Below are 113064 nucleotides of genomic sequence, written 5' to 3' on the forward strand. Positions count from 1 at the left end.
AGGAAGGACGTCGAAGCCCATCGCGGCGACGGCGGGCAGCCGCAGCGCGGCGGTGCGGAACGTACCGGACACCGGCGGCTGGTTACCGTCCGGGTCGACCACCGCACCCTCGGACCGCGGGAAGAACTCGTACCACGACCCGAACAACGCCCGTTGGCGGTCCACCTGGAGCGGCAGGGGGCGGGAGGTACTCACCAGTTCGCGCAGCGGATAGCGGGCCAGCAGCCCGGTGACCTCCGGGGCCAGGGCCGCGGCGAGCCGGCTGAGCGGGGGCAGCCCCGGGTCGCGCAGCGCGTCCACGGCGGCCAGCACGTGCGCTCGGCCCTCCTTCTTCGGCACCCCGTTGGCGGCCCGCTCCAGCAGTGCGGCGCCCTCCTCCAGGACCAGCGCGGTGTCGATCCCGGCGGGCAGCTTGACGGCGGCGACCTTGCGCCAGCTCGCCACCGGGTCGCCCCAGGCCTCCACCAGGTAGGACCAGCGGCCGGGCGCGGTCGGCGTGACGTACGCACCCCAGCGGTCGGTGCCGGGCGCGAGCTCGCGCATCGGGGTCCACGGGCCGCTGCGGCCGCGCGGGTCGCGGAGCACCAGGTTGGCGTTGACCGCCTCGTGGCCCTCACGGAAGACGGTGGCGGTGACCTGGAAGCGTTCGCCGACCGCGGCCTTGGCCGGGCGGCGGCCCGCGTCGATCAGGGGGGAGACGTCCAGGACGGGGATGCGGCCGATCACGGTGTCGCTCTCTGTCGTCTTGCGGGTGGCGGTCTTCGCGGGGGGTTTACGGGCGGCGGCCGTCTTCCGGGGAGCGGCGGCCTTCCGTGGGGCGGCCGTCTTCCGGGCCGCCCGGGGCGCCGGCAGTGGTGCCTCAGGTTCTGACGATGACTCAAGTCCACCGGTGGCCGTGGTCGCTTGGTCCCGCGTGTCGCCGTGCATGCCTGACTCCTGCCCGAGATCGGCGGCGGCTCCCGCCGACCGCTGCCGGGTCGGGGGAGTGCCGGGGGACTGCATGGGTGAGGAAGGACCGGCGCCCGTCAACCTGCTCGCGTGCGTCCCGGCGCGCGAGCACCCGGGCGCGCTCCCTTAGCGACCCAACCCGAACCGGCAAACGACCGGGGGCGGGGTCAGGGCACGCCTCGGCGGCACACGGAGACCGAATGGACTAAAGGAAGTTGAGGGATCGTCGGCGGAGAGGGATCCGGACGTGGGGCGTGGGGGGAAGGCGCCACCCGGCATCGCACTTCCCGTCGCACCACCGACCTTTGTCCATCCTGGCACCGGCGGCAAGACCTACGGCACGGTAAGAGGGCGATTTCGGGCGGTTGGTGGTGGTGAATCAGACATTGGAAACACACTCGTTCCTGAGTGTTCATGCCCGGTCGGCGTGTGCCCTGGCCCGAATGCGCCCCCGCGCGCCCCTATGCCGCCAAGTGCGCCGATCGTGATCTCATCAATGGTCCAAAAGGGTGGGTAATACATGAGTTGACGGGCCGTCAGCCATATCCCGGGGTCTAGGCTGCACGCCGTGAAGGCAATCCGCAGATTCACCGTGCGCACCGTCCTGCCCGAACAACTCCAGCCGTTGCACGAGCTCGCGCTCAACCTCCGCTGGTCCTGGCATCCCGAGACGAGGGAGCTGTTCCGCTCCGTCGATCCGGAGGTCTGGTCGGCGGTCGGCGAGGACCCGGTCCGACTGCTCGGCGAGGTGCCGGCCGCCCGGCTGGCCGCGCTCGCGGCCGACCGCCGCTTCCTGCGCCGACTGGGTGACCTGGCCGACGACCTGCGCGACTACCTGGCCGGCCCGCGCTGGTACCAGAGCGCGCCGTCGCCCGGCGACGGCGCGGGCCCGCTGCCCGCCGCGATCGCGTACTTCTCCCCGGAGTACGGCATCGCCGCCGCGCTGCCGCAGTACTCCGGCGGCCTCGGCATCCTGGCCGGCGACCACCTGAAGGCCGCCAGCGACCTGGGTGTGCCGCTGGTCGGCGTCGGCCTGTTCTACCGGCACGGCTACTTCCGGCAGTCGCTCTCCCGGGACGGCTGGCAGCAGGAGCGCTACCCGCTGCTGGACCCGGACGAGCTGGCCGTCTCCCTGCTCCGCGAGCCGGACGGCACCCCCTGCCGGATCGACCTCGCGCTGCCGGGCGGCCGCACGCTGGCCGCGCAGATCTGGAAGGCCCAGGTCGGCCGCGTCCCGTTGCTGATGCTGGACTCCGACATCGAGCCGAACACGGCCGCCGAGCGCGAGGTGACCGACCGGCTGTACGGCGGCGGCAGCGAGCACCGGCTGCTCCAGGAGATGCTGCTCGGCATCGGCGGCGTCCGGGCGGTCCGGACGTACTGCCGGCTGACCGGCCACCCCGCCCCCGAGGTCTTCCACACCAACGAGGGCCACGCCGGGTTCCTCGGCGTGGAGCGGATCAGCGAGCTGGTCGGCGCGGGTCTCGACTTCGCCGCCGCGCTGGAGTCGGTCCGGGCCGGGACGCTGTTCACCACCCACACCCCAGTGCCGGCCGGGATCGACCGGTTCGACCGGGAGCTGGTGACCCGTCACTTCAGCGGGGACGCCGCACTGCCGGGCGTCCCGGTGGACCAGGTGCTCACGCTCGGCGTGGAGAGCTGGCCAGGCGGTGACCCCAAGCTGTTCAACATGGCCGCGATGGGCCTGCGGCTGGCCCAGCGGGCCAACGGGGTCTCGACCCTGCACGGCGAGGTCAGCCGGGGCATGTTCAGCGGCCTCTGGCCGGGCTTCGACGCTGCCGAGGTGCCGATCACCTCGATCACCAACGGCGTGCACGCGCCGACCTGGATCGACCCCGCGGTGGTCCGGCTGGCCGCCGGGGTGCTCGGCCTGGAGCAGGCCGAGGCCGCCATGGCGACCGGCGAGGCCCGCCGTTGGACCGGCCTGGAGCGGATCGGCGACGGCGAGATCTGGGAGCTGCGGCGCGCGCTGCGCAGCCAGCTGGTGGACGAGGCCAGGCACCGGCTGCGCGCCTCCTGGCGCCAGCGCGGTGCGGGCGACGCCGAGCTGGGCTGGGCCGACACGGCGCTCGACCCGGACGTGCTGACCATCGGTTTCGCCCGCCGGGTGCCCTCGTACAAGCGGCTCACCCTGATGCTCCGCGACCCGGTCCGGCTGCGTTCGCTGTTGCTGCACCCGACCCGTCCGGTGCAGATCGTGGTGGCGGGCAAGGCGCACCCGGCGGACGACGGCGGCAAGCGCCTGATCCAGCAGCTGGTCAGGTTCGCCGACGACCCTGAGATCCGGCACCGGATCGTCTTCCTGCCCGACTACGACATGGCGATGGCCACCCACCTCTACCCGGGGTGCGACGTCTGGCTGAACAACCCGCTCCGCCCGCTGGAGGCCTGTGGCACCTCGGGCATGAAGGCCGCGCTGAACGGCTGTCTGAACCTGTCCGTCCTGGACGGCTGGTGGGACGAGTGGTACGACGGCCGGAACGGCTGGGCGATCCCGACCGCGGACGGGATCTCCTCCACCCTGGACCCGGAGAGCCCGGAGGCCGAGCGGCGGGACGACATCGAGTCGGCCGCGCTCTACGACCTGATCGAGCATCAGGTCGCGGCCAAGTTCTACGACCGGGCCGCCGACGGGCTGCCGCACGGCTGGATCGCGATGGTCCGGCACACCCTGGTCACCCTCGGGCCCAAGGTGCTGGCCGGGCGGATGGTCCGGGAGTACGTCGAGCGGCTGTACGCCCCCGCGGCGCTGGCCCAGCGTGAGCTGGCCGGGGCCGAGTACCTCGGGGCCCGCTCGCTGGCCACCTGGAAGGCCCGGATCAGGGAGGGCTGGCCCGCCGTCAGGGTCGAGCACGTGGAGACCGAAGGTCTGGCCGAGGCACAGGAGTTGGGTTCGACCCTGACTCTGCGGGTGCAGGTCTCGCTCGGCGGTCTCGAGCCCGGCGACGTCGACGTCCAGGTGGTGTCAGGACGGGTGGACGAGAGCGACGGCATCACCGACGCGGTGGCCCTCACCCTCAAGCCGGCCGGCGGCCCGGATCTGGACGGCCGGCACCGCTACGAGGGTTCGCTGGAACTCTGCCGCACCGGTCCGTTCGGCTACACCGTCCGGGTGCTGCCCGCGCACCACCTGCTGGCCTCCCCGGCCGAGCTCGGGCTGGCCGCACTGCCTGCGGAGACGTCCGGGATGGACGCGGGTCTGCTCCGGTAGAGGTGTGGGGGGGGGGGGGGGGGGGGGGGGGGGGGGGGGGCCACCCAGATCGTGGATCCGGAGACCTTCCCGGTGCGGAACGGTCAGGTCACCGCCGCCATCACGGTGGGCCCGCCCGGACCTGGTGACTTCACCTGCCCCGGTGGACAGACCCTGTACCTGATGTCGGCCACGTACTCCGGGATCTCCCTGAGTGGTCAAGCGGGCACTATCGCGGCCACTCCTGACCCGGTCTCGACCGGTCCGATCATGGTCAAGGTGAGTGGACGGTAGAGCCTCCACGAGCCGAATGCCCTGCGCAGGTGTGGCCGGATCCGGCCGCACCTGCGCAGCCGTCCGTCAGACCAGGCTGTCCCGCCAGGCCTGGTGCAGGTCGGCGAAGCGGCCCTGACCGGAGATCAGGTCGGCGGGGGTGCCGTCCTCGACGATCCGGCCCTGGTCCATCACCAGGACCCGGTCGGCGATCTCGACGGTGGACAGGCGGTGCGCGATGATCACGGCCGTCCGGCCGGACAGCACGGTGCGCATGGCGCGCTGGACGGCCTGCTCGCCGGGGACGTCCAGCGAGGAGGTGGCCTCGTCCAGGATCAGCACCGCCGGGTCGGCGAGCAGCGCCCGGGCGAACGCGACCAGTTGGCGCTGCCCGGCCGAGATCCGGCCGCCGCGCTTGCGGACGTCGGTGTCGAAGCCCTCCGGCAGCGCCGCGATGAACTCGTCCGCGCCGATCTCCCGGGCCGCCTGCTCGATCTCGGCGCGGGTGGCGCCGGGGCGGCCGATGCCGATGTTCTCGGCGACCGTGCCGGAGAACAGGAAGGACTCCTGGGTGACCATCACCACCCCGCGCCTGAGCTCCTCGGTGGGCAGCGAGCGGAGGTCCACGCCGTCCAGCCGGACGGCGCCCTCGGTCGGGTCGTAGAACCGGGCGAGCAGCTTGGCCAGGGTGGACTTGCCCGCGCCGGTGGCGCCGACCACGGCGGTGGTCTGCCCGGCGGCCAGCGTCAGGTCGAAGCTGGGCAGCACCACCTTTCCCGTCCGGTAGGCGAACCGGACGTCGTCGAAGACCACCTCGCGGCCCTTGCCCCGCTTCGGGGCAGCGGGCAGCGCGACCGGGGCGGTGGGCTCGGCCACCGACGGCTCGTGGGCCAGCAGACCGGCGATCTTCTCCAGGGCGGCGGCGGCCGACTGATAGCTGTTCAGGAACATCGCCAGCTGGTCGATCGGGTCGTACAGGCGACGCAGGTAGAGCACGAAGGCGGTGAGCGCGCCGAGCTCCAGGCTGCCGTCGGTGACCAGCACCGCGCCGAGCACCACCACACCGGTGATCCAGGTGTTGGCGATGGCCCGGGAGGTGCCGACGTAGCGGGCCATCTCCAGCAGGCTGTCGGCGGTGGCGGCGGCGGACTGCCGGTTCACGGTGCCGAAGGCGGCCTCGTTGGCGGCCTCCCGGCGGAACGCCTGGACCGGGCGGATGCCGTTCATGGTCTCGGTGAACCGGACGATCACCGAGGCGACCGCCGTCCGGGAGCGCCGGTAGACCTTGAGCGAGCGGCGCCGGAAGGACCGGACGCTCAGGTACATCGGCAGGAAGGAGAGCAGAGCGGCCAGGCCGAGCCGCCAGTCCATGAACATCAGCACGATCGAGATGTAGAAGACCGACAGACAGACCGTCAGCAGCTCCTGCAGGCCCTCGGCGAGCAGCTCGCGCAGCGCGTCCACGTCGCTGGTGGCCCGGGAGATGATCCGGCCCGAGGTGTAGCGCTCGTGGAAGTCCAGGCTGAGCCGCTGGGCGTGCCGGAAGATCCGGCCGCGCAGGGTGAGCAGGATGTCCTGGTTGATCCGGCCGCTCAGCCGGATGAAGGCGCGCTGCAGCACGGTGGAGAGCGCGGCGAAGCCGAGGTAGGCGGCGACCACCGCGACCAGCGGGCCCGCGTCGTGCTCGCGCAGCGCCGGGATGCCCCGGTCCATCGCGATCGCGATCAGCAGCGGTCCCGACTGGAGGGCGGCCTGCTGGACCAGGATGACCAGCATCGCGCCCACGATCCGGCGGCGGTGCGGGCCGAGCAGCTCGCCGAGCAGGCGCCGGGCGGCACCGGCCGGGACGGGGATGTCCTCGTCCTCGGCGGGATGCGGCAGCTCCTCCTCGACCGGGGCGCTCTGCACGGTGGTGGCGGTCATCGGACCAGGCTCCGTTCGGTGGCGGTCTGACCGGTCATCAGCTCGCGGTAGGCGGCGGAGCTGTGCAGCAGCTCCTGGTGGGTGCCGACGGCGACGATCCGGCCCTCGGCCAGGACAGCCACTCGGTCGGCCAGCAGTACGGTGCTCGGCCGGTGCGCGACCACCAGTGCGGTGGTGTCGGCGAGCACCTGGCGCAGCGCCCGTTCGACCAGCGCCTCGGTGTGCACGTCGAGCGCGGAGAGCGGGTCGTCCAGCACCAGGAACTCCGGGCGGCCGACCACCGCGCGGGCCAGTGCCAGGCGCTGGCGCTGGCCGCCGGACAGGCTCAGGCCCTGCTCGCCGACCTGGGTGCCGGTGCCTTCGGGCAGCTTCTCGACGAAGCCGGCCTGGGCGGTGTTCAGCGCGGTGGCGAGCTCCTGTTCGGTCGCCTCCGGACGGCCCATCAGGACGTTGTCCCGGACCGAGGCGGAGAACAGCGTCGGCTCCTCGAAGGCGATGCTGACCAGCTCGCGCAGCCGGGGCAGCGGGATCGTACGGAGGTCCCGGCCGTCCAGCGTGATGCTGCCGCCGGTGGTCTCGTACAGCCGGGGGAGCAGCGCGGTCAGCGTGGTCTTGCCGCTGCCGGTCGCGCCGACCAGGGCCATCGTCTCGCCGTGCCGGATGTGCAGGTCGATGCCGGTCAGCAGGTCGGGGGTGTCGGCGGGCGCGTCGGGGTAGCGGAACCGGACGCCGGTGAACCGGATGCCCAGGTCTTCGGTGCGCGGGGTCTCGACGTGCGGGCGGTCGCTCGCGGCCGGCGCGTCCTCGGGCTCGTCCATCACTTCGAAGTACCGGTCGGTCGCGGTGGCCGCCTCGTTGGAGTAGGCGAGCAGCCAGCCGAGCGACTCGACCGGCCAGCGCAGCGCCAGTGCGGTGGAGAGGAAGGCGACCAGGGTGCCGGTGGAGAGGTCGCCGTCGGCGACCCGGACCACGCCGACCGCCAGGGCGACGCCGAGCGCGACCTCGGGGAGGCCGACGATCACCGCCCAGAGGTTGGCCAGCATGTCGGCCTTGTGCAGCTCGGTGCCGCGCAGCTCGGCGGTCTGCTGCTTGAACCGCTCGGCCATCGTGCGGTGCCGGCCGAAGGCCTTGAGGATCCGGATGCCGAGCACCGACTCCTCGATCACGGTGGCCAGGTCGCCGGTCTGGTCCTGGGCCCGCCGGGCGGCCCCCGAGTACCGGTCCTCGAAGTGCCGGGTGAGCAGCACCAGCGGGAGCGCGGGCAGCAGGGTGATCAGGCCGAGCCGCCAGTCCAGCGCGAACATCATCGCCGAGCCGGTCAGGAAGACCAGCGAGTTGACGATCAGGAAGACCAGCGGGAAGGCCAGGAAGAGCCGCATGGTGAACATGTCGGAGGTGGCCCGGGAGAGCAGCTGCCCGGACGGCCAGCGGTCGTGGAAGGAGACCGGCAGCCGCTGGAGCTTGGCGTAGAGGTCGCCGCGCATGGTGCTCTCGACCTTGGCCAGCGGACGGGCCACGATCACCCGGCGGATGCCGAACAGACCGGCCTCGGCCAGGCCGAGCAGCAGGAGCAGCCCGGCGAGCGGCCAGAGTGCGCCGAGGTCGTGGTCGGCGATCGGGCCGTCCACGATCGCCCGCAGCACCAGCGGGACCAGCAGCACGCTGCCGGAGGCGAGCAGCGCGGCGGTCACCGATCCGGCGATCCGCCAGCGGGCGGTGCGGGCGTACGGCCACAGGCGCAGCAGTGAGCGCACCGTGGACCGGCGGGGCGGTTCAGGTGTGGAATCTGACGTTGTGTCGGGTCTGCTCGACTGCATGTTCTCGGCCATCGCGGAGAGGGTAGGCAGAGCACCTGACATTTCTCATCTGGTTTTACGCCCCTGTCGGCCCCGGTCGGCGAGAACCGGCCACCCGCTCAGCCGTCGGCGGCCCGCAGCAGTTGCAGGGACCGGCCGGCCAGCGCGACCTGGCCGCCGGTGTCGGGCCCGGGGGCCGCGCGGGCGGTGTCGACCAGGGTCTCGTACCGCTTGGCCCAGGGCTCGCCGGGCAGGGTGAAGGTGACCGGCTGGTGGCCCGCGTTCAGCAGCACCAGGAAGCTGTCGTCGGTCAGCGGGCAGCCGTGCTGGTCGCGCTCCGACATCGCCCGGCCGGAGAGCAGCATGCCGAGCACCGCGGTCGGGGCGAACCAGTCGGCCTCGGTCATCTCCCGCCCCCGGGCGGTGAACCAGGCCAGGTCGCTCTGCCCGCCCGGCACCGCCGCCCGGCCGGAGAAGAACGCCCGCTGGCGGAGCACCGGGTGCGCGCGGCGCAGCTTGACCAGCCGGCCGGTCAGCTCGCACAGGCGGCGCCACTCCGGGTCCTCCAGCAGCGACCAGTCCAGCCAGCTGGTCTCGTTGTCCTGGCAGTAGGCGTTGTTGTTGCCGAGCTGGGTGCGTCCGAGCTCGTCCCCGGCGGTGAGCATCGGCACCCCGGTGGAGAGCAGCAGGGTGGCCATCAGGTTGCGGAGCTGACGCTGCCTCAGCTCGGTCACCGCCTGGTCGTCGGTCTCGCCCTCCACCCCGCAGTTCCAGGACCGGTTGTCGTCGGTGCCGTCCCGGTTCTGCTCGCCGTTGGCCTCGTTGTGCTTGGCGTTGTAGGAGACCAGGTCGCGCAGCGTGAAGCCGTCGTGCGCGGTGACGAAGTTGACCGAGGCGTACGGGCGGCGGCCACCGCGCTGGTACAGGTCGGAGGAGCCGGAGAGCCGGTAGCCGAGCTCCCGGACGTCCGGGCGGGCGCCGCGCCAGAAGTCCCGCACGGTGTCCCGGTACTTGTCGTTCCACTCGGCCCAGAGCGGCGGGAAGCCGCCCACCTGGTAGCCGCCGGGGCCGACGTCCCAGGGTTCGGCGATCAGCTTCACCCGGCTGAGCAGCGGGTCCTGGGAGACGGCGGCCAGGAAGGGGTGGTGCATCTCGATTCCGTCCGAGCCCCGGGCCAGCGCGGCGGCCAGGTCGAAGCGGAAGCCGTCCACGCCCATCTCGGCCACCCAGTACCTGAGCGAGTCGGTGACCAGCTTGATGGCGTGCGGCTGCCGGGTGTCCAGGGTGTTGCCGCAGCCGGTGTAGTCGGCGTAGCCCCGGCGGCTGCGGTCAAGCCGGTAGTAGCCCGCGTTGTCGATGCCGCGCAGGCTGAGCGAGGGACCCATGATGCCGCTCTCGGCGGTGTGGTTGTAGACCACGTCGAGGATCACCTCGATTCCGGCCGCGTGCAGCGCCCGGACCATCCGCTTGAACTCGCCGACCTGCTGGCCCCGGCTGCCGGAGGCGGAGTACCCGGCGTGCGGGGCGAAGAAGGCCAGCGTGTTGTAGCCCCAGTGGTTGGTCAGCCCGCGTTCCTGCAGGTGGTCCTCGTCGGCGTACTGGTGCACCGGCAGCAGCTCGACCGCCGTCACCCCGAGGTTCACCAGGTGCTCGATCGCGGCCGGGTGGGCCAACCCGGCGTAGGTGCCGCGCAGTTCGGCCGGAATGCCGGGGTGGCGCATGGTGAAGCCGCGGACGTGCAGCTCGTACAGCACGGTCTCGGCCCAGGGGGTCTTCGGGCGGTGGTCGTCGTACCAGTCGTCGTCGTCGTGCACCACCACCGCCTTGGGCACGTACGCGGCGGAGTCCCGGTTGTCCCGGACGGTGTCGGCGACCTCGCGCTCCGGCCAGTTCCTGACGGCGGCACAGGTGGCGTCGTGCGCGGTGTAACTCCCGTCCACCGCACGGGCGTAGGGGTCCAGCAGCAGTTTGGCCGGATTCCACCGGGCGCCGGTCCACGGGTCCCAGCGGCCGTGCACGCGGTAGCCGTACCTGGCGCCGGGGCGGACCCCGGGCAGGTAGCCGTGCCAGGTCTGGAAGGTCCGCTCGGTGAGCGGGTGTCTGCTCTCGGTGCCGTCCTCGGCGAACAGACAGAGCTCAACCGCCTCGGCGTCCGGGGCCCAGAGCGCGAAGTTGGTGCCGTGGCCGCCGCTGTGGTCGGTCCGGTACCTGGCGCCGTGCGGCTGCCAGCTGCCGGGCCAGGGCACGGCCGGGTCGATCGCGCCGTGTTCTGCCTGTCCCTGCTGCTGCCAAGCCGTCATCTGCCGCACCCTCCAGCGCAGGACGTCCCGGGCCCTGCGTAGCTTCTGTTCCCTGATCGGATACCGCTGTCACGTGACGGACCGTGCTGTGACGGACTGTGAATGATTCTGTCCTGTGCTGAGACCTTCTGGCGTCTCCTGCGTGAATTCGCTCCCACGTGTCCGTGCGGGCCCAGGGTCGTTATGCCGGGCGGTTGTTGACGACAGCGGTAGGGACGTACGGAGGAACGGGATGCGCTCCCGGGTGGCGGTCGTGGTGCTGGTCGGGCTCTGCCTGGTCAGCGGCTGCGCCAGTGAACGGCAGGGCACACCCAGCTCCGAGGCGGTCGCCGCCCCGAGCCCGGCCGTCTCGAAGGCGGTGATCAGCACGACCCCGGGGGACGGCGCCCAGGAGGTCCCGGCCGAGGGCCCGGTGAAGGTGACGGTGGCCCAGGGCAGGCTGCTCTCGGTCCGGCTGGCCGACGACAAGGGCGGCCAGGTGACCGGGCGGATCGCCCCGGACGGCAGCTGGGCCCCGGAGGGCCGGCTCACCCTGGCCACCCCGTACACGCTGGACGCGGTGGCCGAGGACGCCGCCGGCCTGAAGGCGGCCCAGCACGTGGCCTTCGCCACGCTGGCCCCCGAGCACACCTTCGCCGCCTTCTTCACCCCGGAGGACGGCTCCACGGTCGGCGTCGGGATGCCGGTCTCGCTCCGGTTCAGCCGGGCGATCACCGACCGGGCCGCGGTCGAGCGGGCCGTCACGGTCACCGCCGACCCGCCGGTGCCGGTGGCCGCGCACTGGTTCGGCAACCGGCGTCTCGACCTGCGGCCGGACAAGTACTGGGCGGCCGGTACCAAGGTCACCCTGTCGCTGCGGCTCAAGGACGTCCAGGGCGCCCCCGGCGACTACGGCACCCAGTCCAAGGAGATGCACTTCACCGTAGGCCGTTCGACGGTCAGCTCCGTCGACCTGGACGCGCACACCATGACCGTCCGGCAGGACGGCCGGGTGCTGCGCACCCTGAGGATCTCCGGCGGCAGCCCGGAGTTCTCCACCTACCTGGGCGCGATGGTGATCTCGGAGAAGTTCTCGGTCACCCGGATGAACTCGCAGACCGTCGGCCTGGGTGACGAGTACGACATCAAGGACGTGCCGCACGCGATGCGGCTGACCAACTCGGGCACCTTCGTGCACGGCAACTACTGGGCCGCCCGCTCGGTCTTCGGCACCGCGAATACCAGCCACGGCTGCCTCGGCCTGGCCGACGAGAAGGGCGGCTCGGACTCCTCCCCGGCGGGCTGGTTCTTCGAGCACTCCGTGGTCGGGGACGTGATCGAGGTGCGCGGGCAGCACGGCGACCAGGTGCCGCCGGAGAACGGCCTGAACGGCTGGAACCTGTCCTGGGCGCAGTGGCAGCGCGGCAGCGCGCTCGGCCTGCACTGACTCCGCACGGACCTCCCCCGGGAGGAACACCAATCTTCGCCGGTTATCCTGCACCTGCCGCGCCGTCCAGCGACTCACCGAGTGGGCGGGCGCACGTAACAACTCGGCACGACCCTCGCCCTTCGTGAAACTGAAACCGGCGCCGGAACGTGTACTGAGCGTGGATACCCGGAGGGGAGCAGACCGAGTGAAGCCGGTACAGGCGGCCGATGCCGCGATAGTCATGACCCAGGGCGCGGCCGAGCGCCGTGCCAGGCGGACCCGGTTGGCCGGGGTCGCGCTCGCGATGGGCGGCGTGCTGCTGGTCACCGCCGGCTGCTCGAGCTCCGGCTCGAAGCCCGGCACGGACGCCAAGGGCGCGGGCGGTGACGGTGCGGCCTCCGCGGCCGCCAGCCCGTCCGCGCCGAAGAACTCGGCCGCGGTGCTGACCGTCCTGCCCAAGGACGGCGCCGAGGACGTCAGCCCGAACGACGCCCTGAGCGTCGCGGTGACCGGTGGCACGCTGACGGCGGTCGAGGTGACCGACAAGAACGGCAAGCCGGTGGCCGGTGCGCTCGCCGCCGACAACCTGAGCTGGAAGCCCAGTGCGCCGCTCACGGTCGGCATGGTCTACAAGGTGAGCGCCCAGGCCAAGGACGCCGACGGCCTGGTGGCCGCCTCGACCAGCAGCTTCACCACGCTCACCCCGGCGAAGACCGCGTCCGCCAACGACAACATCACCGACAACGGCACCTACGGCGTCGGCATGATCGTCTCGGTCAACTTCGGCAAGCCGATCAAGAACAAGGAAGCGGTGCTCAAGGGCATCACCTTCGAGGACAGCAACAACACCGTGGTGAAGGGGCACTGGTTCGGCTCCCAGCGGCTGGACTTCCGGCCGGAGAACTACTGGAAGTCCGGCACCAAGGTCACCATCAAGTACCGCCTGAAGAACGTCGAGGTGTCGCCCGGCGTCTACGGCGACGTGGACCGGGACGAGCCGTTCACCATCGGCCGCTCGCAGGTCAGCGTCGCGGACGCGGCCACCCACCAGATGACGGTCACCCGGGACGGTGCGGTGAAGACCATCCCGATCACCGCGGGCGACGACCAGAACCCGTCCTGGAACGGCACCATGGTCATCTCCAGCAAGGAGAAGGTGACCCGGATGAACTCGGCCACCGTCTCCAACATCCAGGGCTCCGAGTACGACATCTCGGACGTCCCGCACGCGATGCGGCTGACCAGCACCGGCACCTACGTGCACGGCAACTACTGGGGCAGCTCCTTCGGCAAGGCCAACGCCAGCCACGGCTGTGTCTCGATGGCGGACACCAAGGGCGGCGACGACGCCTCGACCGCGGGCAAGTTCTTCGCCGACTCGCTGGTGGGCGACGTGGTGAAGATTCAGAACTCCAAGGGCAAGACCGTCTCGGCGGACAACGGCCTGAGCGGCTGGACACTGCCGTGGAGCGCCTGGTAGGCCCCTGCGGGAGCTTCCAGGAGCTGACTCCTGATCAACTGTTCGGCCCGGGTGCCCTTCTGGCGCCCGGGCCGAGCTGTTGTGCGAGCCTCTGTTCGGTCCGCGTTCGGGACGCTCCTGGCATATGCCAACCGAATAGTGATCGTTTGTTCATTGTCCGTACGCGGCCGCTTGCGTTCCGCAATGATTGGCCCATGGCGGGATGGGGCGAAGCAGAGTGGGCATCACTTCCAGGGGCCGGTCCGGCCACTGACGACCCGTCGGAAGGTGGGGTGCTCGCCCTGGAGACTCTGGAACGACTCAGCCCGCAGGAGGTCGAGCGCGAGTGCTTCGGCCGGCTCTGCGAGCACGTGGCGTCCGAGCAGGAGGTCTTCCTGCCGTCCCGTCCCGAACTCGTCGGCGTGGCCCGGCGGGTGGTGCTCTCGGTGCTCCAGGGCTGGCGGATGCACCAGTTACTCGAAGCGGGCGAACTCCTCACCGGCGAGCTGATGGCCAACGCCGTCCGGCACACCGGCGGCCGCACCGTCGGCCTCCGCCTCACCCGCCGCCCCGGCTGGCTCCGGGTCGAGGTCCGGGACTCCTCGCGGGCGCTGCCCTGTCTGATCGTGGCCGAGCCGGGTAACGAGACCGGGTACGGCATGTTGCTGATCAGCACCATCTCGGAACGTTGGGGTGCGGATCTGCTGCCGCGCGGCAAGGGTGTCTGGTTCGAACTCAAGGTCCGTGAGCGCACACCGGTTTGAGGTCGGCGGTCCTTCCGGAAACAGTGCGGGGCCCCCGGTCACCGTGATGCGGTGTGGGGGCCCCTGCAGGTCACCGCGCAAGCCATGGGGGTGCGTGCCACGCGGTGCAGACGGCCGAACCGGGTCGGGGTGGCCGTAGCTCTTGATGCCTCGACTATCGCACGGTCTCAGGATGTGGGCAAAATCGAATGAAAGGTATGTAACTCACTTCACCTTCGCTAGTCGCGCGGCCGTGCATCTCTGCCTTTGATTATCCGAGCGAGGGTGCCGTGTGGCTGATTCGTGATCGTTCTGGGTCTATCGTGTGCGATTGTCACCTGATGTGATGTGCCGATGGCATATCCGTATCCCAACTCCCCTGCGCCCGCCCGTCCTTGGTGGCGCCACCCGGCCGTGCTGGTCCTCGCACTGCTGCTCTTCCCTCCGGTCGCGTTAGCGCTGATCTGGCGCTCGCCGTGGGCCCGGCCGAACAGGATCGCCGCCCTGGTGATGGCCGGGCTGTGGACGCTGATCTGGCTGATCATGGTCCTGGTCGACCCGGCGAAGCCGCAGCCCGGCGGCGCTCCGAAGCCGGTGCCGGTGGCCTCCAGCGCCTCGCCCTCGCCCTCGCCCTCGCCCTCGCCTTCGCCTTCGCCTTCGCCTTCGCTTTCGCCGACGCCCACGCCTTCCCCCACGCCGACCCCGACTCCGACGGTCGCGCCGACCACGGAGCAGCCCGCCGCCGTGCCGCCGACCACGGAGCCGGCCGCGGTCTACTACGCGAACTGTGACGCCGTCCGTGCAGCGGGCAAGGCTCCGCTGTCGAAGGGTTCCCCCGGCTACCGGGCCGGCCTGGACGCTGACGGCGACGGCATCGCCTGCGAGACCGAACGCGCTCCGGCCACCACTGCGCCTGCCCCTGCCCCGACGCAGCCCGCTCCTGCGAAGAGCACCAGCAGCGGTGGCGGCGCGACCTATTACCAGAACTGTGACGCCGTCCGGGCTGCCGGCATGGCCCCGTTGTACCGCGGTCAGCCCGGCTACCGGTCTGCGCTGGACCGCGACAACGACGGGGTCGCCTGCGAGTGACGTTTCGGCGGGCGGCGGGGGGCGTGCCCGCACCTCTGGTTGCACCGGGGAGCGGTTCTTGACACTCGCCGCCGGCCGATTTTCGGTCGACAGTTCAGCCCGCACCGACGATCATGCAGGATCATGACACGTAGCGACATGCCCCCCACCCTCGACGAGCGCACCTCGCTCGCCACCTTCCTCGACTACACCCGCGCCACCGCGCTCGCCAAGTGCGAGGACGTCTCCCCGGAGGACGCCCGGAAGGCGCCGCTCCCCGGCTCGCCGCTGATGACGCTGTGCGGGCTGATCAGCCATCTGCGCTGGGTCGAGTACTGGTGGTTCGACGTGATCTTCCTCGGCGGGGAGGACGAGGGACCGTGGACCGATGAGGACCCGGATCGCGAGATGCGGATCGCCGTGGACCTGCCGCTGGCCGAACTGCTCGACGACTACCGGCAGTTGACCGACCGCTACCGCGAACTGGTCGCCGTCACCGACCTGGACGCCGTCGCGCAGCGCACCGTCCGGGACGGGACACAGATCAACCTGCGCTGGATCATCCTGCACCTGATCGAGGAGACCGCCCGGCACAACGGCCACCTCGACCTGCTCCGGGAGCTCGCGGACGGCACCACCGGGTCGTGACGGGGCGTCAGTCGTCGTAGCAGATCGCCTGGTCGAGCGCGTCCCGGCAAACCGCCCCGGCCCGGCATCGGCTTCTGCTTTAGCGGGCGCCAACTGCCGTGCAGGGCTCGGCGGGTAGCTTGTCCGCATGATGACGCGTCATGTGCTGCTGCTGAGTGGAAGTCTGCGGGCCGGGTCCTCGAACGAGGCGGTGCTGCGGACCGCCGCCGCGCTGGCCCCCGAGGGCGTGACCACCACGTTCTACGAGGGGCTGGCCGAGCTGCCGCACTTCAACCCCGACCACGACAGCGACCCGCTGCCCGCCCCGGTGGCCGAGCTGCGGGCCGCCATCGCGGTGGCCGACGCGCTGCTGATCTCCGCCCCCGAGTACGCGGGCACTCTCCCCGGCTCCTTCAAGAACCTGCTGGACTGGACCGTCGGCGGCGTCGAGATCAGCGACAAGCCCGCCGCCTGGATCACCGCCGCAGCCCCCGGCCGCGGCACCGGAGCCGCCGCCACCCTCGCCTCGGTCCTCGGCTACACCGGCGCGGCCGTCACCGAGACGGCCTGCGCCACCATCCCCGTCCCGCCCGACGCCCGCGGCGCCGACGGCGTGATCACCGACCCGGCCACCCGCGACCGGATCGCCGAGGTCCTGCGGGCCCTGGTCGCTCAGCGGGCATAGGGGTCGTCCAGCTCCTGGTCGGCAGTGGCGTCCTGGTCGGCACGGAAGGCATCGAGCGGGCGGGCAGCAGCACGGAGCTGCTCGACGCGAGAGTGGATGTCGGCGACGCTCGGACGGCTCGGTTCGGGGAGCGGGACTTCGGCTCGGCAGGTACGGCACAGGCCGCCGGGCAGCGCCTCGGGGCGGCCCGGTACACGGCAGTCCGTGCACTCCATGATCCGGGTGGGTGCGGGCTGCCGTTCCACGGTGTCCGCCGAGGCGCGGAGGGGTGCGGGCGGCATCTTGGCAATGAGCCGCTTACGGGCCAACGCACCTGCGGAGTGGACGGTTTCGGGCAGACCGGCGGTGAGGGCGGCCATGAACTGTGGTGCCGTCACCCCGCATGCCAGCCACTCGGCGGCCAGGCCCTCCAGCGCGGCGCAGTCGGCGGCCGAGAGCATCATCCGGGCATCGGCGAGACCGAGCGAGGCCAGCGCCTCGTACGCGGCGGAGCGGGCCGAGCGGGTCGGCCGGGCGAGTACGGCGGTCGCCGCCCGCTCCTGACGGTTCTGCTGCGGAAGTTGGGGCCGCCGGGACCGCTGGGTGCGCTCTTCCGGGTGAATGTCCTGCGGCGGTCGGAAGTCCCGTGGCGGGCCTGCGGGTTCGTCCGGTGTGCCACCGTCGGGGTGGCCGGCCGCCAGGAAGCGCACCCACCAGGCGTCGCTGCGCGCGGTGCGGGAGAAGTACGTCCGGTACACCCAGCAGCTGCGGCCGTTGCCGACGTTCTCCCTGACCCTGCGCAGGTGACCGGCGGTGGAGAGGGCGTTGAGCGCAGACCGTACGGCCTGCTGGCCGTAGAACGGCTGCTCGTTGGCGAGGGTCTTGGTGTCGATGGCGGCGCCGTTCGGCAGCCGGTCGATGAAGGCCGCGAGGTAGGCCTCGCGTACGGGCAGGTGTACGAAGTCGCGCTCGCGGCGCGGGTTTTGACCCGGCGCGGAACGCTTTCCGTAGCCCGGTCCGGCCATCGGGTGGGCGTGCGGGCGCGGGGCAGCGCTAAAGTTCTCGGTAGCCACGGGATCGTCCAATGCTCGATCGTGCGGTCAAACCCCCGTCTGGTGTCGCAAGCACCGGCGGGGGTTGTTCGTTGCTGCGCACGCTACACGCTGACAGCACACCGTGGCGACCCGGTCACGAAAAGTCATATCCCCAGGCGCGCACGGGTATTGGGAGGGTGGGTGGGTTGTTAACCCACCCATTCAATACAGAGGGAGCTCGGCCCCCGCTGCCCGAAATCTGCACCCCGAGCTCCGGCACCTCGCGAGTGCATCGCTTGCCCAGTTACCCCAGTCGGTAAGGGCCGAGATAGTACGAGAGCGCGGCCAGTGAGGGACCGTCAGGCACCTGGCCCGAGGCCAGCAACTTCACCACTTCGGCCTCCGTCACCCACTCCACCCGAGTCGCCTCACTCGTATCGACCGGTGCCCCGACCTGCTCGCACGCCGTCGCGTGGAAGGACCGGAAGCGCATGGTGCTGATGCCGGCCAGAGCGTCGTACTCCATGAGGAGCTCGACCCTGCCCGGCCGCCAGCCTGTCTCCTCTTCGATCTCCCGGGTGATCGCTTCCGCAGGGTCCTCGCCCGGCTCAGCCCATCCGGCCGGGACCTCCCAACCCCACCGGCCGGTGATGAACCGGTGCCGGTAGAGCAACAGGAAGCGGCCCTGTTCATCAGTGACTACGGAGGTGACCGACGCCTTCGGCATGGTGATGACGTGGTGGTCGATACGGCCGACGCCGGGGATGTCCACGTCGTCCAGCCACACCTCTACATAGGGGCTGTCGTAGACCCGTCGGCGACCGTAGCTCTTCCACTCCACCGGGCAGTCTCCTCATGCACGTACGAGCTGGTGCTCCGACTCTCTCACGCGAGCGCTGAGCTCCCGCGCCGGACCAGCTCCTCGCCACGGGCCCAGGGAAGCCTGGAAAGCTCTCGCCCGGAGAACGAGCGGCTGCACGACGCTGTCTCCCGCGATGTCCAGCGCGGTGTGCGCGAGGGCGCATGCGCCGTCGATGTCGCCCTGGCCGATCCGGCACTCCGCCAGGTCGAACGTCAGGATGGATCGACCCTTGGTGTCCGCCTGGTCCCGGCGGGCCAGCGCGGTGGTGAGCAGGGTCGCGGCGACATCGTGATGACCGAGCAGGGCACGGCTCTCACCCGCGATGCCGTCCAGGCGTGGCCTGGTGAAGAAGTCGAGGCCGCCGACGGGATCGCACGCCCTCTCGAGGAGTTCGGCAGAGCGGTCGAGGGCGGTCAGTGCGGCCCGTGTCTCACCTCGGGCTGCGAGCGCCCGGCCGAAGTTCGCGGCGATCCACGCGCGGCGACGCAGGTCGGCACCGGACGCCAGGGCGTCGGCTTGGCTGAGCAGCGTTGCGGCCTGCTCTGTCCGGCCTGCCGTGTAGTCCACGATGCTCTGCATGGTCAGCAGCCACGCGGTCAGTTCGGACGTCTCACCCTCTTCGGCTGCCACCTGGCCCATGTGGAAGGTCGCATCGGATCGGGTCCGGTCACCGATGTCGTGATAGGCCAAGCCGAGCAGTCCGGACAGGACGGTCAATATCCGTACGCACCTGCGGCGGGCACCCAGTGCTTGCGGTCGGCCGAGGAGCTCGTGCACTGCCGTGAGCTGACGCTGCATCTGCGGGATGCTGTGCGCAGGGGGCGTGACGGGGTACCGGAAAGCGGCCTCGGCGACAGCCGCTTCCAGGTGCAGCAGGGTGGCGTCGCTCGCGGTAGAGCGGGTCAGCATGTCCAGGATCTCCCAGGTCTCGGGGATCGCGGCGGGTTGGTAGCCGGCCGGCGGCGCAGCGGTCTCCCAGGGACGGTCGGCGAGGCCGAGCATCCGGCCGGGGATCCGCAAGCCGTCGGCGATCCGCTCGATGACCTCCATGCTGGTGACCACCCGACCGCCGTCGATGTACTCGGTCACCCTGCTGGTGGTGAGGCCCGTGAGTCGGGCGACCTGTGCGGGGTAGATCCCGCCGCGCACCTTGGCCAGGTGGAACACGGCGCCGATGCTTCGGCTTGCACATGCTTCGGCGAAGTCCCTGTCCGCCAGCAGGTGTTGGGGCAGGAGGGCGGACATACGGGGCTCCCGTCGCGGTGGTGCTCCGAGGGTACCGAGCTCGGGCGGTTCACCGTGGGTACTCACCGCGGCCCTGGGGAACGTTCATGTCCCGGTCGATGCTGACGGCATGGCAGATTCCGAGAGCGGTGAAAGTCAGGGCAACCTGACGATCGAGCAGCAGCTGGCCCCGGAGGAGCGGTTTGTGCCGGAGGAGCTTCCGGAGGACGAGAAGGGTCGATGCCTCTGGGGCCTGCGCGACATCGTCACCGGCGAGCTCGTCCAGGTCGGCGGCGAGACCGACCGCTGGGCCGGCCCGGAGATCGCGCGAAGCCACCGTCTCCAGTACTGGTACATCGCTCAGCGGGCGGAGCAGAGCTGTGGCTGACCGCTACGCGGCCCGACAGCTCCCGCCGGTCGGCAAGGCGCCAGCCCTTTGGGGAGCTTGGGACCGCGAGCGAAGCGACTGGCTGCGGGTGCCGGGACCAGACCGTCAGATCGAGAGGTTCACGTCACTGGAGCGCGTCATCCTCTGGGGTAAGAAGCTAGAGGCCGAGGCGAAGAAGATTTCCGAAGGCCGCTCACGTGAGTCACAGCGTCCAGGGCAGTGAGTCCGGCCCCTACGAGACGTCCCAGTAGCCAGCCCGTCTCGCTAGAGTGGACGTGGCCGGCAAGAGCCCGTGGCGTAGCTGCCGACCACGGCGCCGTAGGAGGAGCGATGACCGCACAGCCCACTGAACCCTACGGTGCACGTCCTCGAACGCAGGACGAGATCGGGGCGGCCTTGCCGCCCTCGCAGCGGATGGCCTTCTACCGTGACATGGGGTCCGCGAGCGAGGAAGAGATCGCCGGGGTTCTCCGTCGCTGGCGGCTGCGGGTTGAGCTGTACAACGATCCTGCCACCGCCCGTGTCCACGCCGCAGTTCAGGAAGGAACGGCTCCAGGCAGGGTTCTGTCGGTTGTCCTGAGGGAGCACGGGCCGCGTTGAGCGACTGGGACGACCCGTACGACGGGGACGAGGAGCACGACCCGATCACCTTGTCGCCGCAGGTTCAAGAAGTGTTCGACTACGCGGTGACGCCACCGGACGTGGTCTCGGCGATCGCCGCGTTCCTGGTTGGCCTGCGCGAGACGCTGGAGACCGGAAGGCATCCGGAGCACGCTGAGGCGATTCCCGGACTGGCGGGCGCCTTCTTGGCTCCGTTGGCGCGCGATCTCGGGTTGGTCCAGTACCACGCGACCGAGACTTCGTACGGTCCTGGGTTCTACGTTGCCAGGATCGTGCGGACGGATGACCATCCCGAGAGCTTCTGATCGGCAAGGGACCTGAGATCCCTGGTCAGCGCTTTGCGGACCAGGGATTCGGCAGGGATTCCTAGCACTCGATGACGTTGACCGCGAGGCCGCCGCGCGAGGTCTCCTTGTACTTGACCTTCATGTCGGCATCCTTGGCCCCCATGCCCATGAGCTGGGCCGGAACCAACCCGGACGTACGCCAGTTCGACGCCAGGGAGAGTACAGGGAGAATTCTCTGTAGGGAGGTGCTGGGAGCGTCAGCGAGCTCGAACCAGCTGTCCATCGCGGCCAGGCCGTCGGTGCCGGATCCCGGCATGAAATGAGCGTACCGCTCCAGCGTGATCGTTGGCGAGGAGTGCCCCATCCACACGGACAGCGTCACCGGGTTCACGTTCTTCTCCAGCTGGACGCTGGCGTAGGTGTGCCGGAGGCAGTGGAAGCCGTGCTCCCGCGGGTTGCTCCAGCGGAACCGGCGAAGGCGCGCCTGCCGCGCCTTCCCCTCCGGAGTGGTGGGTTCGATCTTGGTGATCATCCCGGCGGCCTCGAGTGCCGGCTTCCATGTCCGGTCGTTGAAGGTCCGGTAGTAGATCCGGTTGCCGTGACTGGTCGTGAGCAGCAGCGGCACCGTGATCGGCTTGCGCTGGCGCTCCTCGACCTCGGTCGTAGGCTCCCGGGGGTCGGACCAGGGAAGCTCGGTCGGGACCGGCGGGTACTGCGCGACGTGGGCCCGCACCCGGGCTGCGAGGTTGGGTGTGAGCGGGACGTCCCGGACCTTGTCGCCCTTCGGCAGGCAGAAGTAGAACGCTCCGGCGGACGAGGAGCGGAGCTGGCGCCGCACGTGGATGACGCCCTTGTCGAAGTCGAAGTCGTCCAGGCCGAGGCCGAGCACCTCGCCCTGGCGCAGGCCGGCACCAACGCCCAGGTCCACCGCGACGCGGTACCGGTCCTGGACGCCTTCGCGTACGACGTCCACCGTCTCTCTTGGCCATGCCGTCGCCGGGGTCTCCGTCTTCTTCGGGGGCTTGACGCTTCGGTTGGTCCGGCACGGGTTCTTGAGGATCCGGCCGTCCTCGACTGCGGCGGCGAGAATGGTGCTGAGGTGGATCCAGATCACCTCCGCCGTCGAGGTGTCGACCCGGGTCAGCAGTTCCTTCTTCCACTCCCTCAGCGCCGCGGCGTCGATGTGCCGGAGGGAGAGCTGCCCGATCGGCAGGCCCTCTATGTGGCGGCGGACTTTGCTCTCCATGGACGTGTAGGTCGTCAGCTTGTCGGTCCGGCCGGGCCAGAACTTGGTCTGGATGTAGGCGGTCAGCAGGATGTCGCCGTTCCGGGGGTCCACGAACTCAGCGCGTAGAGAGTCGGTCTGGGCCTGCGACAGCCACTTCTTGGCGTCTGCCGCTGCGTGGAAGGCGCGGTTGCGCACGCCGGGAATGCCGGCGACCTTGTAGCGCTTGCCGATGCCCCACAGCGCGGTGTGCTCGCGCTTCCCGGTCTTCGGGTCGGGGCGCTTCTTCAGCCAGCGATCTTCGATGTACCCAGCCACTGGGCACCCCCCTCGAGGTCGGCGTGGCGGGCCCTCAGGACCCACATGGTGACGCCCAGTTCGGCGGCGAGCTCCTGCTCGCTGGTGGCCCACTGCCGGGCCGAACAGAAGTCGCTCAACGCGATCAGCTTGCGCGCGGCGTGGAGGTCGGCCACCCGCTCCGCCCGCATGCCGGCCCGGCCGCCGCAGCCGATGTCTCCGGTGAGGATGTGCTCGACCTCGTGGGCGAGGACGCACCGCTCCTCGATCGGGCTGAGTCCCTCGGCGAGTACGACTGCGTGGTGCTCGGGGGACCAGATGCCCCATGTGTCCCGCAGCCAGCGACGGAGGACGGGGATGCCCATCCGGTCGAGCTCGGCATGCGGGTCGTACGACAGGCCAGCGACAACGGTGGCGGCAGGCATGCGTCTCCCCCTGTGTTCCTGACAGGTGTCGGAGGCATGTCGGAGAGCTGATTGTGGCATATGCGGCTGAGGACGCGTGAGGATTTAGCCACGTTAAGTCACGCGTGTTGCGGGTAGGCCAGGGAGTTACGGCCGCTGCTGGCCCCGGCTGTGCTCGTCGAGGGCCTGCCGGATCCGCTCGGCGTCGTCCTCGGGCACGCCCGAGTCGCCCTCGGCCCAGGCGTGCGGGCGGTACGCGGCCAGGCCGTAAGCGCCCTGGGCGGCGCCGGCCAACTTCCGCTGCGGGATGGATTGCAGCAGGCGGTCCGCTGCGTCTTCGAGAAGGTCCCGAAGCTGCGAGTCTCCGCCGGCCGCCACCGCGGCTCTCGCGAATCGGCCCACTGCTGGAAACAGGTCAACTGGCGAAGCCTGCGCGGCCGTCAGCGCCCCGGCTGACTCCACCGCGACAGCGGGTGCGACCGAGATTCGCTGCGTACCCCTAGGGTTTTCCCCTTCGAGGGCCCGCTGGATGCCACCCTCAGGCCAGCCCAGAGCCTCGCCAACGGCGTAGTACCCGGCGGGGATGTCGGAGGCGCCGGGCGCGCGGCCAGCGCCTCGCTCGTAGTTGCCGATGGTGCGCTTGGTGAGGCCGGAAGCCTCCGCTAGATCTGCCTGGAGCCATCGACGCTGCTTGCGGTCGCGAGCAATGCACTGGCCCAGATGCACCCAGTCCTGCACGGTCTTCCCCGTTCAGCAGCGCCTCTTCATCCACCGGAGAGGCAACGATAGGCAACAGTCTGGCAGACAGCCGCCCTTCATGGGCAGGCAGGTTCCCGCCAACCGCACCATGCCATCATGTTGATTCCTCACGCTTCCCCTCATTGCCTTGTCTTTCCTCTGACCTTCCCCTAGTGTCTGGGATGTGCAAGCGCGGGGAGCGAGTATCCGCAGCAAGCGCGAACAGATGGGTTACGGCCTACGGCGGTTCGCTGCCCAAGTCAGTGTCTCTCCCTCGCACTTGTCCCGGATCGAACGAGACCAGCGCGGCGCTCAGCCCGAGGTCCTGGTTCGCATCGCACAGGGGCTGAACGTCGCGATCGACGACATCACCCAAGAGGAAAAGGAGGGGAAACCATGAGCAACAGCTATGACCTGCCGCCCGTCCTCGGGATCAGGGAAGCGGCCAAATACATCGGTCGCACCACCAAGGCCATGTACTGCCTCCGCGACCGACGCACGGGGCCGGCCAGCTTCAAGGCTGGTGGCCGAGTTGTCTACCGCGTCGCTGCCCTCGACGCATGGCTGGCTGCGTACGAGGCCAAGGACTCCCGGTCGAACTCGGAGCTGGACCCCACCCGTCTGGCCCCCGAGCCGCGTCGCTCCACACGTCGCCAGCCGCTCGCCGCCTGACCTGCCCTCAGACATGGGTCGGGCCGCCCCTTGGCGCTAACCCGGGACGGCCCTGGCCCACCGATCACCTCGAACTCACGAAGGAGGCAGGCCGTGATCCACGAGCCTACCCGCATCGATCTCCTCCCCAAGCCCCCCGTGGTCGACCGCCGCCGACCGCTGCTCATGGCCGGCCTGGCCCTGGCCGAGCACGTCACCGCCATGGCGGTGCTGCCCACCTGGATCAAGGTCGAGTGCCCGGCTGGCGCGACCGAGGCCATGGTCGTCGCCTACTGCGACCACGACCTGGCGCCGCTCCACGACTGGCAGTTCCGGTTCGGCGGCGACATGCACCACCAGCTCACCGAGACCTCGTGCCGCACGCAGGTGATCAGCACCCTGACCGGCGTCGCCTTCGACGCGCCGTTCCGCATCTGGACCGTCCGGGACGTCCAGCACACGCCGACGGCGTGCTGCGCGGAGCTGGCCCTCGCCGAGTGGTGGGTGGCGGAGCACGGGGCCCCGCCGGAGTGGACCGAGCCGGTCCGCAAGCAGTACGTGACCGCGCTGGTCGAGCTGCGGGCGGAGCTGGCCCTGTGATCGCCAATGGACCGGCAGAGCCGGGGCCCACGCTGGCCGGCGCCCTCGCCACCTTCCTGCTCGAGCAGGCCACCACCAACCTCCTCGACCCGATCGAGGACATCGAGGTGGTCGACGCGGAGACCCTGCGCCTGATCACCCGTCCCGTCAGCCCCGACGTGTGGGCGTCCTGGTGCCACCTGCTCATGGTCGAGGACCACCGCACCACCTGGCGCGGCACGTTCGTCACTGCCCACGGCTCCTGGGACGACATCCACGTGGTCCTCGTGGGCCACGGAATCGCCAGCTGGGTCCGCCCGACCAAGGCAGTGGAGGCCGGCCTGTGAGCTGGCTCCTGTTCTTCGCCGTGGTGGTCCTGCTCGGTCTGGCTGCGGCCTGGTCTGAGGAGCGCATCACCGAGCGCCGCCGCGAGGCCGAGCGCCAGGCCGTCCACACCGCCCTCGCCCGCTTCCCCCGCCAGAAGAGGAACCCCCGATGACCGCGTTCACCTTCGCCCCGGCCACCCGCGAGCAGGCCCGGGCCCGCATCGGCCTCCAGGGCCCCGCCGGTTCCGGCAAGACCATGACCGCGCTCCTGCTCGCCCAGCGGCTCGCCGACGGCGGCCAGTTCGGCGTCATCGACACCGAGCGCGAGTCCGCCCTCACCTACGCCCCCGTCCCCGGCCGCCCCGACCTCGGCGGCGTCCCCTTCCTGCACCTGCCGCTCGACAACTACGACCCGCGCAACCTCATCGAGGCCGTGAAGGCCGCCACCGCCGCCCAGCTCCCGGTCATCGTCGTGGACTCCTGGTCGCACTTCTGGAACGGCAAGGGCGGCCTCCTCGAGATCGTGGAGAAGGCTGGCAACGAGAAGGGCGCCGGCGGGACCTTCGGCGGCTGGCGCAAGGGCAACCCCATCGAACAGGACATGCTCGAGGCGCTGCTGAACTTCTCCGGGCACGTCATCGTGACCATGCGGACCAAGGGTGACTACAGCATCGAGGGCAAGAAGGTCACCAAGCTCGGCGTGAAGGCGATCCAGCGCGAAGGCGCCGAGTACGAACTCGGCCTGATCATCGACATGGTCGAAGGCACCGGCACCATCACCAAGACCCGGTACCAGCCCCTCGAGGGCCTGACGATCCATCACCCGGGCGGCGAGTTGGCGGAGACGATCCTCGAGCAGCTCGGCCAGGGAGTCGACCCGGTCGCCGCGATCCTGGACGACCTGCTGGCTGACGGCCTGACGTACCAGGGTGCGCTCGACCTCCACGCCCGGGCCAAGGGCCGCAACCTGCTCGAGCACGCGTCGCTGAACCCGAAGACGGGTGAGCCGTCCACGCTGGGCGCGGTCATCGCCGAGTTCGGCAAGGCGTTGAAGCTCGCTGCGGTGCCGACCGCGCCGTCCGGACCGGCGGCCGAGGTGCCCCGGCCGACCCCCGTGAGCGCCACCGCCCAGGCCGGTCCGGAGCCCGCCACCGCGCCGCAGATGAAGCGAATCCACGCCGCCCTCGGGGGTGCCGGAATCGTCGGGCGCAACGAGCGACACGAGATCCTCGGCGCCATCGTCGGCCGCCCGATCACCACCGCCAACGAGCTCACCAAGGCGGACGCGGGCGACGTCATCGACGCACTCGACGCCGCGGCCACCCAGCCCGACCCGGCCGCGTGGCTCCGCGACATGGCCGCGCGCACCGGCCACGCCGACGCCGCCTGACCCACCCCGAACCGGCGGGGCCGCGCACCCCTCCCCATGCGCGGCCCCGCCCACCACACCCAGGAAGGAGGAACACATGGTCACCCCCACCCCCGAACAGACCGAGGCGATCGCCTCGTACGGCGACGGCATCGACCTGGTCATCCAGGCCGGCGCCGGGTGCGGAAAGTCGAGCACCCTCAAGCTCATCGCCCGCGCGGACTCCCGCCGCCGCATGGCCCTCGTCGCCTACAACCGAAGCACCGCCGCCGACGCCAAGCGCTCGTTCCCCGCCAACGTCACCGCGAGCACCGGACACGGCCTCGCCTTCGACCCCCGCTACCTGCCCCGCATCCAGCGCCCGCGCCAGACCGCCCTCGCCGCGGCCCAGGCCCTCAACATCGACCGCCTCACCGGCGGCATCCAGCGCATCCCCACCGACCTCGGCCACGTCAAGGCCATGACCAGCAAAGTGGTGATGCGGGCGGCCCTCGAGACCGTTGAGCGCTACTGCCACTCGGCAGACGACGACCTCGAGATCCGGCACATCCCCCGGTACGACGGCCTGACCAACGGTCACGCCCTGACGGCCCTCGCGGGCCTGGTCCTCCCGGTCGCCCGGGCCGCCTGGGCCGACCTCAAGCGCGAGGACGGCGTCCTCAAGATGTCCCACGACCACTACCTCAAGCTGTGGGCCCTCGGCCGGCCCCGCCTGGCGGCCGACGTCGTCCTCCTCGATGAGGCCCAGGACACCAACGACGTCCTGGCGAAGGTGCTGCTGGACCAGGACCACGCCCAGCGCGTGGCGGTCGGCGACTCCGCCCAGCAGATCTACGGCTGGCGCGGCGCGAAGGACGCCCTGGCCACCTTTGAGCGGGACCTCGGCGCCCAAGTCGCCACCCTGTCCCAGTCGTTCCGGTTCGGCCCGGCCGTCGCCGAGGCCGCCAACCGCTGGCTGTACCTGGTCGGTACCGGGATGCGCCTCACTGGCTGGGATGAGTGGGACAGCACCATCGGCCCGATCGATGAGCCGGACGCCATCTTGTGCCGCTCCAACTCCGGCGCGGTGGGTGTCGTCCTCGAGGCCCTCAAGGCCGGACGGAAGGTCGCCCTGGTCGGCGGCGGGGGCGACATGCAGCGCCTCGCCTGGGCCGCCCGCGACCTTCAAGCGGGCAGGCCCACCGACCACCCCGAGCTGATCGCGTTCCCGTCCTGGCAGGCCGTGCGCGAATACGCGGCCGAGGAGGACGGCAGCCTCAAGACCCTGGTCGGGCTGGTGGACGACTACGGCCCCGAGCACCTCGCAGACGCGGCGGACGCCCTCGCCTCCGAGGACGCGGCCGAGCTGGTCGTCAGCACCGCGCACAAGGCCAAGGGCCGCGAGTGGACCAGCGTCCGAATCCACGGTGACTTCCGGGCCCCGAAGCCTGACCCGCGGACGGGCCTGCGGGTGCTCCGCCGGGAGGAGGCCCGCCTCGCGTACGTCGCGGTCACCCGGGCCCGCCTCCGCCTTGACGACAGTGCCCTGTCCTGGGTGAGCACCGTCTCGGCCGTCAGCGACTGACGGCCCGACAGATGACCATCGCCGCCCTGCGCGCCCTCATCGACAGCGCGCTCACCGACACCCACCAGCGACCCGCCAGCACGGGAGGACCGAGCACCGTGGACACCCAGACCGCCGTCGCCGTCTCCATGTACCGGGACGGCGAGACCGTCCCCGTCATCACTCGGGCCACCGGCCTGACCCAGGACCAGATCGGCGCCGCCGTCGCCGCTTCGGGGACTCTCTTCGTGGCCGGCCGCACCGACTCGACTCCGCCACCGGCGTCCACCGCCGGACCGACCCGGTCGCTGACCCCCGCCGAACTGATCACCTGGGGCATGCAGCACGACAGCCCCCGCATGCACCGGCTCGCCGACCAGGCCCGGACCGCGCTCGCCGACCTCCAGCAGGCCCAACGCCGGGCCGCAGTCGTCGCGGCCGCCGAAGCCCAGGTGCAGCAGGCCCGGCAGCAACTCGCTGACGCCGAGCAGGCGTTGCGCTCCGCCAAAGGCACGCGCGCCGCGACGGTCCCGGCCGGGCCCAAGCCTGACCGCGCGATGTACGGCCAGATCCGGGCCTGGGCCAGCGAGAACGGCCACCGGGTCGCCGTCGCCGGCGTGATTCCCCGCCACGTCGTGGACGCGTACCACGCCGCCCAGGAGGCCAGCCGTGCTGCGTGACCTCCTCGCCCGACGGATCGGCCGCATCGACTGGCCGTTCCCGGCCCTCGAGCTGGCCCCACCTGGGGGCCCCGGCTGGTTCATCACGCGCCTGCCGCGCTGGCCGCACTGACCTGCTGGGCTCGACCGGATGCCACCGGGCCGGCCGAGCCCAGCACCAACCCCCGCACCCCAACCGAAGGACCGCTGAACGTGGGAATCCGCCTGATCGTCGAGGCGATGGACACGCCTCTGACGCTGACGCACCGGGAGGCGCGACTCCTCCACGTGCTGGCGGAGGACGCGAACGACGAAACCGGCCTGACCTGGAGCAGTGTCCAGGACCCCAAGATCCTGCGCCGGTCCGGACTCTCCCGCACCCAGCTCTACGACGTAATCACCGCGCTCACCGAGAAGGGGGCGCTCGAGAAGACCACCGCCGGTCAGCGCGGCTCAGCTGCCAAGTACCGCCTGACGCCTCAGTGTTCCGCTGGGCGGGACGCTGAAACAGAGCCTCAGAGTTCCGCTGGACGGGACCCTAAAGGCCGGTTCAGCGTCCCGCTGGACGGGACGCAAAACCCCTCACCGCGTCCCGCTGGACGGGACACGGTAGACCCGGAAAGGGTCCCGCTGGGCGGGACGCAAAACCCCGGAAAGGGTCCCGCTGGACGGGACGAAAGCGTCCCGCTGGACGGGACCCCTACTCCTCTACTCCCTAAAAGAGATATCTCTCTCGCCCCGCCGACACCTGGCCCCCCGCCGCCGGTCGCCGAGGAGTTCGCCACCTTCTGGACTCAGTACCCCCGCAAGATCCAGAAGGCCGACGCGCAGAAAGCCTTCGCGGCTGCCCTCAAGGCCGGCACCACCGCCGAGCACCTCACCGCCATGGCCATCCGCCACCGCGCGCACTGGACCGCCGAAGGCCGCCAGCCCCAGTTCGTCCCGTACCCCGCCAGCTGGCTCCGCAAGGGCAGCTACGACGACGAGCTGATCACTCCCCAGCCCGCCGGGCCCCAGCAGCCCGCCAGCCAGACCTACGCAGACCGAGGGATCTTCTGATGACCACCGCCACCGACCTTCCCCCGCTCGACACCCACCACGGCCTCGAGCCCGAGACCAGCTACGGCCCAGTCCCCGACGCGGAGTTCACCCGCACCGAGCCCAACGACCTCCTGGTCGAACAGGCCTGGCTCGGCCGCGTCGTACTGGCCCACGACTCCCGCCGAGCCCTCACCAGCTCCCGCCTCGCGGCCAGCGACTTCTACCGCCTCGGCCACGCCCTGATCCTCCAGGCCCTCGAGCAGCTCGCCGAGACCACCGAGCCCATCGACCCGTTCAGCCTCGCCGCCATCCTCGATGCCCGCGGGGACCTCCGCCGCATCGGCGGCCGCGACTACCTCAACGCCTGCATCCAGGCGGCCAACATCGGCGGCACCACCGACTGGCTCGCCGCCCGCATCCAAGACCTCGCCCTCCGCCGAGCACTCGTCCAGGCCGGCGCCGCGATCCGGGAGCTCGGGTTCACCCCCGAGAACCCCAAGCAGGTCACGTTCTTCGGCGCCGAACTCGCCGAAGACGCCGTCCAGATGATCCGGGCCGTACGCGACGCCGGCCGCGCCTCCGGAGATACCCCCGTCACCGACCTGATCGACTTCCTCCAGACCGAAGACGAAGGCCACGACTGGGCCGTACCCGGCTACCTCGAGCACGGCGACCGCGTCATCTGGACCGCAGGCGAAGGCGGCGGCAAGTCCGTCCTCCTCCGCCAGATCGCGATCTGCGCAGCCGCCGGCGTCCTCCCCTTCGACGGCCGCGTCTCCGAGCTCGGCCCCAAGCGCGTCCTTGTCCTCGACTGCGAGAACAACGCCCGCCAGTCCCGCCGCCACTACCGCAGCCTCACCAACATCGCCGCCGCCAAGCACACCCCCGTCCGACGCGGCCAGTTCCACCTCGACCTCCGCCCCGAAGGCGTCGACCTCACCCGGGCAGAAGGCCGCTCCTGGCTCATGCGCCGAGTCGAGGAGGTCAAGCCGGACCTGCTGATCGTCGGCCCGATCTACCGCCTGCACACCGGCGACCCGAACTCGGAGGAGCACGCCCGCAAGGTCACCGTGGCCCTCGACCAGGCCCGCCTGGTCGCCAACTCCGCCATGGTCCTCGAGGCCCACGCCTCCAAGCCGTCGGGGTTCGGCCCCCGCAGCCTCGCCCCCACCGGCAGCAGCCTGTGGCTCCGGTGGCCCGAGTTCGGCATGGGCCTCCGACCGGTCGAGGACGAGCGCTCCGCCCAGGACGACCGGGCCCGCCGCATCGTCCCCTGGCGCGGTGCCCGCGACGAACGACAGTGGCCGGCCTTCATCCGCCAGGGCTACAAGGGCGACTGGCCCTGGACCGCCTACACCCCCATCGACACCGACCGCTTCACCGGCCACTCACCCACCGGAGCCATCTCGTGAGCTTCACCTTCCGCCGCTGGCTCAGCTGGCAGAACGTCCCCACCCAGCGCCACGGCATCGGCATGGTCGGCACCTTCCACGCCCCCACCGCCCTCCGCCGAGCCTCCCAGCGGGTCACCGAACCCTGGAACAGCCCCACCGAGCTCCTCGACCGCCTGGGCGCCGAAGACGACTGGTACCGCCGCCTCATCACCGAGGCAGCCGACCAGTACGACCTCGCCTTCCGCCGCGCGATCGGCCCCCGCAACGGCCCCCACACCGCCGACCGCACCACCATCTGGACCCGCGTCATCGGCGGCCACCACTACCTCTTCTGGGCCTGGCACGACCGCCTCGACATCCACCTCGTCACCAACAACGACCAGCCCCCCACCCGCATCCACACCTACCGCAAGGACACCCGATGAGCCTGCCCACCATGACCGGCGTCGCCCGACTCGTCGCCGACCCCGAACTCCGCTTCACCCCCAACGGCCACGCCGTCACCAAAATCCGCCTCGCCTTCAACAGCCGCCGCCTCAACAAGCAAACCGACCAGTGGGAAGACGGCGACACCTTCTGGATCGAAGGATCCGCCTGGCAGCAACTCGCCGAGAACACCGCCGAGACCCTCACCAAGGGCATGGAGGTGCTGGTCTCCGGCGAACTCCGCACCGAGAGCTGGGAGAAGGACGGCCAGAAGCACCAGCGCCCCGCCCTCCTCATCCGCTCCATCGCCCCCAACCTCGCCTACGCCACCGCCAAGGTCACCAAGGCCACCCAGCAGACCCAGCAGCAGGGCGGACGTCCCCAGCAGGCCCAGCAGCCCCGCCAGCAGCCCCAGAACGACGCCTGGAACTCGAACACCACCCCGCCCAACTCCCAGGCCTGGGGCAACGACGAACCGCCCTTCTAGACCCCGCCACAGCCCGGGCGGGACCACCCCMCCCGCCCGGGCGCCCAACCGGTCCCGCCGCACCCCGCGCGCCTGTCCAGACCCGCTGCCGGTTCGGCCGGCTGACCCAGGAGACACCCGCCATGAACCCCATCCGTGAGATCACCGTCGACCACTGGGCCATCGAGCTGGACAGCGGCGAAAGCCTCCGCGCACTCAACCTCGGCGACGCCGTAGAGCTCGACGCCAGCACCAGCTACCCGGGCATCTGGATCGCTGCCGAGTTCATCGGCGAGTTCCGCGAGGCCGTTCGCCTCCAGGCCGGAGCCGACATCGAGGACTGCTCGGCCGCCGGAGTGGGCTGCCAGTTCACCGGCACCCGGCACGCGCATCCCGTGGACTCGGCCGGCCAGTTCCACGCCGCCCCTGGTGGCGCTCCCATCTTGGCCTGACCCGCCCGTCCCGGGGCCGCCACACAGTGGCCTCGGCAACCCGCCGAAGGAGCACCGTGCCCGCCACCGCCGTCCACGACCGCACCTGCACCCACCTCGCCGACACCTCCGCCTGCTGCACCTGCCCCACCCGCACCGCCGCCGAGTGGCAGCTCACCGAGGCCAACCTCTGGGCCCTGTGCGAGCGCATCGAGCCGAGCAAGCCGCACTACCGCCCGGCCGACCCCGGGACCAAGACCAGCGTCGTCCCCGACGGCCTGACCATCTGGCCTCACGGATTCCGCATCTGGGTGCGCTTCGGCGACACCATCCGCCGCGACAGCACCGGCCGGTACACCGTCCAGCACAGCAGCACCTCATGACCTGGACCCAGGCGTACCTCGCCACGATCCCCGCCCTGTGGGTGGCCGGCGTGTTCGTCATCGCGATCTGCCGAGCCGCCGCCCTCGGCGACCAGGAGGCCGAGCACGACCGCACTGACGCCCCGTCAACCGACCACTGACGCCCCACCACCACTTCGAGGAGCTCCCGTTGACCAGCGCCCCCGCCACAACCGCCCAGCACCTCCGCCACATCGCCACCCACTGGACCGACCTCCGCGACCTCCTCACCACCCGCCCCGCCGACACCTGGCCCCCCACCATGGGCCTCACCCACTACGCCCCCGACGAGGACACCATCACCCTCCAGCGCCAGGCCGCCGCCGCCGAGTGGGCCGAGCGCACCGCCCTCGCCCCCGGCATCCGGCCGGCACCCCTCCGCGTCTCCGTGCTCGACACCATCACCGAGCTGGAGACCGAGCTCCTCGAGCTGGCCGACCAGGTCGCGGGCAGCATCCAGCGGCCGGCCTTCACCATCCGCGCCGCCAGCCCCCTGGACGAGGTGGCCCGCTCCGTCGCGATGATGAGCGCCAAGGACGCCAACGACCCCCGCCGGTGGCGCTTCAACCTCACACCGCACCGCACCGGCCGGGCCGCCGCCGGGTGGCTCGCCTCGCGCCTCCTGGGAGCCGAGGGACCGTTCCGCGCCCTCTCCGACGCCGAACAGCAGCACGTCGCCGCCGTCGCCCGCAGCATCCGCCGACGCTTCGACCAGGCCCTCGGCGACGCCCCCCGCCGAGCCCCCACCCCGTGGCCCTGCCAGTGCGGCGGGACCTTCGACGTCGTCGCGCACGCCGGCGCCGAGGACGCCGCAATCCAGTGCGACCGCTGCCCCACCAACGTCACCATGAGCGCCCTGATCGACCGGCTCAACACCGCCGGATGAGCCTCCGCGGGCGGCCCGCCAGCCGACAACTGGCGGGCCCCCTCACCCCGTTCAACGCACTGAACACCACCGCCCCGGAGCCCCTCATGAACCCGACCGTCGGCAACCTCTACGACACCCAGCTGCACGGCCTCCCCGGCCTCGACGGCTGGACCATCGGCGCGTTCTCCACCGTCCTGGACACCGACGGCCGCACGGTCCTGCTCTCGGTCCGTTCCCGCCCAGGCAGCGTCCAGTTCTTCGCCACCGGCACCCTGACCACCAGCTCGGACGACACCCGGCTCACCATCACCGACCTGGTCACCACCGGACTCCGCCCCAGCCGTATGGTCCTGACCAGCACCGTCGGGACAGCAAGCAGCCTGGACGCAGTCGCCCGAGCAGCGTCCACCGCACTGAACGCTCTCGCCCCGCACCTCGCCGCCAGCCGCCAGGGTGAGCCGCTCGGCCTCGAGGCGGTGCCCGCCCTCGAGCGTGAGATCGCCGACGCTGCCCTGTACCGCGAGCTGGCCGACACCGCGCTGAACGCCCGAAACGACCTGCTCCGGCGGATCGGTGGACGTGTTCAGCCCGCTGTACTGATCGCCCGCACCGGCCTCTCCAAAGCGTCCATCTCCGCACTCACCCGACCGAGCGACGCGAGCGCGGCCGCCCAATCAACCTGACCCCGAGCGGCCATCATGGTCGCCATGGACGACTGCACCGCCACCGGCACCACCCAGCTCGACGGCCACATCTACGCCACGATCTGCAACGAGCCCGCCCACCCGGGTGCCCAGCACGAGGACCTGGTGCTCGGCCCCTGGCAGGACCCGCCCGCCGACCAGTAGTTGACGGACCGCCACCCTGTGATCCACACTGGCCCCAAGTCCGGCGTGCCCGGATACAGAACCTCACCGAGAGCCCCGCAGCCGAGCAGCAGCTGCGGGGCTCTCGGCGTTCCCAGACCCGGCGGCGCGGAAGTGCTGATGCAGTGTCCGGACAGCGCAGGTGTGCACACCCTGCCCGCGCCGCCGCCCCTCTCCCGTAGGAGGCCCGCTGTGCAGCCCACCATCGGCCGCATCGTCCACTACACCCTCACCGACCAGGACGCCGCCGCGATCAACAAGCGCCGCGACGACTTCCGCGCCCACCAGCGCACCATCGCGAAGGCTGCCGACCCTGGCCAGCCCGGAGCCACCGGCCACATGGCCCACGTCGGCAACCATGCGGAGGCCGGCCAGACCTTTCCCGCCATGATCGCCCGGATCTGGGACACCAACCCCGCGCCGGGCTGCAACCTCCAAGTCGTCCTCGACGGCACCGACACCTACTGGGCCACCAGCCGCCACGAGGGCACCGAGCCCGGCAACTGGGCCTGGCCGCCCCGCATCTGACCCACTGGAGGCACCGTGAGCACCCCGTACAGCTGGGAAACCGCAGCCGCAGTCTCCCTCGGCTACACCGACGCGGGCTGGATCGAGCGCTCCGGCGGCCCGGCCGATGACCTCATCGCCAGCTACTGCAACGCCGCCATCGAGGAACGGTCGGACGCCATGTTCTGCGACCTGCGGGACAACTTGGCGGCCCTCCGCCGCGACCTCCACATCCCTTCGATCGGCACCGTCCGGATCTACTGCGTCGGGGACAGCATCACCGCCGGGTCGCTCTCTCCCGACGGCATGGGCTACCGCTCCTGGCTCGCCGACTTCCTCGACCGCCGGCACATCACCAGCACGCTGAGCGTCTGCGCCTACCCCGGGCAGACCCTCGCCTACGTCGCGCCCATCGCCGTCGCCCAACTGCCTGCCGTGCAGCCCGACATCGTCCTCATCCACCTCGGCACCAACGAGGCCATGCAGAACGACATGACCAACTGGTCGTCCCGGCTCGGCACGTTCGTCGACCAGATCCTCGCCTCCTCGCCGACCATCCGGGTCGCCGTCGCCCGCATCGAGCAGGGCCGCGACGCCGCCACCGCCGCCCGCGAGACCACCATCAACACCTGGGTCGACCAGGTCGTCGCAGCCCGGAAGGGCACCGGCCGGGTCGTCACCGCCGACATGACCGGCATCCCCTCCCGCTGGACGTCCGACGGCACCCACCCGCTCCCCTCGGGCCACCGAGGCATCGCCGAACGGTGGCTCGCCGCCATCAACCCGTGGCTGCCCCAGACCCCGTGACGATCGAGGAGGTCCCCGTGGCAGCCGACATCGGAAGCCTCCCGATCTACATGCGCGTCAGCGGCGCCTCCGAGGTCGAGATCGGCACCATCGAACTCGACCCTGACGCCGCCGGGACCTACACGCTCACCATCGACCACATCGCCGACGCCCTCGAACAGGCCGCTGCCGCCCTTCGAGCCCGCGCAGAGGAGTAAGCCCGTGCCCGAACAGGACGAGCCCGCCCGGCCGCCGGTCCCCACCGACGGCTTCTGGTTCTGGGCCACCGACACTCGCCGTTGGGCGCCCTGCGACCAGGACGACCCGCGCGGCCACGACGGCGAAGGACTCGAACACCCCAAGACCCTCGCCTGACCCATCCGGGAGGTGACCATGCCCCCCGCGAAGAAGAAGCCCAACCCGGTGACCGCCGCCGAACACACCGAGATCCTCCGCCGCCACGCCGCCGGCGAGACCCGCAACGGCATCGCCCGCGAGATGCACCGCTCCGGCCAGGTCATCTCCCGCATCGTCGCCGAGGCCGGCCACACGTTCGCCCGCTCCGGCGAAGTCGTCGCAGCCACCCAGGCCCGCCGCATCGACCTCGAATCCCGACGGGTCGACCTCGCCCACGACCTGCACCGCGACGCCGAGCGCCTCCGCGCCCAACTCTGGCAGCCACACCTGTACTTCGACTGGGGCGGCAAGGATCACGATTACGACGAGCGGACCATGCCCGAGCCCACCCCCGCCGACAAGCGGGCCCTGATGTCAACCGCCGGGCTCGCCCTCGACCGCTCCCTCAAGCTGGTCCCGCCGACCTCTGACGGTGGCGCCGAGGCAGCCCGCTCGATGATGGGCCGCCTGATGACCGGCCTGGCCGAGGTGTACCGCGAGCAGCAGCTCGGCGACGGCGAGGGGGGCGGTGATGCGCCCTGATTTGCCGCTCAGCCCGAGGCAGATCGCCAGCATCGTGGAGTCCCAGCACCGGATCAACGCCTGGGAGGGCTCGGTCCGTTCGGGCAAGACCATCGCGTCGCTGCTGCGGTGGCTCGGCTACGTAGCCGATGCCCCCCTCGGCGGCGAGCTGGTCATGGTCGGCCGCACCCGCGATTCCCTGAGCCGGAACGTGTTCGCGCCGCTGACCAACCCGGTGCTGTTCGGGGAGATGGCCCAGCAGGTCCACTACACCAACGGCGCGCCCACGGCGACGATCCTGGGCCGCACCGTCCACGCTCTCGGCGCCAACGACGCCCAGGCCGAGCCGAAGGTCCGCGGACTCACCTGCTCGGGCGCGTACGTGGACGAAGCCACCACCCTGCCGCAGACGTTCTTCGACCAGCTCACCGCCCGGTGCAGCGTCGAAGGCTCCAAGATCTTCCTGACGACCAACCCCGACAACCCGGGTCACTGGCTGCGGAAGAAGTACCTGCTGCGGCCGGCCGAGACCCGGCTCCGCTCCTGGCACTTCACCCTGGACGACAACCCGCACCTGCCCACCGACTACGTCGCCTCCCTCAAGTCGATGCACACCGGGCTGTTCTACCGCCGCAACATCCTCGGGCACTGGGTCCAGTCCGAGGGCGCGATCTACGAGGCGTTCGACCCGGACCGGCACGTCGTGGACGAGCTCCCGCCGATCACCCGCTGGCTGTGCGTGGGTATCGACCATGGCACCGTCAATCCGTTCTCGGCGATCCTGCTGGGGCTCGGGGCGGACGGGTGCCTGTACGCCGCGTCCGAGTGGCGCCACGAATCCCGTACCGCCAACCGGCAGATGACCGACCTGGAGTACTCCGCCGCGATCGGTGCATGGCTCGGCGAGCTCGGCGTCCGGCCGGAGTGGATCGTCGTAGACCCCTCCGCCGCGTCGTTCATCGAGCAGCTGCACCGCGACGGCTTCCACCCCGCCGGCGCCGACAATGCGGTGAAGGACGGCATCCAGACCACCGCGTCGCTGTTCGCCGCGGGCAAGTTGAAGGTGCACCGCTCCTGCGTCGGCCTGATCGAGGAACTCCCCGGCTACTCCTGGGATGACGAGGTCGCCCTGGCCAAGGGCGAGGACAAGCCGATCAAGGTCGATGACCACTCGTGCGATGCCCTGCGGTACGCGATCCGCACCACTGAGGCCCTGTGGCGCGCGTACGTCCAACTCACCCTCGCTGCCTGACCGAAGGAGGTCGCCGTGCCGCTGCCCACCGCTGACACCCCGTGGCCGCCGACCGCCGCCCCGATTGCCCAGTCCCTCGCCGATTGGGACGCCTGGTTCTCCTGCTCCGCCGACCGCCTCGCCGCCCGCTACGACAACCGCACCGACCGCCAACTGCCCGGGACGTTCGCCTCCCAGTACCGCGGCGGCCTGGTCGGCTCCGTCGCCCGCTGGTTCTGGGGCGAGCCCATCAGCCCGAACCGCTCCGAGTCCAAGGTGCACGTCCCGATCGCGGGCGACATCGCCCGTGTCTCGGCCGGCCTCCTGTTCTCCGAGCCGCCCAAGCTGACGGCCCTCAACAAGCCAACCCAGCAGCGTCTTGACGAGCTGACGCCCCAACTACACCCGGCGCTCGCCGAGTCCGCCGAGGAGGGCGCCGCGCTCGGCGGCACCTACCTGCGGGTCGTGTGGGATGACAGCGTCTCGGACCGGCCCTGGGTCGACTCGGTGGCCGCCGACTGCGCCGCTCCGGAGTTCTCGTACGGGCGGCTTCGCGCGGTGACGTTCTGGCAGGTCGTCGGCGGCTCCGGCCACACGGTGTACCGGCACCTGGAGCGGCACGAGCGCGGCGTCATTTTCCACGGGCTCTACCAAGGCACCAGCTCCAGCCTCGGTCAAGCTGTCCCGCTCACCGAGAGTCCGGCCACCGCCCCGCTCGCCAAGCAGGTCGACGCCCAGGGCGCCATCGACACCGGCGCCCCCGACCACCTGACCGCCGTCTACGTGCCCAACATGCGGCCCGCCCGGGCCTGGAGGCATGTACCGGCCGCTCGCGGCTGGGGCCAGTCCGACTACCAGGGCGTCGAACCGCTGATGGACATGCTCGACCAGACGTACTCCAGCTGGCAGCGGGACATCATCAACGGACTGGGCCGGATCATCGCCCCGAACTCGATGCTCCAGTCCCTCGGGGCCGGTCAGGGCGCCGCGTGGGACTCGTCCAAGTCGGTGTTCACCGGCCTGGACATGCTCCCGCGAGCAGGCGACTCGAACCCGCTGACCGTCGTGCAGTTCGCGATCCGGGTCAAGGAGCACTCAGACACCTCGAACGGCCTGGTCGAGCAGATCGCCCGTCAGGCCGGTTACTCCGCCGCGACCTTCGGCGCCACTTCGGACGGCCAGGCGGTCACCGCTACCGAGATCAAGGCCAGAGAGCGCCGCTCGATGGCCACCCGGGCCCGCAAGGCCCTCTACTGGGGCCCTGGCCTTAGCGACATCGTGGCCGCGCTCTTGGCGGTCGAGGCCGGGCCCCGATTCGGCGTGGACGGCATCACCGTGGAGGACCCGGCGGTCGAGTTCCAGGACTCCATCAGCGACTCCCCACGGGAGATGGCCGAGACGGCCTCGTTCCTGCGGCAGGCCGAGGCCGCGTCCACGGAGACCCTGGTGCGGATGCAGCACCCGGACTGGGACGACAAGCAGGTGAGCAAGGAGACGGACGCGATCCTCGCGGAGTCCGGCCGGGCCGTCACCGACCCGGCCGCCCTCGGCGACGAACCCCCAGTGCCCGCCTGAGCGAAGGGGGAGCAACGTGCCGACCTCCCCCGCTGACGGTGAGGACCTCGCCCGCGCGATCGGCGTGCTGTACCAGGACGCTGAGGTTGCGCTCCTGGAGCTGCTGGCGCGCGCGCTCGCGGCCGGCATGGAGTCGCCCCTGTGGGCAGAGTTGAAACTCCGTTCGATCGGCGACCTGCGGACCGCGGTTGAAGAGGTGACCGACGGGCTGCAGCAGGACGCCAGCGGAGCGATCAGCCGGGCTCTCGTGCAGGCGTACGAGCGCGGCGGCCAGGCAGCGGTGGCCGAGCTCGGGATGCTCGGGGAAGGACATCGGGCCGCCGCCGAGCGGGAGCTGCCGAACGCCGCGTCGCTGGACCGCCTTGCGGCGGCCGTCGTCTCCGAACAGCAGCCCGTGTACCGGCGGATTCTGCGGGCGATCCCGGACGCGTACCGGGCGATCGTGTCCCGGGTGTCCGGCGGGGTGCTGCTGGGCGGGCAGACACGGCGTCAGGCCACCCAGCGGGCACTCGACCAGTTCGCCCAGCGCGGCGTCACAGGGTTCGTCGACTCGGCCGGCCGCTCCTGGCAAATGGCGTCCTACGCCGAGATGGCAGTGCGCTCGGCCACCGGCCGGGCGGCGATCGCCGGGCACCTCGACCGCCTCCAGGCGCTCGGCCAGCAGCTCGTCATCGTCTCCGACTCACCTCTTGAGTGCCCCCTGTGCCAACCCTGGGAGGGGGAGATTCTGTCGATCAACGGGCAGGCCGGGCCCCACACTCTCCATCTTGAGCACGCGATCGAGGACGGCCGCGCGGTCACCGTCCACGTCGCCGGATCGCTGGCCGAGGCACGCGGTCAGGGCCTCTTCCATCCGAACTGCCGCCACAACCTGACCGTCTACCTGCCCGGAGTCACCACCCGGCCGAAGTCACCGCCCTACCCGAGCGGCGCCACCTACGAGGACACGCAGCGCCAGAGGTACTACGAGCGTCAGGTCCGCAGCTGGAAGCGACGCCAGGCTGTCGCCCTTGACGACACCGCTCGGCGGATGGCCGGCGCCCGGGTGCGCCAGTACCAGAAGCTGATCCGGGACCTCACGGCCGAGAAGGGCCTGAGGCGCAAGCCCGAGCGTGAGCGGCTCACCACCGGAACCGCGACGCCGGGTCGCCCGCTGGACGCTGCCCGGGTACGGGTGGGCGGCGAGACCCTGCGACGGATGTCCGATGAGGAACTGGGCGCCGCCATCAGCGCCGGAACCCTGACCCCTGAGGACCTCGCGAAGGTCCAGGCCGAGGCGGACCGCCGCGACGTCGAGCAGCTCCTGACCCGGGTCCGGCCCGGTGGCCGTCTGCTCGGCGACCTGACCGGAGTGGGAGACGAGGACCTCGGCCGCGCCCTGCCGCACCTGACGCCCGATCAGGCCCTCCGCGTGGCAGCGGAGATGGACCGGCGCGACGTCGACGCTGCTCTGCCTGGAGCACGCCGGGACCTGATCGGCCTGTCCGACCAGCAGCTCGGCGAGCGCGCCCGACACGCGACCGGGGACGAGCTGGCCGCGGTTGCCGCTGAGGCTGACCGCCGCGAGCTCCTCGCCCGCGCGTTCCCGAACGGCCTGCTGGCCGACGACCTGACCGACCTGGACGACGACACGCTCGGCTGGGCCGTGCGCTACGCAGACGCGGCAGCGGCTGGGCGGATCGCCGCCGAGCTGGACCGCCGTTACCCGGTCGCCGAGCCGCCGGCGCACGGTGCCGCGACCGTTGCGGGACAGCTCGCCGACCGGGCCGCCGCCGACGCCGCCATGCAGCCCCTCGCCCCTGCTGAGGACTGGGCGCATCTCGCCACCGACCCCGACCCGCACGAGGGCCTGGACGCCGCCGCACAGTGGCTGGCCGACCGCGAAGCGGCCGAGCTCGCCAACAAGGGTGCCTTCACTCGCGAGCAGGTCCGGGAGCTGTACGCGGAGCACGTGTACGCGCAGTGGCTGGATGCCGAGGACTGGTGCCGCGGCTACCTGCTCACCAAGAAGGCCGAACGGGCCGGAGTCGACGCACGGTCGCTCTTCTCCGGACCGTCGCACATTGCCTACGCCAGGGCATCGGAGGAGTTGAAGCGGTACTGGTCAGAAGTGGCCCCCCGCTTGACACTTGCCGAGTACAGTGAGCACCTGACCGGCATTCGGTCGGCCGCCGCTGACACTGCGCGGAAGGCCAAGAACGATGCTGACAACCGCTTCTGAGGAGAAGCCCATGGGATTCCGCGAAGAAGGCGTCCAGGCCATGCAGGACGGCATCGCGGCCGCAGCCGCTGGCCGGTCCGTCACGGCATGCCCGCACCCGCGCGGTTCCATGCTCCGCACCTTGTGGGTGCGTGGGTACGCGAAGGCCGCGCCCCGCCCCGCCGAGGACTAACCACGCGGCACCGCAGCTGATCTGAAGGGCCCGCCCCCGACCTAGGGACGGGCCCTTTGCAGTGCCCTGCCGGCGACGTTCGGCGCACCGTTGATGCCGAGGTCCGCCAGTACCAGGGCCGAATCCGGGAGCTCACCGCCGCGAAGCAACTGCCCCGCAAGAGCCAGCGCGAGCAGATCGGCGCCGCTCGCTGAATCCGCCTGCTACTTGGTGCCTCTCAAGTTGACGATGATCTCGTAAGCCCGGGCGAAGTTGGCGGCTGCATCCCCAGTGAGTTGATTGGGCGACGTTGCGCACTTCTTGATCGCCTCCAGAAGTGCCACCCGAGCGGCAGTCCTAAGCGCGTTCTCGTCCTCAGCACCAGTTGTCATGGTCGGCAAGCTAATGCCGTCAGCCCAGTGCGGCTGTAGACACGCCGCCCCAAATCCACCGGCGCCACCCGCACGGGTCAACGCCGGAACCCGAAACGGGAGAACACGATGCAGCACACCCCTTTCCGGCACCCGCTCGCCTCGGTGGCGGCGGGCACCGTCCTTGGCCACCGGCGCGACGGCCGTCCCATCTACCCGATCGCGGGTGGCAACGGCGAGGGCGAAGGCGCCGGCGTCACCCCGCCCGCCGGTGACCCGACTCCGCCGCCGGTCCCGCCCGTTACGCCGCCCGCAGGTGACACCACCGACTGGAAGGCCCAGGCCCGCAAGTGGGAGGACCGGGCCAAGGCCAACTCGAAGGCCGCCGACGACCTTGCCGCGCTCCAGAAGCAGGCGATGACCGATCAGGAGAAGGCCGTTGTGGACGCGGAGGCGAAGGGCCGCACGGCCGCCGCCGCCGACTACGGCACCAAGCTGGCCGCCGCCGAGTTCCGCGCCGCAGTCGCCGCCGCTGGCCTCGTCCTGGGTGAGGCCGCCGACCTCATCGACACCACCCGGTTCGTAGGCAAGGACGGCGAGGTCGACACCGACGCCATCACCACCGCAGTGAAGAAGCTCGCCAAGCTCGCGCCCGCGCGCGGGGCCGGCCGCTCTGGTGGGGACTTCGGCGGAGGCTCCGGCGACACCGCCGCCTCGATCGACAAGCAGATCGCCGACGCCACCGCGAAGCGCGACTTCGCGACCGTCATCCGACTCAAGCGGCAGAAGGCCGCCCAGAGCTGACCCCGATAGGAGGTTCCCATGGCCGGTATCACCGGACTGGCGACCACGTTCGATCTCCCCAACTACGCGGGGGAGTTGTTCGCCCTCACCCCGGCCGACACCCCGTTCCTGTCCGCCATCGGTGGCCTGACCGGCGGCGGCATGACCTCCGGGGTCGAGTTCGAGTGGCAGACCTACGACCTGCGCGACCCCTCCCAGCGCACCCGAGTCGAGGGCGCGACCGCACCGACCGCCGAGGAGCGGGTCCGGGCGAACGTGCGCAACGTCGCCCAGATCCACCAGGAGAAGGTCAGCGTCTCGTACACCAAGCAGGCTACGGCCGGGATGATGACCACTCCGGGCTCCGCGCCCTACCGTGGCGTGGACGGCTCCAACCCGGTCAATTCGGAGCTGGACTGGCAGGTCCAGCAGGCACTCAAGTCGGTCGCGCTCGACGTGAACTACTCGTTCATCAACGGCGTGTTCGCTAACCCGACGACCAACGGCACCGCCCGCAAGACGCGCGGCATGCTGGCCGCGATCACGAGCAACCGGATCGCCAAGGGTGTCACCACCACCGGCGCGACCTCGGCGACCGACACGATCACCGCGACCGGTCATGGCCTGGTGGACGGTGACCGGATCGTGTTCACCGCGACCGGCGCCGCGACCGGCATCGTGGCCGGCCGGGCGTACTACGTCGACCAGATCGACGCGAACACCTTCAAGGTCAGCACCTCCAGCGGCGGCGCCGCGATCACCCTGGGCACGGCGACCGGCCTGGCCTACACCAAGCCCTGGGCGACCGCGCTCACCACCGACCACGTCTCCGACCTGCTCCAGCTGGCCTACGACAACGGCGGCATCTCCGAGCAGGCGACCGCGACCCTGGTCGTCAACTCGGCCCAGCGCCGGGCGGTCACGAAGGCGTTCGCCTCGGCGTACGGGCAGTTCCAGGAGACCAGCCGCAGCGTCGGCGGCGTCGCGGTCGACACGATCATCACGGACTTCGGCACCCTCAACGTGATGATGGACCGCCACACCCCCCAGGACACCATCATGGTGGCGTCGCTGGAGCAGTGCCGGCCCGTCTTCCTGAACGTCCCGAACAAGGGGGTGTTCTTCGAGGAGCCACTGGCCAAGACCGGCTCCAGCGACGAGGTCCAGCTCTACGGCGAGATCGGCCTGGAGTACGGCAACGAGAAGGCCCACGCCGCGATGACCGGGCTCAAGCTCTGATGGCCGCCACGTACGAGCGGGGCTCGGGCGGGCACATCGCCGAGCGGTTGCGCCCGGTCCCCGGCAGCGAGCACGAGGCGGAGCTGGAGGCCCTGGCAGCCGACCCGGCCTCGGGCTGGCGGCGCATCCCCGATGCCCCCGCCGAGGTCGAGCCCGAGACGCCGAAGACCGAGGAGCCCGCGGCTCCGGTCGTGCCCGAGCAGCCCATCACCGAGGAGCCCGCAGCTCAGCCGGAGTCTCCGGCTGGCGAGTCCAAGCCCGAGGCTGCCCCGGCGGCCAAGTCGACCGCGAAGAAGGGGAGTTCCTGATGGCTCTCGTGAACACCAGCCTGCGGGTCCTCGCGGCTGCGACCCAGACCAATCCCCTGGATCTGGTGACCGGCCGGGCCCCGCTGGACCTGGACGCGACGATCTCGCTCGGGTCCGGCACCGGCGCGAACCAGGCCGACATGATCTGGTCCGACCAGCGGACCCTCGCCGTGTCTGCCACCGAGGACCTCGACCTCGCTGGGGTCCTGGTCGGGGCGTTCGGTACGACGCTCACGTTCGCCCGGGTCAAGGGCATCATCGTCCGCGCCGCGGCTCTGAACACCAACGCGGTCGTGGTCGGCGGTGCCGCGAGCAACGCCTTCGTGAACTGGGTCGCTGACACCACCGACAAGGTCAACGTCCGTCCGGGCGGGGTGTTCGCGCTGTTCGCTCCGGACGCCGTGGGCTACCCGGCGACGGCCGGCACCGGGGACCTGCTGCGGATCGGAAACGGCGGGGCCGGTACGTCGGTCACGTACGACATCGTCATCATCGGCGCGAGCGCGTAGGAGGCCCTGATGGCCCGGGTGTACGCCACCTCCGCGCAGTACGCGACGTACACCGGCCTCGCCCCGGACGCCGACACCGACCGGCTTTTGGGCAACGCCTCGAAGATGCTCGATGCGGAGGTGCTCCGCCTGTGCCTCTTCGAGGCCGACACCGACGGCTACCCCACCAACCAGCTGGTCATCGAAGCGTTCCGGGACGCCACTTGCGCTCAGGTGCAGTGGTGGGGCGAGGTCGGTGACTCCACCGGTGCGGCCGGCGCCGGGTGGGGCTCGGTGGAGATCGGGTCGGTGAAGCTCGGGCGGTCGGTGACAGCCGTCAACGGCGCCGCCAGCCCGGCCCGGGAGGTCGCCCCGCAGGTCTGGGACGCGCTCCAGTCTCCGGACCTGACGCCGGACATCTTCGTACTGGGGGCGGTGAGTTACTGATGGGCGCCGTCCCCGGCTTCCTGCTGCGGCACCGGATCTCGATCGAGGCGTACGAGGGGGACAGTGCCTACGGGCCGGTCTACGGGCCGGCCGCTGTGGTGCGGTGCCTGCTCGACCAGAAGACCCGCGAAGTCCGGTCGGCCACTGGCGAGCAGGTCATCTCCGGCTCGACCGCGTACTGCCCGCCCGGCACCGTGGCGCCTCCCGGCAGCAGGGTGACGCTCCCTGACGGCCGTCAGACCAGCGTCATCGCCACTCTGGACCGGTCCGCGCCCGGGCTGCCGACGCCAGATCACGTCGAACTCCAACTCGTGTAGGAGGCCCCGATGGTGCAGCGCACGCGCCTTACCTGGCGCGGGGACCTGGTCATGCCGCAGGTCCGCCGGGCCGCTGCCCGGGGGCTGGAGCTCGGCATGGAGCACGTCCTCGCCGAGAGCAACAAGCTCGTGCCGCTGGACGAGGCCACCCTGGAGCGCTCCGGCAAGGTCAGCGTCGATGAGGCCACCCTCGAGGGCATCGTCTCCTACGACACGCCCTACGCGGTCCGCCAGCACGAGGAACTGACCTACCGGCACGCGCCCGGCCGGCAGGCCAAGTACCTGGAGACCGCGGTCACCGAGCACACGCCGGTGGTGCTGGCCGTGGTCGCGGCCGAGATCCGCCGGGCTCTCGATGGCTGACCTCCTGGACGGCCTCGCCCGCTACCTCACCGACAACGACCTCGCCACCTACGTGACCGCGGGCACCGGTGGAGACCTGTTCCTCGAGGCGATGCCGCCGGCCCCCGACGTGTGCACGGTGCTGACGCTGTACGGCGGGAGCGAACCGGACGCCCGACTGCCGTACGACGAGGTCCGGTTGCAGGTCCGCTGCAGGGGCACGCAGGACCCCCGCGTCTCCCGCAAGCGCGCCCAGGCCGTGTTCGACCTGCTGCACGGGGCCCGCCGCGTCACCCTCCCCGATGGCACGTACCTGGTGCTCTCCGTCGCCCTCCAGCCCGTCACCTCGCTCGGCCTGGACGACCGGCGAAGGCACGAGCACGTCGCCAACTTCCGGCTGGACGTCTCCAGCCCCACCACCAACCGCCCCGCCGAATAAGGAGGCACCACACCATGACCGTCAGGCCCATCGACGCCCGCGACTGGCTGTTCCAGGTCGAGCACCGCACCACCGGCCTCTGGCTGTCCATCAGCGGCGTCAAGAGCTTCAAGATGAACCCCAGCGAAAACCGGGCGAAGACCGAGACCACCGACTTCGACTCGAACGGTGAGTTCGAGGAAGACGTGATGCAGCTCGGCGGGTCGATCTCGCTGGAGGGCCAGTACGAGGCGGACCCGACCACCGGCGTCCAGGACCCGGGCCAGGCGTACATCGACACGGTCTGGGCGCTCGGCCTGTCCGCGGACTCGCATAACCGGATGCGGTACCGGCACGTCACCCAGACCACCACGTGGGCGGTGTGGGACGGGACGGTCGAGCCTGGCGAGCAGGGCGGCGGCAACAACGACAAGACCACCTGGAGCGCCACGGTCACGCGTTCCGGTGCTGTGACCACCATGGCGGTCTGACCATGACCCAGACCACCACCGAGCCCACCGAGCTCGCAGACTTTGACGCGTTCTTCGCCGAGCGCCGAGCGGTCGCCGCCGGCGGCGCCCGGATGCGCCTGTTCGGCACCGAGTACCAACTGCCCGCCCAGACGCCTCTCGCGTACACCCTGCTGGCCGAGGCCAACAGCGACCGCTCCGACCTCGGCGCACTGCGGGACGTCCTGGAGCCGCTGTTCGGCGCGGACGTCATCGAAAGGTGGGCCCGGGCCGGCATGGGCGACGACGACTTTCAGGTCGTCCTGTTCTGGTCAGCCCAGAACATGGTCAAGCCCGGCTCGATGAGCATGGCAGAGGCCGCCCAGGCGGTCGCGGACGCGGAGTCGGGAAAAGCCCCGAACCGGGAGGCCCGCCGGAAGGCCACCAAGGCCAAGCCGAAGCCCGTGCGGCCGTCCGGGAGTTCTGGCGCACGGTCCTGACCTGTTGGGACCCCATCGAGGCGGACATGCTCCGCGAGTACCACCTCACCCCTGACGAGCTCTGGCACATGAGCCAGCGTCAGTTCCTCACCCTGCTCAAGGGGCTCAGCCCCGAGGCCGCCGTGCGTGGCGCATTCCAGCGCACACCGCGCCGGGTAGCCAGCCCCCGCGAGATCGCCGCACTGACGGGCATCCCCGCCAGCTGACGTAACGCACAACCGGACAGGGGGTGGTCCGGGTGTCGCTGTCTGTCGGCGAGCTGACCGCACGCTTCGAGATCGAGACCGACCAGGGCGAGCAGGGCATCAACCGGGCCGAGCGCCTCCTGGAAGGATTCCAACGCACCACCGACGGCCGCTTGCGCGACATCCACGGCCGGTTCGCGTCCACCTCGCAGGCGATGGCCCGCGAGCTGGGCGGCGGCATCGAGGAGGGCGCCGGCCGGGCCGACCGGGCGCTGGAGCAGTTCACCCGCGACTCGAACGGCCGCCTGCGGGACCTGCACGGCAGGTTCGTCGGCACGGGCTCCGCTCTCGGCACCTCGCTGGGCAACGGGGCCCGAGGCGGTGACCGCCTGGGCGGATCGCTCAGCCGCCTCGCCTCGATGGCCGGTCCTCTCGGTGCGCTCGCGGCCCGGGCGGCCACGATGGCGGCCGGTCTGGGTGCTGCGGTGCCGGTGGCGGCCGGGCTGGTAGCGACTCTGGTCAACATCGCCCCCGCCGCCGCGGTGGCTGCTACTGCGGTGCTGGCGTTGGTCCAGGCGACCATGGCCGTCAAGCTCGGCACGGCCGGGATCGGCTCGGCCCTGTCCGCGGCGTTCAGCGCGGGAGATGCGGCGGCCAGCGGCGCCGCGGGCAAGGCCCGCGCGTACGCGCAGGCACAGCGGGCAGTCAAGGACGCGACCGAGCAGGCCGCGCTCGCGAACGCCCGGGCGGTGCGTCAGGTCGCCGATTCCGAGCGGGACCTGACCGACGCCCAGAAGTCCGCGCTGCGGGCCCAGCAGGACCTCAACTCGGCGCGCGGCGAGGCCAGCCGGGACCTGGAGGACCTCAACAACTCCCTGGCGGACGCCGAGCTCGACCAGCGGGACGCAATCCTCGGCGTCAAGTCCGCCCAGGAGAACCTCGACGCGGTCCGCAAGAAGGGCGCCAAGGCCAGCGAGCAGGACCTGGCGGAGGCCCAACTCGCCTACGACCGGGCCAAGCAGCGGCTCACCGAGCAGACCACCGCCACCGCGCGGCTGCGGGCCGAGACGGAGGCCGCCAACACCGCCGGTGTCGACGGCTCGCGGACCGTCTTGGACGCGCAGGAGCGTCTGGCGGAGTCCCAGCGCACGGTCGGGGACCGTACGCGGGACGTCGGCGACGCGCAGGCCGAGATGGCCCGCACCGCTGTCGATGGCCTGGAGCAGGTCCGCCGCGCGCAGGAGGCCCTGACCGACTCCGTTGCCTCGGGGGCGGGCGGGGTCGACAAATTTGCTGCGGCGATGGCCAAGCTGAGCCCCAACGCCCGGGAGTTCGTCCAGACGGTCGTCTCCCTCAAGGGTGCCTGGGACAGCATGCAACTCGCTGTCCAGCAGAAGCTGTTCGAGGGCCTTGCGGGGGACCTGTCGCGTACGGCGGGGTCGGTGCTGCCGGTCCTGCGGGGTGGCTTGGTCGACTCGGCCGGCGCGCTGAACGAGATGGCACGCGGCGCTCTGGCCTCGGCTAAGGAGCTGGCGGAGTCCGGCACCCTCGGCAAGGCCATGGGTTCGGCCTCCACCGGGCTGCACAACCTGGCGAACGCCCCGGGTCAGCTGGTCCAGGGGCTGGGGCAGCTCGCTGCGGCGGCCGGGCCCAGCTTCGAGCGGCTGACGTCGGCGGCCGGCGGGGCGCTTGATCGGGTCAGCGAGAAGCTGACGGCCGCCTTCGAGTCCGGCGGCCTGGAGAAGGCCATCGACCTCGCGATCGGCCTGATCGGTGATCTGGCGGAGGTCGCGGGCAACGTCTTCTCGATCATCGGGTCGGTGTTCGGCGCCGCGCAGACGAGCGGTGGCGGGTTCGTCGGCACGCTGAAGGAGATCACCGGGACGCTCAAGACCGCGTTCGCCAGCGGCCCAGTGCAGGACGGCCTCAAGGCCCTGTTCTCCACGATGAGCCTGCTGGCCAAGACAGCGGCTCCGCTGCTCGGCCAGGCGCTGACTGCGATCGGCCCTGTTCTGTCTGCCCTGGCCCCCGGGGCCCAGGTCTTGATCACCGCCCTTGGTGACGGGCTACGGCCCCTGATCGGTGCCTTGGGACCCGTCCTGGTCGGGGTCGCCAAGGCGGCGTCCGCCCTGGTCGTCGCGGCGTCCCCGCTGCTGGTCCTGGTCGGGAATCTGGCGGCTCAACTCCTGCCTGCCGCTCTGCCGTTGCTGTCTGGCCTTGAGATGATCTTCGTTCAGCTGCAGCCTGTGGTAGTCGCCCTGGCCAACGCCCTACAGGCGGCCCTCGGTCCGATCCTGGCCCAACTCCCAGCCCTAATAGTCCCTTTGGTTGGGATTTTTACCACTTTGACCGGTGCTCTTCTGCCGGTCCTGACCCAGCTGATCACCGAGTTGCCGCTGGCTGATCTCGGCAAGAGCTTCGCCGAGGTGGCGGTCGCGCTCACCCCGCTGCTGGCCCAGCTCGGTGACCTGCTCGCCAAGTACCTCAAGGTCATGCTGCCGCTGCTGGAGCCGATCATCGAGGTCGTCGGCAAGCTCGCCAAGATCTTCTCGGGCGAGCTGGCGCGGGTCGTGAGCGACGTGGTCGTCCCGGCCCTGCGGACCCTGACCCAGCTGATGAACGGCGACGTGAAGGGAGCTTGGGAGTCCGGGAAGGAGGCCGCGAAGGGCTGGGGCGAGCACCTGCTCCGGATCTTCATCGAGCTGCCGGGGCAGATCATGCTGGCGCTCGGCGAGTTGGGCCTGTCGCTGTTCAAGGCAGGCAACAACATCATCATCAGCCTGATCGAGGGCATCAAGAGCAAGATTCCGGACGTCAAGAACGTGCTTGGCAACCTCACCGACATGCTCCCGGACTGGAAGGGCCCTGCAGCCAGGGACGCGCGGATTCTCCGGCCCGCCGGCCGGTCCGTGATCGGCGGGTTCATGGCGGGCATGGGCGACCAGTTCCCGGCCGTTCAGCGTCAGCTCGGCGCCTTCACCGACAGGCTCGCCCCGATGGCCATGAGCGGCAGCCCGTTCGGCGGGCCGCAGTTCGCGGCAGCCGGCGGCGCTGGGGGCGGCGCGCTGAACATCCAGAACTACTACGAGTCCAGCACGGGCAGCGCCCGGAGCACGGCCGAAGAGCTGGCCTGGATGTCCAAGGGCAGGGGGTGACATGGCGGGCGAACTCGTCACAGGCCCGGGCCTGATCCAGTGGGGCAGCACCCTCCTCGGCCGTTTCCAGGACGGAGGTGTCACCACCTCCTACCGGTGGCGGAGGATCACTGGCTGGGAGGAGACCCCCACCCAGGACTCCGGCACCACGCTGCGGGCCCAGCAGCACGGCGCCTACCCCGGGCGCCTCCTCGCCCAGACCCGCATCATCACGGTCGAGGACGTGATGGTGCGGGTCCCGCCCGGGCAGATCGGCACCGCGATCGCCACGCTGGCCGCCGCGACCCCGATCGGGCAGGACGACGAACAGCCGCTCGTCATCCAACTGGACGAGCGCGGGCCCCTGCTCGTCTGGGCCCGGGTCCTGCGCCGGGCCCTGCCCGTCGATCCGCGCTGGCAGCTCGGGCACTCGGCGGGTGGGGCAATTCAGTGGGAGGCGAGCGACCCGCGCCGGTACTCGGTCGCGGAGTCGTCCACTTCGGCGGTCCTGCCGACCGCCGAGACCGGGCTCAGCTTCGGCTCCCCGTCGGAGACCGGGCTCTCGTTCGGTTCACCGACCGAGGTTGGCCTGTCGTTCGGGACGGCCGGCGCGACCGGCGACCTGCTCGTCACCAACGCGGGCAACACCGCGACCCATCCGGTCATCGAGCTTCGCGGGCCGGTCACCACCCCGACCGTCACCCTCGGCGCCCTGCGGCTGGAGTACGCCATCACCCTCGGCGCGGCCGACACCCTGATCATCGACACCTCGGCCGGAACAGTGCTGCTGGGCGGGCAGTCCCGGATCCACACCGCCACCTCCCGCAGCGTTCCTGAGGGCGCGTTCGTCCTGCCACCCGGCCAGTCCGTCGTCAGTTTCCGTGCAGATCCGGGCTCCACCGATCCCGCCGCGCAGGCCACCATCCGGTGGCGCTCCGCCTACATGTGACAGGAGGTCACCCATGGCCGTCACCGCCGCTTGGAACGCGCTCACCGGCCTGACCCGGGCCGCGATCCGCCTGTCCACCGTCCTGATGACCCCTACCGGCGGCCTCACCGTCCGCTCCGGGGTGATCCCCGGCGGGACGCCGCTGCTGCTGACCGGCTCGGTCATGACCGGGTCCGTCGCTCCGGGCCGGGCTGTCGTGCAGGGCACGAGCGCGCAGGGCGCCTACCCGGTGGTGGTGGACGCGGCAACACCGATCACCGTCGCCAACGGCCACGCGTCCTTGTCGCGGATCGACACGGTGTTCCTGGTCGTCCTCGACGCCGACGTCGACGCCAGCGGGTTCCGGCAGGCGTCCATCACCTACACGCAGGGCACCGCCGGGTCCGGCACCGCACCCACCGCGCCGGCGTCCGGCACTGCGTACCTGCGGCTGTGGGACATCCTGGTGCCCGCCAACGCGAGCGCAGGCACCCCGATCAACTGGGGCACGGCGCTCACCGATCAGCGGCTGTACACGGTCGCTGTGGGCGGCATCACCCCCGGGGCCGCGGCCGGCTCGTACGCCGGGCAGTGGCGCGACGCGGGCGGCACGGCGGGGATCCTGGAGCGGTGGACCGGCGCGGTGTGGGAAGCCGCGGTCCGGCTCGGCAACTCCGGCACCGTGGCGCTGGGCGACGTCGCGCTGACCCGCTCGGCAGCGACGACGATGCAGGTCGGCGGCAGTCTCAAGGTCACCGGCACCTACACCGACCTCACCTCGGCGTTCGTTGAGGACACCACCACCCGCACAACCACCAGCACCAGCTACGTGGACGCCACCACCCTGACGACCACTCTGATCGCCCCACCGTCTGGAAAGATCCGGGTCTTCCTCACGGGCAAGTTGCAGAACAACTCCTCGAACCCGACGTTCCTCGGCGTGCAGATCACCGGTTCGACCAGCGGCACGATCTACGCCGCCACCGACGGGACCGCGCTCGTGACCGTGGGCGCGGACTTCATCGTCCAGCACTCCACCCGCCAGGCCACCTGCACGCCGGGCGAGACCGTCACCTTCACCTGCAAGGCCCGCGTCGCCGGCGGCACCGGCAGCCTGCTGTACCGGGCGATCAGCGCGGAGGCGATGCCCGCGTGAGCGGACCGTACGAGCTCCGGGTGTGCGACCTGCGGACGGACCAGACCCTCGACCTGCTGCCGATCAGCGACGCCGCTTACGAGGACTACATCGGCAAGACCGGCTCGCTCTCGGGCACGGTCCCGATCCCGAACCGCCAACTCGCCACCCGCGCCCGGGAGTCCCTCATCCCCGCCCGGACCATGCTCTACCTGGAGCGGGGCGGCCAGATCGTGTGGGGCGGAGTCCTGTGGACCAGCACCCTGGTGCTGGCCAACCGCAGCCTCGGACTCCAGATCGGCGCCGGCAGCCTCGAGGGGTTCCTCCGGAACCACCGGCTGCTGTACACCGGCGGCGGCGGCACAGCCGACCAGCTCGTCATCGCCCGGCAGCTGCTGGCCTTCGCGCAGTTCGGCACGGGTGCGAACCTGCTGATCGAGACCGACCCGACGCAGCTGTCCGGGGTCGTCCGCGACCGCGTGTACCTGGGGCAGGACCAGGAGCCGATCGGTGTCCTCCTGGACCAACTCGGCGCGGTGGCCAACGGTTTCGAGTGGCGCGTCCAGTGCTATACCGACAGTGCGGGTGTCCGGCACCGGGCGTTCCGGCTCGGGTACCCGACTCTGACGGTGCAGCAGGAGATCACCCTGGACGTGCCCGGCAGGGTGGTGGCTTACTCGTTCCCGTCGGACGGGTCCGCGATGGCCACTCAGTGGCGGTCCCGGGGAGCGTCCGTCAACGACGATTCCTCGCAGGACTCGTACCCGCTGCTGTCCGACCTGCTGTCCACCCCGGCTCTGATCGCGGCCGGGTGGCCGGTGCTGCACGGCACCAGCGACTACTCGACGGTGGACGTCCCGGCGACCCTCACCGAGCATGCTTCCGCCGACCTGGCCCGTGCGTCGGCGCCCGTGGTGGTGCCTGCGGTCACGTTCCTGGTGGGCGACGGCGGGGTGCCGTTGCTGGGATCGTCTGCCCGTCTGCGGATCACCGACGACTGGCACCCCGCCCCGGGGCTGAACCAGCGCTACCGCATCGTCGGGTACCGGGTGAGCCCGGAGGAGCGCGACCGGCCTGAGACCTGCGACCTGTATCTGGAGGCTGCCTGATGCCCCCTCACGTTCCCCGCGACATCCTCGATGAGCTCCGGGAGCTGAAGGCCCGGCTGCGGCTGGTCGAGGGTCGGGCCCAGATCCGGCCGGCCCTGTCGGAGATCAAGGGCGGCACCGTCACGATCTCCGAGGGCGGCCAGCTGATCGTCAAGGCCCCCGGCGGCCAGACGGTGTTCTACGTCGGTCGGGTCAGCCCCGACCATCCCGACTTCTCTCCCCAGCAGGGCCTCATCGCCAGCCGAGAGGACGGCACCCCGGCGCTGACCATCTGGTCGGCGACCGGTACCGGCGTGCAGCCGATCGTGCTCTGGGACCACCTTGGGCAGTCCATCTTCGCCGAGGACCTGGTGGCCGGCGGCCTCGCTGGCCCGAATTTCGGCAGCGACGCCTGGTACGGGGTTACTGAGGTGCCGGCCTGGACCACGACCTCGGGCAGTTTCGTCACGTGCATGAGCTTGCCGTGGAAGAAGTGGCACCCGCGGGTTCAGGGCGCGTTCCTCGCACGGTGCTCCGACGGTTCGACCTCCGGCGAGATCCGACTGCTCGACGGGAGCGGCGCGGTGATCGGTACCGCCGTTCTCGGCCTGGGTGCGTACACCGTCGGCAGTGTCACCGGCTCGATCACTGGTGCCCACCAGGGCGACCAGACACTGGTCTGGCAGGCCCGCCGAACGGCCGGCGCCGGGACGGTCGGTGTCCGAGGCCTGTCCACCTGGGGCATTGCGTCCTAGGACTGCATGTAACTCGGCGGTGCGGTTGGGGCGTTTGGGTCCGGCATGTGGCTTGGCGGGGCGCCGTTGTCGGCGGTACCGCCGCCGCCAGGGTTCTGGCCGAGGTAACTGCCGGTCGGTGCTGGTGTAGCTGGCGCGGTGGTGGGTTCCTGGGGCGTCACGGTTGCGCTCCTTGTGGGGCTGGGCGTGGTGGTCGGGGTCGGCGAACTGTTCGGCGGTGCCTCGCTGCTGGCGCTCGGCGACGGAACCGCGCTCGGCGCCGCGCTCACTTCCGGGCTGCTGCTCGACTCGTCGGCGACCTGCACCACCGTGGTCACCTGCTCCGGTGGCCCGTCGTCGGCGGTGACCGCGTAGGCCGTCACCGAACCTAAGGCGACCGTCCAGGCCGCCCCGACAAGCGCCGCTCGCCGGCTGATCTTCAACATCGTTTCCCCCCAGGGTCGTTGGTGCCCCACGGTACCGCCGCTGCCGGACACCTGTCCCACACAACTCCGCCCCGTGCCGCATCGGCCGGGGCTTCGTCATGCCCAGGAGGCAGTCATGCAGTTCGTCCCGCGCGCCCAGTGGGGTGCCGTACCACCCAGCGGCGACTGGCGGTACATCCCCGACGCCAAGGGCGTGAAGATCCACTACGAGGGCACTTCCGTCCCGGCCGACCTGGTCGCCGACCACTCCCGTTGTGCGGGCCGGGTCCGCGCGATCCAGGCCAGCCACATGGCCGACAAGGACGAGGGCTGGATCGACTTGGCCTACTCGGCGATCGTGTGCCCGCACTCCTACGTCTTCGAGGGGCGGGGCGCTCACCACCAGACCGGGGCCAACGGCAGCGCCTCGCTCAACCGGGCGCACTACGCGGTGTGCGCGATGGTCGGCGACTCCGGGCTGACGGAGCCCACTGAGGCGATGCTGCATGGGCTGCGGGACGCGGTCGAGTGGCTCCAGCGCGACGGCGGCGCGGGCCCGGAGATCAAGGGGCACCGGGACGGCTACGCGACCAGCTGCCCGGGCGGCCCGCTGTACGCGTGGGTGCAGGCTGGCGCCCCGCGGCCGGGTGTCCCCGCACCGGCTCCCGCCCCGATGCCGAAGCCCACTCCGCCAGCTCCGCTTCCGCCGACCTGGCCGGGCGGTCCGTACCTCCGCCTTCAGTCGCCGATGCTGCACGGCGAGAACGTCCGCCGCTGGCAGCAGCGGATGCGCGAGCGCGGCTGGCCGATCGACGTGGACGGCTGGTTCGGCCCGGCCTCGGCCGAGATCGCTCGCCGCTTCCAGGCGGACAGCACCGCGCACGGCTGGCCGCTCGGCGCCGACGGGATCGTCGGCCCCGCCACCTGGACCGCCGCCTGGGCCCGCCCCGTTTCCTGATCCACCCTCACCTGACCGGAGTTCACCATGAACAAGCTCGTCATCGACGCCGCTGAGCGCGTCGCATCCACCACCGCCCAGGCCGGCATCGCGGCCGCCATCATCGAGGCAGCGAACCTCCCGCTGTGGTGGGCCCCGATCCTTCTCGCGGGGCTCACCACCGCCAAGTCGGCGTTGGCCAGCTGGATCGGGCGCCGGGACACCGCCGCGCTGCTGTCGGCCGGTACCGACCCGGCCAGCCGCCTGTGACCACCGGCGCCGACCCTGGCGTCTACATCTCCCCTGCCCAGACTCACGCGGAGGTGAGGCGGATCGCTGACGGGCAGATCCGGATGGAGGCCAAGCTGGACGCCATCCTCGGAGACCAGCGCGAGCACCGCGAGTCGCTCGCGGATCATGAGACCCGGCTCCGGCGTCTGGAGGCCAACCGCTGGCCGCTTCCGGCGCTGGGCGGCTTGGTGAGCTTGGCCGCTTTGGTCGTCGCCGGGTACGCCGCATTTGGCCGCTGAACACAACGCCCCGCCTCTCCTTCGGGAGGGGCGGGGCGGTCTCGTCGTGTTGCGGCTGGCGTCGGCTACACCGTGGCGGGGTCGGCTGCTGCGGTGAGGAGCGCCGCCTGTACCGCCCAGCGTCGGTCCGGGGTACCGGCGACCTCGGCCACCCGCTCGCGGACAGCGGCCGCCGCGTCGCTGCGGGCCTGCCGGAGTGCGGGGAGTTGCTCCTCCGCGCGGCCGGGCTCGTCCATGGTGGTCGGCAGCGGGGCCCGGCCGTGCTCGGCCTCGTGTGCCTCGATCTCGGCGATCCGGGCGTGGACCGCTGAGTCGGCTTGGGCCCACCGGCGGTGGAGGTCGAGCAGGTCGTCGGGGATCTCGATGGTGGGGGTGTCGTCGCTCACGGGGTGATCGTAGGTCGGGCCGCTGACAGCGGGCTGGCGCCCCGCCGGTTCCCTATTGTCGCTGGTCAGAATGGCTGACGCTTGGTCAGTCGAACGTGCGTTCGGCATGATGGGGGTATGGCTGATCGCGACGACGAGGAGGGGTCCCGCACGTTCCGCCCCGTTGAGGCCGGTGAGATGGTCCGCTGCCGGGGCGACCGGGCGGTCCTCCGCGACGTCTGGCTGATCATCGGAGGACGGTGGACCGAGGCGACGATCGTCCGCTGGCGGCAGCTCGCGACCGGCACCTGGGCGGCGCATGTGCTGTGGCGACCGGGTTGGGCGGCGTGGGTGCACTACGACGGGGAGACGCTCCTCCCGCGCGGGTCCGACCGGCCGCCGCCCTGGGGCCCACCGACAGGCCACCCCGGCCACATGCGGACCCCCGCACGAGCAGGTAGGACTTCGAGCTCACATGCTGTCGAGGGCGGTGAAGGCCGCCAGCCACGGGTATGACCCGGCCTCTCCGGAGGCATGCGGTACGAACTCGCCAGGCCCGAGGAGCACCCGAGCGCCCGCGTCCCGGAGGGTCTGCACGCTTCGGTCGAACTGTGGGTGTGCGGCCATCGTGTCCTTGACGCAGGGCATCACCGCCAGGGGCGCGCGTCGTCCAAGCGCCTCGACCGCATATCCGATTGGCCACGACGGAGTGAGGCCGAGTGCCACGGCGTTGATGGAGTTGAGCGTGGCAGGCGCAAGGAGTGCCACGTCGGCGGGCGGCCAGTCGTCCTTCTCGCCTGGGCGACGGTATCGGCTCTTCACCGGGTGGCCGGTCAGCTCGGCCACCTCGGCAAGGTTGTCCTCCAGCCAGTCAGCGGCGGTCGGCGTGAGCCCGACGCACACGTCCCAGCCGCGTCCCTGAGCAAAGGCAACGACCGGAACAAGGCCCAGCACCGGTGGGGCTGCGGTACCCAGCAGATACAGCACTCTCGACATGCCGACATCCTCTCAGCTCAGAACGGTCATGCGCCGAGCTTCTGCTCGGTACCGTCAGAACACCAACGACCAACGGGAGTTCTGGTGGCCGTCAGCCCAGACAGCGTCGCGGCGCGCATCAAGACCAGGCGCCTCCTGCGGAACCTCACCCAGCGAGAACTCGCGGGCCTCTCGCAGGTCTCATACAGCTCGATGTGCCAGATCGAGCAGGGCGCCCGCCAACCAAGCGCGTCGGTGCTCGCCGCCCTGGCGCGCGCACTGCGGGTCGATGTCCTCGACCTTTCTGCCGGACCAGGCTCCGACGATCTGGATCGCGACGAGGTGGAAGGCCTGGTCCGCCCGATCCGTGCAGCGCTCGACCTGCACGACCTCGGCGCTGACCCAGAGATCCGCCCCCGCCCGGCGACCGAACTCATCCAGCACGCTGACCAGCTCTGCAGGGCCGTCCGCGACGGACACCTGCGAGCGGTTGCCGGGCAGCTGCCGGGCCTCCTGGAGGAACTGACCACCGCCGTCCATCTCACCGGCTCACCGCGCCTGTTCAGCGCTCTGGCCACCGGCTACCGCTCCGCCTACGATGTCGCCGCCAAGGTCGGCTATCACGACCTGGCCGGCACAGCCCTGGACCGCATGGCCTGGGCAGCCGAGCGAGGCTCGGACCCGGCCGCCGCAGGTGTGCAGCACTATCTCCGGTCCGTGATCCACCTCCGAGCCGGGAGCTATCGGACCGGCCTGCGGATCGCGGAGGCCGGTCTGCGCACGGCTGCACTGGCCGACGTAGGCGGCACCCGCACCGCTGTCACTGGGCAGATCCACCTCAGCGCCGCTCTCCTCGCTGGCCGCTACGGGCAGTCGGACTCCGCCACCGAGCACCTCGCCGAGGCCCGTCGGATCGCGGCCGGGTGCGGCACCTACACGGAGCAGACTCTCGTCTTCGGCACCACGAACGTCGGCGTGCACACGGTCTCTACGCTGGTTGACCAGCAGCTATATCGCGAGGCTCTGGCCACTGCCCGCACGGTGGACGTCCCCGCCGACTGGCCGGCCTCCAGGGCGGCCCGACATCACACCGATGTGGCCCGGGCCCAGCTCTGGACCGGCCACCCGGACGCCGCATTCCGCCGCCTGCTCGCCGCCCGGCAGCTTGCCCCGCAGCCCACTCGGTTCAACCTGGCCGTGCGCGAGGTGCTGTCGGGGGTGATCCGCTCGCGCCGCACCATTCCGGCAGCGGTGACCCAGTACGCATCCTGGATTGGACTCTGACGGACTATCACACAGCTGTGATAGTTCGCCCCCCTCGTAGCGCCGATGCTGGTCATGTAGGCACCCACCGACTCTTGGGACCACCACATGACCATCATCGAGCACATGGCGTTACCTGCCTGGATGCCGCCTGCGAGCACAGTCACCCCGGTGGCGGCCGGAACTGATTGGGATGCCGTCGCCGTGCCGCAGACCCCAGGGCTGGCCGTGCTGGCCATGCTCGCTGCGATGCCTGGCACTCCGTCCGGCCCGGTCATCTGGGCGACCAGCAATGACCGGCACCCGCGGCTGTACTTCCTCGTCGCCCCCGGCTGCGGGTTGGACCTGCGCGGAACTCCGGGGCGGCTGCTGGGGGCGGGATCGTTCGTAGTGGTCCCGGGCGCGGGGCTGATCGATCCGCCTGGCGTGTACTGGCTCGTGCCTCCGCACCCGGACCGGCCGGGCGAGTTGACCGATCCGGCTGTTCTGGCGACCCTGCTTCGGCATGTCGAGGCCGCAGTGTGGGTCACCTACGCCGGACGCGAGGTGCTGGTCACCACCGCCCAGTCCGTAGGTGCGGCGTGCCTGCACTGCCACTCCGAGCAGGTGCCCCTGCACCCTGGCCCGACGATCACCACCCGACTAGATGTCGGAGTGGTCCGCGACACTGCCAGCGCGCTGTGCACCCCGTGCGTGGCAAACGAACGGCGCACGGAGTGACTCCGGAGGAGCGGTTCATCGTGGAGAAGTTGGACGCGGACGAGGAAGGCCGGCCGGGCTGGGGGCTACGCGACCAGGAGACCGGCGAACTGGTCCTGGCAGGTGGCGAGACCGACCGGTATGGCACCCCCGAAACAGCCCGGATGCACATCCAGAGCCACTGGTACCACACCATTCGAGGTGAGGACATCGCGCGCCACCTGGCCGCCGCAGCCCACATCGACCAGTTCGAGACCGACGCCGCGCGCCGCCGCAACGGCGGACTGGGAGTGCCAGCCCGCGAGTTGCTGCAGCCGCCGAGTGGCCGGGCCTGGTACGCCGTCGCTCGCCCGGAAGCCACCGATGGCTGACCGGTACGAGCCCCGCCAACTGCCGCCGGTGGGCGCGGCCCCAGCCCTCTGGGGCGCGTGGAACCTCACACAGGAGGACTGGGTCCGGACGCCCGGACCGGACCGCCGACCGGAGTGGTTCACGTCCGAGGACCGGGTCCACACCTGGGCCACCCAGGAGACCACCGCCTCGAGGAGCAGGTCATGAGCGGCACCGTCCACCCGAGCGACGCCGGGGGCTGGCACTCCGGCCGGCGCAGTACCCGCGGGCCGACCCGCACGCACCCGCGGCTGCCGCTACGGCACCCGTGTGAGCCGCAACCCGACGACCAGGAGGACACCACCGTGCTGATGAACGGTCAGCGCGACCCCAGCCAGCCCCGCCCGGACGGCAGCCCCTCGGCCCCGCCCGCCGGCCCGGCCCAACCGACACCACCGACGCAGCCACCCGCCGACTGAAGCACCTAGGTCAGCGCGGGTAGAGCAACTGCCAGGGCTCGACACCCAGGGCCAGTGCCACCGCGGTGATCCGGTCGAGGGACATGGCCACCGACCCGACCTCGTACGTACTCATCGTCCGCCGGTCAACGCCCACAGCCTCGCCGAGCTGGTCCTGAGAAAGACGTCGCGCCTCCCGCAGTGCCCGGATAGCCTCACCGACACGTCGGCGCTCAGCCAGCTGGTGGTCGGTGGGCGGATGGGCATACACACCACGACCCTGGACGGCACAAGATCAAGAGTCTGTACAGTCCCATTGGCACATTCTCGGACACATGTTCGGTATCATTTCCCTACCGTCGGCCTGGGGGGCCAAAGTTCCGGAGCACCCTGTGAGCACGCCCCACCCGCCTGGCTACACCCTCGGCCAACCGTTCGACTTGATGGCGGCCTCCGCCGACCTCATCGCGGTCAGCACGGTGCTCCAGACCCTCACCCACCAGGACGACGGCAGCCCCGCGTCAACCCAAGCCATCAGGGACGCGCGACGCCTGGCCGACCGGCTGTCCGCGCGCATTCGCAAGCACCAGGCCGACTGACCGGGCCGGGCAGCGCGTCACGCCTGCCCGGCCTCCTGCTGTGCCCACCAGTACCCAAGCTGCGCCAGCGAGTTCGAGCCAGACGCCCGCCGGAGCTCCGCCAGCTCGGCATTCACTGTACGGTCGCTGACGTTCAGGCTCGCCGCGATGCTCGCCTGCGGGGCGCCGGCCACGATCTGCTGCATGATGCTCCGCTGACGCTCGGTCACCTCGGCGCTCTCGGCCGGGCCCATATCCCCGCGCCAGGGAGTAGCTCGCTCCCAGTCCCTGTCGAACATCGCGGCGGCGTACAGCACCACTCCAAGGTCGTGCAGGATCAGGGCGCGCAGTCCGTCCTGGCCGGGCAGTAGGGGAGTGTGATCGGCTAGCACGGCGATCCGCCGGTCCACGATGATCGCTCGGAGGAACCTCTCGTTGAGAGTTCTCACGTTCCCGCCGGCCCCGGTGATCCGGCGGACGTACCCGGCGGTCGGCTCGTGGCTGCGGCACTCGGCCCGGTAGATGGTGCGCATCGCGACGCCCCGCTCAAGGGCGGCCAGGTCCCGGGGGATCGCCATGTCGAGGGTCTCCGGGCTGCGGGGGCCGGTCGGCTGAGCTGTCTGGAGCTCCTCGGTGCAGGCGGCGACGATCTGGGACAGCCTGGCGTTGACGGCCTCCATCCCCTCGACGTACTCGATGGCGCCCTGGACGAGCTGCGGCGCGCCCCGCTGGTACGCCATCGCGAGCGGCCGGAGCACCTCCGGGAGGCTGGCCGCCGCAGTCATCGCGGTGCTGACCTGGCGGTAAATCAGCTCTCGGCGCTCGGCCGCGACTTCGAGTGGGTCGCGGACTACGTAGTAGTCCCCGGGGCCAGGCGGATGCGGATGGGGTAGCGCCAGGCCATAGTCGAGGAGGTCGCGGAGGGCTTCGTCGTGCCCTTCGGGGCAGGGGTGGCCGTGTGCAAGGGCAACGTAGAGGGCCTGTGCCTGCGGACTGAGGATGGTCGAGCCAAGTCCTTGCAGGTGGGCGGCAGTTGACATGCCGAAAGTCTATCACTGCGGGTTTCCGCACTTCGGAAACCCGCAACCCCAAAGGGTTGAATCCTCAACCGCGAGTCGCAAGACTGTTCGTGCGGGCTCCGAGGTCCTACCGCATCCAACTCCGCGTCAAACCCGCTGCTCAGCCCGCCCATCCAACTCACCCCAGAAGGGGGATACCGCGTGACGAAGCTCAGAGCACTCGCCGCTGTCGCCGCCCTCGCCGCCGCCCTCATGGCCGGCGCCACCACCGCATCCGCTGGCCCCGACACCGGCTGGGATCTCGTCACCCCCGGGTCGAGCCCTTCCCCCAGCCCCTCCGTCACTGCCACCACCATGGGCAGCGACACCGGCTGGGACTAGGGCCAGCAAGCCCGGTCGGCCGGCTCAATCGCCGTGGCCGACCGGGCCCCTGACGCCCGCCGTTCAGTGCCCGCCGCATACGGGCGCTGGACGACGGGAACTTGGGTCAGCAGGATCGCCATCGCTGTCGGAGGCGTGTCGGCATCCTACTGACCCTCGAAGCCGCCCCGTACCCCCCGTGTGGAGGGTTCGGGGCGGCTTCTTCGTGCCTGCCCGCAGGCACACCCAGGGAGTGGCCAGGGAGGGAAATCCTCCCCAGGGAGTCTCCGGGGAGGATTCACATGGGGAAGCCCGAGGAGCCATGAGGAACTCTGAGGAATGCATACTCCCAGTTCAGAGCCATGTCGATCAGCACTCGATGACGTTGACCGCGAGGCCGCCGCGCGAGGTCTCCTTGTACTTGACCTTCATGTCGGCGCCGGTCTCCTTCATGGTCTTGATGGCCTTGTCGAGGGAGACGTGGTGCCGGCCGTCGCCACGGAGCGCCATCCGGGCGGCGGTGACGGCCTTCACGGAGGCCATGCCGTTGCGCTCGATGCAGGGGATCTGGACCAGGCCGCCGACCGGGTCGCAGGTGAGGCCGAGGTTGTGCTCGATGCCGATCTCGGCGGCGTTCTCGACCTGCTCGGGGGTGCCGCCGAGGACCTCGGCGAGGCCGCCGGCGGCCATCGAGCAGGCGGAGCCGACCTCGCCCTGGCAGCCGACCTCGGCGCCGGAGATGGAGGCGTTCTCCTTGAAGAGCATGCCGATCGCACCGGCCGCGAGCAGGAAGCGGACGATGCCGTCCTCGTCGGCGCCGGGGATGAAGTTGGTGAAGTAGTGCAGGACGGCGGGGATGATGCCGGCCGCGCCGTTGGTGGGGGCGGTGACCACTCGCTGGCCGGAGGCGTTCTCCTCGTTGACGGCCATCGCGTAGAGGGTGACCCACTCCATCGCGTTGGCCGGGCCGATGCCCTCGGCGCGCATGGCGCGGGCGCCGGAGGCGGCCCGACGACGGACCTTCAGGCCGCCCGGCAGGATTCCCTCGCGGCTCATGCCGGCCGCGACGCACTCCTGCATGACGCGCCAGATCTCCAGCAGCCCGGCCCGGATCTCGGCCTCGCTGCGCCACGCCTTCTCGTTCTCCAGCATCAGGCCGGAGATGGACAGGCCGGTCTCGCGGGTGAGCCGGAGCAGCTGGTCGCCGGTGCGGAAGGGGTAGCGCAGCGCGGTGTCGTCGGGGACCACCCGGTCGGCGCCGATCGCGTCCTCGTCGACCACGAAGCCGCCGCCGACGGAGTAGTAGGTCTTCGACAGCAGCTCGGTGCCGTCGGCGTCGAAGGCCCACAGCGTCATGCCGTTGGCGTGGTACGGCAGCGAGCGGCGGCGGTGCAGGATCAGCTGGGTGTCGGGGTCGAAGGCGATGTCCTGCACCCCGAGCAGGCTCAGCCGCTTCTCGGCCTTGATCCGGTCCACGTCCACGTCGGCCTGGTCGACGTCGACCGTGCGGGGGGAGTTGCCCTCCAGGCCGAGCAGGACGGCCTTCGGGGTGCCGTGGCCGTGCCCGGTGGCGCCGAGCGAGCCGAACAGCTCGGCGCGGATGCCGGTCGTCTGCGCCAGCAGGCTCTCGGACTTCAGGCGACGGGCGAACATCCGGGCCGCACGCATCGGTCCGACGGTGTGCGAGCTGGAGGGGCCGATACCGATGGAGAAGAGGTCGAACACGCTGAGGGCCACGGGGTGACGTCCTTGTCTGGTCTCGTGGAGTGGAGGGTGGCACTCCGTCGGGTGGACGGACGCGCAACGCCGGGCATGGGACGGGGCACCGCCTCACTGTCCAGTGTGCGCGGTGCCCCGGGTGACCGGGAGGTGTGGCGGGTGTCGCCTGTCACACCTCCCGGCGAAGAACTGCCTACAGCTCGGGGTAGAGCGGGTACTTCGTGGCCAGCGCGGTGACCCGGGCCTTCAGCGACGCGGCCTTGGCCTCGTCGAAGGTGGGCAGCAGGGCCTCGGCGATGACGTCGGCGACCTCGCGGAAGTCCTCGACCTGGAAGCCGCGGGTGGCGAGCGCCGGGGTGCCGATCCGCAGGCCGGAGGTGACCATCGGCGGGCGCGGGTCGTTCGGGACCGCGTTGCGGTTGACCGTGATGCCGACCTCGTGGAGGCGGTCCTCGGCCTGCTGGCCGTCGAGCTGGCTGTTGCGCAGGTCGACCAGGACCAGGTGCACGTCGGTGCCGCCGGACAGCACCGAGACGCCGGCCGCGGTCGCGTCGTCCTGCAGCAGGCGCTCGGCGAGCAGCTTCGCGCCGTCCAGGGTGCGCTGCTGACGGTCCTTGAAGTCCTCGGAGGCGGCGATCTTGAAGGAGACGGCCTTGGCCGCGATCACGTGCTCCAGCGGGCCGCCCTGGAAGCCGGGGAAGACCGAGGAGTTCAGCTTCTTGGCGAACTCCTGCTTCGCCAGGATGATGCCGCCGCGGGGGCCGCCGAGCGTCTTGTGCGTGGTGGAGGTGACCACGTCCGCGTACTCGACCGGGTTCGGGTGCAGACCGGCGGCGACCAGGCCCGCGAAGTGGGCCATGTCGACCCAGAGGTAGGCCTCGACCTCGTCGGCGATCCGGCGGAACTCGGCGAAGTCCAGCTGGCGCGGGTAGGCGGACCAGCCCGCGATGATCACCTTGGGGCGGTGCTCCTTGGCGAGGCGCTCGACCTCGGCCATGTCGACCAGGCCGGCCGAGTCGACGTGGTACGCGACCACGTTGAACTGCTTGCCGGAGAAGTTCAGTCGCATGCCGTGGGTCAGGTGGCCGCCGTGCGCCAGGTCCAGGCCCAGGATGGTGTCACCGGGCTGGGCGATCGCGAAGAGGGCGGCCTGGTTGGCGGAGGCGCCGGAGTGCGGCTGCACGTTGGCGTACTCGGCGCCGAACAGCTCCTTGACCCGGTCGATGGCGATCTGCTCGGCCACGTCGACGTGCTCGCAGCCACCGTAGTAGCGGCGGCCGGGGTAGCCCTCGGCGTACTTGTTGGTGAGGACCGAACCCTGTGCCTCCATCACCGCGACGGGCGCGAAGTTCTCGGAGGCGATCATCTCGAGGGTGGTCTGCTGGCGGTGCAGCTCGGCGTCGACCGCGGCGGCGATCTCGGGGTCGAGCGCGTGCAGGGACTGGTTAAGAACCGTCATGTCAGGGTCTTCCCGTGGGGCGGTGCGGGCAGTGGACCAAGGGAGAGAGCCGGCCGCCGCGCKGCGGCCGGCCCCCCGTCAACCAGTGGTTCAGGCCTTGATGAAGGCGTCGTACTCGGCGGCCGAGAGCAGCTTGTCGGTCGCCTCGACCTTGACCTTGAAGAGCCAGGCGTCCCCGAACGGCGAGGAGTTGACCAGGGCCGGGTCGTCGATGACGGCCTGGTTGATCTCGGTCACCTCGCCGGTGACGGGGGAGTACAGGTCGCTGACCGACTTGGTGGACTCGAGCTCGCCACAGTCCTCACCCGCGGTGACGGTGGCACCGACCTCGGGGAGCTGGACGTAGACGATGTCGCCGAGGGCGTCAGCCGCGTGCGCGGTGATGCCGACCGTCGAGACACCGTCCACGGCCTCGGTCAGCCACTCGTGCTCCTCGGTGTACTGCAGGTTCGTGGGGTTGCTCATGGCGTCATTCTCCAGGATCGCAAGAGGGTAGGGCGAAGCCGTCCGCTGTGCGGACCGGTCTGAAAGGGGGTCAGGATCAGCGGGCGCGCTTGTAGAACGGCAGCGCAACGACCTCGACCGGCTCGTGCTTGCCGCGCACGTCGACGGCCACCGCGGTGCCGGGGGCGGCGTGCGCCGCGTCCACGTACGCGATGGCGATCGGCTTGCCCAGGGTGGGGGACGGGGCACCCGAGGTGATCCGCCCGATCGGGGTGCCGTCCGTGCTGACCACGTCGTACTCGGCGCGCGGGACGCGCTTGCCCTCGGAGACCAGGCCGACCAGCTTGCGCGGCGGGTTGGCCTCGGCCTGCGCGGCGGCGGCCTCCAGGGCCTTGCGGCCGACGAACTGACCGTCGTTGGTGGTCTTGTCGAAGCGGACCACCCGGCCCAGGCCGGCGTCGAACGGGGTCAGGTCGGTGGAGAGCTCGTGCCCGTAGAGCGGCATGCCGGCCTCCAGGCGGAGGGTGTCGCGGCAGGACAGGCCGGCCGGGACCAGGCCGACGGGGGTGCCGGCCTCGGTCAGCGCGTTCCACAGGTGCTCGGCGTCGGCCGGGGCGCAGAAGACCTCGAAGCCGTCCTCGCCGGTGTAGCCGGTGCGGGCCAGCCAGACCTCGCGGTCCGCGACGGTGGCGGGCAGCAGCGCGTAGTACTTGAGGCCGGGCAGGTCGGCGTCGGTGACCGAGGCCAGGATGCCGTTGGCCTCCGGGCCCTGGACCGCGATCAGCGCGTAGGCGTCCCGGTCGTCCCGGACCACCGCGTCGAAGCCGGCCGCGCGCTCGGTCAGCGCGTCCAGCACCACCTGGGCGTTCGAGGCGTTGGCGACCACCATGTACTCGGTCTCGCCGGTGCGGTAGACGATCAGGTCGTCCAGGATGCCGCCGTCCTCGCGGCAGATCATCGTGTAGCGGGCGCGCAGCACGCCGAGCGCGGAGATGAAGCCGACCAGCGCGTGGTCCAGCAGCTCACCGGCCTGCGGGCCCGTCACGGTGATCTCGCCCATGTGCGAGAGGTCGAAGAGACCGGCCTTGGTGCGGACCGCGAGGTGTTCCTCACGCTCGCTGCCGTAGCGGAGCGGCATGTCCCAGCCGGCGAAGTCGGTCATGGTCGCGCCGAGCGAACGGTGCAGCGCGTCGAGCGCGGTGAGGCGAGGGGACATGGTGACTGGACTCCTTGGCAGCAAACGGGCATGCAGGGGTGGAGTCTCCCCGTCTGTCGTCACAACCTGAGAGCTTCACCGCTCATCCAAGGATGGCGGCTTGCACCGTGGGTGGGCGCACGGCGCGGCCGTGTCCACTTTCCAGATCTGCCTCGCCCGGGCGGTAGGGGTGCCTGAGAGATTCCGGGGAGGACTTGCTCCTTCGGCGCCGGCCTGTGCCACGAGGGCAGTCCGGACTCTCCCGCGCGGGTTCGAGCGGCCAGTGTGAAGTTGTGGGCGGGGTCATCATGGCACGAGTCGGTACCCCGGGGGGAGGGGGCCCCGACCGCTACGCTTTCGCAGCACAGACCTAGAGGGGCGGTACCAGAGGGCGATGGGTTACCCGGCGGGCGACACAGGGGCACAGGCGTGGGCCGAGCCGGGCACGGCGCCGCCCGGCGGCAGCTGGCCGGTCAACGAGCTGGAGCAGGTGCTGACCGCCGCACTCGGCGACCCGGGCGCGACGCCCCGGGTGATCGAGGTGCTGGCGCGCAGTCAGATCTGGATCCCGCTCCCCGCCGGGGCGGACCCGCAGGGCAGCGGTCTCGATCTGCCCACGATCGAGCTGGCGGGCTCCCCGTACGTCCCGGTCTTCTCCTCGCAGGAGACCTTCCTGCAGCAGGCGCCGGGCCTGGCCTGTGCGGTCGCACCGGCCTGGGAGTTCGCCCGGGGGCTGCCGCTCGGGGTCGGCATCGCGGTCAACCCGGAGGCGCCGGTGGGTATCCCGGTGCCGCCGGAGGGGGTCGGCGAGCTGCGCCGGGGGCCGCAGGGCGAGCGCTGGGAGCAGCAGCCGGACGGAGCCAGGGTGGCCCTGCGGGAGCCGGAGCCGGCCGAGGAGCCGTACGCCTTCCTGGGTGCCGCGATCACCGAACTGGCGGAGCTGCCAGGTGTACTGACGGCCCGTCGGGTGCTGGCCGGGGTGGAGCGGGACGCTCCGGTGCTGTTCATCGGGGTGCAGCTGGACGCCGGCTGGCCGGCCGACCCCGGGCAGGTGAACGAGGCGCTCGGCCGGGCGCTCGGAACCACCCCGCCGCCGTGGGGCGTCCATCTGGTGCTGCTGGATCTGGTGGCCGATCCGGTGGTGGAGTGGATGCTCACCCGGGTACGCCCCTTCTACGTGCGTTCCGGAGCGGTCCCCGGCTGATCCGACCGGTGACCCACCGGTACGGGGCGGCGGTATGACGGCTGTCGGGCCGGGCCAATAGGCTTCGCTCGGAGCCCAGGGCGGGACGGGCGGAAACGGGCGGAGCGAGGTATGAGCGCGGGAGCGACGGCAGACGGCGCGATCGAGCGCGCCCTCGGCGAGGTCGCGCCCGACCGCTTCGACGCCTACGAGCGGCTGCTGTACGCGCTTGCCGAGGGCCGGGTCTGGATGCTGCTGTGGCACGGCACCCCGGGCAGCCCGGACGCCCAGTACGGGAACATGGAGCTCGGCGGCCACGGCTACGCCCCCGCCGTCACCTCGCCCGAGCAGCTGGCCGCGAGTGGCTGGGCCCGCAGTCACGAGGTGATCTCGGGCCCGGAGATCGCCAACGCGCTGTACCGGACGCGCTGGGGCCTGTGGCTCAACCCGCACGTGCCCGGCGGTGGCGTCGGGGTGCCCTGGGCCGACCTGCGGCGGATCGCCGCCGGTCTGGACCGGCTGCCGGCCGGGCCGCTCCAGCTGTCCGAGCCGGTGGTCCAGGCGCCGCAGTTCTACGCCCAGCTGCAGCGCGAGGCGGCCGAGGTGCGCCCGGTCCGGGCGCTCCGGCAGGCCTGGGTGCGTCCGGCGCTCGGTGAGCCCTACCTGGCGATCGGTCTCGACCTGTACGACACCTCGCCGCCCGCCGTCGAGGCGGCCAGGGCGCTGGTGCAGCGTGCGGTGCCGCAGATCCCGGCTGGGCTGCCGGTCTCCACCGTGGTGCTGGCCGACGAGTGGGACCCGGTGGCGCTGTGGATGCGCGCCTTCGCCCGCCCGTTCTTCGACCGGGAGGCCCGACCGTACCCTGCCCAGGGGTACTGGCCGCACCAGCCCTGGCAGTGAAACCCCCTGCTCCGACAGGGTAGTTGGGGTACGTCCCGATTGTTCATCTACGCGCATCTTGACATACATGTAACAGCTGTGTGAAGAGCGTTATTCGGCAAGGTCACGAGTGCATGCGGACAGATCACAGTTGGGCATCCTTCGGTTGTCAGGTCTGGCGTATGGCAACCCGAATGCCAGAGAGTCTGCCCAAAGCGGTTCATGGGTTTGGCCGACCCGGTCCTGCAACTCCCTTGCTTTCCAGCATCCTTCGTACACCGCCGCATCAGCGGCCGGGCAGCACCGCACCGACGCACCAGCACCACCACCGCACCAGTACGCGACACCGGACCACCCTTCGGGCCCGGGCCCCACCGGGCCCGCCGCCCGTGCGTGTCCGGACCGTGGGCCGGCCACCGTCGGCGAGGGGAACGAACTGAGACATGAGCACTTCCACTGAGAGCACCACCGACGCTCCGCTGCCAACCGCAGTACCGGCCAAGCGGATCGAGGGCCGTTCACCAGGCCGGATCGCCTGGGACCGGCTCAAGCGCGACAAGGTCGCGTTGGCGGGCGGCGTCGTGGTGCTGCTGCTGATCCTGGCCGCGGTCTTCGCGCCGGTGCTCACCTCGCTGCTCGGTCATCCGGTCGACGAGCCGCACCCGGACCAGATCAACCCCGACCTGGGCCTGCCCAACGGCTCCTTCGGCGGTATGAGCGCGGACTACCTGTTCGGCGTGGACCCGACCTTCGGTCGCGACGTGTTCAGCCGGATCGTCTACGGCGCGCGCATCTCGCTGACCGTGGCCCTGCTCGCGGCCGCCGTCTCGGTGGTCATCGGCGTGCTGATGGGTGTCACGGCCGGGTACTTCGGCGGCTGGGTCGACGCCGTGATCAGCCGGGTGATGGACGTCCTGCTCGCCTTCCCGCAGCTGCTGTTCAGCATCTCGCTGGTGTCGGTGATGCCCAACTCCCTGCTGGGCCTCGACGGCAGCGGGGTCCGGATGGCGATCCTGGTGCTGGTGATCGGCTTCTTCGGCTGGCCCTACATCGGACGCATCGTCAGAGGCCAGGCGCTGTCACTGCGCGAACGGGAGTTCGTCGACGCGGCCCGCAGTCTCGGGGCCGGCCGGGTGCACATCCTGCTCCGGGAGCTGCTGCCCAACCTGGTGGCGCCGATCCTGGTGTACTCGACCCTGATCATCCCGACCAACATCCTCAGCGAGGCCGCACTGAGCTTCCTGGGCGCGGGCGTCAAGCCGCCGACCCCTTCCTGGGGCCAGATGCTCTCCGAGGCCACCAAGATCTACCAGGTCGATCCGACCTACATGGTGATCCCCGGCCTGGCGATCTTCGTCACCGTCCTCGCCTTCAACCTGTTCGGCGACGGACTGCGTGACGCGCTCGACCCCAAGGGCAACTGAGCCCCGAGGCGAGCACCAACTGCCCCATCCCGCAAGGCCGTCCGACCCCCATCGGCGGCCGGTCCACCACGCGGCCCACCCACTTGGGGGATCACAGCCCCCCGGCGGACCGCTCAGGCCCGCACTTCATCAGGAGGATCCGTACCCATGACGCGTAACAGGACGCTCGCCGCCGCCGCCCTGGTGGCAACGCTGGCCCTCACCGTCTCCGCCTGCGGCGGCTCGAAGGGCGGCGGCGCCGGCGACGGCGCCAGCACGTCCGCCTCGAAGGGTGGCTTCAACGCCGCTGTCGACAAGGTGCACAACCCCTCCGACAAGAAGGGCGGCACCCTCAACCTGTGGTCCAGCACGGACGTTGACTCGCTGGACCCGGGTCGTGCCTACTACGCCTCGGTGTGGAACTACGAGCGCTTCTACGCCCGTACGCTGCTCGCCTTCGACGGCAAGCCGGGCAAGGAGGGCCTGAAGCTCGTTCCGGACCTCGCCGCCGCGCAGCCGGAGATCGCCGCCGACGGCAAGACCTACACCTTCAAGCTGAAGAGCGGCCTGAAGTTCGAGGACGGCTCGCCGATCACCACCAAGGACATCAAATACGGCATCGAGCGCATCTTCGCGCAGGACGTCGTCGCCGGTGGTCCGACCTACCTGATCAACTCGCTGGACCAGGGCCAGGACTACAAGGGCCCCTACACCGACACGGACCCGAACAAGCTGGGTCTGAAGACGGTGGAGACCCCGGACGACACCACGATCGTCTTCCACCTGGCCAAGCCGGACTCCTCCTTCCCGTACCTGCTGGCGATGGGCTCGGCCTCGCCGGTGCCGCAGAAGCTGGACACCGGTGCCAAGTACGGTGACAAGCCGGTCTCCTCGGGCCCGTACAAGTTCAAGTCGGCCGAGCCGGGCAAGGGCTACGAGCTGGTCCGCAACGAGAACTGGGACCCGGCCAGCGACTCGTTCCGCAAGGCGCTGCCGGACGTCGTCAAGCTGACGATCACCACCAACGCCGACGACATGGACGCCCGCCAGCTGGACGGCACCGCCGACCTCGACTGGGCGCAGACCGGTCTCTCGCAGGCCGCCCAGGCCAAGGTCCTCACCGACCCGGCGCTGAAGGCCAACACGGACAACCCGTACAACGGCTTCATCCGCTTCATCGCGCTGGTCCCGGCGGTCGCGCCGTTCGACAACATCCACTGCCGCAAGGCCGTGATGTACGCGGCCGACACCACCGCGCTGCAGACCGCCCGTGGCGGCAACTCGGCCGGTTCGCTGTTCGGCTCGATGCTGCCCCCGAACATCCTCGGCTCGGACGACTACGACCCGTACGGCCTGACCAAGGGCAAGCCGGACGTCGAGAAGGCCAAGGCGGAGCTGAAGGAGTGTGGCAAGCCGGAGGGCTTCGCCACCACCATCGCCGTCCGTGGCAACAAGGCCAAGGAGGTCAACACGGCCGTCGCGCTGCAGACCGCCCTGAAGGCCATCAACGTCACGGTCAACGTCGAGCAGTACGACGGCAAGCTGCTGGCCTCGGTCGCCGGTTCGCCCGACACCGTCCACACCAAGGGCTACGGCCTGATCGTGGCCGGCTGGGGTGCGGACTACCCCGACGGCGCCGGCTACATGCAGCCGCTGATGGACAGCCGGTTCATCAGCAAGACCGGTAACAGCAACTACCCGGAGACCAAGGACCCGGAGGTCGACGCCTGGTTCGACCAGGCCGCGGCCGAGAAGGACCCGGCGAAGGCCGCCGAGATCTACAAGAAGATCAACCACAAGGTCGTGGACGGCGCGGTCTGGCTGCCGGTCGTCGCCGACAAGGCGCTGAACTACCGCAACCCGCGCCTGACCAACGTGTTCATCAACGACGCCTTCGGCGAGGTGGACTTCCAGGCCCTGGGTGTCTCCGACGGCAAGTGACCCAGCCCTGATCCCCGCTTCCGTAGTTCGCTCAGCTAGTCCGAAGGGCAGGTGAAGGCTCCGCCGGGGCCGGTCGGAACTCCTACAGGGGTTCCGGCCGGCGCCCGGCGGGGTCGACCGCAATGCTCGTGTATTTCATCCGACGGCTCGTCAATGTCGTCGCCATGCTGCTGGTGGTCTCCGCGGTCACCTTCGGCATCTTCTTCATGGTGCCGAAGCTCACCGGTACCGACCCGGCGCTGTACTACGTCGGCAAGATCGCCGACCACGCCGCGGTCGAGGGTGTCCGGCACAAGATGGGCCTCGACAAGCCGATCATCGAGCAGTTCTACCTGTTCCTGAAGGGCCTGTTCGCCGGGCGCGACTACAGCACCGGCGTCGACATCACACACTGCGCCGCCCCGTGCTTCGGGTACTCCTTCAAGACCGAGCAGGAGGTCTGGCCGGTACTGCTGGACCGGCTCGGGGTCACCGCCTCGCTGGCCGCCGGCGCCTCCGTGCTCTGGCTGGTCTTCGGCACCGCGACCGGTGTGGTCTCGGCGCTCAAGCGCCGCACCCTGCTGGACCGGATCACCATGACCACCGCCCTGGCCGGGGTCTCGCTGCCGATCTACTTCACCGGCATGCTGGCCAGCGCGATCTTCGTCTACCAGCTCGGCTGGTTCCCGCACGACTACGTCGAGTTGGGCGCCGACCCGGTCGCCTGGGCGCAGAACCTGATTCTGCCCTGGATCACCCTCGCCTTCCTGTACGCCGCGACGTACGCCCGGCTCACCCGGGCCACGCTGCTGGACGTGCTCGGCGAGGACTACATCCGAACCGCGCGGGCCAAGGGCCTGAGCGAGCGGACGGTGATCGGCAAGCACGCCATGCGCTCCACGCTGACCCCCATCCTCACGGTGTTCGGAATGGACCTCGGCGGTCTGATCGGTGGCGCGGTGCTCACCGAGTCCACCTTCAACTTCCGTGGTCTGGGCTACGAGGCGGTCTACTCGATCGCCTCCAGCGACCTTCCGGTGATCATGGGTGTGACCCTCTTCGCCGGCTTCTTCATCATCCTGGCGAACCTCCTGGTTGACGTGATGTACGCCGTGGTCGACCCTCGGGTGAGGCTGACATGAGCAAGAACACCACCTTCGTCCCCGCCCAGCGTGACGGGGCTCCCGAGGGCTTCCTCACGGTCCGCGACCTGCGGGTGCACTTCCCCACCGACGACGGTCTGGTCAAGTCCGTCGACGGGCTCAACTTCTCCCTGGAGAAGGGCAAGACGCTCGGTATCGTCGGCGAGTCCGGCTCCGGGAAGTCCGTCACCTCGCTCTCCATCATGGGTCTGCACCGCACCGGAACGAAGCGCGGCGCACCCAAGATCACCGGTGAAGTCTGGCTGGACGGCGAGGAGTTGGTCAGCGCCGACCCCGAGCGGGTGCGGCAGCTGCGGGGCCAGAAGATGGCGATGATCTTCCAGGACCCGCTGACCGCGATGCACCCGTACTACTCGGTCGGCGCCCAGATCGTCGAGGGCTACCGGGCCCACCATCCGGGCGCCTCGAAGAAGGAAGCCCGCACCCGGGCGATCGAGATGCTCGACCGGGTCGGCATCCCGCAGCCGGACAAGCGGGTGGACTCCTACCCGCACGAGTTCTCCGGCGGTATGCGGCAGCGCGCGATGATCGCGATGGCACTGGTCAACGACCCCTCGCTGCTGATCGCCGACGAGCCCACCACCGCGCTGGACGTCACCGTCCAGGCGCAGATCCTGGACCTGATCCGGGACCTGCAGAAGGAGTTCGGCTCCGCGGTCATCATCATCACCCACGACCTGGGTGTGGTGGCCGAGCTGGCCGACGACATCCTGGTGATGTACGGCGGCAAGTGCATCGAGCGCGGCCCGGCGGCCTCGCTGTTCGAGTCCCCTGAACACCCCTACACCTGGGGCCTGTTGGGCTCGATGCCGAGGCTGGACCGGCCGCTGCAGGACCGCCTGATCCCGGTCAAGGGCACCCCGCCCAGCCTGATCAACGTGCCGTCCGGCTGCGCCTTCCACCCGCGCTGCCCGTACGCCGGGCTCACGGGCGGTCGGTCCGACACGGATGTCCCGACCCTGGCCGAGGCCGGCCCCGGGCACCACGCCGCCTGCCACCTGCCGATCGCCGACCGGCACCGGATCTTCACCGACGAGATCGCGCCCCGGCTGTGAGCACGTACCACCCCTCAGGAGAAGACCCCATGACGGACAGTCAGACGGCGACGGTTCCCTCGCCTTCCCCGGCCTCCGACCGTGAGCCGCTGCTCCGGGTCTCCGGACTGACCCGGCACTTCCCGATCACCAAGGGGCTGTTCGGCCGTCAGAGCGGCGCGGTCCGGGCAGTGGACGGGATCGACTTCGAGGTCCGGGCCGGCGAGACCCTCGGCGTGGTGGGCGAGTCCGGCTGCGGCAAGTCGACGATGGGCCGGCTGGTCACCCGGCTGGACGAACCCACCTCCGGCAAGATCGAGTTCGACGGCAAGGACATCACCCATCTCGGTGTCGCGGGGATGCGCCCGCTCCGCCGGGACATCCAGATGATCTTCCAGGACCCGTACTCCTCGCTGAACCCCCGGCACACCGTCGGCAGCATCGTCGGCGCGCCGTTCAAGCTGCAGAAGGTCGCCACCGAGCACGGCGTCAAGCGCGCCGTGCAGGACCTGCTGGAGCTCTGCGGCCTCAGCCCCGAGCACTACAACCGCTACCCGCACGAGTTCTCCGGCGGGCAGCGGCAGCGGATCGGGATCGCCCGGGCACTCGCCCTCAAGCCGAAGATGATCGTCGCCGACGAGCCGGTCTCCGCGCTCGACGTGTCGATCCAGGCCCAGGTGGTGAACCTGCTCGACGACCTGCAGAAGGAACTCGGCCTGACCTACCTGATCATCGCGCACGACCTCTCGGTGGTCCGGCACGTCTCCGACCGGGTCGCGGTGATGTACCTCGGCAAGGTGGTGGAGATCGCCGACCGGGACGCGCTGTACGCGTCGCCGATGCACCCGTACACCAACGCGCTGATGTCGGCCGTGCCGACGCCCGACCCGCGGCGCAAGCAGCAGCGTGAGCGGATCCTGCTCACCGGTGACGTGCCGTCGCCGATCAACCCGCCCAGCGGGTGCCGGTTCCGGACCCGCTGCTGGAAGGCCCAGGACATCTGCGCCAGCCAGGAGCCGCCGCTGGCCGCGCCCAAGGCGGGGCACCAGGTGGCGTGCCACTTCCCGGAGAACGCCGTTTAGTCTGCGACCGAGCTCAGCCTTCTACGGGTCCAGGGGCTCGGGGAACTGCGAAAGTGCCTGACCATTTACGGACGGATCACCTGGTCCGAGGTCGGCGTCGCAGTTCCCCGAGCCCCTGGGTCGTAGATGGCCGAGGCCCTGCCAGACTGTCCCGTGGCACGGCCGGTGACGGTCGATGAGGGGCAGCAGTGGTGGAGTTCGCGGAGTTCGAGCGCAGTGGGTGGGCGCGCCGCAGTGGTACGTACGACGACGGGTTCGGCGCGATGACGGCCGGGCTGCATGCCAGGCTGCTGGCCGAGGCGGATCTGCGGCCGGGGGTCCGGCTGCTCGAAGTTGGGTGCGGCACCGGTCGGTTGGCGTTGTCGGCGATCGAGCTGGGCGCCGAGGTGGTGGCCACCGACGCGGTGCCGGAGATGGTGGCCGAGGCCGGCCGGGTGCTGCCGAAGGTGCTGCGGGCCGAGCTGCCGGGGCTGCCGTTCGGGGCGGACGAGTTCGACTGCTCGGTCGGGGCGTTCGTGATCAACCACGTGCCCGACCCGGAGGCGGCGGTCCGTGACCTGGCCCGGGTGGTCGTCCCCGGGGGCAGGGTGGTGCTCTCCTGCTGGGACGCCCTGACGGCCAACCAGGCGCAGGGTGTCTTCTTCGACGCGGTCGCCCAGGCCGGTGCGGCCCGCCCGGCCGGGCTGCCGGAGAGCTCGCCGTTCGCGGCGTACGCGACGCCCGAACTCTTCGCCGGGCTGCTGCGCACCGGGGGCCTGACCGAGGTCGAGGTGCACCGGGTCGGCTGGACCCACCGGGTCGCGCCGGACCGCTGGTGGCGGGCCGTGCTGACCGGCACCGTGCTCACCTCCTCGCTGATCGAGGGTCAGGACGAGGGCACGGTCGGCCGGATCAAGGCCAGGTACGACGCCCTGACGGCCCGCTGGGCCGAGCCGGACGGCACGGTCGCGCTGCCGGTGGCAGCACTGGTCGCGGTAGGCCGGGCGGCGGGCTGACCGGCCGGTACCGGGGCGGCTGTACTCGTACGGGTGACCGGCGCGGTAAGAATTGACGGTGACTTCGCAACTTTTCGCCCCCGATGTGCAGCAGACCCTGGACCTGGTCGGCATCTTCGCCTTCGCCCTGTCCGGGGGTCTGCTGGCGGTCCGTAAGAACATGGACATCTTCGGCATCGGTGTGCTCGCCGAGGCGACCGCGCTGGGCGGCGGGGTGATGCGCGACCTGGTGATCGGGGCCACTCCGGTGGTGGCGTTCACCAACCTCGGGTACTTCCTCACCCCGCTGCTGGCCGCCCTGGTGGTGTTCTTCCTGCACCCCGAGGTGGAGCGGATCAACCGCGCCGTACAGACCCTGGACGCGCTCGGCCTCGGCCTGTTCTGCGTCACCGGCACCGCCAAGGCACACGACTACGGCCTGGGCGCGGTCCCCGCGATGGCGCTCGGGATGCTGACCGCGGCCGGCGGCGGGGTGATCCGGGACGTGCTGGCGCACGAGATGCCCGCGCTGCTGCGCTGGGACCGGGAGATCTACGCGGTGCCCGCGCTGGTCGGCTCGGCGATGGTGGTGGTGCTGATCGGCGCCGGGCAGCTCACCACCGCGACCGGTACGGCCTCGGCGCTGACCGCGTTCGTGCTGCGGATGCTGGCGCTCAGGTACGGCTGGCGGGCGCCGCGTGCTTGGCACCGCAACGGTTCTCGCACCAGCGAGGAGTAGGCGAGCCGCCGTAGGCGAGCGAGATCGCCTCGACGGTGCAGAGCAGTTCGGGCAGCAGCCGGCTGAGCTCGGCGATCGGGGCCACCCCGACCGGGGCGGACATCGAGCAGGCGGCGATCGCGGTGCCCTCGGGGCCGACCACCGGGGCGGCGATGCAGTTCACCGTCTCCTGGTACTCGGCCTGGTCGACCGCCCAGCCCTGGCGCTGCACGGCGGTCAGCTCGGCGCGGAACTCCTCGACGGTGCGGATGCTGGTGCTGGTCCTGGCCGGGAAGTCCTGGACGTCCAGAAAGGCCGTCAGCTGATCCTCCGGCAGATCCGCCAGCAGCACCTTGCCGACCGCGGTGGCGACCGCGGGGACGCGCTGGCCGATCCGGGCGGCCGGGTCCGACCAGGTGCCGGGCCGGTCGGGGTAGCGGCTCTGCACCTTGTCCAGGTAGAGCACCTCGCCGGCGTCCAGCACCGCGAGTTGCACGGTGTGCCCGTACCGGTCGTTCAGCGAGGCCAGGTACGGGGCGGCGACCTGGCGGACGTCGATCCCCGCCAGGGCCTGCTGGGCCAGCGAGAACAGCCGGCCGCCGAGCCGGTAGCGCTGGTCCGGCTGGCGGTCCACCAGGCCGTGTTCCTGCAGCGTGCGGAGCAGCCGGAGGGCGGTGGACTTGTGCACGCCGATCCGGGTGGCGGCCTGTTCCAGCGAGGCGGGCCCGTCGCCGAGCGAGGCCAGAATGGTCAGCGCCCGGTCCACCGTCTGCGACATTCCGCTCCGCCCCCTTGCCCGTTGAGTTGAGCCAGGAGGCTAACGGCGCGTTGCAGAGGGTGCAATGGCCAAATCGTGACCAGCAGGGCCCCTACACTTGTGCCGCTATGCCTTATCTCGACCACGCGGCCACCACTCCGATGCTGCCCGAGGCGATCGCCGCCATGAGCGCGCACCTCGGGGTGGTCGGCAATGCCTCCTCCCTGCACGCGGCCGGCCGCCGGGCCCGCCGGGTGGTCGAGGAGTCCCGCGAGTCGCTGGCCAGGTCGCTCGGTGCGCGGCCCAGCGAGATCGTGCTGACCGGTGGCGGCACCGAGTCCGACAACCTCGCCGTGAAGGGCCTGTACTGGGCCCGCCGGGACGCCGATCCGGCCCGCCGCCGGGTGCTGTGCAGCCCGGTCGAGCACCACGCGGTGCTGGACGCGGTGCACTGGCTCTCCGAGCACGAGGGCGCCGAGGTCGAGTACCTGCCGGTGGACGGCTACGGACGGGTGCACCCCGAGGCGCTCCGCGAGGCGATCGAGCGGGACCCGGCCTCGGTCGCCCTGGTCACCGTGATGTGGGCCAACAACGAGGTCGGCACCCTGCAGCCGATCCACGAACTCGTCGCGGTGGCGCAGGAGTTCGGCATCCCGATGCACGCCGACGCGGTGCAGGCGCTGGGCCAGGTGCCGGTCTCGTTCGCGGAGTCCGGGCTGGACGCGCTGACCGTCACCGGGCACAAGGTCGGCGGCCCGTACGGGGTCGGCGCGCTGCTGCTCGGCCGGGGCGTCACGCCGGTGCCGCTGCTGCACGGCGGTGGCCAGGAGCGCGATGTCCGCTCCGGGACGCTGGACGTGCCCGCCGCCGCCGGGTTCGCCGCCGCCGCCGAACTCGCGGTGCAGCGCCGGGCCGAGCACGCCGTGACGGTGGCCGCGCTCCGGGACGAGCTGGTCGCCGAGGTGCTCCGGGTGGTCCCTGACGCCGTGTTGAACGGCGATCCGGCGGCGGCCGGCCGACTGCCCGCCAACGCGCACTTCTCCTTCCCCGGCTGCGAGGGCGACGCGCTGCTGATGCTGCTGGACGCCCAGGGCATCGAGTGCTCCACCGGCTCGGCCTGCTCGGCCGGTGTGCCGCAGCCCAGCCACGTGCTGCTCGCGATGGGTGCCGACCCGCTGCTGGCCAGGGCCTCGCTCCGGTTCTCGCTGGGCCACACCTCGACCCGGGACGACGTGGCCGCGCTGGCCGCCGCGATCGGGCCTGCGGTACTCCGTGCTCGGAACGCCGGACTCGCCGCCGCCGCCCGTCGTTGAAACACGTACGCTTGTCGGCATCATGACTGACTTCCCCGGTGCTCCCGTGTCCCCTGGCAATGGCCGGCTCCGCGTGCTCGCGGCGATGTCCGGCGGCGTCGACTCGGCGGTGGCCGCCGCGCGGGCGGTGGAGGCCGGGCACGAGGTGACCGGTGTGCACCTGGCGCTGTCCTCGAACCCGCAGTCCTTCCGGACCGGCGCCCGGGGCTGCTGCACCATCGAGGACTCCCGGGACGCCCGCCGGGCCGCCGACGTGATCGGGATCCCGTTCTACGTCTGGGACCTGGCCGAGCGGTTCCGCGAGGACGTGATCGACGACTTCGTCGCCGAGTACGCGGCCGGCCGGACCCCGAACCCCTGCCTGCGCTGCAACGAGAAGATCAAGTTCGCCGCACTGCTGGACAAGGCGATCGCGCTCGGCTTCGACGCGGTCTGCACCGGGCACTACGCCCGGATCGTCGATCTCCCGTCCGGGGAGCGGCAGTTGCACCGCGCGGTGGACATGGCCAAGGACCAGTCCTACGTGCTCGGAGTGCTCGACGCGGACCAGCTCGCGCACTCGCTCTTCCCGCTCGGCGACACCACCAAGGACCTGGTCCGCACGGAGGCCGAGCAGCGCGGCCTGGCCGTCGCCAAGAAGCCGGACAGCCACGACATCTGCTTCATCGCCGACGGTGACACCCAGGGCTTCCTGGCCAAGCACCTCGGCACCGCCACCGGCGACATCGTGGACGCCGACGGCAGCAAGCTCGGCGAGCACGACGGGGCGTACGGCTTCACCATCGGCCAGCGCAAGGGCCTGCGGATCGGCACCCCGGCCGCCGACGGCAAGCCCCGCTACGTGCTCGACATCTCGCCGGTGAACAACACCGTCACGGTCGGCCCCGTCGAGGGCCTGGACGTGCTCGGCCTGACCGCGATCCGTCCGCGCTGGTGCGGGGAGGCCCCGGCCGGCCAGGGCTCGTACACCGCCCAGCTCCGGGCGCACGGCGAGGAGGTCCCGGTCACCGCCACGCTGACCGACGGCGAGCTGCACGTCCGGCTCGCCACCGCCGCCCGGGGGATCGCCCCCGGCCAGGCCGTGGTGCTGTACGACGGCACCCGGGTGCTCGGCTCGGCCACCATCGCGAGCACCGAACGGCGCCAGGTCAGCGCGTAACCAGGTGGGCCGAAGGCGGTGCACCTGGTAGACCTTGGGCACTATGAACATCACTGTTTTCTGTTCCGCGTACTCGCTCGACGAGAAGTACACCGCCCCCGCCGCCGAGTTCGCCCGCCTGCTCGGGGAGGGCGGGCACACCCTGGTCTGGGGCGGCTCGCACGCCGGGCTGATGGGGCTGCTGGCCGACGGGGTCAAGGAGGCCGGCGGGCGGCTGGTCGGGATCTCGGTGGAGTTCCTGGCGCACAAGACCTACGAAGGCGCCGACGAGCTGGTGATGGCGCGTGACCTGGCCGAGCGGAAGGCGCAGCTGCTGGCCCGGGCGGACGCCGTGGTGGTGCTGGTCGGCGGGCTCGGGACGCTGGACGAGATCACCGAGGTGCTGGAGCTGAAGAAGCACGCGCTGCACGACAAGCCGGTGGTGGTGCTCGACACCGAGGGCTTCTACGGCGGGCTGCGCACCCAGCTGGAGCGGATGGACACCGAGGGCTTCCTGCCCCGGCCGCTGGCCGAGCTGATCACCTTCGCGGCCGAACCGGCCGAGGCGCTGGCCCTGTTGGAGGAGAAGAACTGATGGGTGCTCACCTGATCACCGGAGCCGGCTCGGGCATCGGCGCGGTCGTCGCCGAGCGGCTGGCCGAACGCGGCGAGCAGCTCTGGCTGGTGGCCCGGGACGCCAAGCGCGGCGCCGAGCTGCGGGCCCGCTTCCCCGGCAGCCGGACGCTGGTCGGCAACCTGGCCGACCCGGCGAAGCTGTCCTGGGCGCTCGGCCAGCAGGAGCTGCCGATCGAGCTGGACTCGATCCTGCACATCGCGGGCGTGGTCCAGCTCGGCGAGATCGGCGACCTGCCGGTCAAGGCCTGGCAGGAGCAGCTGAACGTCAACCTGGTCGCGCCGGCCGAGCTCACCCGGCTGCTGCTGCCCTCGATCCGGCAGGCCCGGGGACATGTGGTCTTCGTCAACTCCGGGGCCGGCCTGCGGGCCGATGCCACCTGGGGGGCGTACGCCGCCACCAAGTTCGGGCTGCGGGCGCTGGCGGACGCGCTGCGGGCGGAGGAGCACGGGCACGGGGTACGGGTCACCTCGGTCTACCCCGGACGGACGGCCACCGCGATGCAGGTGAAGGTCCATCAGCAGGAGGGCAAGGAGTACGACCCGTCCCGCTGGATCGCGCCGGAGTCGGTCGCCACCGCGATCCTCACCGCGCTGGACCTGCCCCGGGACGCCGAGATCACCGAGATCACCGTCCGCCCGGGCGGCTGAGCAGGGTGCCGAGCCACGGGTGCCATAAGGTCGCCGGGTGAGCACTCAACTGGGTTTCCCCGAGCTGGTCGGCGCCGCGACCGGGATCGGTTCGCTGCCGGGTACGGACGCACGGGAGGCGGCGAAGACCGCCGTCGGCGCGTTGGAGTTGCTGCCGCACCTCCCCGAACTGCCCGCGCGGGGGCCCGGCGCGGACATGATCGGGCGCGGGGCCGGCCTGCTGGTCGAGCTGTTCGCGCAGACCGAGCCGAGCGGGTGGCGGTTCGCCGACCGGCCGGGGCGGGACACCAAGCGGGCGCACTCCTGGCTGGGCGAGGACCTGGACGCGCTGGAGGAGCACACCCAGGGGTACCGGGGTGCACTGAAGGTGCAGGCGGTCGGGCCGTGGACGCTGGCCGCCTCGATCGAACTGCGCAACGGCGAGAAGGCGTTGCGCGACCGGGGCGCCTGCCGGGGGATCGCCGAGTCGCTCACCGAGGGGCTGCGCCGGCACCTCGAGGACGTCCGGCGGCGGATCCCCGGCGCGCAGGTGGTGCTTCAGCTGGACGAGCCCTCGCTGCCCGCCGTGCTGGCCGGTGACGTGAAGACGGCCAGCGGCTTCCAACGGCTGCGGTCGGTGGACCGGCAGGTCGCCGAGGAGCTGCTGCGGGGCGTCATCTCGGCGCTGGACGCCCCCGTGCTGGTGCACAGTTGCGCGCCGGGTGTGCCGATCCCGCTGCTCCGCCGGGCCGGGGCGGCCGGGATTTCGCTGGACTTCGGCCTGCTGACGGAGCGTGATGACCAGGACCTGGGTGAAGCGGTCGAGGCCGGCACGATGATCCTCGCCGGTGTGGTGCCCTCCACCGACCAGGGAATGACAGACCCGGCCGGTAGTGTCCAGGGGGTCAGGACGTTGTGGCGCAGGTTGGGGCTGTCCCCGGAGCTGTTGGGCCGCCGGGTGCTGGTGACACCGACCTGCGGGTTGGCGGGGGCTTCGCCCGCGTACGCGCGGACGGCGCTGTCACTCAGCGCGAGGGCGGCGCAGAGCCTGGTGGACAACCCGGAGTAGACCGCGCCGATTTTTCACTGGAGGACGCGGTGGCGGTCGAGGGCTGGGAGGACGTTCCGGCGGAGGTGCGCAAGCAGCACGCGGAGCTGGCGGCCGAGGTCGAGGAGCACCGGGTCCGGTACTACGAGCAGGACGCGCCGACCGTCACGGACGCCGAGTTCGACCGCCTGATGCGGGAGTTGGAGGCGATCGAGGCCGAGCACCCGGTGCTGGTCACGCCCGACTCGCCGACCCAGAAGGTCGGCGGCGCGCCCACCGAGCAGTTCGCCGAGGTGGAGCACCGCGAGCGGCTGCTCAGCCTGGACAACGCGATGGACGACGAGGAGCTGGCCGCCTGGGCCGACCGGGTGGCTCGCGAGCTGGACGGCCTGGAGTACCACTACCTGTGCGAGCTCAAGGTGGACGGCCTGGCGGTCAACCTCACCTACGAGCACGGCCGGCTGGTGCAGGCCGCCACCCGGGGCACCGGCCGGGTCGGCGAAGACATCACCGCCAACGTCCGCACCATCAAGGAGATCCCGCACCAGCTGAAGGGGGATCACCTCCCCGCCCTGGTGGAGATCCGCGGCGAGGTCTACCTGCCGACCGAGGCGTTCGCCGAACTGAACGCCTCGCTGGCGGCGGAGAACGAGCGCCGCCAGGCGGTCAACGAGCAGCGCGAGCTGGAGGGCAAGCGCCCCGGCGCCCTGCTCAGGCTGTTCGCCAACCCCCGGAACGCGGCGGCCGGTTCACTCCGCCAGAAGGACCCGCTGGTCACCGCCTCCCGCCCGCTGCACATGGTGGTGCACGGCATCGGCGCCCGCGAGGGCTTCGACATCGACTGCCAGTCGCACGCCTACCAGCTGCTGCACGACTGGGGCCTGCCCACCGCCCGGCACAACCGGGTGGTGGGCACGCTGGACGAGGTGCGCGCCTTCATCGCGCAGTTCGGCGAGCAGCGGCACTCGGTCGAGCACGAGATCGACGGCGTGGTCGTCAAGGTGGACGAGATCCCGCTGCAGGGCCGGCTCGGCGCCACCTCCAAGTCGCCGCGCTGGGCGATCGCCTGGAAGTACCCGCCGGAGGAGGTCAACGGCCGGCTCGCCAAGATCGAGGTCGGCATCGGCCGCACCGGCCGGGCCACCCCGTACGCGGTGCTGGCCGAGCCGGTCAAGGTCGCGGGCTCGATGGTGCAGTACGCCACCCTGCACAACCAGGAGATCGTCAAGGCCAAGGGCGTGCTGATCGGCGACACCATCGTGCTGCGCAAGGCCGGGGACGTGATCCCGGAGATCCTCGGTCCGGTCGAGGACCTGCGGGACGGCTCCGAGCAGCCCTTCGAGATGCCGACACACTGCCCCGAGTGCGGCTCCGGGCTGCGCCCGATGAGCGAGGGAGACATCGACCTGCGCTGCCCGAACGCCCAGGGCTGCCCGGCCCAGATCCGGGAGCGGATCGCCTACCTCGGCGGCCGTGAGTCGCTGGACATCGAGGGGCTCGGGTACGTCGCCGCCACCGCGCTGACCCAGCCGCTGGAACCCAAGCAGCCCCCGGTCGGCAACGAGGGGGACATCTTCGGGCTGACCATCGATCAGCTGCTGCCGATCAGGGTCCGGGTGCTGGAGCCGAAGACCGGCATGCCCAAGCTGGACGACAGGACCGGCAAGGAGAAGGAGGTCTCCTTCTTCGCCAATCTCAAGGGCGAGCCGAAGAAATCGGCCACGGTGCTGCTGGAGAATCTGGACAAGGCCAGGGACCGGCCGCTCTGGCGCTTCCTGAACGGTCTGTCGATCCGTCACGTCGGCCCGGTCGCCGCTCAGGCGCTGGCCAGGGAGTTCCGTGACCTGGACCGGATCTTCGCCGCGACCGAGGAGGAGCTGGCCGCCGCCGAGGGGGTCGGCCCGGTCATCGCCAAGGCGATCAAGGAGTGGTACGAGGAGGAGTGGCACCGCGAGATCCTGGCGAAGTGGCGCGCCGCCGGCGTCCGCTTCGTCGAGGAGAGCGCCCAGGACGAGGGCCCCCGCCCGCTGGAGGGGCTCACCGTGGTGGTCACCGGCACGCTGGCCGGGCACACCAGGGACGGTGCCAAGGAGGCGCTGACCTCGCGCGGGGCCAAGGTGACCGGCTCGGTCTCGAAGAAGACCGACTTCGTGGTGGCCGGTGACAACCCCGGGTCGAAGTACGACAAGGCGGTACAGCTCGGGCTCGCGGTGCTGGACGACGCCGGGTTCGCCGTCCTGCTGGCGCAGGGGCCGGAGGCGGCCCGGGCCCACCTGGGGATCGAGCCGGCCGAGGAGAGCCCGGCCGAGGAGGTCACGGAGGCCCCGGCCGAAGGCTGAGGCGCCGTTATCTTCCTGATGCCTCGTCAGCGGGGTCTGTCCGAAAGAAACCGGGCATTCTGTCAGTGTGCGGCATCCCCAAGGGATGTTCCGGCGGTGGCGTGTCCAGGGTTGTCCGAAAGTCCGCCTTACCGGTCGGACACCGGCTTACCCTTAGGGCGACACTGTGTCAGCAGGGGCGGTCGGCACCGGGGTTGCAGCCGGTACCACTGGGGGACGCCTCGCCCGCTGACGCCTGCCGGCTCTCCGGGTGTCGCACCGAAAGGCGGCCTGAACGGGGCGGGCCCGACGGAGGACAGGGCTTATGGATCGTACGACCGGCGGCGCACCCACACGCCCGCCGCAGGGGGTGGCAGGTGCGGTCCTGCTGCTCGGCGTGCTGTTGGCCGGTGCGGCGCCGCTCATCCCGCTCGCCGTCCTGGTCTACCGGCACGAGCCCGAGCTGTTACCGCTGTTCGCGGTGCCGCTGGCGGTGCTGGTGGCCGCCTGGCGGATCGCCCGGGACCGGGCACGGGACCAGCTCACGGACCCGCTGACCGACCTGCCGAACCGTCATGCCCTGCTGCTGGCCGCCCAGGAGGCGATCGCCGAGCACGGCGACGACCAGGACTGGAACGTCGGTCTGATCCTGCTCGACCTGGACAGGTTCAGGTCGCTCAACGACGCGCTCGGCCACACCGCAGGGGACCGGCTGCTGGTGCACATCGCCCGCCGGCTGCACCGGGCGCTGCGCTCGGGCACTCACAACCCCGGCCGGGACGACCCGGACGACGTGTTCTCCAGCCTGCCGCCGCCGGTCCAGCAGAGCCTGCGCCCGGTGGTGGCCCGGATGGGCGGCGACGAGTTCGCCGTCCTGCTGCCCGGGGTCGGCCGTCCGGACACCCTGGAGCGGGTCGCCAGGGCGCTGATCGCCGAACTCGCCGCGCCGATCCGGCTGGACGGGCTGCTGCTGGTGCTGGAGGCCAGCGCCGGGGTCTGCGTCTACCCGGCGCACGCCCAGGACGCCGAGGCACTGCTCCGCCGGGCCGACGTGGCGATGGCGCACGCCCAGCGCCGCCGGACCGGGGTGGAGCAGTACGACGAGACCCGGGACCTCGACACGCCGTACCGGATCGGCCTGCTGGGTGACCTGCGCCGGGCGCTGGAGACCAGCGAGGTGCAGCTGCACTACCAGCCGAAGGTCGCCTTCGACGGGCGGGTGGTCGGTCTGGAGGCGCTGCTCCGCTGGGAGCGGCCGGGCCAGGGGCGGGTGCCCCCGGACGAGTTCATCGGTCTGGCCGAGTCCAGCGGCCTGATGCCCCGGCTGACCGACTACGTGCTGGAGACGGCGGTCGGCCAGCTGGCGATCTGGCGCGCCCAGGGCCTGGAGGTCCAGGTCGCGGTCAACGTCTCGCCCCGGGACGTGCTCAACCCCGGCTTCGCCGACCGGGTGGCCGGGCACCTGACCCGGCATCACGTGCCCGCCGCCGCACTGCAGCTGGAGATCACCGAGCGGCTGCTGCTGGACGACTCCCGGCTGGCTGCCGACACCCTGGCCGAGCTGCGGCGATACGGCGTCGGCATGTCGCTGGACGACTTCGGCACCGGCCACTCCTCGCTGGTGCGGCTGCGTTCGCTGCCGGTCGGCGAGCTGAAGATCGACCGGTCCTTCGTCTCCCGGATGGTGGCCGACGACCACGACGCGGCGGTGGTCCGCTGCTCGGTCGAGCTGGCCCACTCGCTCGGCCTGACCGTGGTCGCCGAGGGCGTCGAGGACGACGAGACCTGGGAGAAGCTGCACAGCATGGGCGTGGACGCGGTGCAGGGCTGGCTGGTCTCCGCCGCCCTCCCGGCCGACCAGGCCACCGCCTGGCTGATGGTGCACCGCACCGGCGCTCCGGCGGTCGAGCTGCTCGCCCCGCCGCCGGCCCTGCCGCCGGTCGCGGCCCCGACCACCCCGCAGTAGCCCGGCCCGAGCCCTGTCCCGACGCCCGTCCTGACATATGTCGGGACGGGCGTCCGCCGTGCTCCCCCTAGGATGGGCTCCACAGACAGAGGACGGGCACGTCACCATCCGCCCGACCGACCAGAACTCACCTTGAGGATCGCTGCATGCCTGGCATCACGCGCGAGGAGGTCGCCCACCTCGCCCGGCTGTCGCGTCTGGAGCTGCAGGCCGAAGAGCTGGACCACTTCGCCGAGCAGCTCGACGTGATCATCGGCGCGGTCGCCCGCGTTTCCGAGGTCGCCGGACAGGACGTCCCGCCGACCTCCCACCCGCTGCCGCTGACCAACGTCATGCGCGCCGACGTGGTGCGACCGTCGCTCACTCCCGAGCAGGCGCTGTCCGGCGCCCCCGCCGTCGAGGAGCAGCGTTTCCGCGTGCCGCAGATCCTCGGGGAGGGCTGATCACCATGACCGAACTGATCAAGCGGACGGCCGCCGACACGGCCGCCGCCATCGCCTCCGGCGAGGTCTCCGCCGTCGAGGTCGCCCAGGCGCACCTGGCCCGGATCGACGCCGTCGACAAGAAGGTCAACGCCTTCCTGCACGTGGACACCGAGGGTGCGCTGAGCGCCGCCCGCGCGGTGGACGAGAAGCGCGCCAAGGGGGAGAAGCTCGGCCCGCTGGCCGGCGTCCCGCTCGCGCTCAAGGACGTCTTCACCACCAAGGGCGTCCCCACCACCTGCGGCTCCAAGATCCTCGAAGGCTGGGTCCCGCCGTACGACGCCACCCTGACGACCCGTCTGAAGGACGCGGGCGTGGTCATCCTCGGCAAGACCAACATGGACGAGTTCGCGATGGGCTCCTCCACCGAGAACTCGGCCTACGGCCCGACCGGCAACCCCTGGGACCTGTCCCGGATCCCCGGCGGCTCCGGCGGTGGCTCGGCGGCGGCGCTGGCCGCGTACCAGGCCCCGCTGGCGATCGGCACCGACACCGGTGGTTCGATCCGTCAGCCCGGCGCCGTCACCGGCACGGTGGGCGTGAAGCCGACCTACGGTGCGGTCTCCCGCTACGGCCTGATCGCGTTCTCCTCCTCGCTGGACCAGGGCGGTCCGTGCGCCCGTACGGTGCTGGACACCGCGCTGCTGCACGAGGCGATCGCCGGCTACGACCCGCTGGACTCCACCTCGATCAACGCGCCGGTCCCGGCCGTGGTCGAGGCCGCCAAGCGCGGCGAGGTCCGCGGCATGCGGATCGGCGTGGTCAAGGAGTTCGCCGGCGAGGGCTACCAGGCCGGCGTGATGCAGCGCTTCAACGAGTCGGTGGAGCTGCTCCGTGAGCTCGGCGCCGAGATCGTCGAGGTTTCCTGCCCGTCCTTCACCCTGGCCCTGCCCGCCTACTACCTGATCGCGCCCAGCGAGGCCAGCTCCAACCTGGCCCGCTTCGACGCGATGCGGTACGGCCTGCGGGTCGGCGACGACGGCACCCGCTCGGCCGAGGACGTCACCGCCCTCACCCGTGAGGCGGGCTTCGGCGCCGAGGTCAAGCGCCGGATCATCCTCGGCACCTACGCCCTCTCCTCGGGCTACTACGACGCCTACTACGGCTCGGCCCAGAAGGTCCGCACCCTGATCTCGCGCGACTTCGACGCCGCCTTCGCCGGTGTCGACGTGCTGATCTCGCCGACCACCCCGACCACCGCCTTCCCGATCGGCGAGCGCGCCGACGACCCGATGGCGATGTACCTGGCCGACCTGTGCACGATTCCGTCGAACCTCGCGGGCAACGCGGCCATGTCGCTGCCCTGCGGGCTCGCGCCGGAGGACAATCTCCCGGTCGGCCTGCAGATCATCGCCCCCGCGATGGCGGACGACCGCCTGTACCGCGTGGGCGGCGCCGTCGAGGCCGCACTCAACGACAAGTGGGGACACCCCCTGCTCGAGGAGGCACCGGCACTGTGAGCAGCATCGAGAAGGCCAAAGCCCAAACGTCGTCCATCAAGGGGTGGAAGCACTCGAAGCCCGGTCTGTGGCTGTCCATCGGCACCAGCGCCTTCGGCGCGGTCTCGATCGTCAAGGACGTCAAGAAGGCCCGCGGCGAGAACGACACCCTCAAGCTGATCAACGCCCTGGTCGGCGCTGCCGCGCTGATCACCGGCACTGCACTCCTCGTCCGTGAGCTCAAGCGGCTCGGGGACGACGACGTGCTGCTGGGCTGACGGACCTCCAAGACTCAACTGAAGGGGACGCTGTGAGCGTCATTAGCCTGGTCTCGTACGAGGACGCACTTGCCTCGTACGACCCGGTGATGGGCCTTGAGGTCCATGTCGAGCTGGGTACCAAGACCAAGATGTTCTGCGGCTGCTCGACCGAGCTGGGCGCCGAGCCCAACTCGCAGACCTGCCCGACCTGCCTCGGCCTGCCGGGCTCGCTGCCGGTGGTCAACGCGATCGGGGTGGAGTCGGCGATCAAGATCGGCCTCGCGCTGAACTGCGAGATCGCCGAGTGGTGCCGGTTCGCCCGGAAGAACTACTTCTACCCGGACATGCCGAAGAACTTCCAGACCTCGCAGTACGACGAGCCGATCGCCTTCAACGGCTACCTCGACGTGCAGTTGGAGGACGGCTCGACCTTCCGGGTGGAGATCGAGCGCGCCCACATGGAGGAGGACACCGGCAAGTCCTCGCACATCGGTGGCGCGACCGGCCGGATCCACGGCGCCTCGCACTCGCTGCTGGACTACAACCGGGCCGGCATCCCGCTGATCGAGATCGTCACCAAGCCGATCGAGGGCGCGGGCGAGCGGGCTCCGGAGGTGGCGAAGGCGTACGTGGCCGAGCTGCGTGAGCTGATCAAGGCGCTGGACGTCTCCGAGGCCCGGATGGACAAGGGCCAGATGCGCTGCGACGTGAACCTGTCGCTGCGTCCGCACGGCCGGGAGAAGTTCGGCACCCGCTCGGAGACCAAGAACGTCAACTCGCTGCGCAGCGTGGAGCGGGCGGCCCGGTTCGAGATCCGCCGGCACGCCACGGTGCTCGACGAGGGCGGCACGATCATCCAGGAGACCCGGCACTTCCACGAGGAGGACGGCTCCACCACGGCCGGCCGGATCAAGGACAACGCCGAGGACTACCGGTACTTCCCGGAGCCCGACCTGGTCCCGATCGCGCCCGCGCGCGACTGGGTCGAGGAGCTGCGGGCCGGTCTGCCCGAGCTGCCCCGGGTCCGCCGGGCCCGGCTGCAGGGCGAGTGGGGCCTCTCGGACAAGGACATGCAGTCGGTGCTCAACGCCGGTGCGGTCCAGCCGATCCTGGACACCATCGCGGCCGGCACCAGCGCCGAGCAGGCCCGGAAGTGGTGGATGGGCGAGGTGGCGCGCAACGCCAACGAGACCGGTACCGAGCTGAGCGAGCAGCCGATCACGCCGGCCCAGGTCGCCCGGATCGCCGCGCTGGTCGCGGAGGGCAAGCTCAACGACAAGCTGGCCAAGCAGGTCATCGCGGCCGTGCTGGCCGGCGAGGGCGAGCCGGACGCGGTCATCGAGGCCCGCGGCCTGGCCGTGGTCTCGGACGACTCCGCGCTCGGCGCGGCGGTCGACCAGGCGATCGCCGAGAACGGCGCGATCGCCGACAAGATCCGGGACGGCAAGATCGCCGCGGTCGGCGCGCTGGTCGGGGCGGTCATGAAGACCACCCGCGGTCAGGCCGACGCGGCGAAGGTCAAGGATCTGATCCTGGCCAGGCTGGGTGTCGAGGCCTAGGCATACCTAGACCGTCAGAGGTGTCCTACGACCGCCCGCTCCGTACCTACGGAGCCGGCCGACCGAGGCCGGGACGGTCCGCCGAGAAGGGGTCACCACCATGTTGGAGTACGAGCTGATCCAGGCCCGCTCGCAGGAGCTGCAGCGGCTGGCCAGGCACGACGCACTGGTCCGGGAGGCGCTGGACGCGGCCGACCGCGAGGGCCGCCCGAGCCTGCGCAGCGGCCTGCGGAGAGCGCTGCAAAACCGCCGGGTACGGGCACTGAATCCGCGCCCTCAGCTCAACCAGTGCTGAGCTGAGGGTACGAATGCTGACAGACCCTCACAGCCCGGCCGCCGCCCGTCCGATCAGCGAGATATCCGCTCGGACGGTGTCGGCGGCCTGTGGCATGCTCAGCGCCATGGAGCAGATATCGGTGAGCCCGGTCTTCGTCGGACGCGGCACCGAGATCGGCACCCTGGACGCCGCGCTGCGCCGGGCGATGGCCGGCCAGCCGCAGGCCGTGCTGGTCGGCGGCGAGGCCGGGGTGGGCAAGAGCAGGCTGATCGAGGAGTTCCTGACCGCCGCCTGCGGCCCCAACGTGGTCACCACGCTGGGCGGCTGCCTGGAGGTCGGCGCCGAGGGTCTGCCGTACGCACCGCTGGCCACCGCGCTGCGCCGCCTGCACCGGAGCCTGGGGGCCGAGCTGGAGCAGGCGGCCCAGGGCATGGAGGGTCATCTCACCCGGCTGCTGCCGGACTTCGGCGCCGATGACGCCGAGCCCAACGACGAGTTCGGCCGGGCCCGGCTGTTCGAGCACACCGCCCGACTGTTCGAGCGGCTCTCCGCAGACCGGACGATCGTGCTGGCCATCGAGGACCTGCACTGGTCCGACCGGTCCACCCGAGAGCTGCTCGCCTACCTGATCCGTACCCTGCACCGGGCCCGGGTGCTGATCGTCGCCACCTACCGCTCCGACGACCTGCACCGCAGGCACCCGCTGCGCCCGTTCCTGGCCGAGCTGGACCGGCTGCGCACCGTGCACCGGGTCGAGCTGTGCCGGTTCGGCCGGCGCGAGGTGGCCGCCCAGCTGGCCGGCATCCTGGGCACCAAGGCCACCGACCGGCAGCTGGTGGACCGGATCCACCGCCGCTCCGAGGGCAACCCGTTCTTCGTCGAGGAGTTGGCCACCGCCCACCAGGACGGCTGCGACACCGGGCTCACCGACTCGCTCCGCGATCTGCTGCTGGTCCGGGTCGAGGCCCTGCCGGACGAGACCCAACGGGTCCTCAGAATCGCCGCCGAGGGTGGCTCGCTGGTCGAGCACGCCCTGCTGGAGGCGGTGCTGGACGAGGGCGAGGACGTCCTGATCGACGCGCTGCGGAACGCGGTCGGCGTCAACGTGCTGCGCCCGGACAGCGACGGCGACGGCTACCGGTTCCGGCACGCGCTGGTCCGCGAGGCGATCTCGGACGACCTGCTGCCCGGTGAGCGGTACCGGATCAACCGCAGGTTCGCCACCGCGCTGGAGCAGGACGGTTCACTGGTCTGCGGCAACGGCCGGGCGGCCCGGCTGGCGAACTACTGGTACCACGCGCACGACCCCGGCCGGGCCCTGCCGACGGCACTGGAGGCCGCCAGGTCGGCCCGGCGGCGGAACGCCTTCGCCGAGCAACTCGGCATGCTGGAGCGCGCGTTGGAGCTCTGGGACGAGGTCTCGGAGGAGGTGCGGCAGGAGAACCTACGGCCCGCCGACTGGGCCGGTACGTATCCGCCGTGCGGCCACGCCGACGGCGCCTGCCGGCTGCTGCACCTGGTCGACGTGCTGGCCGAGGCAGTGCTCGCGGCCCGCCGGGCGGGCGACCGCGACCGGGGTCTCAGTCTGGCCAAGCGGGCCTTCAAACTGCTGGACGAGGAGACCGAGCCGGAGCGCGCCGCCTGGTTCCGGATCCAGCGCGCGCTGATGTTCCGTCACCTCCAGCGCAGCGGCAGCGACGAGGAGATCGAGCGGGCCCAGTGGCTGGTGGCCGGGCTGCCGCCGTCCCCGGTGCAGGCCGAGGTGTTCGCCCTGGCAGCCGGGCACGGGATGCTCGGCGACCCGGTCGAGGCCGACCGGGAGCTGGCCGAGCGGGCCGCCGCGATCGCCCGCGAGGTCGGTGCCCACGCGGTCGAGCAGCACGCCCGGATGACCATGGGCACCCTGTCCGTCTACTTCGGTGAGCCGGCGGCCGGGCTCGCCCTGCTCGCCGACGCGGTCGAGCAGGTCCGGCACACCGGCTCGGTGGACGTGCTCTGCCGGGGACTGAACAACCTGTCCAGCCTGCTGCTCGGCCTGGGCCGGGCGGCCGAGGCCGAGGCGTTCGCCCGCGAGGGCCTGGCGGCCGCCAAGGGCAACGGGCTGCTCGGCAACATCGGCGCCCTGCTGACCGGGAACCTGGTCGAAACCCTGCTGGTGCTCGGCCGCCCGGTCGAGGCCGAGCAGCTGCTGGCCGAGTGGGAAGGCGACCCGGCGAGCAGCAACGACCATGCGTTCCTCAGTCGGCTGCGGGCCGAACTCGCCCTGGACCAGGGCGATCTGGCGACCGCCGAAGAGTACCTGGAGCGGGCCAGGGTGGCCGGGCTGCCGGTCAGGCAGACCCAGCACGACCTGCCGCTGGCCCGGCTGGCGATGCGGATCGAGACCCGGGCCGGGCGGCCCCTGCAGGCCAGGGCCGAACTGCTCGCCGTACTCGACCGGCTGGCCGAACGTCCGGCCGGGCAGGGCGTCGCGGACGGCCGTCTGTACGGGCTGCTGCCGGTGCTGGTGGAGGGCGCGTCCGGGGAGGCCGACTCGCGGGGGGCGGCGGCGGCCGACCTCGGGCGTCCGGTGGTGCTGCGGCGGATCGCCGAGCTGGCCGAGCAGGTGCAGCCCCGGACGGCGCTGCACCACGGCTGGGCCGCACTGCTGGCGGCCGAGCTGGCCCGCGCGGAGGGGGCGGACACCCCCGAGCAGTGGGCCGCCGTGGTGGAGTTGCTGCGTGACACCGGTCTCGGCTGCCCGCTCGGGCAGGCGCTCTACCGGCTGGCCGAGTCGCTGCTGACGGCCGGCCGCCGGGAGGCCGCGGTCGAGCCGCTCCGGGAGGTCGAGGCGTTGACCACCGCCGGTCTGTACCTGCGGCAGGACATCGGCCAGTTGACCGCCAGGGCCGGGCTCTCGCTGGCCGCCCGTCCGGTGGCGGTGGCCCGACCCGCCCAGCCGGCCGGGCCCGGCGACCAGTTCGGCCTCACCCCGCGCGAGCGGGACGTGCTGCACCGGCTGGCCCAGGGGCGGACCAACCGGCAGATCGCCGAGGAGCTCTACATCTCCCCGAAGACCGCCAGCGTGCACGTCTCCAACATCCTGGCCAAGCTCTCGGTCGGCAGCCGGGGCGAGGCGGCCGCCCTGGCGCACCGGCTGCACCTGCTCGGCGCCTGACCGACGCCTGACCGGGCGTCAACTGCCGTTCGCTGCCCGGGGCGGTCCGGCCGGAGACCGTGCGCCCCCGTCGTGCGCTGCGGCCAACCGGGGCGATCCCGTCAAGAGTGGGGCACAACGTCACCCGGGCCCCATTACTCTAAGTTGAGTGTGCGTGTCATTGAGTGACGGAAGTGGTGTAAGGTCCGGAGCGGGAACACCGGCAAGGCGTGGGGGAGAGGTCGAGTGAACTTTCACCCGAGCCGCCTCCCCGGCCTGCTGCTTGTGCTGCTCTGCCTCGGGTACGCCCTGGGCGCCGCCGTCGGCTGGGGATCGCCGGAACTCGCGCTGTTCATGGGTGACTTCGGGCTGGCCGGGGCCGCACTGGCGGCCGCCCTCTCCTGTCTGCTGCACGCCTGCGCGGCCGGTGGCCCGGCCCGGCCCGCCTGGCTGCTGTTCGGTCTGTCCTCCTCGATGGTGGCGATCGGCAACGGCACCTGGGGCTGGTACGAGGTGGTGCTCGGCACCACGCTGCCGGAGGGTTCGCCCGCCGATTACGCCTTCCTGCTGTTCGCCCCGCTCGCCATCATCGGTCTGACCGTGCTGGCCCAGCGGCCCCGGACGGCGGCCGGCTGGCTCTGCCTGGTGCTGGACGGCTGGTTGGTGGCCGGGTCGCTGTTCACCCTCAGCTGGAGCCTGGCGCTCGGCCGGGTCGCGGCCGGCGAGGGCGAGGACCCGCTCAGGATGGCGCTCAACCTGGCCTACCCCGTGCTGGACATCCTGCTGGTCAGCCTGGTGGTCGGCCTGCGGTTCCGGAGCCGGGACGGCAACCGGGCCGCCGTGCACACCGCGATGGTCGGCCTGGCCGTCACGGTGGTCTGCGACGCGCTCTTCACCTCGCCCGCCCTGCGCAGCAGTTACCACTCCGGTGAGCTGCTGGACGCGGGCTGGTTCGCCGGCAGCGTGCTGCTCGCCTGGGCGCCCTGGGCCTCCCGCGGCCGGTTCGGCCCGAGCCGCGAGCACCCCTCGGTCGGCGGCGCCCCCCGCCGCCGGGTCTCCTCCACCTTCAGCGCGCTCACCCCGTACGTCGCGGCGGCGGTCTGCACCGCGGGCATCCTCTACAACGCGCTCGGCGGCCACGCGCTGGACCGGGTGGTGGTGGCCTCGGCCTGCACCGTCGGTCTGGCGTTGATCGTCCGGCAGGGCGTGATACTGCTCGACAACCTCTCGCTGACCCAGGAACTCGCCCAGAAGGAGGCGCACTTCCGCTCCCTGGTGCAGGGCTCCAGCGACGTGATCATGATCGCCGGCGGCAGCGGCGTGCTCTCCTACGTCAGCCCCGCCTCGATCGGCGTCTACGGCCGGGACCCGGAGGAGCTGGTCGGCGGCAACCTGCTCAACCTGGTGCACCCCGACGACGTCGACCGGGTGCTGCGCGAGGTCCGGCGGCTGATGGCCGACCGGCCGGTGCGCCGGGACGGGGCCGCCGAGCCCTCGGCCCGGGTGGAGTGCCGGGTCCGCTCCGGCAACGACGAGTGGCTGCACGTCGAGTCGACGGTCAACCGATACCGGGACGGGCTGATCCTGAACAGTCGCGACGTCACCGAACGGGTCATACTGCAGGCGCAGTTGCAGCACAACGCGTTCCACGACCCCCTCACCGACCTGCCGAACCGGGCGCTCTTCACCCAGCGGCTGCGCACCTCGCTGAGCCCGACCGAGGGGTACCGGGAGTACCCGGGCGGTGAGGAGGCCACCGTGGCGGTGCTCTTCCTCGACCTGGACGGCTTCAAGGCGGTCAACGACAGCGCGGGCCACCAGGTCGGCGACGAGCTGCTGGTGCAGGCGGCCCGCCGGCTGCAGCACGCGGTCCGGTCCGGCGACACGGTGGCGAGGTTCGGCGGTGACGAGTTCGCCGCGCTGGTCCGCGGCCGGCTCGGCCGGGCCCAGGTGCACGAGCTGGCCGAGCGGCTCCGCTCGGCGCTCTCCGAGCCGTACTGGATCGGCGGGGCCGAGCTCGGGGTGGCGGCCAGTATCGGGATCGCCTTCGCCGGCTGCGACCCCGATCCCGGCGCCGACCCGCAGGCCGCGGCGGACGAGCTGATGCGCAACGCCGACCTGGCGATGTACCGGGCGAAGTCCGAGGGCAAAGGCCGGGTGGTGCTCTACCACCCGGCGATGCGAGTCGAGTTGGACCGCCGGACGGAGCTGGAGGAGCGGCTCAGGGTGGCCGTCCAGGAGGGCTCGTTCACGCTGCTGCACCAGCCCGTGGTGGATCTGGCCACCGGCGCCGTCACCGGCGTCGAGGCGCAGGCCCGCTGGCGCTCGGCGCAGGGGTTGTTGCTCACCCCGGCGGAGTTCCTGCGGACCGCGGACCAGGGCGACGCGGCCACCAGGTTCGCCCGCTGGATGCTCCAGGAGACGGTCACCGCAGCCGCCCTCAGGGCCGGTCCGCGGCTGGTGCCCGTCCCGGTCTCGATCCGGCTGTCGGCCCAGCGGCTGTGCGCGCCGGGCATGTACGAGGCGGTGGTCGCGGTGCTCAGGGAGTCCGGTCTGCCCGCCGAGCTGCTGGTGATCGAGCTGGCCAGGACGGGCCCGGACGAGCACGCCGACGAGCTCGGCCGCCGGCTCGCCGCGCTCCGCCGGCACGGTGTCTCCACCGCGGTGGCGGGCTTCGGCGCGGGCGGCGGCTCGCTCGGCACGCTGGCCCGGCTCCCGTTCGACGCGCTCAAGCTGGACCGCAGCCTGGTCCAGGACGTGGCCGACTCCCGGCTGACCCGCGCCCTGGCCGGGCACGCCCTCCGGCTGGCCCGCGACCTCGGTCTGGTGACCGGCGCCGAGGGGGTGGACCAGCCCCGGCAGGTGACCGCGCTGCAGGAGCTGGGGTGCCGTCAGGGGCAGGGTCTGGCCTTCGCCCAGCCGCTCGACGAGCACCGGCTGCGGCGGGCCCTGCTGCGCCGGGTCTACCCGCTGCCGAAGCAGGCGACTGGGCTCTCCGCGCGACGCGCCTATCTGGCGGCGGACGCCCGATCGGGTGGCCGTCCGGAGCCGGGCGGCAGCCGGGTGGTGCACCATCAGAACGGCCCCGACCTGGCAGAACGTCGTCCGACCCCCGGTCCGTCCTGGGGTCCGGGAGGGGGTCCGCATAGCGAGACGGCCGTCCCACCTGCTTGACACGCCCCACCGCCGGGGAGGAAGGTCGGAGCCATGCGCACCCGAATTCTCGTACTTGGCGGGCGCGTCGGCTGAGCGGGTCACCCCCCGCACGAAGAGACCGACGCGCCACCCCTCGCATGCCCTTGGCACGAGGGGTTTTTTGTTGCACTGGAACCGCCCGACCATGCAAGACCCCAGCCGAATCGGCCAGATGTCCGGTACTCAACCGTCCGGGTGGACGATGGAGGCAGGACCGGCGACCGGCCCCCGACCCCAGGACCCTCACCTGACGGGGACGGCAGAACCCGAGAAGAGACAGGCAGATGACCGAGCACGCCGCCCCCCGCCGCGGGGACACCCCGGCCACCCACGCTCCTGCGCCCACCGTCGTCGTGGAGACGATGACCGGCGCGCAGTCGCTCATCCGCTCCCTTGAGGCAGTGGGCGCGGACACCGTCTTCGGTATCCCGGGCGGCGCCATCCTCCCTGCCTACGACCCGCTGATGGATTCGCAGAAGGTCCGTCACATCCTGGTCAGGCACGAGCAGGGCGCGGGCCACGCGGCCACCGGCTACGCCCAGGCCACCGGTCGGGTCGGCGTCTGCATGGCCACCTCGGGCCCGGGCGCGACCAACCTGGTGACCCCGATCGCCGACGCCTACATGGACTCCGTCGCGATGGTGGCGATCACCGGGCAGGTCGCCTCCAAGGCGATCGGCACCGACGCCTTCCAGGAGGCGGACATCTGCGGCATCACGATGCCGATCACCAAGCACAACTTCCTGGTCACCGACCCGGCCGAGATCCCCCGGGTGATCGCCGAGGCGTTCCACATCGCCAGCACCGGCCGCCCGGGCCCGGTGCTGGTCGACATCGCCAAGGACGCGCTGCAGGCCACCACCACCTTCCGCTGGCCGGTGGAGACCTCGCTGCCCGGCTACCGCCCGGTGACCAAGCCGCACGCCAAGCAGATCCGCGAGGCCGCGAGGATGCTGGTCGCCGCCAAGCGCCCGGTGCTCTACGTCGGCGGCGGCGTGCACAAGGCGCAGGCCAGCGCCGAGCTGCGGATCCTGGCCGAGCTGACCGGCGCCCCGGTGGTCACCACCCTGATGGCGCTCGGTGTCTTCCCGGACAGCCACCCGCAGCACCTGGGCATGCCGGGCATGCACGGCTCGGTCCCGGCCGTCACCGCGCTGCAGAAGGCGGACCTGCTGTTCACCCTGGGCGCCCGCTTCGACGACCGGGTGACCGGCAAGCTGGACAGCTTCGCCCCGTACGCCAAGGTCGTGCACGCGGACATCGACCCGGCCGAGATCGGCAAGAACCGCCCGGTCGACGTGCCGATCGTCGGTGACGCCCGCGAGGTGCTGGCCGACCTGATCGTCGCCGTGCAGGCCGAGTTCGACGCCGGTCACAAGGGCGACTACGCCGACTGGTGGGTCAAGCTCAACCAGTGGAAGACCACCTACCCGCTGGGCTACGAGCCCGCGCCGAACGGTGAGTTGTCGCCGCAGCAGGTGATCGAGCGGATCGGCCAGCTGGTCGGCCCGGACGCGATCTACGCGGCGGGCGTCGGCCAGCACCAGATGTGGGCCTCACAGTTCATCAACTACGAGAAGCCGGCCACCTGGCTGAATTCCGGCGGCGCGGGCACCATGGGCTACGCCGTGCCGGCCGCGATGGGCGCCAAGGCGGGCAAGCCGGACGCCGCGGTCTGGGCGATCGACGGCGACGGCTGCTTCCAGATGACCAATCAGGAACTGGTCACCTGTGCGCTGAACAACATCCCGATCAAGGTCGCGGTGATCAACAACGGTTCGCTGGGCATGGTCCGCCAGTGGCAGACCCTGTTCTACAACCAGCGCTACTCCAACACCGTGCTGCACGCGGGCCCGGAGCACGACGGCATCGCCAAGCCGGCGCAGGGCACCCGGATCCCGGACTTCGTGCTGCTCGCCGAGGCGATGGGCTGCGTCGGCCTGCGCTGCGAGCGCCCCGAGGACCTGGACGCGGTGATCAAGCAGGCGATGGAGATCAACGACCGCCCGGTGGTCATCGACTTCATCGTCCACCAGGACGCCATGGTCTGGCCGATGGTCGCCGCAGGCACCAGCAACGACGAGATCCTCGCCGCCCGGGACGTCCGCCCGGACTTCGGCGACGACCTCGACTGACTGCCCTGACCTTCCGATAGAGAGTCCATGACCATGTCCAAGCACACCCTCTCCGTCCTGGTCGAGAACAAGCCCGGCGTGCTCGCCCGCATCGCCGCGCTGTTCTCCCGTCGGGGTTTCAACATCGACTCGCTGGCCGTCGGCCCGACCGAGCACCCGGACATCTCCCGGATGACGATCGTGGTCAACGTGGAGGACCTCCCGTTGGAGCAGGTCACCAAGCAGCTGAACAAGCTGGTCAACGTGATAAAGATCGTCGAACTCGACCAGTCCGCCGCCATCCAGCGGGAGTTGGTCCTGGTCAAGGTCCGGGCCGACGCCGAGTCGCGCTCGCAGATCGTCGAGATCGTCCAGCTGTTCCGGGCCAAGACGGTCGACGTCTCGCCCGACGCGGTGACCATCGAGGCCACCGGCAGCTCGGACAAGCTGGAGGCGATGCTCCGGATGCTGGAGCCGTACGGCATCAAGGAGTTGGTCCAGTCCGGCCTGGTCGCCATCGGACGCGGCGCCCGGTCGATCACCGACCGCTCGCTCCGGGCGCTCGACCGAAGCGCCTGATCCCGCTCTGACGACCAGTCGTCTCACCCCCTGAAGCACCGCCCCACACCCCCGCCGGGTCCACGTACGGTAGGTACGCACCGGCATCACCACCACGCAAGGAGATGTGCCCCCGTGGCCGAGCTGTTCTACGAAGACGACGCCGACCTGTCCATCATCCAGGGCCGCAAGGTCGCGATCATCGGCTACGGCAGCCAGGGCCACGCCCACGCGCTGTCGCTGCGTGACTCGGGCGTGGACGTCCGGGTCGGCCTCAAGGAGGGCTCGTCCTCCCGTGCCAAGGCCGAGGAAGCGGGCCTGCGCGTCGTCACCGCCGCCGAGGCCGCCGCCGAGGCCGACGTCATCATGATCCTGGTGCCGGACCCGATCCAGTCCGACGTCTACGAGGCGGACATCGCGCCGCACCTGAAGGCGGGCGACGCGCTGTTCTTCGGCCACGGCCTGAACATCCGCTTCGGCTTCATCAAGCCCCCGGCCGACGTCGACGTCTGCATGGTCGCCCCCAAGGGCCCGGGCCACCTGGTGCGCCGTCAGTACCAGGAAGGCCGTGGCGTTCCCGCCATCGTGGCCGTCGAGCAGGACGCCACCGGCAAGGCCTTCGAGCTGGCGCTGTCCTACGCCAAGGGCATCGGCGCCACCAAGGCCGGCGTCATCAAGACCACCTTCACCGAGGAGACCGAGACCGACCTGTTCGGTGAGCAGGCCGTCCTCTGCGGTGGCACCGCCGCCCTGGTCAAGGCCGGTTTCGAGACCCTGGTCGAGGCCGGCTACCAGCCGGAGATCGCCTACTTCGAGTGCCTGCACGAGCTGAAGCTCATCGTCGACCTGATGTACGAGGGCGGCCTGGAGAAGATGCGCTGGTCCATCTCGGAGACCGCCGAGTGGGGCGACTACGTGACCGGCCCGCGCATCATCACGGCCGACACCAAGGCCGCCATGAAGCAGGTCCTCACCGAGATCCAGGACGGCACCTTCGCCAACGCCTGGATCGCCGAGTACAAGGCCGGCCTGCCGAAGTACAACGAGTACAAGAACGCGGACGCCGACCACCTGCTGGAGACCACGGGCAAGAAGCTCCGCGGTCTGATGAGCTGGGTCAACGAGAAGGCGTAACTGCCTTGTACAACTAGGCTGCTCCCGTCCGGGTGATTTCGCCGGACGGGAGCAGCCCGGCCGCCAGCCCGTCGATACACTTCCGAGTGCGCGTCAGGCCCACAGCGTCGTGCGTCTATCTACGCGGCATGCCACCTTCCCCCGCTTTCCACGCCACCATCGTGCGCGGGGAGAACCGGACAGTTAAGGACAACACTGTCGTGAGCAAATCCGTAGTTCTGATTGCCGAAGAGCTGTCCCCCGCCACAGTCGACGCACTCGGCCCCGACTTCGAGATCCGGCACTGCAACGGTGCGGACCGCACCGAGCTGCTGACCGCGATCGCCGACGTGGACGCCATCCTGATCCGCTCCGCCACCAAGGTGGACGCGGAGGCGCTGGCGGCCGCGAAGAAGCTCAAGGTGGTCGCCCGTGCGGGCGTCGGCCTGGACAACGTGGACGTGGCGGCCTCCACCAAGGCCGGTGTGATGGTCGTCAACGCGCCGACCTCCAACATCGTCACCGCCGCCGAGCTGGCCTGTGGCCTGCTGATCGCCTCGGCCCGCAACATCGCCCCGGCCAGCGCCGCGCTCAAGCAGGGCGAGTGGAAGCGCAACAAGTACACCGGCGTCGAGCTCTCCGAGAAGACCCTCGGCGTGGTCGGCCTGGGCCGGATCGGCGTGCTGGTCGCCCAGCGGATGTCCGCCTTCGGCATGAAGATCGTGGCGTACGACCCCTACATCCAGGCCGCCCGCGCGGCTCAGATGGGCGTCAAGCTGCTCTCGCTGGAGGAGCTGCTGGAGGTCTCGGACTTCATCACCGTGCACCTCCCGAAGACCCCGGAGACGATCGGCCTGATCGGCGACGAGGCGCTGCACAAGGTCAAGCCGACCGTGCGGATCGTCAACGCCGCCCGCGGCGGCATCGTGGACGAGGCCGCGCTGGCCTCCGCGCTGCGCGACGGCCGGGTGGCCGGGGCCGGCCTGGACGTCTACGCCAAGGAGCCGTGCACCGACTCCCCGCTGTTCGGCTTCGACAACGTGGTGGCTACCCCGCACCTGGGCGCCTCCACCGACGAGGCGCAGGAGAAGGCCGGCATCGCGGTCGCCAAGTCGGTCCGCCTCGCCCTCGCGGGCGAGCTGGTGCCGGACGCGGTCAACGTCCAGGGCGGCGTGATCGCCGAAGACGTCCGTCCGGGCCTGCCGCTGGCCGAGAAGCTCGGCCGGATCTTCACCGCGCTGGCCGGCGAGGTCGCCGTCAGGCTGGACGTCGAGGTCCGTGGCGAGATCACCCAGCACGACGTGAAGGTGCTCGAACTCTCCGCGCTCAAGGGCGTGTTCGAGGATGTCGTGGCGGAGACGGTGTCCTACGTCAACGCCCCGCTGTTCGCCCAGGAGCGTGGCGTCGAGGTCCGCCTCACCACCTCCAGCGAGTCGCCCGAGCACCGCAACGTGATCACCGTGCGCGGCACGCTCTCCGGCGGCGGCGAGATCGCCATCTCGGGCACGCTGTCCGGCCCGAAGCAGACCCAGAAGATCGTCGGCGTGGACGCCTTCGACGTGGACGTGGCGCTCACCGACCACATGGCGTTCTTCAAGTACGAGGACCGCCCCGGCGTGGTCGGCACCCTCGGCCGGATCCTCGGTGACGCGGGCATCAACATCGCCGGCATGCAGGTGGCCCGGGACGGCTCCGAGGCGCTGGCCTCGATCACCGTGGACAGCGAGGTCTCCCAGGAGGTCCTGACCGAGATCGCCGGTGCGATCGGCGCGCAGTTCGCCCGCGCGGTCAACCTCGGCTGATCACTCGCCGGAGGGGCCCGGTCCGCTTCGGCGGGCCGGGCCCTTTTCGTTGTCCGGGTGCGTCCTGTCTCAGATACTAGGAAATCCAACTATCCGTGCAGACAGCACCCGCTCCAGGTCGTACCGTGAAAGAGCAATCCGGCGAGCCGCCCCTCCAACTCGAGGGCGCCAGGCCCGGATGCGCACGTACGCAGCACGGCAGGCGACCCCTGGCCGGCGTACCCGAAACCCTCCCCCCGCACGTCCTCAAGGAGTTCGGTATGCCCCCCACCGCAGACCGCCACGCCGCCGCTTCCGCCGACCGTACGCAGGCCCCCCGCCGCCGTCGCCGTGCCGAGCCCAACCCGAATGCCGCGGCTGCCCTCCAGCGCGCGCTGGACCGCCGTGACAACGGCGGTGCCACCGGCCACTGAGCCGGTCACCCGTCCGGTTGCCGAGTCGGTTACGGGTGTTGGGCCGAACGCCTGACGATCCGTCACCCGCAGGAGTGCAGTGCGCCCCCGGACGAGGGACGGTGCTCGCGCTCTCCGGCGCGATGATCGTAATTTGGTGCCTCCGGAAGGGTGATCGGGCTCCGCACGGCGCGGACCCGCCAGAGCCCCTGCCGGGGGAGACAGCCCCGTGCGCACCAGCTCAGCACTCCGGTTCGGCATCGCGCTGCTGACCGGCTCGCTCGCGCTCGCCGCCGTACCGGTCTCCGGTGCGGCGGCCGAGCGCGGTTCAGAGGCCCGCCGCAGCGTCCTGCTCGAACTCGACACCGAGGCCGCCGCGCCTGCCTGGCAGCGGGCCGCCGATCAGGCCAGGAGCGAACGCAGGTCACCGGACGCGGTCCGCCGGGCGGCCTCGGCCGCCGGGGCCGAACAGCGCCGGGCGGCCGGCCGGGCCGCCGACCAACTCGCGGGCGCGGTACGGCGATCCGCCCCCGCCGCCCACGAGCTGTACCGCACCGAGACCCTGCTGACCGGGATCGCGGTGAGCGCCCCCGCCGCCGCGCTGCCCGCGCTGGGCCGGCTCCCCGGGGTCCGCGCGGTGCACCCGATCGCGCTGAAGAACCGGGTCAACGGGCACTCCGTCCCGCTGCTCGGCGCCCCCGCGGTCTGGGCCGGGCAGTCCGCCGACGCCGCTCTGCCCGGCAACACCGGCCGGGGCGTCAGCGTCGGCATCATCGACTCCGGCATCGACTACACCCACGCCGACTTCGGCGGGCCCGGCACCGAGCAGGCGTTCCAGGCGGTGGACGGTGCCAAGCCCGCACCCCAGGGCCTGTTCCCGACCGAGAAGGTGTACGGCGGGCGGGACCTGGTCGGCGACGCCTACGACCCGGGTACGCCCGAGGGCGGCACCCCGAAGCCGGACGACAACCCGATCGACTGCGCGCTGAACGGCCACGGCACGCACGTCGCGGGCACCGCCGCCGGGTACGGCGTCACCGCGGCCGGCCAGACCTACCGGGGCCCGTACACCCGGGGCCTGGACCCGGCCGGCTTCAAGGTCGGCCCGGGGGCGGCGCCCGAGGCGCGGCTGTTCGCGATCCGGGTGTTCGGCTGCGACGGCTCGACCGACCAGCTCGCCCAGGCACTCGACCTGGCCGCCGACCCGGACGGGAACGGCGATCTGACGGACCGTCTCGACGTGGTCAACCTCTCGCTCGGCAGCCCGTTCGGCGGCCCGGACGACGCGGACGCGATCGCCGCCGACCGGCTGGCCGCGCTGGGCACGGTGGTGGTCGCGGCGGCGGGTAACGAGGGCGACGTGTACGCGATCGGCGGCAGCCCCGGCACCGCGCCCCGGGTGCTCACGGTGGCCGCCTCGGTCGACCCGCACGGCGACGCGGACGGCCTGCGGGTGCTGGCCCCCGAGCCGCTGGCCGGGCTGGTCCCGACGCACTGGAGCGCCAAGTACCAGCACTGGGCGGACCGCGAGGTGCAGGGCCCGCTCGCGCTGCCGGTGGACCAGTCGGACGGCTGCGCCGCCTTCTCGGCCGCCGACGCGGCCAGGCTCAAGGGCAAGATCGCCCTGCTGTCCTGGCGGACCAAGGACCCGGACCGGGCCTGCGGTTCGGCGGCGCGGGCCGACCACGCGGCCGACGCGGGCGCGCTCGGCGCGCTGTTCGCCGCCGACGGCGACCACCTCGGCGAGCTCGCGGGCAACGACCGGGTACCGGTGGCGATCCTGGCCAAGGCGGACGGCGAGCGGCTGCTCCGGGCCGTCGAGACAGGACCGGTGACCGTCCAACTGGCCACCCCCGGCAACCCGTTGCACGGCGCGGTGGCCCAGGACCAGCCGCAGCGGACCGACACCCTGACCACCTTCACCTCACGCGGGGTCGGGCTGCCCGGACTGGTCAAGCCGGACCTGGCGGCGCCGGGGGAGACCATCTGGTCCGCCAAGGCGGGCGCGGGCTCCGGCGGTATGCGCGAGGACGGCACCTCGATGGCGGCCCCGCACGTGGCCGGGCTGGCCGCGCTGGTCCGGGCCGCCCACCCCGACTGGACGGTGGCCCAGCTGAAGGCCGCGCTGATGAACACCACCGGCGACACCTGGGCGGGTGACGACCGGTCAGGCCCGGTGTACGGGCCCGGGCGGACCGGCGCAGGGCGGGCCAGGGTCGACCTCGCGGTGGCCACCCCGGTGGTCGCGTACGCGGCGGGGCCCGAGGTGGACGGAGCGGTCGGGCTCTCGTTCGGTCCTGTGCCGGTCAGCGGGCCGACCACGCAGAGCCGGGAGGTCGAGCTGCGCAGCTTCGCCGACCGCCCGCTGGAGTACCGCACCGGCTACCTGGCGGCCACCGAACTGCCGGGCGCCTCCTTCGAGCTGACGCCGACTCAGGTCACCGTGCCGCCCGGCGGTACCGCCCGGGTGACCGTCACCCTGCGGGTGCCCGGGCAGCTGGACCGGGCGCCGGACCCGACCCTCGACCTGGTGCAGGGCGGCAAGGCCAGGAGCTACCGGGGCGAGCTGTCCGGACGGCTGCTGCTGACCCCGGCCGAGGCCGGCCCGCCCGCGCTCCGGGTGCCGCTGTTCGCCGCGCCGCACGCCGTCTCGGAGCTGACGGCCGGTCCGCAGGTCCGGGCCGCCGGGAACACCCTGCTGAGCATCACCGGCACCGGCGCGCCGACCGCGAACGGGGCGCTGGTCAGCGCCTTCGCGCTGGGCGGCGAGGCGGCCCGCTGGCCGGACTGCCCGCCGGGGGCGACGGCGGAGCCGGAGAAGGCCGCAGACGTCTGCGTGACCGCCCCGGGCGACCGGGCTGCCAACCTGCGCGCGGTGGGCGCCGCCAGCGACGCCCCTGCGGTCGGCGGCGAGCCGCTGGAGAACGGCACGCTCTACCTGGCCGCGACCCTGTGGGCACCGGCTGCCACCCCGGCCGGCGGCGTCGTGGTCCGGGCCTCCCTGGACACCGACGGCGACCAGGTCACCGACGTGGTGGTGGCCGCCGCCCGGCTCAAGGGCAGCGACGTGCTGGTGGCCAGGACGCTGGACGCCAGGACCGGCGAGGAGCTGGACGTCCAGCCGCTGAACGCCCGGTGGGGCGACACCGACACCGGACTGCTGGACAGCGACACCGTGGTGCTGCCGGTCCGGCTGGCCAAGCTGCCGGGGCTCCGACAGAGCACCTCGAAGATCCGGTACGGCCTGTGGACCGCCTTCGCTGCACCCGGCACGCCCGACGTGGCGGCGGCGCTCTCCTCGATCGGCCTGCAGGGCGAGCGGCCCACCCTGACCGTCGACGTGCTCGCCCCGGCGCTGGACGTCCGGGCCGGGGCGGGTGGCCCGACGGCCGTCGCGGTGCCCGAGCAGCCCGGCGCGGTCCTGGAGGTCAGACGGCGCGGGGCCGGGGCGGACCGGCTGCTGCTCGTCCACCACTTCAACCCGGACGGGCGCCGCGCCCAGCTGGTCCGGCTGCGCTGAGGGCTCGGTGGATCCGGCCCGTCCACTCAGCGAGAAACCCGATCGGCCCGGGCCCGCCGGCGCAGCAGGGCGACCAGGGCGACACCGACCAGGACCGCCACCGCCGCCCCGCTCACCGTCGCCCCCTGCGTCAGCCCCGGGGGCCGGTACGTGCAGCTCAGCCGGGAGGCTCCGGTGCCGAGCGGGACACCGATCATGCCGAGCACCGAGTGGGCCGGCTGCTCGGGCCCGTCGCCCACCGCGCACTGCCAGCCGTCGACGGCCGGGACGGAGATCAGCGCGGTCCCGGTGGAGCCGGGCGGCAGCTCGGCGCTGACGGAGTGTCCGGTGCTGTGCACGGCGGTCGCGCCGTTCGGCCGGGCCAGCGCCGCGCTCAGCGCGGTCCGGTCCAGGCAGCCGACCGGCTGGGCCGGGACCTGGGCGGCGGCCCCGGTCCGCAGCTCCAGCTCGAACCGGCCGTCGGCGGGGGCGTCGCCGAGCAGCCGGATCGGCATCGCGGTCATCGGCTGGAGGCCGTGGCCGGTGTACTCCGTGCCCAGGCCCAGGACCGTGCCGTTGAACCACGGGCCGTAGAAGAAGACCTGGTCGCCGGGGAGGCAGCTGCCCTCGAAGGTGGTCCCGGTGCCGCCCGCAGGAGTGGCCGGGACCGACCAGCCGCTGCTGCCGTGCAGGGTCGGGGCCGGTCCTGCGGTCGGGGTGAGCTGCGGAACCCGGTAGACCGTGGCGCCGAGCAGGGCCTGCTGCCTGGTCCAGACCGAGGAGGTGTCGGGGGCGGGGCCGGCCGGCTGCACGGTGATCAGCGGGACGGCGGGCGCCTGTTCGACGGTGAAGCCGTCCGGGGCCGAGCTGCTCTCCAGGTAGGTGGTCACCCCGAACAGCGCCCGCCCGACCGGGTCGGCGGGGCTGAGGGTGTGCCGGCCGTGGCGGTACCAGCCCGCGCCGAGGTCGTGCAGCAGCTCGGCGGTGGTCCTGGGCAGATGGCCGGAGTAGTACGAGCCGCCCTCGCCGCCGAGCAGCAACGGGTCGTTGGCCGTGAACTCGTGCGGCCCGGGGTCGGTCCGGACGTTCGGCCAGTCGTCCGCCTGCTGGATCACCTGGTACGCCGACTGGGCGCCGACGGTGGTCCCGGGCGGGAGGAACGGCAGCTGGTCGCGGATCACCGCGACCGAGTACGTCGAGTAGGTGGCCCCGGCCAGCACACCGAGCGCCAGCAGCGCGCCGACCGCCTTCCGCGCCGTCCCGCGCTCCAGGAGCCAGAGCGCGCCGAGCGCCAGCACGCCGCCCGCCGACAGCAGCACCCAGGTCGAGGCGTGGACCGAGCTCTGCCCGTGGCCGAGCAGCGCGATCAGCCCCAGCACCCCGGCGCCACCGGCCAGCGCGAACAGGTCGGGGCGGCGGGAGAGCGAGACCCAGGCCGCCATCACCAGCAGCCCGCTCAGCACGAAGCCGGCCCGGTACGGGCTGTCGTCCGGGAGCGTAAGGCCGTGCCAGAGCAGGACGGTCGGCTCCCAGACGAAGCTCGCGCCGACCAGCAGCAGCAGCGCGTACCAGCCGATCCGCTCGCGGGCCCGGACCCGGCGGTTGAACGGCAGGGTGGCGACCAGCAGCAGGCCGAGGACGCCGACGAAGACGTTCGGCAGCGGGTGGTCCGAGCGGCCGCCGGGCAGCAGCTGGGCCAGGTAGTCGGTCAGCCCGGGCGGCCCGTCGTAGGTCGCCAGCGGGGCCGGCTGGGCGGCTCTGCTCGCCGTCAGACCCACCGTCAGGACCGGAGCGGCCAGCAGCACCCCGAGCAGCACCATGGCGGCCGCGCGCCCCAGCACCTTCAGCCGGGCGAGCACCGGGCGCTCCGTCAGCAGCAGCACCCGCAGCAGCAGGACCAGACCGGCACCGAGGGTGGCCATCGCCCCGGTGTAGTAGTTGCCCGCCCAGGCCACCGCCACCGCGAGGCTGCCGAGCACCCAGTGCCTCCCCCGCAGGCACCAGTCGCCGGCCAGGCAGAGCAGCGGCAGCGAGACCAGGCCCCACATCCACATCGGGTCCGCCGAGCCCTCGTCGAGCACCCAGGCGCAGAGCCCGTAGCCGACCGCGAGCAGCGCCCGCAGCAGTCCGGAGCCGGGGTGCAGGCGGCCCAGGAAGTGGGTCATCACCGCCGCGCCGAGGCCGATGCTGAGCAGGGTGACCAGGAAGACCGGGAAGTTCACCGCCGAGCGGGGGAACAGGCCGACCAGCCAGGAGAACGGATTCATCAGGTAGCCGAAGAAGTCGGCCAGGAAGGGTGCGCCGTAGCCGCTGTTCCAGTTGAACAGCAGGTCGCCGGTGCCCGTTGTTGATGTTCCAGCGCCGTGCATCAGGTCCCACAGGTGGGCGTGGAACGGGACGGCCTGGTCGCCCAGGTCGTTCACCGCCCGCGAGCGGTCGCCGAACGGGTAGGTCCCGTGGATCGCCATCGCCAGGCAGTACGCGCCCATCGAGATCCCGGCGGCGAGTCCGGCCGCGGCCGACTCGGCCCGGCGGCTGGATTCGCTCACGTGTCGGTGCTCCTGACGGTCAGTTCGCTGCTCCGGTAATGTCCCAATTTCGACCGGATCGCCGCGAGGCGACACGCGGCGTCCGAATGGCGGACGTCAGGTGTCAGCCCCTGGGACGCGGAGTAGGGTCGCCTGCATGTCTCGCAGCCTTCGTCTCGCAGTTGTCCCCGGTGACGGTATCGGCCAGGAAGTGGTGGCCGAGGGCCTCAAGGTGCTCGCCGCCGTCCTCCCCGCCGACGTCAAGGTCGAGACCACCGAGTACGACCTCGGCGCCCGCCTCTACCACCGCACCGGTGAGACCCTGCCGGACGCGGTACTGGAGGAGCTGAAGACCCAGGACGCGATCCTGCTCGGCGCCATCGGCGACCCGAGCGTGCCGTCCGGCGTGCTGGAGCGCGGGCTGCTGCTCAAGCTGCGGTTCGCCTTCGACCACCACATCAACCTCCGCCCGGGCAAGCTGCTCCCCGGCGTGCAGTCCCCGCTCGGTGGCGACCCCAAGATCGACTTCATCGTGGTCCGCGAGGGCACCGAGGGCCCGTACGTCGGCAACGGCGGCTCGCTGCGCACCGGCACCGAGCACGAGGTGGCCACCGAGGTCAGCCTGAACACCGCGTTCGGCATCGAGCGGGTGGTCCGGGACGCGTACCAGCGCGCCGCCGCCCGCCCGCGCAAGAAGCTGACGCTGGTGCACAAGAACAACGTGCTGGTGCACGCCGGCCACCTGTGGTCGCGGATCTTCGCCGAGGTCGGCCAGGAGTTCCCCGAGGTCAGCACCGACTACCTGCACGTGGACGCGGCGACCATCTTCTTCGTCACCCAGCCCGAGCGCTTCGACGTGATCGTCACCGACAACCTGTTCGGCGACATCCTCACCGACCTCGCCGCGGCCGTCACCGGCGGCATCGGCCTGGCGGCCTCGGGCAACATCAACCCGAGCGGCGCCTTCCCGTCGATGTTCGAGCCCGTGCACGGCTCGGCCCCGGACATCGCCGGCCAGGGCAAGGCCGACCCGACCGCCACCGTGCTGTCGGTCGCCATGCTGCTGGACCACCTCGGCTTCGCCGCGGAGGCCGCCAAGGTCGAGGCGGCCGTCGCGGCCGACCTGCTGGAGCGCTCCGGCACCCGTTCCACGTCCGAGGTCGGCGACGCGCTCGCCGCCCGAGTATCCGGCTGACGGGCCGGCTTTACCCCACGTAGCAGCCCACCGGCTGTTCGGCACGGCCCTCTGGATGCGAGTATCGACAGTGGGCCGTGCCTTCGTATGTTCTTTTCCGAGGGTGGCGGCCCGGACCAACCCCACGGTGAAGGACAGGCAGTCATGAGTACGCCCACCCAGGCGCCCATCACGTTCGACCTCAAGCCCTCCGCGCACCCGCTGTCGGACAGCGAGCGCACGGCCAGGCTGGCCAATCCCGGCTTCGGGCGGGTCTTCACCGACCACATGGTCACCATCAGGTGGACCGAGGGCCGGGGTTGGCACGACGCGCAGCTCACCCCGTACGCCCCGCTGGAGATCGACCCGGCGAACATGACCCTGCACTACGGTCAGGCGATCTTCGAGGGTCTGAAGGCCTACCGCCAGGCCGACGGCTCGATCTCCACCTTCCGCCCGACCGCCAACGCCGAGCGCTTCCAGGCCTCGGCCCGCCGACTGGCGATGCCCGAGCTGCCGACCGAGGCCTTCGTCGAGGCGGTCGAGCTGCTGGTCCGGCAGGACCAGTCCTGGGTGCCGAACGAGCCGGAGCAGAGCCTCTACCTGCGCCCGTTCATGTTCGCCACCGAGGTCGGCCTGGGCGTCCGCCCGGCCAACGAGTACCTCTTCATGATCATCGCCTCCCCGGCCGGCGCCTACTTCCCCGGCGGCGTGAAGCCGGTCTCGGTCTGGCTCTCCGAGGAGTACGTCCGGGCCGCTCCCGGCGGCACCGGCACCGCCAAGTGCGCCGGCAACTACGCCGCCTCGCTGGTCGCCCAGGCCCAGGCCGCCGAGAAGGGCTGCGACCAGGTGGTCTGGCTGGACGCCGCCGAGCACCGGTGGATCGAGGAGATGGGCGGGATGAACCTGTACTTCGTCTTCGGCGAGGGCAAGGACGCCACCATCGTCACCCCGGAGCTCTCCGGCGCCCTGCTCCCCGGCATCACCCGCGACTCGCTGCTCTCGCTGGCCGCCGACCGCGGCTACGCCGTCCAGGAGCGGAAGATCTCCACCGACGAGTGGAAGCAGGGCAACGCCGACGGCACCCTCACCGAGGTCTTCGCCTGCGGCACCGCCGCCGTCATCACCCCGGTCGGCTCGGTCAAGTCCGCCCGCGCCGACTGGACGGTGGGCACCGGCGAGCCCGGCCCGATCACCATGGAGCTCCGCAAGACCCTGCTCGCCCTCCAGGGCGGCCAGGCTCCGGACACCCACGGCTGGCTCCACAAGATCGTCTGACACCCCGTCCGGGCGTCCCGCAGCCTTTCAAGGCCGAGCTCATCGACGGGGAGATCATCGTGACCCCACCGCCGGACACTAATCACGAGATTGCGATCGGCCGCTTCATCCGGCAGGTCTTCCGGAACTGCCCGGCGGATTTCGACTTCGCACCTGGGATCGGACTCGTCGTCCCCGGAGGACGCTTCATCCCGGACGGTGCGTTCATCGAGCGCGGAGTCATGGCCGACCGGGAGTCGTGGTCCGAGCCGGTGGGGGTCCTGATGGTGCTTGAGGTCACCTCCAGTCGGCCGGAGAAGGATCGGGAGGCCAAGCGCAAGGGGTACGCAGCCGCCAGGATTCCGCTGTACCTCCTGGTGGACCGTCAGCGGAACGAACTCGTGTTGCACGGCGATCCCGGGGCGGGTGACTACGCGTCCGCCCTGCGAGTGGTGCTCGGTGCCGCACTGCCGTTGCCCGAGCCGTTCGGATTCGCGCTGGACACGGGTGACCTGGTCGGCTGACCGTCCCGGATCGCGAGACGGCGGAGCCACATCGCGGATGGTGTGCCAGACTCCGAGGGTGTCCT

The 113064-nt window shown here is 71.3% G+C and carries 114 protein-coding genes, 1 pseudogene and 1 riboswitch; of the genes and pseudogenes, 95 read left to right on the forward strand and 20 right to left on the reverse strand.

Annotated elements, in window-relative coordinates; genetic code table 11:
- On the reverse strand, positions 1–726 hold a 726-nt coding region (locus tag ACXJMZ_RS01120; RefSeq protein ID WP_457028053.1), incomplete at its 3' end, for a maltotransferase domain-containing protein.
- Positions 727–1516: 790 nt separating this feature from the next.
- Here ACXJMZ_RS01120 and glgP point away from each other — a divergent pair.
- A complete protein-coding gene (glgP, locus tag ACXJMZ_RS01125; protein ID WP_457028054.1) occupies positions 1517–4180 on the forward strand; it encodes an alpha-glucan family phosphorylase in 2664 nt (887 codons plus the stop codon).
- Positions 4181–4519: 339 nt separating this feature from the next.
- Here glgP and ACXJMZ_RS01130 read toward each other — a convergent pair whose 3' ends face one another.
- The 3 genes from ACXJMZ_RS01130 to glgX form a co-directional block, all read right to left on the reverse strand.
- A complete protein-coding gene (locus ACXJMZ_RS01130; RefSeq protein WP_457028055.1) occupies positions 4520–6355 on the reverse strand; it encodes an ABC transporter ATP-binding protein in 1836 nt (611 codons plus the stop codon).
- Positions 6352–8184 carry an ABC transporter ATP-binding protein gene (locus ACXJMZ_RS01135; protein ID WP_457028056.1) on the reverse strand — a complete coding sequence of 611 codons (1833 nt, stop codon included), beginning with the start codon at positions 8182–8184 and terminating at the stop codon, positions 6352–6354. The genes ACXJMZ_RS01130 and ACXJMZ_RS01135 overlap by 4 nt, the downstream gene beginning before the upstream one ends.
- A gap of 86 nt (positions 8185–8270) precedes the next feature.
- On the reverse strand, positions 8271–10451 hold the full coding sequence (gene glgX, locus ACXJMZ_RS01140) for a glycogen debranching protein GlgX (RefSeq protein ID WP_457028057.1): 2181 nt from the start codon (positions 10449–10451) through the stop codon (positions 8271–8273).
- Between the two features lie 232 nt (positions 10452–10683).
- Between glgX and ACXJMZ_RS01145 the strand changes: the two genes are divergently transcribed.
- The 6 genes from ACXJMZ_RS01145 to ACXJMZ_RS01170 all read left to right on the forward strand — a co-directional run bounded on the left by ACXJMZ_RS01145 (position 10684) and on the right by ACXJMZ_RS01170 (position 16441).
- A complete protein-coding gene (locus ACXJMZ_RS01145) occupies positions 10684–11877 on the forward strand; it encodes a L,D-transpeptidase (RefSeq protein ID WP_457028058.1) in 1194 nt (397 codons plus the stop codon).
- A 187-nt stretch (positions 11878–12064) separates the two neighbouring features.
- Positions 12065–13339, forward strand: a complete 1275-nt coding sequence (locus ACXJMZ_RS01150) for a L,D-transpeptidase (RefSeq protein WP_457028059.1) — start codon at positions 12065–12067, stop codon at positions 13337–13339.
- Positions 13340–13611: 272 nt separating this feature from the next.
- Complete coding sequence (locus ACXJMZ_RS01155; RefSeq protein WP_457028060.1) at positions 13612–14082, forward strand: ATP-binding protein; 471 nt, start codon at positions 13612–13614, stop codon at positions 14080–14082.
- Between the two features lie 333 nt (positions 14083–14415).
- Complete coding sequence (locus tag ACXJMZ_RS01160; RefSeq protein WP_457028061.1) at positions 14416–15150, forward strand: excalibur calcium-binding domain-containing protein; 735 nt, start codon at positions 14416–14418, stop codon at positions 15148–15150.
- A 123-nt stretch (positions 15151–15273) separates the two neighbouring features.
- Complete coding sequence (locus ACXJMZ_RS01165) at positions 15274–15777, forward strand: DinB family protein (protein ID WP_457028062.1); 504 nt, start codon at positions 15274–15276, stop codon at positions 15775–15777.
- A gap of 127 nt (positions 15778–15904) precedes the next feature.
- Positions 15905–16441, forward strand: a complete 537-nt coding sequence (locus ACXJMZ_RS01170) for an NADPH-dependent FMN reductase (RefSeq protein ID WP_457028063.1) — start codon at positions 15905–15907, stop codon at positions 16439–16441.
- Here the strand turns inward: ACXJMZ_RS01170 and ACXJMZ_RS01175 are convergent.
- The 3 genes from ACXJMZ_RS01175 to ACXJMZ_RS01185 all read right to left on the reverse strand — a co-directional run bounded on the left by ACXJMZ_RS01175 (position 16429) and on the right by ACXJMZ_RS01185 (position 19561).
- Positions 16429–17493 (reverse strand): hypothetical protein, encoded by a 1065-nt coding sequence (locus tag ACXJMZ_RS01175; protein WP_457028064.1) that lies wholly within the window; start codon positions 17491–17493, stop codon positions 16429–16431. The two genes, ACXJMZ_RS01170 and ACXJMZ_RS01175, sit on opposite strands and share 13 nt — an antisense overlap.
- A gap of 265 nt (positions 17494–17758) precedes the next feature.
- Positions 17759–18295 (reverse strand): NUDIX hydrolase, encoded by a 537-nt coding sequence (locus tag ACXJMZ_RS01180; protein WP_457028065.1) that lies wholly within the window; start codon positions 18293–18295, stop codon positions 17759–17761.
- Between the two features lie 12 nt (positions 18296–18307).
- A complete protein-coding gene (locus ACXJMZ_RS01185) occupies positions 18308–19561 on the reverse strand; it encodes a hypothetical protein (RefSeq protein WP_457028066.1) in 1254 nt (417 codons plus the stop codon).
- Between the two features lie 109 nt (positions 19562–19670).
- Between ACXJMZ_RS01185 and ACXJMZ_RS01190 the strand changes: the two genes are divergently transcribed.
- A complete protein-coding gene (locus ACXJMZ_RS01190) occupies positions 19671–19928 on the forward strand; it encodes a hypothetical protein (RefSeq protein ID WP_457028067.1) in 258 nt (85 codons plus the stop codon).
- A 596-nt stretch (positions 19929–20524) separates the two neighbouring features.
- Positions 20525–20854, forward strand: a complete 330-nt coding sequence (locus ACXJMZ_RS01195; protein ID WP_457028068.1) for a hypothetical protein — start codon at positions 20525–20527, stop codon at positions 20852–20854.
- Between the two features lie 61 nt (positions 20855–20915).
- Here the strand turns inward: ACXJMZ_RS01195 and ACXJMZ_RS01200 are convergent, their stop codons facing one another.
- The 3 genes from ACXJMZ_RS01200 to ACXJMZ_RS01210 form a co-directional block, all read right to left on the reverse strand.
- Positions 20916–22379, reverse strand: a complete 1464-nt coding sequence (locus ACXJMZ_RS01200; RefSeq protein ID WP_457028069.1) for a tyrosine-type recombinase/integrase — start codon at positions 22377–22379, stop codon at positions 20916–20918.
- The gene (locus ACXJMZ_RS01205) at positions 22349–22783 is read right to left on the reverse strand and encodes an ImmA/IrrE family metallo-endopeptidase (protein WP_457028070.1); all 435 of its coding nucleotides are present in this window, start codon (positions 22781–22783) and stop codon (positions 22349–22351) included. The genes ACXJMZ_RS01200 and ACXJMZ_RS01205 overlap by 31 nt, the downstream gene beginning before the upstream one ends.
- A gap of 126 nt (positions 22784–22909) precedes the next feature.
- On the reverse strand, positions 22910–23500 hold the full coding sequence (locus ACXJMZ_RS01210) for a helix-turn-helix transcriptional regulator (RefSeq protein ID WP_457028071.1): 591 nt from the start codon (positions 23498–23500) through the stop codon (positions 22910–22912).
- A 184-nt stretch (positions 23501–23684) separates the two neighbouring features.
- On the opposite strand from ACXJMZ_RS01210, the gene ACXJMZ_RS01215 reads away from it, so the two are divergent.
- From ACXJMZ_RS01215 to ACXJMZ_RS01450, 48 genes are all read left to right on the forward strand, one after another.
- Positions 23685–23900, forward strand: coding sequence for a helix-turn-helix domain-containing protein (locus ACXJMZ_RS01215; RefSeq protein WP_457028072.1), 216 nt, complete (start codon positions 23685–23687; stop codon positions 23898–23900).
- A complete protein-coding gene (locus ACXJMZ_RS01220; protein WP_457028073.1) occupies positions 23897–24172 on the forward strand; it encodes a helix-turn-helix domain-containing protein in 276 nt (91 codons plus the stop codon). The genes ACXJMZ_RS01215 and ACXJMZ_RS01220 overlap by 4 nt, the downstream gene beginning before the upstream one ends.
- 93 nt (positions 24173–24265) lie before the next feature.
- Positions 24266–24751: a hypothetical protein gene (locus ACXJMZ_RS01225; protein ID WP_457028074.1), complete on the forward strand. Its 486-nt coding sequence runs from the start codon at positions 24266–24268 to the stop codon at positions 24749–24751.
- Positions 24748–25077: a hypothetical protein gene (locus ACXJMZ_RS01230; RefSeq protein ID WP_457028075.1), complete on the forward strand. Its 330-nt coding sequence runs from the start codon at positions 24748–24750 to the stop codon at positions 25075–25077. Before ACXJMZ_RS01225 ends, ACXJMZ_RS01230 begins: the two co-directional genes overlap by 4 nt.
- Entirely contained in the window at positions 25074–25229 is a 156-nt protein-coding gene (locus ACXJMZ_RS01235) for a hypothetical protein (RefSeq protein ID WP_457028076.1), read from the forward strand. The genes ACXJMZ_RS01230 and ACXJMZ_RS01235 overlap by 4 nt, the downstream gene beginning before the upstream one ends.
- Positions 25226–26446 (forward strand): AAA family ATPase, encoded by a 1221-nt coding sequence (locus ACXJMZ_RS01240; RefSeq protein ID WP_457028077.1) that lies wholly within the window; start codon positions 25226–25228, stop codon positions 26444–26446. The genes ACXJMZ_RS01235 and ACXJMZ_RS01240 overlap by 4 nt, the downstream gene beginning before the upstream one ends.
- 76 nt (positions 26447–26522) lie before the next feature.
- Positions 26523–27989: a UvrD-helicase domain-containing protein gene (locus tag ACXJMZ_RS01245; protein ID WP_457028078.1), complete on the forward strand. Its 1467-nt coding sequence runs from the start codon at positions 26523–26525 to the stop codon at positions 27987–27989.
- An 11-nt stretch (positions 27990–28000) separates the two neighbouring features.
- Entirely contained in the window at positions 28001–28648 is a 648-nt protein-coding gene (locus ACXJMZ_RS01250; protein ID WP_457028079.1) for an Lsr2 family DNA-binding protein, read from the forward strand.
- Positions 28638–28760, forward strand: a complete 123-nt coding sequence (locus tag ACXJMZ_RS01255) for a hypothetical protein (protein ID WP_457028080.1) — start codon at positions 28638–28640, stop codon at positions 28758–28760. Before ACXJMZ_RS01250 ends, ACXJMZ_RS01255 begins: the two co-directional genes overlap by 11 nt.
- Before the next feature lie 80 nt (positions 28761–28840).
- On the forward strand, positions 28841–29686 hold the full coding sequence (locus ACXJMZ_RS01260; protein WP_457028081.1) for a hypothetical protein: 846 nt from the start codon (positions 28841–28843) through the stop codon (positions 29684–29686).
- Positions 29686–31080, forward strand: a complete 1395-nt coding sequence (locus tag ACXJMZ_RS01265) for an AAA family ATPase (protein WP_457028082.1) — start codon at positions 29686–29688, stop codon at positions 31078–31080. The genes ACXJMZ_RS01260 and ACXJMZ_RS01265 overlap by 1 nt, the downstream gene beginning before the upstream one ends.
- Complete coding sequence (locus ACXJMZ_RS01270) at positions 31077–31487, forward strand: hypothetical protein (RefSeq protein WP_457028083.1); 411 nt, start codon at positions 31077–31079, stop codon at positions 31485–31487. Before ACXJMZ_RS01265 ends, ACXJMZ_RS01270 begins: the two co-directional genes overlap by 4 nt.
- Complete coding sequence (gene ssb, locus ACXJMZ_RS01275; RefSeq protein WP_457028084.1) at positions 31484–31975, forward strand: single-stranded DNA-binding protein; 492 nt, start codon at positions 31484–31486, stop codon at positions 31973–31975. Before ACXJMZ_RS01270 ends, ssb begins: the two co-directional genes overlap by 4 nt.
- A gap of 122 nt (positions 31976–32097) precedes the next feature.
- Entirely contained in the window at positions 32098–32406 is a 309-nt protein-coding gene (locus ACXJMZ_RS01280; protein WP_457028085.1) for a hypothetical protein, read from the forward strand.
- Positions 32407–32462: 56 nt separating this feature from the next.
- The gene (locus ACXJMZ_RS01285; protein ID WP_457028086.1) at positions 32463–32768 is read left to right on the forward strand and encodes a hypothetical protein; all 306 of its coding nucleotides are present in this window, start codon (positions 32463–32465) and stop codon (positions 32766–32768) included.
- The gene (locus ACXJMZ_RS01290) at positions 32765–32908 is read left to right on the forward strand and encodes a hypothetical protein (protein WP_457028087.1); all 144 of its coding nucleotides are present in this window, start codon (positions 32765–32767) and stop codon (positions 32906–32908) included. Before ACXJMZ_RS01285 ends, ACXJMZ_RS01290 begins: the two co-directional genes overlap by 4 nt.
- Positions 32909–32937: 29 nt before the next feature.
- Entirely contained in the window at positions 32938–33672 is a 735-nt protein-coding gene (locus ACXJMZ_RS01295; protein ID WP_457028088.1) for a hypothetical protein, read from the forward strand.
- A gap of 86 nt (positions 33673–33758) precedes the next feature.
- Entirely contained in the window at positions 33759–34337 is a 579-nt protein-coding gene (locus tag ACXJMZ_RS01300; RefSeq protein WP_457028089.1) for a hypothetical protein, read from the forward strand.
- A 24-nt stretch (positions 34338–34361) separates the two neighbouring features.
- Positions 34362–34502: a hypothetical protein gene (locus ACXJMZ_RS01305; protein WP_457028090.1), complete on the forward strand. Its 141-nt coding sequence runs from the start codon at positions 34362–34364 to the stop codon at positions 34500–34502.
- 210 nt (positions 34503–34712) lie between these two features.
- A complete protein-coding gene (locus ACXJMZ_RS01310) occupies positions 34713–35048 on the forward strand; it encodes a hypothetical protein (RefSeq protein ID WP_457028091.1) in 336 nt (111 codons plus the stop codon).
- A 15-nt stretch (positions 35049–35063) separates the two neighbouring features.
- Positions 35064–35834: a GDSL-type esterase/lipase family protein gene (locus ACXJMZ_RS01315; protein ID WP_457028092.1), complete on the forward strand. Its 771-nt coding sequence runs from the start codon at positions 35064–35066 to the stop codon at positions 35832–35834.
- A gap of 17 nt (positions 35835–35851) precedes the next feature.
- Positions 35852–36031: a hypothetical protein gene (locus ACXJMZ_RS01320; protein ID WP_457028093.1), complete on the forward strand. Its 180-nt coding sequence runs from the start codon at positions 35852–35854 to the stop codon at positions 36029–36031.
- A gap of 4 nt (positions 36032–36035) precedes the next feature.
- The gene (locus tag ACXJMZ_RS01325) at positions 36036–36188 is read left to right on the forward strand and encodes a hypothetical protein (RefSeq protein WP_457028094.1); all 153 of its coding nucleotides are present in this window, start codon (positions 36036–36038) and stop codon (positions 36186–36188) included.
- Between the two features lie 18 nt (positions 36189–36206).
- Positions 36207–36752 (forward strand): helix-turn-helix domain-containing protein, encoded by a 546-nt coding sequence (locus tag ACXJMZ_RS01330; protein ID WP_457028095.1) that lies wholly within the window; start codon positions 36207–36209, stop codon positions 36750–36752.
- Positions 36742–37983, forward strand: coding sequence for a PBSX family phage terminase large subunit (locus tag ACXJMZ_RS01335; RefSeq protein WP_457028096.1), 1242 nt, complete (start codon positions 36742–36744; stop codon positions 37981–37983). The genes ACXJMZ_RS01330 and ACXJMZ_RS01335 overlap by 11 nt, the downstream gene beginning before the upstream one ends.
- Positions 37984–37998: 15 nt before the next feature.
- Complete coding sequence (locus ACXJMZ_RS01340; protein WP_457028097.1) at positions 37999–39537, forward strand: phage portal protein; 1539 nt, start codon at positions 37999–38001, stop codon at positions 39535–39537.
- Between the two features lie 16 nt (positions 39538–39553).
- Complete coding sequence (locus ACXJMZ_RS01345) at positions 39554–41758, forward strand: phage minor capsid protein (RefSeq protein WP_457028098.1); 2205 nt, start codon at positions 39554–39556, stop codon at positions 41756–41758.
- 10 nt (positions 41759–41768) lie between these two features.
- Positions 41769–41930, forward strand: coding sequence for an Rmf/CrpP fold protein (locus ACXJMZ_RS01350; RefSeq protein ID WP_457028099.1), 162 nt, complete (start codon positions 41769–41771; stop codon positions 41928–41930).
- A 479-nt stretch (positions 41931–42409) separates the two neighbouring features.
- Positions 42410–43084 carry a hypothetical protein gene (locus ACXJMZ_RS01355; RefSeq protein ID WP_457028100.1) on the forward strand — a complete coding sequence of 225 codons (675 nt, stop codon included), beginning with the start codon at positions 42410–42412 and terminating at the stop codon, positions 43082–43084.
- A gap of 18 nt (positions 43085–43102) precedes the next feature.
- Positions 43103–44302 (forward strand): SU10 major capsid protein, encoded by a 1200-nt coding sequence (locus ACXJMZ_RS01360; protein ID WP_457028101.1) that lies wholly within the window; start codon positions 43103–43105, stop codon positions 44300–44302.
- Positions 44302–44610 (forward strand): hypothetical protein, encoded by a 309-nt coding sequence (locus ACXJMZ_RS01365; RefSeq protein ID WP_457028102.1) that lies wholly within the window; start codon positions 44302–44304, stop codon positions 44608–44610. Before ACXJMZ_RS01360 ends, ACXJMZ_RS01365 begins: the two co-directional genes overlap by 1 nt.
- Entirely contained in the window at positions 44610–45119 is a 510-nt protein-coding gene (locus tag ACXJMZ_RS01370) for a hypothetical protein (protein ID WP_457028103.1), read from the forward strand. Before ACXJMZ_RS01365 ends, ACXJMZ_RS01370 begins: the two co-directional genes overlap by 1 nt.
- A 9-nt stretch (positions 45120–45128) precedes the next feature.
- Positions 45129–45545, forward strand: coding sequence for a hypothetical protein (locus ACXJMZ_RS01375; RefSeq protein WP_457028104.1), 417 nt, complete (start codon positions 45129–45131; stop codon positions 45543–45545).
- Positions 45545–45862, forward strand: coding sequence for a hypothetical protein (locus tag ACXJMZ_RS01380; RefSeq protein WP_457028105.1), 318 nt, complete (start codon positions 45545–45547; stop codon positions 45860–45862). The genes ACXJMZ_RS01375 and ACXJMZ_RS01380 overlap by 1 nt, the downstream gene beginning before the upstream one ends.
- Positions 45863–45871: 9 nt before the next feature.
- Complete coding sequence (locus ACXJMZ_RS01385; protein WP_457028106.1) at positions 45872–46225, forward strand: hypothetical protein; 354 nt, start codon at positions 45872–45874, stop codon at positions 46223–46225.
- Positions 46218–46643: a minor capsid protein gene (locus tag ACXJMZ_RS01390; protein ID WP_457028107.1), complete on the forward strand. Its 426-nt coding sequence runs from the start codon at positions 46218–46220 to the stop codon at positions 46641–46643. Before ACXJMZ_RS01385 ends, ACXJMZ_RS01390 begins: the two co-directional genes overlap by 8 nt.
- Positions 46644–46657: 14 nt before the next feature.
- The gene (locus ACXJMZ_RS01395; protein WP_457028108.1) at positions 46658–47113 is read left to right on the forward strand and encodes a phage tail tube protein; all 456 of its coding nucleotides are present in this window, start codon (positions 46658–46660) and stop codon (positions 47111–47113) included.
- A 2-nt stretch (positions 47114–47115) separates the two neighbouring features.
- A complete protein-coding gene (locus ACXJMZ_RS01400) occupies positions 47116–47571 on the forward strand; it encodes a hypothetical protein (RefSeq protein ID WP_457028109.1) in 456 nt (151 codons plus the stop codon).
- 26 nt (positions 47572–47597) lie between these two features.
- Positions 47598–47777: a hypothetical protein gene (locus tag ACXJMZ_RS01405; RefSeq protein ID WP_457028110.1), complete on the forward strand. Its 180-nt coding sequence runs from the start codon at positions 47598–47600 to the stop codon at positions 47775–47777.
- Between the two features lie 32 nt (positions 47778–47809).
- The gene (locus ACXJMZ_RS01410) at positions 47810–50911 is read left to right on the forward strand and encodes a hypothetical protein (protein WP_457028111.1); all 3102 of its coding nucleotides are present in this window, start codon (positions 47810–47812) and stop codon (positions 50909–50911) included.
- Position 50912: 1 nt separating this feature from the next.
- Positions 50913–51839 (forward strand): phage distal tail protein, encoded by a 927-nt coding sequence (locus ACXJMZ_RS01415; protein ID WP_457028112.1) that lies wholly within the window; start codon positions 50913–50915, stop codon positions 51837–51839.
- Between the two features lie 13 nt (positions 51840–51852).
- Complete coding sequence (locus ACXJMZ_RS01420; RefSeq protein ID WP_457028113.1) at positions 51853–52974, forward strand: hypothetical protein; 1122 nt, start codon at positions 51853–51855, stop codon at positions 52972–52974.
- A complete protein-coding gene (locus ACXJMZ_RS01425) occupies positions 52971–54062 on the forward strand; it encodes a hypothetical protein (RefSeq protein WP_457028114.1) in 1092 nt (363 codons plus the stop codon). The genes ACXJMZ_RS01420 and ACXJMZ_RS01425 overlap by 4 nt, the downstream gene beginning before the upstream one ends.
- Positions 54062–54796, forward strand: a complete 735-nt coding sequence (locus ACXJMZ_RS01430) for a hypothetical protein (RefSeq protein WP_457028115.1) — start codon at positions 54062–54064, stop codon at positions 54794–54796. The genes ACXJMZ_RS01425 and ACXJMZ_RS01430 overlap by 1 nt, the downstream gene beginning before the upstream one ends.
- Positions 54797–54934: 138 nt before the next feature.
- Positions 54935–55150: a hypothetical protein gene (locus ACXJMZ_RS01435; RefSeq protein ID WP_457028116.1), complete on the forward strand. Its 216-nt coding sequence runs from the start codon at positions 54935–54937 to the stop codon at positions 55148–55150.
- Between the two features lie 186 nt (positions 55151–55336).
- A complete protein-coding gene (locus ACXJMZ_RS01440) occupies positions 55337–56158 on the forward strand; it encodes a peptidoglycan recognition protein family protein (protein WP_457028117.1) in 822 nt (273 codons plus the stop codon).
- Positions 56159–56185: 27 nt separating this feature from the next.
- Positions 56186–56407 (forward strand): hypothetical protein, encoded by a 222-nt coding sequence (locus tag ACXJMZ_RS01445; protein ID WP_457028118.1) that lies wholly within the window; start codon positions 56186–56188, stop codon positions 56405–56407.
- The gene (locus tag ACXJMZ_RS01450) at positions 56404–56667 is read left to right on the forward strand and encodes a hypothetical protein (protein ID WP_457028119.1); all 264 of its coding nucleotides are present in this window, start codon (positions 56404–56406) and stop codon (positions 56665–56667) included. Before ACXJMZ_RS01445 ends, ACXJMZ_RS01450 begins: the two co-directional genes overlap by 4 nt.
- Before the next feature lie 65 nt (positions 56668–56732).
- Here ACXJMZ_RS01450 and ACXJMZ_RS01455 read toward each other — a convergent pair whose 3' ends face one another.
- Together ACXJMZ_RS01455 and ACXJMZ_RS01460 are read right to left on the reverse strand one after the other, a co-directional pair.
- Positions 56733–57053: a hypothetical protein gene (locus ACXJMZ_RS01455; RefSeq protein ID WP_457028120.1), complete on the reverse strand. Its 321-nt coding sequence runs from the start codon at positions 57051–57053 to the stop codon at positions 56733–56735.
- Between the two features lie 450 nt (positions 57054–57503).
- Entirely contained in the window at positions 57504–58028 is a 525-nt protein-coding gene (locus tag ACXJMZ_RS01460; RefSeq protein ID WP_457028121.1) for a flavoprotein, read from the reverse strand.
- An 84-nt stretch (positions 58029–58112) separates the two neighbouring features.
- On the opposite strand from ACXJMZ_RS01460, the gene ACXJMZ_RS01465 reads away from it, so the two are divergent.
- The 4 genes from ACXJMZ_RS01465 to ACXJMZ_RS01480 all read left to right on the forward strand — a co-directional run bounded on the left by ACXJMZ_RS01465 (position 58113) and on the right by ACXJMZ_RS01480 (position 60778).
- Positions 58113–59291 carry a helix-turn-helix domain-containing protein gene (locus ACXJMZ_RS01465; RefSeq protein ID WP_457028122.1) on the forward strand — a complete coding sequence of 393 codons (1179 nt, stop codon included), beginning with the start codon at positions 58113–58115 and terminating at the stop codon, positions 59289–59291.
- Positions 59292–59378: 87 nt separating this feature from the next.
- The gene (locus ACXJMZ_RS01470) at positions 59379–59990 is read left to right on the forward strand and encodes a hypothetical protein (RefSeq protein WP_457028123.1); all 612 of its coding nucleotides are present in this window, start codon (positions 59379–59381) and stop codon (positions 59988–59990) included.
- A 20-nt stretch (positions 59991–60010) separates the two neighbouring features.
- Positions 60011–60340 carry a hypothetical protein gene (locus ACXJMZ_RS01475; protein ID WP_457028124.1) on the forward strand — a complete coding sequence of 110 codons (330 nt, stop codon included), beginning with the start codon at positions 60011–60013 and terminating at the stop codon, positions 60338–60340.
- Positions 60341–60523: 183 nt separating this feature from the next.
- Complete coding sequence (locus tag ACXJMZ_RS01480; RefSeq protein ID WP_457028125.1) at positions 60524–60778, forward strand: hypothetical protein; 255 nt, start codon at positions 60524–60526, stop codon at positions 60776–60778.
- A gap of 10 nt (positions 60779–60788) precedes the next feature.
- On the opposite strand, the gene ACXJMZ_RS01485 is transcribed toward ACXJMZ_RS01480, so the two are convergent.
- A complete protein-coding gene (locus ACXJMZ_RS01485) occupies positions 60789–61028 on the reverse strand; it encodes a helix-turn-helix transcriptional regulator (RefSeq protein ID WP_457028126.1) in 240 nt (79 codons plus the stop codon).
- A gap of 121 nt (positions 61029–61149) precedes the next feature.
- Here ACXJMZ_RS01485 and ACXJMZ_RS01490 point away from each other — a divergent pair, with 121 nt between their 5' ends.
- Positions 61150–61356 (forward strand): hypothetical protein, encoded by a 207-nt coding sequence (locus tag ACXJMZ_RS01490; RefSeq protein ID WP_457028127.1) that lies wholly within the window; start codon positions 61150–61152, stop codon positions 61354–61356.
- 17 nt (positions 61357–61373) lie between these two features.
- Here ACXJMZ_RS01490 and ACXJMZ_RS01495 read toward each other — a convergent pair whose 3' ends face one another.
- Entirely contained in the window at positions 61374–62120 is a 747-nt protein-coding gene (locus ACXJMZ_RS01495; protein ID WP_457028128.1) for a LuxR C-terminal-related transcriptional regulator, read from the reverse strand.
- Positions 62121–62555: 435 nt separating this feature from the next.
- Between ACXJMZ_RS01495 and ACXJMZ_RS01500 the strand changes: the two genes are divergently transcribed.
- Complete coding sequence (locus ACXJMZ_RS01500) at positions 62556–62735, forward strand: hypothetical protein (protein ID WP_457028129.1); 180 nt, start codon at positions 62556–62558, stop codon at positions 62733–62735.
- Between the two features lie 348 nt (positions 62736–63083).
- Here the strand turns inward: ACXJMZ_RS01500 and ACXJMZ_RS01505 are convergent, their stop codons facing one another.
- From ACXJMZ_RS01505 to gcvT, 4 genes are all read right to left on the reverse strand, one after another.
- Positions 63084–64451 carry an L-serine ammonia-lyase gene (locus ACXJMZ_RS01505; RefSeq protein ID WP_057232664.1) on the reverse strand — a complete coding sequence of 456 codons (1368 nt, stop codon included), beginning with the start codon at positions 64449–64451 and terminating at the stop codon, positions 63084–63086.
- Between the two features lie 175 nt (positions 64452–64626).
- Positions 64627–65892 carry a serine hydroxymethyltransferase gene (gene glyA, locus ACXJMZ_RS01510; RefSeq protein WP_457028130.1) on the reverse strand — a complete coding sequence of 422 codons (1266 nt, stop codon included), beginning with the start codon at positions 65890–65892 and terminating at the stop codon, positions 64627–64629.
- Between the two features lie 90 nt (positions 65893–65982).
- Entirely contained in the window at positions 65983–66357 is a 375-nt protein-coding gene (gene gcvH, locus ACXJMZ_RS01515) for a glycine cleavage system protein GcvH (protein WP_457028131.1), read from the reverse strand.
- A 76-nt stretch (positions 66358–66433) separates the two neighbouring features.
- Complete coding sequence (gene gcvT, locus ACXJMZ_RS01520) at positions 66434–67552, reverse strand: glycine cleavage system aminomethyltransferase GcvT (RefSeq protein WP_457028132.1); 1119 nt, start codon at positions 67550–67552, stop codon at positions 66434–66436.
- Between the two features lie 151 nt (positions 67553–67703).
- A riboswitch (glycine riboswitch) is annotated at positions 67704–67806 on the reverse strand.
- A 119-nt stretch (positions 67807–67925) separates the two neighbouring features.
- On the opposite strand from gcvT, the gene ACXJMZ_RS01525 reads away from it, so the two are divergent.
- From ACXJMZ_RS01525 to ACXJMZ_RS01565, 9 genes are all read left to right on the forward strand, one after another.
- The gene (locus ACXJMZ_RS01525; RefSeq protein WP_457028133.1) at positions 67926–68735 is read left to right on the forward strand and encodes an enhanced serine sensitivity protein SseB; all 810 of its coding nucleotides are present in this window, start codon (positions 67926–67928) and stop codon (positions 68733–68735) included.
- 111 nt (positions 68736–68846) lie between these two features.
- Positions 68847–69614, forward strand: a complete 768-nt coding sequence (locus tag ACXJMZ_RS01530) for an enhanced serine sensitivity protein SseB C-terminal domain-containing protein (RefSeq protein WP_457028134.1) — start codon at positions 68847–68849, stop codon at positions 69612–69614.
- Between the two features lie 422 nt (positions 69615–70036).
- Positions 70037–71017, forward strand: coding sequence for an ABC transporter permease (locus tag ACXJMZ_RS01535; RefSeq protein WP_457028135.1), 981 nt, complete (start codon positions 70037–70039; stop codon positions 71015–71017).
- Between the two features lie 147 nt (positions 71018–71164).
- Complete coding sequence (locus tag ACXJMZ_RS01540) at positions 71165–72937, forward strand: ABC transporter substrate-binding protein (protein ID WP_457028136.1); 1773 nt, start codon at positions 71165–71167, stop codon at positions 72935–72937.
- Between the two features lie 122 nt (positions 72938–73059).
- Positions 73060–74058, forward strand: a complete 999-nt coding sequence (locus ACXJMZ_RS01545; RefSeq protein ID WP_457028137.1) for an ABC transporter permease — start codon at positions 73060–73062, stop codon at positions 74056–74058.
- Positions 74055–75134: an ABC transporter ATP-binding protein gene (locus ACXJMZ_RS01550; RefSeq protein WP_457028138.1), complete on the forward strand. Its 1080-nt coding sequence runs from the start codon at positions 74055–74057 to the stop codon at positions 75132–75134. Before ACXJMZ_RS01545 ends, ACXJMZ_RS01550 begins: the two co-directional genes overlap by 4 nt.
- A 29-nt stretch (positions 75135–75163) precedes the next feature.
- Positions 75164–76195, forward strand: coding sequence for an ABC transporter ATP-binding protein (locus ACXJMZ_RS01555; RefSeq protein WP_457028139.1), 1032 nt, complete (start codon positions 75164–75166; stop codon positions 76193–76195).
- Between the two features lie 188 nt (positions 76196–76383).
- Positions 76384–77190: a class I SAM-dependent methyltransferase gene (locus tag ACXJMZ_RS01560; RefSeq protein WP_457028140.1), complete on the forward strand. Its 807-nt coding sequence runs from the start codon at positions 76384–76386 to the stop codon at positions 77188–77190.
- Positions 77191–77248: 58 nt separating this feature from the next.
- A complete protein-coding gene (locus tag ACXJMZ_RS01565) occupies positions 77249–77908 on the forward strand; it encodes a trimeric intracellular cation channel family protein (protein WP_457028141.1) in 660 nt (219 codons plus the stop codon).
- Here the strand turns inward: ACXJMZ_RS01565 and ACXJMZ_RS01570 are convergent.
- Positions 77844–78665, reverse strand: a complete 822-nt coding sequence (locus tag ACXJMZ_RS01570) for an IclR family transcriptional regulator (protein WP_457028142.1) — start codon at positions 78663–78665, stop codon at positions 77844–77846. The genes ACXJMZ_RS01565 and ACXJMZ_RS01570 overlap by 65 nt on opposite strands.
- Before the next feature lie 107 nt (positions 78666–78772).
- Here ACXJMZ_RS01570 and ACXJMZ_RS01575 point away from each other — a divergent pair, with 107 nt between their 5' ends.
- From ACXJMZ_RS01575 to ACXJMZ_RS01670, 20 genes and pseudogenes are all read left to right on the forward strand, one after another.
- The gene (locus tag ACXJMZ_RS01575) at positions 78773–79957 is read left to right on the forward strand and encodes a cysteine desulfurase family protein (RefSeq protein ID WP_457028143.1); all 1185 of its coding nucleotides are present in this window, start codon (positions 78773–78775) and stop codon (positions 79955–79957) included.
- 22 nt (positions 79958–79979) lie between these two features.
- Positions 79980–81116 carry a tRNA 2-thiouridine(34) synthase MnmA gene (mnmA, locus tag ACXJMZ_RS01580; protein WP_457028144.1) on the forward strand — a complete coding sequence of 379 codons (1137 nt, stop codon included), beginning with the start codon at positions 79980–79982 and terminating at the stop codon, positions 81114–81116.
- Between the two features lie 43 nt (positions 81117–81159).
- Positions 81160–81690 (forward strand): LOG family protein, encoded by a 531-nt coding sequence (locus ACXJMZ_RS01585; RefSeq protein ID WP_457028145.1) that lies wholly within the window; start codon positions 81160–81162, stop codon positions 81688–81690.
- On the forward strand, positions 81690–82379 hold the full coding sequence (locus tag ACXJMZ_RS01590) for an SDR family oxidoreductase (RefSeq protein ID WP_457028146.1): 690 nt from the start codon (positions 81690–81692) through the stop codon (positions 82377–82379). The genes ACXJMZ_RS01585 and ACXJMZ_RS01590 overlap by 1 nt, the downstream gene beginning before the upstream one ends.
- Before the next feature lie 37 nt (positions 82380–82416).
- Positions 82417–83427, forward strand: a complete 1011-nt coding sequence (locus tag ACXJMZ_RS01595) for a methionine synthase (protein ID WP_457028147.1) — start codon at positions 82417–82419, stop codon at positions 83425–83427.
- 29 nt (positions 83428–83456) lie between these two features.
- On the forward strand, positions 83457–85745 hold the full coding sequence (ligA, locus tag ACXJMZ_RS01600) for an NAD-dependent DNA ligase LigA (RefSeq protein WP_457028148.1): 2289 nt from the start codon (positions 83457–83459) through the stop codon (positions 85743–85745).
- 367 nt (positions 85746–86112) lie between these two features.
- Positions 86113–87724: pseudogene (locus tag ACXJMZ_RS01605) on the forward strand (putative bifunctional diguanylate cyclase/phosphodiesterase); the annotation flags it as partial.
- Positions 87725–87836: 112 nt separating this feature from the next.
- On the forward strand, positions 87837–88133 hold the full coding sequence (gatC, locus tag ACXJMZ_RS01610) for an Asp-tRNA(Asn)/Glu-tRNA(Gln) amidotransferase subunit GatC (protein WP_057232708.1): 297 nt from the start codon (positions 87837–87839) through the stop codon (positions 88131–88133).
- Between the two features lie 5 nt (positions 88134–88138).
- Positions 88139–89632 (forward strand): Asp-tRNA(Asn)/Glu-tRNA(Gln) amidotransferase subunit GatA, encoded by a 1494-nt coding sequence (gatA, locus tag ACXJMZ_RS01615; protein WP_457028149.1) that lies wholly within the window; start codon positions 88139–88141, stop codon positions 89630–89632.
- Complete coding sequence (locus ACXJMZ_RS01620; protein WP_457028150.1) at positions 89629–89889, forward strand: hypothetical protein; 261 nt, start codon at positions 89629–89631, stop codon at positions 89887–89889. The genes gatA and ACXJMZ_RS01620 overlap by 4 nt, the downstream gene beginning before the upstream one ends.
- A 32-nt stretch (positions 89890–89921) precedes the next feature.
- The gene (gatB, locus tag ACXJMZ_RS01625) at positions 89922–91430 is read left to right on the forward strand and encodes an Asp-tRNA(Asn)/Glu-tRNA(Gln) amidotransferase subunit GatB (RefSeq protein ID WP_457028151.1); all 1509 of its coding nucleotides are present in this window, start codon (positions 89922–89924) and stop codon (positions 91428–91430) included.
- A gap of 100 nt (positions 91431–91530) precedes the next feature.
- The gene (locus ACXJMZ_RS01630) at positions 91531–91725 is read left to right on the forward strand and encodes a hypothetical protein (RefSeq protein WP_457028152.1); all 195 of its coding nucleotides are present in this window, start codon (positions 91531–91533) and stop codon (positions 91723–91725) included.
- 106 nt (positions 91726–91831) lie between these two features.
- Entirely contained in the window at positions 91832–94864 is a 3033-nt protein-coding gene (locus ACXJMZ_RS01635; protein ID WP_457028153.1) for a helix-turn-helix transcriptional regulator, read from the forward strand.
- Between the two features lie 225 nt (positions 94865–95089).
- Entirely contained in the window at positions 95090–98017 is a 2928-nt protein-coding gene (locus tag ACXJMZ_RS01640) for a putative bifunctional diguanylate cyclase/phosphodiesterase (protein WP_457028154.1), read from the forward strand.
- A gap of 305 nt (positions 98018–98322) precedes the next feature.
- A complete protein-coding gene (locus ACXJMZ_RS01645) occupies positions 98323–100173 on the forward strand; it encodes an acetolactate synthase large subunit (RefSeq protein ID WP_457028155.1) in 1851 nt (616 codons plus the stop codon).
- A gap of 33 nt (positions 100174–100206) precedes the next feature.
- Positions 100207–100731, forward strand: coding sequence for an acetolactate synthase small subunit (gene ilvN, locus ACXJMZ_RS01650; protein ID WP_350664846.1), 525 nt, complete (start codon positions 100207–100209; stop codon positions 100729–100731).
- A gap of 114 nt (positions 100732–100845) precedes the next feature.
- Positions 100846–101844: a ketol-acid reductoisomerase gene (ilvC, locus tag ACXJMZ_RS01655; RefSeq protein WP_457028156.1), complete on the forward strand. Its 999-nt coding sequence runs from the start codon at positions 100846–100848 to the stop codon at positions 101842–101844.
- A gap of 200 nt (positions 101845–102044) precedes the next feature.
- Positions 102045–103625 (forward strand): phosphoglycerate dehydrogenase, encoded by a 1581-nt coding sequence (gene serA / locus ACXJMZ_RS01660; protein WP_457028157.1) that lies wholly within the window; start codon positions 102045–102047, stop codon positions 103623–103625.
- A 260-nt stretch (positions 103626–103885) separates the two neighbouring features.
- Entirely contained in the window at positions 103886–104038 is a 153-nt protein-coding gene (locus tag ACXJMZ_RS01665) for a hypothetical protein (RefSeq protein ID WP_200948337.1), read from the forward strand.
- A 208-nt stretch (positions 104039–104246) separates the two neighbouring features.
- On the forward strand, positions 104247–107537 hold the full coding sequence (locus ACXJMZ_RS01670; protein WP_457028158.1) for a S8 family peptidase: 3291 nt from the start codon (positions 104247–104249) through the stop codon (positions 107535–107537).
- A 26-nt stretch (positions 107538–107563) separates the two neighbouring features.
- Here ACXJMZ_RS01670 and ACXJMZ_RS01675 read toward each other — a convergent pair whose 3' ends face one another.
- Positions 107564–110065 carry a YfhO family protein gene (locus ACXJMZ_RS01675; protein WP_457028159.1) on the reverse strand — a complete coding sequence of 834 codons (2502 nt, stop codon included), beginning with the start codon at positions 110063–110065 and terminating at the stop codon, positions 107564–107566.
- Between the two features lie 136 nt (positions 110066–110201).
- On the opposite strand from ACXJMZ_RS01675, the gene ACXJMZ_RS01680 reads away from it, so the two are divergent.
- The 3 genes from ACXJMZ_RS01680 (at position 110202) to ACXJMZ_RS01690 (ending at position 112999) form a co-directional block, all read left to right on the forward strand.
- On the forward strand, positions 110202–111239 hold the full coding sequence (locus ACXJMZ_RS01680; RefSeq protein ID WP_457028160.1) for a 3-isopropylmalate dehydrogenase: 1038 nt from the start codon (positions 110202–110204) through the stop codon (positions 111237–111239).
- A gap of 144 nt (positions 111240–111383) precedes the next feature.
- Complete coding sequence (locus tag ACXJMZ_RS01685; RefSeq protein ID WP_457028161.1) at positions 111384–112496, forward strand: branched-chain amino acid aminotransferase; 1113 nt, start codon at positions 111384–111386, stop codon at positions 112494–112496.
- Entirely contained in the window at positions 112493–112999 is a 507-nt protein-coding gene (locus ACXJMZ_RS01690; protein WP_457028163.1) for a Uma2 family endonuclease, read from the forward strand. The genes ACXJMZ_RS01685 and ACXJMZ_RS01690 overlap by 4 nt, the downstream gene beginning before the upstream one ends.
- The last annotated feature ends 65 nt before the right edge of the window (positions 113000–113064 follow it).

The sequence above is a fragment of the Kitasatospora sp. P5_F3 genome (assembly GCF_054049135.1).

Coding starts and splice junctions, on each gene's coding strand:
- ACXJMZ_RS01130 (WP_457028055.1), bottom strand. CDS start 6,355: ATGACCGCCACCACCGTGCAGAGCGCCCCGGTCGAGGAGGAGCTGCCG.
- ACXJMZ_RS01135 (WP_457028056.1), bottom strand. CDS start 8,184: ATGGCCGAGAACATGCAGTCGAGCAGACCCGACACAACGTCAGATTCC.
- glgX (WP_457028057.1), bottom strand. CDS start 10,451: ATGACGGCTTGGCAGCAGCAGGGACAGGCAGAACACGGCGCGATCGAC.
- ACXJMZ_RS01145 (WP_457028058.1), top strand. CDS start 10,684: ATGCGCTCCCGGGTGGCGGTCGTGGTGCTGGTCGGGCTCTGCCTGGTC.
- ACXJMZ_RS01160 (WP_457028061.1), top strand. CDS start 14,416: ATGGCATATCCGTATCCCAACTCCCCTGCGCCCGCCCGTCCTTGGTGG.
- ACXJMZ_RS01165 (WP_457028062.1), top strand. CDS start 15,274: ATGACACGTAGCGACATGCCCCCCACCCTCGACGAGCGCACCTCGCTC.
- ACXJMZ_RS01170 (WP_457028063.1), top strand. CDS start 15,905: ATGATGACGCGTCATGTGCTGCTGCTGAGTGGAAGTCTGCGGGCCGGG.
- ACXJMZ_RS01185 (WP_457028066.1), bottom strand. CDS start 19,561: ATGTCCGCCCTCCTGCCCCAACACCTGCTGGCGGACAGGGACTTCGCC.
- ACXJMZ_RS01190 (WP_457028067.1), top strand. CDS start 19,671: ATGGCAGATTCCGAGAGCGGTGAAAGTCAGGGCAACCTGACGATCGAG.
- ACXJMZ_RS01205 (WP_457028070.1), bottom strand. CDS start 22,783: ATGCCTGCCGCCACCGTTGTCGCTGGCCTGTCGTACGACCCGCATGCC.
- ACXJMZ_RS01220 (WP_457028073.1), top strand. CDS start 23,897: ATGAGCAACAGCTATGACCTGCCGCCCGTCCTCGGGATCAGGGAAGCG.
- ACXJMZ_RS01240 (WP_457028077.1), top strand. CDS start 25,226: ATGACCGCGTTCACCTTCGCCCCGGCCACCCGCGAGCAGGCCCGGGCC.
- ACXJMZ_RS01245 (WP_457028078.1), top strand. CDS start 26,523: ATGGTCACCCCCACCCCCGAACAGACCGAGGCGATCGCCTCGTACGGC.
- ACXJMZ_RS01250 (WP_457028079.1), top strand. CDS start 28,001: ATGACCATCGCCGCCCTGCGCGCCCTCATCGACAGCGCGCTCACCGAC.
- ACXJMZ_RS01265 (WP_457028082.1), top strand. CDS start 29,686: ATGACCACCGCCACCGACCTTCCCCCGCTCGACACCCACCACGGCCTC.
- ssb (WP_457028084.1), top strand. CDS start 31,484: ATGAGCCTGCCCACCATGACCGGCGTCGCCCGACTCGTCGCCGACCCC.
- ACXJMZ_RS01280 (WP_457028085.1), top strand. CDS start 32,098: ATGAACCCCATCCGTGAGATCACCGTCGACCACTGGGCCATCGAGCTG.
- ACXJMZ_RS01290 (WP_457028087.1), top strand. CDS start 32,765: ATGACCTGGACCCAGGCGTACCTCGCCACGATCCCCGCCCTGTGGGTG.
- ACXJMZ_RS01300 (WP_457028089.1), top strand. CDS start 33,759: ATGAACCCGACCGTCGGCAACCTCTACGACACCCAGCTGCACGGCCTC.
- ACXJMZ_RS01305 (WP_457028090.1), top strand. CDS start 34,362: ATGGACGACTGCACCGCCACCGGCACCACCCAGCTCGACGGCCACATC.
- ACXJMZ_RS01330 (WP_457028095.1), top strand. CDS start 36,207: ATGCCCCCCGCGAAGAAGAAGCCCAACCCGGTGACCGCCGCCGAACAC.
- ACXJMZ_RS01335 (WP_457028096.1), top strand. CDS start 36,742: ATGCGCCCTGATTTGCCGCTCAGCCCGAGGCAGATCGCCAGCATCGTG.
- ACXJMZ_RS01350 (WP_457028099.1), top strand. CDS start 41,769: ATGGGATTCCGCGAAGAAGGCGTCCAGGCCATGCAGGACGGCATCGCG.
- ACXJMZ_RS01355 (WP_457028100.1), top strand. CDS start 42,410: ATGCAGCACACCCCTTTCCGGCACCCGCTCGCCTCGGTGGCGGCGGGC.
- ACXJMZ_RS01360 (WP_457028101.1), top strand. CDS start 43,103: ATGGCCGGTATCACCGGACTGGCGACCACGTTCGATCTCCCCAACTAC.
- ACXJMZ_RS01365 (WP_457028102.1), top strand. CDS start 44,302: ATGGCCGCCACGTACGAGCGGGGCTCGGGCGGGCACATCGCCGAGCGG.
- ACXJMZ_RS01370 (WP_457028103.1), top strand. CDS start 44,610: ATGGCTCTCGTGAACACCAGCCTGCGGGTCCTCGCGGCTGCGACCCAG.
- ACXJMZ_RS01375 (WP_457028104.1), top strand. CDS start 45,129: ATGGCCCGGGTGTACGCCACCTCCGCGCAGTACGCGACGTACACCGGC.
- ACXJMZ_RS01380 (WP_457028105.1), top strand. CDS start 45,545: ATGGGCGCCGTCCCCGGCTTCCTGCTGCGGCACCGGATCTCGATCGAG.
- ACXJMZ_RS01385 (WP_457028106.1), top strand. CDS start 45,872: ATGGTGCAGCGCACGCGCCTTACCTGGCGCGGGGACCTGGTCATGCCG.
- ACXJMZ_RS01390 (WP_457028107.1), top strand. CDS start 46,218: ATGGCTGACCTCCTGGACGGCCTCGCCCGCTACCTCACCGACAACGAC.
- ACXJMZ_RS01395 (WP_457028108.1), top strand. CDS start 46,658: ATGACCGTCAGGCCCATCGACGCCCGCGACTGGCTGTTCCAGGTCGAG.
- ACXJMZ_RS01400 (WP_457028109.1), top strand. CDS start 47,116: ATGACCCAGACCACCACCGAGCCCACCGAGCTCGCAGACTTTGACGCG.
- ACXJMZ_RS01405 (WP_457028110.1), top strand. CDS start 47,598: ATGCTCCGCGAGTACCACCTCACCCCTGACGAGCTCTGGCACATGAGC.
- ACXJMZ_RS01415 (WP_457028112.1), top strand. CDS start 50,913: ATGGCGGGCGAACTCGTCACAGGCCCGGGCCTGATCCAGTGGGGCAGC.
- ACXJMZ_RS01420 (WP_457028113.1), top strand. CDS start 51,853: ATGGCCGTCACCGCCGCTTGGAACGCGCTCACCGGCCTGACCCGGGCC.
- ACXJMZ_RS01430 (WP_457028115.1), top strand. CDS start 54,062: ATGCCCCCTCACGTTCCCCGCGACATCCTCGATGAGCTCCGGGAGCTG.
- ACXJMZ_RS01440 (WP_457028117.1), top strand. CDS start 55,337: ATGCAGTTCGTCCCGCGCGCCCAGTGGGGTGCCGTACCACCCAGCGGC.
- ACXJMZ_RS01445 (WP_457028118.1), top strand. CDS start 56,186: ATGAACAAGCTCGTCATCGACGCCGCTGAGCGCGTCGCATCCACCACC.
- ACXJMZ_RS01460 (WP_457028121.1), bottom strand. CDS start 58,028: ATGTCGAGAGTGCTGTATCTGCTGGGTACCGCAGCCCCACCGGTGCTG.
- ACXJMZ_RS01470 (WP_457028123.1), top strand. CDS start 59,379: ATGACCATCATCGAGCACATGGCGTTACCTGCCTGGATGCCGCCTGCG.
- ACXJMZ_RS01480 (WP_457028125.1), top strand. CDS start 60,524: ATGAGCGGCACCGTCCACCCGAGCGACGCCGGGGGCTGGCACTCCGGC.
- ACXJMZ_RS01495 (WP_457028128.1), bottom strand. CDS start 62,120: ATGACTGCGGCGGCCAGCCTCCCGGAGGTGCTCCGGCCGCTCGCGATG.
- glyA (WP_457028130.1), bottom strand. CDS start 65,892: ATGACGGTTCTTAACCAGTCCCTGCACGCGCTCGACCCCGAGATCGCC.
- gcvH (WP_457028131.1), bottom strand. CDS start 66,357: ATGAGCAACCCCACGAACCTGCAGTACACCGAGGAGCACGAGTGGCTG.
- gcvT (WP_457028132.1), bottom strand. CDS start 67,552: ATGTCCCCTCGCCTCACCGCGCTCGACGCGCTGCACCGTTCGCTCGGC.
- ACXJMZ_RS01525 (WP_457028133.1), top strand. CDS start 67,926: ATGGGTTACCCGGCGGGCGACACAGGGGCACAGGCGTGGGCCGAGCCG.
- ACXJMZ_RS01530 (WP_457028134.1), top strand. CDS start 68,847: ATGAGCGCGGGAGCGACGGCAGACGGCGCGATCGAGCGCGCCCTCGGC.
- ACXJMZ_RS01535 (WP_457028135.1), top strand. CDS start 70,037: ATGAGCACTTCCACTGAGAGCACCACCGACGCTCCGCTGCCAACCGCA.
- ACXJMZ_RS01540 (WP_457028136.1), top strand. CDS start 71,165: ATGACGCGTAACAGGACGCTCGCCGCCGCCGCCCTGGTGGCAACGCTG.
- ACXJMZ_RS01545 (WP_457028137.1), top strand. CDS start 73,060: ATGCTCGTGTATTTCATCCGACGGCTCGTCAATGTCGTCGCCATGCTG.
- ACXJMZ_RS01550 (WP_457028138.1), top strand. CDS start 74,055: ATGAGCAAGAACACCACCTTCGTCCCCGCCCAGCGTGACGGGGCTCCC.
- ACXJMZ_RS01555 (WP_457028139.1), top strand. CDS start 75,164: ATGACGGACAGTCAGACGGCGACGGTTCCCTCGCCTTCCCCGGCCTCC.
- ACXJMZ_RS01570 (WP_457028142.1), bottom strand. CDS start 78,665: ATGTCGCAGACGGTGGACCGGGCGCTGACCATTCTGGCCTCGCTCGGC.
- ACXJMZ_RS01575 (WP_457028143.1), top strand. CDS start 78,773: ATGCCTTATCTCGACCACGCGGCCACCACTCCGATGCTGCCCGAGGCG.
- mnmA (WP_457028144.1), top strand. CDS start 79,980: ATGACTGACTTCCCCGGTGCTCCCGTGTCCCCTGGCAATGGCCGGCTC.
- ACXJMZ_RS01585 (WP_457028145.1), top strand. CDS start 81,160: ATGAACATCACTGTTTTCTGTTCCGCGTACTCGCTCGACGAGAAGTAC.
- ACXJMZ_RS01590 (WP_457028146.1), top strand. CDS start 81,690: ATGGGTGCTCACCTGATCACCGGAGCCGGCTCGGGCATCGGCGCGGTC.
- gatC (WP_057232708.1), top strand. CDS start 87,837: ATGCCTGGCATCACGCGCGAGGAGGTCGCCCACCTCGCCCGGCTGTCG.
- gatA (WP_457028149.1), top strand. CDS start 88,139: ATGACCGAACTGATCAAGCGGACGGCCGCCGACACGGCCGCCGCCATC.
- ACXJMZ_RS01630 (WP_457028152.1), top strand. CDS start 91,531: ATGTTGGAGTACGAGCTGATCCAGGCCCGCTCGCAGGAGCTGCAGCGG.
- ACXJMZ_RS01635 (WP_457028153.1), top strand. CDS start 91,832: ATGGAGCAGATATCGGTGAGCCCGGTCTTCGTCGGACGCGGCACCGAG.
- ACXJMZ_RS01645 (WP_457028155.1), top strand. CDS start 98,323: ATGACCGAGCACGCCGCCCCCCGCCGCGGGGACACCCCGGCCACCCAC.
- ilvN (WP_350664846.1), top strand. CDS start 100,207: ATGTCCAAGCACACCCTCTCCGTCCTGGTCGAGAACAAGCCCGGCGTG.
- ACXJMZ_RS01665 (WP_200948337.1), top strand. CDS start 103,886: ATGCCCCCCACCGCAGACCGCCACGCCGCCGCTTCCGCCGACCGTACG.
- ACXJMZ_RS01680 (WP_457028160.1), top strand. CDS start 110,202: ATGTCTCGCAGCCTTCGTCTCGCAGTTGTCCCCGGTGACGGTATCGGC.
- ACXJMZ_RS01685 (WP_457028161.1), top strand. CDS start 111,384: ATGAGTACGCCCACCCAGGCGCCCATCACGTTCGACCTCAAGCCCTCC.